49 protein-coding genes and 2 pseudogenes (2 of these 51 cut by a window edge) are annotated in these 115343 nt (G+C 67.0%); 32 read left to right on the top strand and 19 right to left on the bottom strand.

Annotated features, from left to right (window positions below; genetic code table 11):
- The 7 genes and pseudogenes from LZC94_10320 to LZC94_10350 all read left to right on the top strand — a co-directional run.
- On the top strand, positions 1 to 15088 hold the 3' portion of the coding sequence (locus LZC94_10320) for an SDR family NAD(P)-dependent oxidoreductase (protein WXB17647.1). 800 nt of this gene lie to the left of the window's left edge; only the last 15088 of its 15888 coding nucleotides appear in the window; the start codon falls outside the window, past its left edge; the stop codon is at positions 15086 to 15088.
- Between the two features lie 47 nt (positions 15089 to 15135).
- Positions 15136 to 20586: pseudogene (locus tag LZC94_10325) on the top strand (type I polyketide synthase).
- A gap of 132 nt (positions 20587 to 20718) precedes the next feature.
- Positions 20719 to 22209, top strand: a pseudogene (locus LZC94_10330) (polyketide synthase).
- A 393-nt stretch (positions 22210 to 22602) separates the two neighbouring features.
- Positions 22603 to 26469: a type I polyketide synthase gene (locus LZC94_10335; protein WXB20374.1), complete on the top strand. Its 3867-nt coding sequence runs from the start codon at positions 22603 to 22605 to the stop codon at positions 26467 to 26469.
- Positions 26466 to 35414 (top strand): SDR family NAD(P)-dependent oxidoreductase, encoded by an 8949-nt coding sequence (locus LZC94_10340; protein ID WXB17648.1) that lies wholly within the window; start codon positions 26466 to 26468, stop codon positions 35412 to 35414. Before LZC94_10335 ends, LZC94_10340 begins: the two co-directional genes overlap by 4 nt.
- Positions 35411 to 42463 (top strand): amino acid adenylation domain-containing protein, encoded by a 7053-nt coding sequence (locus LZC94_10345; protein WXB17649.1) that lies wholly within the window; start codon positions 35411 to 35413, stop codon positions 42461 to 42463. Before LZC94_10340 ends, LZC94_10345 begins: the two co-directional genes overlap by 4 nt.
- Complete coding sequence (locus LZC94_10350; protein ID WXB17650.1) at positions 42460 to 48405, top strand: amino acid adenylation domain-containing protein; 5946 nt, start codon at positions 42460 to 42462, stop codon at positions 48403 to 48405. Before LZC94_10345 ends, LZC94_10350 begins: the two co-directional genes overlap by 4 nt.
- Positions 48406 to 48421: 16 nt before the next feature.
- On the opposite strand, the gene LZC94_10355 is transcribed toward LZC94_10350, so the two are convergent.
- Entirely contained in the window at positions 48422 to 49834 is a 1413-nt protein-coding gene (locus LZC94_10355; GenBank protein ID WXB17651.1) for a WS/DGAT domain-containing protein, read from the bottom strand.
- Positions 49835 to 50087: 253 nt separating this feature from the next.
- Between LZC94_10355 and LZC94_10360 the strand changes: the two genes are divergently transcribed.
- The 4 genes from LZC94_10360 (at position 50088) to dhaM (ending at position 55003) form a co-directional block, all read left to right on the top strand.
- Positions 50088 to 50864, top strand: a complete 777-nt coding sequence (locus LZC94_10360; protein ID WXB17652.1) for an IclR family transcriptional regulator — start codon at positions 50088 to 50090, stop codon at positions 50862 to 50864.
- A 153-nt stretch (positions 50865 to 51017) separates the two neighbouring features.
- Positions 51018 to 52016 (top strand): dihydroxyacetone kinase subunit DhaK, encoded by a 999-nt coding sequence (gene dhaK, locus LZC94_10365; GenBank protein WXB17653.1) that lies wholly within the window; start codon positions 51018 to 51020, stop codon positions 52014 to 52016.
- Between the two features lie 3 nt (positions 52017 to 52019).
- Complete coding sequence (gene dhaL, locus LZC94_10370; GenBank protein ID WXB17654.1) at positions 52020 to 52646, top strand: dihydroxyacetone kinase subunit L; 627 nt, start codon at positions 52020 to 52022, stop codon at positions 52644 to 52646.
- Positions 52643 to 55003, top strand: coding sequence for a PTS-dependent dihydroxyacetone kinase phosphotransferase subunit DhaM (gene dhaM / locus LZC94_10375; protein ID WXB17655.1), 2361 nt, complete (start codon positions 52643 to 52645; stop codon positions 55001 to 55003). Before dhaL ends, dhaM begins: the two co-directional genes overlap by 4 nt.
- Here dhaM and LZC94_10380 read toward each other — a convergent pair.
- From LZC94_10380 to LZC94_10410, 7 genes are all read right to left on the bottom strand, one after another.
- Entirely contained in the window at positions 54972 to 55712 is a 741-nt protein-coding gene (locus LZC94_10380) for a DUF1266 domain-containing protein (protein WXB17656.1), read from the bottom strand. The two genes, dhaM and LZC94_10380, sit on opposite strands and share 32 nt — an antisense overlap.
- Positions 55713 to 56288: 576 nt before the next feature.
- Positions 56289 to 57401, bottom strand: a complete 1113-nt coding sequence (locus tag LZC94_10385) for a sigma 54-interacting transcriptional regulator (GenBank protein ID WXB17657.1) — start codon at positions 57399 to 57401, stop codon at positions 56289 to 56291.
- Between the two features lie 65 nt (positions 57402 to 57466).
- Positions 57467 to 57703 (bottom strand): hypothetical protein, encoded by a 237-nt coding sequence (locus tag LZC94_10390; protein ID WXB17658.1) that lies wholly within the window; start codon positions 57701 to 57703, stop codon positions 57467 to 57469.
- Between the two features lie 34 nt (positions 57704 to 57737).
- Positions 57738 to 58097: a hypothetical protein gene (locus LZC94_10395; protein ID WXB17659.1), complete on the bottom strand. Its 360-nt coding sequence runs from the start codon at positions 58095 to 58097 to the stop codon at positions 57738 to 57740.
- 639 nt (positions 58098 to 58736) lie between these two features.
- A complete protein-coding gene (locus tag LZC94_10400; protein ID WXB17660.1) occupies positions 58737 to 60434 on the bottom strand; it encodes a tetratricopeptide repeat protein in 1698 nt (565 codons plus the stop codon).
- A gap of 30 nt (positions 60435 to 60464) precedes the next feature.
- Positions 60465 to 61115, bottom strand: a complete 651-nt coding sequence (locus tag LZC94_10405) for a hypothetical protein (GenBank protein ID WXB17661.1) — start codon at positions 61113 to 61115, stop codon at positions 60465 to 60467.
- Positions 61116 to 61359: 244 nt separating this feature from the next.
- The gene (locus LZC94_10410; GenBank protein WXB17662.1) at positions 61360 to 61866 is read right to left on the bottom strand and encodes a transposase; all 507 of its coding nucleotides are present in this window, start codon (positions 61864 to 61866) and stop codon (positions 61360 to 61362) included.
- Between the two features lie 1462 nt (positions 61867 to 63328).
- Here LZC94_10410 and LZC94_10415 point away from each other — a divergent pair.
- The 3 genes from LZC94_10415 (at position 63329) to LZC94_10425 (ending at position 68737) form a co-directional block, all read left to right on the top strand.
- Positions 63329 to 64366 (top strand): sigma 54-interacting transcriptional regulator, encoded by a 1038-nt coding sequence (locus LZC94_10415; protein ID WXB17663.1) that lies wholly within the window; start codon positions 63329 to 63331, stop codon positions 64364 to 64366.
- 15 nt (positions 64367 to 64381) lie between these two features.
- Positions 64382 to 65353, top strand: coding sequence for a serine/threonine protein kinase (locus LZC94_10420; GenBank protein WXB17664.1), 972 nt, complete (start codon positions 64382 to 64384; stop codon positions 65351 to 65353).
- Between the two features lie 2277 nt (positions 65354 to 67630).
- Positions 67631 to 68737 carry a serine/threonine protein kinase gene (locus tag LZC94_10425; GenBank protein ID WXB17665.1) on the top strand — a complete coding sequence of 369 codons (1107 nt, stop codon included), beginning with the start codon at positions 67631 to 67633 and terminating at the stop codon, positions 68735 to 68737.
- 383 nt (positions 68738 to 69120) lie between these two features.
- On the opposite strand, the gene istB is transcribed toward LZC94_10425, so the two are convergent.
- Genes istB through LZC94_10445 form a run of 4 tightly spaced genes read right to left on the bottom strand, consistent with a single transcriptional unit; the run spans position 69121 to position 72452 of the window.
- Positions 69121 to 69939: an IS21-like element helper ATPase IstB gene (gene istB, locus LZC94_10430; GenBank protein WXB17666.1), complete on the bottom strand. Its 819-nt coding sequence runs from the start codon at positions 69937 to 69939 to the stop codon at positions 69121 to 69123.
- Entirely contained in the window at positions 69936 to 70829 is an 894-nt protein-coding gene (locus tag LZC94_10435) for a hypothetical protein (protein ID WXB17667.1), read from the bottom strand. Before LZC94_10435 ends, istB begins: the two co-directional genes overlap by 4 nt.
- Entirely contained in the window at positions 70811 to 71401 is a 591-nt protein-coding gene (locus tag LZC94_10440; protein WXB17668.1) for a helix-turn-helix domain-containing protein, read from the bottom strand. Before LZC94_10440 ends, LZC94_10435 begins: the two co-directional genes overlap by 19 nt.
- Before the next feature lie 43 nt (positions 71402 to 71444).
- Complete coding sequence (locus LZC94_10445; protein WXB17669.1) at positions 71445 to 72452, bottom strand: IS630 family transposase; 1008 nt, start codon at positions 72450 to 72452, stop codon at positions 71445 to 71447.
- A 42-nt stretch (positions 72453 to 72494) separates the two neighbouring features.
- On the opposite strand from LZC94_10445, the gene LZC94_10450 reads away from it, so the two are divergent.
- Entirely contained in the window at positions 72495 to 72707 is a 213-nt protein-coding gene (locus LZC94_10450) for a hypothetical protein (GenBank protein WXB17670.1), read from the top strand.
- A gap of 944 nt (positions 72708 to 73651) precedes the next feature.
- Here LZC94_10450 and LZC94_10455 read toward each other — a convergent pair.
- The 3 genes from LZC94_10455 to LZC94_10465 all read right to left on the bottom strand — a co-directional run bounded on the left by LZC94_10455 (position 73652) and on the right by LZC94_10465 (position 77906).
- Positions 73652 to 75112, bottom strand: a complete 1461-nt coding sequence (locus LZC94_10455; GenBank protein WXB20390.1) for a hypothetical protein — start codon at positions 75110 to 75112, stop codon at positions 73652 to 73654.
- Positions 75113 to 75328: 216 nt separating this feature from the next.
- The gene (locus tag LZC94_10460) at positions 75329 to 76873 is read right to left on the bottom strand and encodes a hypothetical protein (GenBank protein WXB17671.1); all 1545 of its coding nucleotides are present in this window, start codon (positions 76871 to 76873) and stop codon (positions 75329 to 75331) included.
- A gap of 31 nt (positions 76874 to 76904) precedes the next feature.
- Positions 76905 to 77906: a hypothetical protein gene (locus tag LZC94_10465; GenBank protein ID WXB17672.1), complete on the bottom strand. Its 1002-nt coding sequence runs from the start codon at positions 77904 to 77906 to the stop codon at positions 76905 to 76907.
- A 96-nt stretch (positions 77907 to 78002) separates the two neighbouring features.
- Here LZC94_10465 and LZC94_10470 point away from each other — a divergent pair, with 96 nt between their 5' ends.
- The 13 genes from LZC94_10470 to LZC94_10530 all read left to right on the top strand — a co-directional run bounded on the left by LZC94_10470 (position 78003) and on the right by LZC94_10530 (position 98267).
- Positions 78003 to 78143, top strand: coding sequence for a hypothetical protein (locus LZC94_10470; protein WXB17673.1), 141 nt, complete (start codon positions 78003 to 78005; stop codon positions 78141 to 78143).
- Positions 78144 to 79257: 1114 nt separating this feature from the next.
- Positions 79258 to 81090, top strand: coding sequence for a protein kinase (locus LZC94_10475; GenBank protein ID WXB17674.1), 1833 nt, complete (start codon positions 79258 to 79260; stop codon positions 81088 to 81090).
- Between the two features lie 374 nt (positions 81091 to 81464).
- Positions 81465 to 83159, top strand: a complete 1695-nt coding sequence (locus LZC94_10480) for a type VI secretion system baseplate subunit TssF (GenBank protein WXB17675.1) — start codon at positions 81465 to 81467, stop codon at positions 83157 to 83159.
- 6 nt (positions 83160 to 83165) lie between these two features.
- Complete coding sequence (locus LZC94_10485) at positions 83166 to 83681, top strand: type VI secretion system tube protein Hcp (GenBank protein WXB17676.1); 516 nt, start codon at positions 83166 to 83168, stop codon at positions 83679 to 83681.
- Positions 83678 to 84067 carry a hypothetical protein gene (locus LZC94_10490; protein ID WXB17677.1) on the top strand — a complete coding sequence of 130 codons (390 nt, stop codon included), beginning with the start codon at positions 83678 to 83680 and terminating at the stop codon, positions 84065 to 84067. Before LZC94_10485 ends, LZC94_10490 begins: the two co-directional genes overlap by 4 nt.
- The gene (gene tssG / locus LZC94_10495; protein WXB17678.1) at positions 84067 to 86865 is read left to right on the top strand and encodes a type VI secretion system baseplate subunit TssG; all 2799 of its coding nucleotides are present in this window, start codon (positions 84067 to 84069) and stop codon (positions 86863 to 86865) included. Before LZC94_10490 ends, tssG begins: the two co-directional genes overlap by 1 nt.
- Positions 86859 to 88211, top strand: coding sequence for a type VI secretion system baseplate subunit TssK (gene tssK / locus LZC94_10500; GenBank protein WXB17679.1), 1353 nt, complete (start codon positions 86859 to 86861; stop codon positions 88209 to 88211). The genes tssG and tssK overlap by 7 nt, the downstream gene beginning before the upstream one ends.
- Positions 88208 to 89578, top strand: coding sequence for a type VI secretion system contractile sheath large subunit (tssC, locus tag LZC94_10505; protein WXB17680.1), 1371 nt, complete (start codon positions 88208 to 88210; stop codon positions 89576 to 89578). The genes tssK and tssC overlap by 4 nt, the downstream gene beginning before the upstream one ends.
- Positions 89575 to 90909 carry a type VI secretion system baseplate subunit TssK gene (locus LZC94_10510; protein ID WXB17681.1) on the top strand — a complete coding sequence of 445 codons (1335 nt, stop codon included), beginning with the start codon at positions 89575 to 89577 and terminating at the stop codon, positions 90907 to 90909. Before tssC ends, LZC94_10510 begins: the two co-directional genes overlap by 4 nt.
- 15 nt (positions 90910 to 90924) lie before the next feature.
- Complete coding sequence (locus tag LZC94_10515; GenBank protein WXB17682.1) at positions 90925 to 94062, top strand: phage baseplate assembly protein V; 3138 nt, start codon at positions 90925 to 90927, stop codon at positions 94060 to 94062.
- A 318-nt stretch (positions 94063 to 94380) separates the two neighbouring features.
- Positions 94381 to 95457 (top strand): hypothetical protein, encoded by a 1077-nt coding sequence (locus LZC94_10520; GenBank protein ID WXB17683.1) that lies wholly within the window; start codon positions 94381 to 94383, stop codon positions 95455 to 95457.
- Positions 95458 to 95578: 121 nt separating this feature from the next.
- Complete coding sequence (locus LZC94_10525) at positions 95579 to 96583, top strand: tetratricopeptide repeat protein (protein WXB17684.1); 1005 nt, start codon at positions 95579 to 95581, stop codon at positions 96581 to 96583.
- 88 nt (positions 96584 to 96671) lie between these two features.
- On the top strand, positions 96672 to 98267 hold the full coding sequence (locus tag LZC94_10530) for a right-handed parallel beta-helix repeat-containing protein (GenBank protein WXB17685.1): 1596 nt from the start codon (positions 96672 to 96674) through the stop codon (positions 98265 to 98267).
- A gap of 26 nt (positions 98268 to 98293) precedes the next feature.
- Here LZC94_10530 and LZC94_10535 read toward each other — a convergent pair whose 3' ends face one another.
- Both LZC94_10535 and LZC94_10540 read right to left on the bottom strand, forming a co-directional pair.
- Positions 98294 to 99007 (bottom strand): hypothetical protein, encoded by a 714-nt coding sequence (locus tag LZC94_10535; GenBank protein ID WXB17686.1) that lies wholly within the window; start codon positions 99005 to 99007, stop codon positions 98294 to 98296.
- Between the two features lie 1214 nt (positions 99008 to 100221).
- The gene (locus tag LZC94_10540) at positions 100222 to 100956 is read right to left on the bottom strand and encodes a hypothetical protein (GenBank protein ID WXB17687.1); all 735 of its coding nucleotides are present in this window, start codon (positions 100954 to 100956) and stop codon (positions 100222 to 100224) included.
- Between the two features lie 29 nt (positions 100957 to 100985).
- Between LZC94_10540 and LZC94_10545 the strand changes: the two genes are divergently transcribed.
- Entirely contained in the window at positions 100986 to 105371 is a 4386-nt protein-coding gene (locus tag LZC94_10545) for a hypothetical protein (GenBank protein ID WXB17688.1), read from the top strand.
- A gap of 109 nt (positions 105372 to 105480) precedes the next feature.
- Here the strand turns inward: LZC94_10545 and LZC94_10550 are convergent, their stop codons facing one another.
- Both LZC94_10550 and LZC94_10555 read right to left on the bottom strand, forming a co-directional pair.
- The gene (locus LZC94_10550) at positions 105481 to 107082 is read right to left on the bottom strand and encodes a hypothetical protein (protein WXB17689.1); all 1602 of its coding nucleotides are present in this window, start codon (positions 107080 to 107082) and stop codon (positions 105481 to 105483) included.
- A gap of 461 nt (positions 107083 to 107543) precedes the next feature.
- Complete coding sequence (locus LZC94_10555; protein WXB17690.1) at positions 107544 to 108773, bottom strand: glycoside hydrolase family 88 protein; 1230 nt, start codon at positions 108771 to 108773, stop codon at positions 107544 to 107546.
- Positions 108774 to 109434: 661 nt separating this feature from the next.
- Between LZC94_10555 and LZC94_10560 the strand changes: the two genes are divergently transcribed.
- The 3 genes in view from LZC94_10560 to LZC94_10570 are tightly spaced (each overlapping or abutting the next) and all read left to right on the top strand, a layout consistent with a single transcriptional unit that may run on beyond the window.
- Positions 109435 to 110964: a DUF4041 domain-containing protein gene (locus tag LZC94_10560; GenBank protein WXB17691.1), complete on the top strand. Its 1530-nt coding sequence runs from the start codon at positions 109435 to 109437 to the stop codon at positions 110962 to 110964.
- Complete coding sequence (locus tag LZC94_10565) at positions 110961 to 114116, top strand: TerB N-terminal domain-containing protein (GenBank protein WXB17692.1); 3156 nt, start codon at positions 110961 to 110963, stop codon at positions 114114 to 114116. Before LZC94_10560 ends, LZC94_10565 begins: the two co-directional genes overlap by 4 nt.
- On the top strand, positions 114113 to 115343 hold the 5' portion of the coding sequence (locus LZC94_10570; protein WXB17693.1) for an ATP-binding protein. It continues 101 nt past the right edge of the window; only the first 1231 of its 1332 coding nucleotides appear in the window; it begins with the start codon at positions 114113 to 114115; its stop codon lies off the right edge, out of view. The genes LZC94_10565 and LZC94_10570 overlap by 4 nt, the downstream gene beginning before the upstream one ends.

Below are 115343 nucleotides of genomic sequence, written 5' to 3' on the forward strand. Positions count from 1 at the left end.
GGGGTGGTCCGAAGGCGTCGGCATGATCGTGCTGGAGAAGCTGTCGGACGCGCGGCGCCTCGGGCATCCGGTGCTGGCCGTCGTGCGCGGCTCGGCGGTGAATCAAGACGGGCGAAGCCAAGGTCTGACGGCGCCTCACGGCCCGTCGCAGGAGCGGGTCATCGCGCAGGCGCTCGAGAGCGCGCGCTTGCGTGCGCGCGACATCGACGTGGTGGAGGCGCACGGAACCGGCACCACCTTGGGCGATCCCATCGAGGCGCAGGCGCTCTTGGCGACCTACGGCAAGGAGCACACGCCGGAGGCGCCCCTCTGGCTCGGCAGCATCAAGTCGAACCTCGGGCACACCCAGGCGGCGGCGGGGATCGCGGGCGTGATGAAGATGGTCCTGGCGATGCAGCACGGCCTCTTGCCAAGGACGCTCCACGCCGAGCAACCGTCGACGCGGGTGGACTGGTCCAGCGGCGCGGTGCGTCTGCTCTCGCGCGCGATGGCCTGGGACACCTCCGGGCGTCCACGCCGAGCAGGCGTCTCGGCCTTCGGGGTGAGCGGCACCAACGCGCACGTCATCCTGGAACAGGCGCCGGAGACCGTGCTGGCGCCGGAAGAAGGGCCGCGAGCGCGCCCGCCCGCGACCCCCGCCGCGGCGCTCCTCGTCTCCGCGAAGAGCGAAGCGGCCCTTCGCGCCCAGGCCGCGCGCCTTCACGCGCACCTCGCGTCGCACCCGGAGCTGCCGCTCGCGGACGTCGCCCATTCGCTGGCAACTTCGCGCACCGTGTTCGAGCATCGCGCGGCGGTGCTCGCGCGCGAGCCTGCGCAGGCGCTCTCCGCGCTCTCGGCGCTGGCGCGCGGCGAACCGAGCCCGGATGCCGTCTCGGGCGAGGCAAAGGCGGCGGGCAAAGTGGTGTTCGTGTTCCCGGGGCAAGGCTCGCAGTGGGCGGGCATGGCGACGGCGCTGCTCGAGGAGTCGGAGGTCTTTCGAAGGTCGATGGCCGATTGCGAGCGCGCGCTGTCGCCGCACGTCGATTGGTCGCTCGCCGGCGTCTTGCGGGGCGATGCGGGCGCGCCGCCGCTCGAGCGGCTGGACGTGGTGCAACCCGCCTTGTTCGCCATGATGGTGTCGCTGGCCGCGGTGTGGCGCTCCTACGGGGTCGAGCCCGACGCCGTGGTGGGCCATAGCCAAGGCGAGATCGCCGCCGCCCATGTCGCGGGCGCGCTCGGGCTGGACGATGCGGCCAAGTTGGTGGCGTTGCGCAGCCAACGGCTGGCCGGGTTGGCGGGCGCGGGCGCGATGGCCGCCGTGGAGCTGCCGGCCGCCCAGCTCGAGGAGAGGCTCCGCGCGTACGGCGACCGCATCGGCGTCGCGGCCGTCAACAGCTACCACGCGACGGTGATGAGCGGAGAGCCGGACGCGGTCGACGCTCTCCTCCGCGACCTGGCCCGCGATGGCGTGTTCGCGCTGAAGCTGCGCGTCGACGTATCGTCGCACGGCGCGAACGTCGAAGCGCTCCGCGCGCCCCTCCTGCGCGAGCTCGGCGGCATCGCACCGCGGCGGGCCGCGATCCCGATGTACTCGACGGTCACCGGCGAGAGCATCTCCGGCGAAGCGCTCGACGCGCGCTACTGGTACGACAACCTTCGACAGCCCGTGGACTTCGCGGCCGCGAGCGAGAGCTTGCTCGCGAACGGGCATCGCTTCTTCATCGAGGTGAGCCCGCACCCCGTGCTGTCGCTCGCGCTCCAGCAAACCTTGGAGGCGTTCGCCGAACCTACCGCGGCCGTGGGCACGCTCTGGCAGGGCGAGGGCGACACAGCCCGCGTCCTGCAGTCGCTCTCCGACCTGTGGACCCGAGGGCTGCCGCTCGACGGCGCGGCGCTCGCGCCCGCGGGAGCGCGCGTGGATCTGCCGACCTATGCATTTCAACGCCAGCGCTACTGGCTCGAGGCGCCCCCGTCGCACGCGCTGGACGTGGCCCTCGCGGGGCTCGCCCGCACCGATCATCCGCTGCTGGGCGCGGAGCTGGCCTTGGCGGAGCCCTCGGCCGCCGTCTTCACCAGCCGCTTGTCGCTCGCGTCGCAATCGTGGTTGGCCGGCCACGCGGTCTTCGGCGCCGTGCTGCTTCCGGGCGCGGCCTTCGTGGATCTCGCGCTCCATGCGGCGCAGCGTTTGGGCCAAGGTCGGGTCGACGAGCTTACCCTGGAGGCGCCTTTGGCGCTTCCCGCGCACGGCGCCGTTCATCTTCAGCTCGCGGTCGGCCCGGCCGACGAAGCGGGGAGGCGCCCGCTCACCATCCATGGACGACCGGAGGGCTCGCCCGATGCAGCATGGACGCGCCATGCAACGGGATCGCTCGGACCGGTGGCCAGCGCGCCGTCGTTCCAGCTGCGCGCGTGGCCACCTCCTGGCGCCGTGGCGCTCGACGTGGAGGGCCTCTACGAGCGCCTCGAGGCCGTGGAGCTGGTGTACGGCGCCGACTTTCGAGGGCTGCGCGCCGCATGGAAGCGCGAGGACGAGCTCTTTGCCGAAGTCGAGCTGCCCGAGAGCCTGACCCCCGACCACTACTCCATCCACCCGGCCCTGCTCGACGCGGCCCTGCACGTGCTCACGTGCGACGTCGCGGCAGGCGGTGCTGCGATCGCGCTGCCCTTTGCGTGGGAAGGGATATCGCTCTACGCGCCCGGCGCGTCCCGTCTGCGGGTTCGCTTGGTGACGCGCGCCGCGGAGCGCGAGGTGTCGCTCTCCATCGCAGATGCCCTGGGCGAGCCGGTCGCGTCGGTCGAACGGCTGCGCGCGCGCCCGGTGTCTCCCGCGCAGGTGCAGCGCGCGCGGATCGCGCATCGCGGCGCCCTGCACGCGGTCACGTGGATGGCGCTTCCGGCGATCGAATGTCCGCCGGTTCGGTTCGAAGGGTATGCGGAGCTCGCCCCGTTCCGCGATCGCGCCACGCGCGGGGGGCCGCTGCCCGAGGTGGTCGTGCTCCAAGCGTACGGCCGTGGAGATGCAGCGGTGGATACCCTGCGGGACGCGCACGACGCGCACGGCGCGCAGGGCGCCATCGCGCGGGCGCTCGCGTTTCTCCAGACCTGGATCGGCGACGAGCGCTGGGGCGGCTCGCGCCTGGTGGTGGTCACGCATCGTGCGGTGGCCGCGCGATCCGGGGAGGACGTGCTCGATCTGGCGAACGCTCCCGTGTGGGGCCTCGTTCGCGCGGCGCAAGCGGAGCACCCGGCGCGGGGGTTGATGCTCCTCGACGTCGACGATCCGGGCGCGCTCGCCGCGGCGTTGCCTGCCGCGCTCATGTCGGGTGAGTCCGAGCTCGCCGTGCGGTCGAACCTCCTCTGGGCGCCGCGCATGGCCCGTGCGGTCGCTTCGAGCGAAGCGGCGGATCCATCGCATGCGGCGCGCGCGCTCCTCCGTCCCCACCAGACCGTGCTGATCACGGGTGGCACCGGGACATTGGGCGCGCGGGTGGCGTGCCATCTGGCCCAAAAGCACGGCGCCCGGCACCTCGTGCTGGTCTCGCGACGGGGACCTGCGGCGCCGGGGGCCGAGGCGCTGGTGCGCGAGCTGGAGGCGGCCGGTGCGCACGTGACCTTGGCGGCGTGCGACGTCGGCGACCGCGCCGCGCTTGCACGGCTTCTGGCGGGCATTCCGGGAGAGCACCCGCTGGGCGCGATCGTTCACACGGCGGGCGTGCTCGACGATGGCGTTCTGCTCGCGCAGACCCCCGAGCGACTGGCCCGTGTTCTGCGCCCCAAGCTCGAGGGCGCGCTCCACCTTCACGAGCTCACCGAGGCGCTCGATCTCTCGTGCTTCGTGCTCTTTTCGTCGCTCGCAGGGCTCCTGGGCAGCCCGGGCCAAAGCAACTACGCAGCCGCCAATGCCTTTCTCGATGCGCTGGCCCACCGGCGCCGCGCACGGGGGCGGGTGGCCATCTCGCTCGCATGGGGAGCTTGGGCGGAGGTGAGCAGCATGACCGCCCACCTCACCGATTCGGATCGCGCGCGGATGGTGCGCTCGGGCATCGACGCGCTGTCCTCGGACGAGGGCCTCGCCCTCTTCGACGCGGCGCTCACCCGAACCGACGCGCTGCTGGCCCCCGCGCGCTTGAACGCGACGGCCTTGCGTGCGCGCGGCACCGAGGCGCCGTCGCTCTTGCGAAGCCTGGTCCCGCTCGCGGCGCGTCGCGACGGCGCACCCGGCGAAGGACGTTCGGCCTTCCGAGAGCGCCTCGCAGGATTGTCCGAGCGCGAACGGGAAGAGGCCGTACTCCACACCGTGCGTACGGAGGTCGCCTCGGTGCTCGGCATTACCATCCCCGGCGCGATCGAGCCGGGACGTCCGCTCCAAGAGCTGGGACTCGACTCGTTGATGGCGGTGGAGCTGCGCAATCGTTTGGGCGCGATCACCGGCCTGCGCCTGCCCGCGACCTTGCTATTCGACCACCCGACACCTTCGGCGCTGACCCGCCGCTTGCGCGACGAGGTCGGCGATCCGGGGGCGCGGTCCGGCGGGCACCCATCTCCGGCGACGATGGTTTCATCGAGCGAGCCCATTGCGATCGTGTCGATGAGTTGTCGCTTCCCCGGCGGCGTGAGGAGCCCGGAAGAATTGTGGGCGGTGCTGGCGGGGGAGGTGGATGCGATCGGCGAGTTCCCCCGCGATCGAGGTTGGGACGTGGAGGGGCTCTATGATCCCGATCCCGATGCCAAGGGGAAGAGCTACGTGCGCCACGGTGGCTTCGTGCGGGAAGCCGGCGGCTTCGACGCCGCATTTTTCGGGATCAGCCCGCGGGAGGCGCTGGCGACCGATCCGCAGCAACGGCTGCTCTTGGAGACGTCGTGGGAGGCGGTGGAGCGCGCGGGGATCGAGGCGACGGGGCTGGAGGGGAGCCGGACGGGCGTGTTCGTGGGTGTGATCTACAACGACTACGCGGCGCGGTTGAGCGAGATCCCGGAGGGGCTCGAAGGGTACGTGGGGACGGGGAGCGCGCCGAGCGTGGCGTCGGGTCGGATCGCGTACACGTTTGGATTCGAGGGCCCGGCGGTGACGATCGACACGGCGTGCAGCTCGTCGTTGGTGGCGATTCACCTGGCGTGTCGGGCGTTGCGGCAAGGGGAGTGCACGTTGGCGCTGGCGGGTGGAGTGACGGTGATGTCGACGCCGGCGCCCTTCATTGGATTCAGCCGTCTGCGCGGGCTGTCGCCCGACGGACGATGCCGTGCGTTCTCGGAAGACGCCAATGGCGCGGGGTGGAGCGAGGGCGTGGGGATGCTGGTGCTGGAGCGGTTGTCGGAGGCGAAGCGCCTCGGGCACCCGGTGCTGGCGGTGATCCGTGGGAGCGCGGTGAACCAAGACGGACGAAGTCAGGGCCTGACGGCGCCCAATGGGCCCTCGCAACAGCGTGTGATTGCGCAGGCGCTGGACGATGCGGGGTTGAGAGCCGGGGATGTGGAGGCGGTGGAAGGTCACGGGACGGGGACGACGTTGGGGGATCCGATCGAGGCGCAGGCGCTGTTGGCGACGTATGGGCAAGGTCGAAAAGCGGAGGAGCCGCTGTGGCTGGGGAGCATTAAGTCGAACCTAGGCCATACGCAGGCGGCGGCGGGGGTTGCGGGTGTGATGAAGATGGTGCTGTCGATGCAGCACGGGAAGCTGCCGAAGACGTTGCACGCGGAGCGGGCGTCGACGCACGTGGATTGGTCGAGCGGTGGGGTGCGGTTGTTGACGGAGGCGCGGGAGTGGAGCGCGCGGGTCGATAAGCGACGGCGCGCGGGGGTCTCGTCGTTTGGAATCAGCGGGACGAATGCGCACGTGATCCTCGAAGAGGCGCCCGTGGAGGAGGCGGCGGTCGTTACGGAATCCACGGTGGTGTCGGAGAGCGTGCCGCTGGTATTGTCGGGGAAGAGCGAAGGCGCGCTGCGGGAGCAAGCGGAGCGGCTGCGGGCGTATTTGCAGGAGGATAAGACGATATCGTTGTTGGATATCGGGTATTCGCTGGGAACGACCCGCGCGCAATTCGGCCATCGCGCGGTGGTGTTTGCGCGGGATCGAGAGCAGGCGATCGCCGCGCTGGAGCAAATCGCGCGCGGGGAGCCAAGCGCGGACGCGGTGCAGGGCGAGGCGAAGGTTTCGGGGAAGGTGGCGTTCATCTACCCGGGGCAAGGGTCGCAGTGGCAAGCGATGGGCAAGGCGCTGTGGGAAGGGTCGGAGGTGTTTCGCACGGCGATGCAAGCGTGTGAGCGGGCGCTGTCGCCGCACGTGGACTGGTCGCTGCGTGCGGTGGTGTGTGGGGAGCCGGGTGCGTCCGCGTCCGCGTCCGAGACCGAGACCGCGTCTGCGTCCGAGACCGCGTCCGCGTCCGAGGCCGAGGCCGCGTCCGCGGCGATGCTGGAGCGCGTGGAGGTTGTGCAGCCCGCGCTGTGGGCGATGCATGTGTCGCTGACGGCACTATGGCGGTGGCTGGGTGTGGAGGCGCAGGCGGTGGTGGGTCACAGCCAGGGGGAGCTTGCGGCGGCGAGCGTCTCGGGTGCGCTGAGCCTGGAGGAAGCGGCGAAGGTGGTGGCGATTCGAAGCCGTTGGGTGGGACAGCTGTCGAAGCAGGGTGCGATGGCGGCGGTGGAGCTGGGGGTGGAGGAGCTGGAACGAAGACTCGGTCGCCACGGGGAAAAGTTGAGCATTGCAGCGGAGAACAGCTTGCGCACGAGCGTGGTGAGCGGGGAGCCGGAGGCGGTGGAGCAGCTGTTGGAGGAGCTGAACGCAGCGGGTCGCTACGGCAAACGGATCCGGGTGGACTACGCCTCGCACAGTGCACAAGTAGAGGCGCTGCGCGAGCCGCTGCAGAGGGAGCTGGGGAACCTAGCCTGGTCGGCGAAGCCAAGCATCGCGATGAAGTCGACGGTGACGTGCCGTGCGATCGAAGAAGGGGAGCTGGACGGAGGGTACTGGTACGCCAACCTACGGGAGCGGGTCCGGTATCGCGAGGTGATGGAGCAACTCGGTGGGGAGGGATACGGGTGGCTGATCGAGGTGAGCGCGCACCCCGTGCTGATGCAAGCGACGCAGGAAACGGCCGAACGCTGGTCGCACAGTGCAGCGACCACCGGAACGCTGAGAAGAGAGCACGGAGGAGTGGAGACGCTGATGCGCGCAGCCTCGGAGCTGTGGACGCAAGGCCTGGCCATCGCATGGGAAAAGCTACTGAACGGAGGACGCCGCGTGGCGCTGCCGACGTACGCCTTTCAACGCGAACGCTACTGGCTGCGCGACGTGGCCCGGGAGCGCATCGAGGACCCGATCGAAGCGTGGCGCTACCGCATCGCATGGGAACCGTTCGTGGCCCCGCCCCCGTCCCCCGCGGACGCCGCGTCGCCCGCGGACGCCCCGTCCCCCGCGGATGCCGCAGCGCGCGCGGACGCCGCAGCGCGCGCGCGACCTTGGTTGCTCCTCGTCCCGGCCGACATGGCGGAGGCGCCCATGGCACGCGCCATCGACCAAGTCCTTTCGCACGCCGCCGCGCCCATCGTTCGCGTCCTCGTACGCGAAGACGACGCCGACCGCGCCGCGATGGCCGAGCGGCTGCGCGCCGCGCTCTCGAAGGAGCCCGGGATCCGGGGCGTGCTCTCCCTTTGCGCTCTCTCCGAGCGCGCCACCCCGGAGCATCCCGAGATCCCCGAGGGGCTTGCGCTGACCCTCGCCATCGTCCAGGCCCTCGGTGACATGGCACTCGAGGTGCCCGTGTGGCTGGTGACCGAGGGGGCGGTGACCACCGGCCCTTCCGATCCGCTCGAGCACCCGCTGCAGGCGATGATCTGGGGGTTCGGCCGGGTGGTGGCCCTGGAGCACCCCGCGCGCTGGGGAGGGCTGCTCGATCTCCGCGGTGCGCTCGACCCACGCATGCTCGAGCACCTCCCGGCGCTGCTCGAGGGGATCCATGGCGAAGACCAATTGGCGCTTCGCGCGAACGGTGCGTTCGTTCGGCGTCTCGTTCGCGCGCGCCTCGAGGGCGACGCCGCATGCTCCTGGAAGCCGCAAGGCACCGTGCTCGTCACGGGAGGGACCGGCGGGGTGGGAGCGCACCTGGCCCGTTGGCTTGCTCGCGGCGGCGCCGAGCACCTCGTGCTCGCCAGCCGGAGCGGCCCTCGTGGGGCGCGCGCGACCGAGCTCGAACGCGAGCTCACGGCGCTCGGCGTCCGCGTCACGATGGTCGCATGCGACATCGCCGATCGCCGGGCGCTCGATGCGCTGACCGAGCGCTTCGAGGCGGAGGGCACGCCCATCGAATCGGTGATCCACGCCGCGGGTGTGGGCGGCTCGCGACCGCTCGCCGAAACGACCCTCTCGGACCTCGCGGAGGTGCTCTCGGCCAAGGCGTTTGGCGCGCAGCACCTCGATGCCTCGTTCCACGCCTCGCGCGAGGGCGCGCCCAATCGCGCGTTCGTTCTCTTCTCGTCGGGCGCCGGTATCTGGGGGAGCGCCCAGCAAGGCGCCTACGCCGCGGCCAACGCGTATCTCGACGCCCTGGCCGAACAACGCCGCGCCCGAGGGCTCGCGGGCACGTCGGTCGCCTGGGGGCTCTGGGACGGTGAGGGCATGGGCGACGATCCCGCCGCGCGCGACTACCTCCGGCGGCGGGGCATTTCGCCCATGGCGCCCGAGCTCGCCGTTCGCGCGCTCGAGCAAGCGCTGCATCGTGGAGCGACCGCGCTCACGGTGGCGAACGTCGACTGGAGCCGCTTTGCCCCCGCGTTCCGCGCAGCGCGCGCACGACCCTTGCTGAACGATCTCTCCGAGGCACACGGCGAGCGCGATCGCGAAAGCACGTCGCCGGCCGCGCGGTCACCGGTGTCCGAGGCGGCGGTGATCGGGCGCCTTCGCGGCCTCTCCGAGCGCGAACGCACGGCGCACCTCGTAGACGTCGTGCTCGCCGAGGCGGCCGCGGTCCTCGGCCATCGCGACGGCCGCGCGCTCGGTTCCGATCGCGGGTTCTTCGACCTCGGCCTCGACTCCGTCATGGCCGTCGAGCTGCGGAAACGCCTCCAACGCACCACGGGCCTGAAGCTCCCCGCCACCTTGGCCTTCGATTGCCCCACGCCGCGTCACGTGGCCTCGTTTCTCCGGGATCGTCTCGCCCCCGCCGTCGGCACGCATGCCTCGGCATCGGAGGGCCACGCGCGCGCGCGCTCCAGCACCGCGGCCGCGGACGAGCGGGTGGCCATCGTCGGCATTGGCTTGCGCCTCCCCGGTGGGGTCGTCGATCTGGAGGGGCTCTGGCACCTCCTCGAGGCCGAGGTCGACGCCGTCCGCGATATTCCGGCCGACCGCTGGGAGCTCGACGGCTTCTACGATCCGGACCCCGCCGAAAAAGGTAAGAGCTATGTGAAGTCCGCGGCGTTCGTGGACGGCGTCGACCGCTTCGACGCCGGGTTCTTCGGCATCAGCCCGCGGGAGGCCAAACAACTCGATCCGCAGCATCGCTTGCTGCTCGAGGCAACGTGGCAGGCGCTCGAGCTCGCCGGCATCGTTCCCGGCTCGCTGCGCGATTCGCAGACAGGCGTGTTCGTGGGCATTGGGCCGAGCGATTACGATCGCATGGTCGCCGCCGGGCCGCTGCAAAACGATGCCTATGCCATCACCGGCACGCACCCTTCCTTTGCCGCGGGACGGCTCGCCTTCAGCCTTGGCTTGCAGGGCCCCGCGTTGTCGGTGGACACCGCGTGCTCCTCGTCGTTGGTCGCGCTCCACCTGGCCTGCCAATCGCTTCGCAGCGGCGAGTGCGATCTCGCCCTCGCGGCGGGCGCGTCGGTCATGGCCGCGGGCGGGCCCTTCGTGGTTCTGTCGCGAACGAACGCGCTGGCGCCCGACGGTCGCTCCAAGACATTTTCGGCCAACGCCGACGGCTTCGGTCGCGGAGAAGGCGTGGTCGTGGTCGCCCTCGAGCGACTTCGCGACGCCGAGGCACGCGGGCGCACCATCCTGGGCGTGATTACCGGCAGCGCCGTCAACCACGATGGTGCCAGCAGCGGCATCACGGTGCCCAACGGCACATCGCAGCAGAAGGTGCTGCGCGCCGCTTTGGAGAGCGCGCAGCTCACCCCCGCGGACATCGATGCCGTGGAATGCCACGGGACGGGAACGTCGTTGGGCGATCCCATCGAGGTGCAGGCCTTGGCCAGCGTCTATGGTGAAGGCCGCGATCCACATCGTCCTCTCTTGCTCGGCGCCCTGAAGACGAACATCGGCCACCTCGAATCGGCCGCGGGCCTTGCAGGCGTAGCCAAAATGGTCGCGGCGCTCGCGCACGAAGCGCTGCCCGCGACCCTGCACACCTTGCCGCGCAACCCCCACGTGGACTGGGCCGCGTTGCCCGTGGAAGTCGTCGATTCCTTGCGCCCCTGGCCCCGCCACGAAGATGGCTCGCCGCGCCGCGCGGCGGTATCGGCCTTCGGGCTCTCGGGCACGAACGCGCACGTTTTGCTCGAAGAGCATCGCGCGCCGACGCTTCGTCCGACCGCGAGCGACTCGGTGGAGCTCCCGGCGCGGGTGCCTATGCTCGTGTCGGGGAAGAGCGAGAGCGCGCTGCGGGAGCAAGCGGCGCGATTGCTTGCGCAGTTGGAAAAGGGCGAAGCGATAGCGCTGTTGGATATGGCGTATTCGCTGGCGACGACGCGAACGGCGTTCGAATACCGTGCGGCGGTGGTGGCGGGGGATCGCGCGGGGGTGCTTTTGGGGTTGTCGGATATTGCCGGTGGGGTTGGGAGAGAACTGTCCGATGGCGCCGGGTTGCGTTTGGGGATGGCCGGTGGGGAGCCGGAGGATTTGGGGGGATGGGGAACGGGAGAAAACCGCAAGGGCGCAAGGGTCGCCAAAGATTTGGGGGGATGGGGAACGGGAGAAAACCGCAAGGGCGCAAGGGTCGCCAAAGATTTGGGGGGATGGGGAACGGGAGGAAACCGCAAGGGCGCAAGGGTCGCCAAAGATTTGGGGGGATGGGGAACGGGAGGAAACCGCAAGGGCGCAAGGGTCGCCAAAGATTTGGGGGGATGGGGAACGGGAGGAAACCGCCAGGGCGCAAGGGTCGCCAAAGATTTGGGGGGATGGGGAACGGGAGGAAACCGCCAGGGCGCAAGGGTCGCCAAAGGGCGCGTGAGGGGGGATGGGAAGTTGGCATTTCTGTTCACGGGGCAGGGGAGTGTTTATTCGGGAATGGGGCGGGAGTTGTATGCGGCGTTTCCGGTGTATCGGAGGTCGTTGGATCGGATTTGTGTGTGCTTTGAAGATGCGTTGGGGGTGTCGCTGCGGGAGGTGATCTTCGAAGAGGGGAATGCGACGCGGTTGGAGCAAACGCAGTATGCGCAGGCGGCGCTGTTTGCGGTGGAAGTGTCGTTGGTGCGGTTGCTGGAGTCGTGGGGGATACGGGCGGATGTCGTGATGGGGCACTCGGTGGGGGAGCTTGGTGCGGCGCATGTGGCGGGTGTGCTGAGTTTGGAGGATGCGTGCCGGTTGGTGGCGGCGCGGGGGCGCTTGATGCAGGGGGTGAGCGCAAAGGGAGCCATGGCGTCGCTGCAAGCGTCGGAGGCGGAGGTGGTGGAGCGGCTGGGGGGCCGTGCGGGAGTATCGATTGCGGCGGTGAATGGGCCGCGCGCAACGGTGATCTCGGGGGATGAGGCGGCGGTGCAGGAGGTGATGGCGGAATTCGAAGGAGCGGGACGCAAGGCGAAGCGGCTGGAGGTGAGCCACGCGTTTCACTCGTCGCATATGGATGAAGTTTTGGAGGCGTTTGGGCGCGAGGCGGCGAAAATCGATTATCGGGCGCCGCAAACCGCAGTGATCTCGAACGTGACAGGAAAACGCGCAAGCGACGACGAACTGCGCAGCGCGGGCTATTGGATGCGCCACGTGCGGGAAACGGTTCGATTCGGCGAAGGCGTGCAAGCGCTGGAGGCGGAGGGTGTCACACGTTACGTGGAGGTGGGCCCGCGGGGCGTACTTTCGGCCATGGCGGCGGAGAACCTGACGGAGCGGGGTGCGGAGGAGAGCGTGCTCTTGGCGGCGCTTCGTGCGGACCGTTCGGAGGTGGAGACGGTGCTCGAAGTAATGTGCAATCTGCACGTCATCGGTCAATCGGTGGACTGGGGCGCCTTCTTCGAACCGCTCGGAGCGCGCCGGATGGCATTGCCGACGTATGCCTTTCAACACGAACGCTATTGGCTGGATGCGCCCAAGGCAGCTACGGGCGATATGGCCTCTGTGGGCCTCGCGTCGGCGGAGCACCCGTTCCTCGGAGCGGAAGTCGCGCTGGCGGAAGGAGACGGCCTGGTTCTCACGGGGGCATTGTCGCTGGAGAGCCAAAGTTGGCTACGAGAGCACGACGTGTTCGGCACGGTGATCTTACCGGGGACGGCATTTCTGGAGCTGGCATTTGCGGCAGCGGAGCGCGTCGGGCTGGAACGCGTGGAGGAGCTGGTCCTAGAGGCGCCGCTGGGGATACGGGAGAAGGCGCGGGTGCAGATGCAAGTGGTGATCGGGAGCCGAGATGAGCCGGGAGGCCGCCCGCTGAGCATCTATGCGCGCGAGAGCGGAGCGGAGGGGGAGGTGGGGTGGATTCGGCACGCGAGCGGCAGACTGGGCCCGGCCGCACCGCGCGCAACCTGGGAGGACGCCCTATGGCCACCAGCCGGAGCGAGCGCGATCCCCCTCGACGATTTTTACGACCGCCTTGCCAACGCAGGGTTGGTCTACGGCCCGCCGTTTCAAGGCCTGCACGCGGCATGGAAACGAGGCGACGACCTCTTCGTCGAGGTGCAATGGCCCGCGCACGCGGCGGACGACGATGCGCCGTTCATGCTCCACCCGGCGCTTCTCGCAGCGGTCATGCAGGGCGCGCACCTGCGCAGCCCAATGGACGCGATCCAAGCCACCGTGCCCGTCGCGTGGTCGGGCGCGTCGGTGTATGCGACGCGCGCATCGGCGCTTCGTGTTCGCATCGCGCCTCGTCCGGACGGGCGAACGGTGTCGCTGATCATGCGGGATCCGGCGGGCGCTTTGGTGGCCTCCATCGACACCTGCCGTGAGGAGCTCGTCGACGCTGAACGCGTGCGCCGCGAGCCTGCGGCACCTCCCGCCGACGCATTCTACCGCGTCGCTTGGGCGGAGGCGCCGGGATCGCCGGTGCACCCCGGGCGCTGGGCATGGATTGGACCCGACGGCGTCGACGGGCCGGCGAAGCTTCCCACGCCAGCCCCTTCGTGGGAACGCTACCCCACCTGGCAAGCCTTTCGTGAGGCGCTAGAACGGGGAGCGACCCTACCCGACGGCATCGCGATGCGCGGCGCACCCGCCATGGGCGATGCGGCGACCGCCGCGCAGGAGACGGCCCGCGAGCAGCTACGTACCTTGCAGGCGTGGCTGACCGACGAACGCCTCTCCTCCTGCAAGCTGGTGGTCGTCACGCATCGCGCGATCCGCGTTCATCCGGGAGAAGACGTCGTCGACCTCGCGGGCGCGCCACTTTGGGGTCTCGTGCGCTCCACGCAATCCGAGCACCCCGACAGGGCCCTGACGCTCCTCGACGTCGATGATCATGCAAGGTCGCACCGCGCCTGGCTCTCCGCTCTCGCCTCGGAGGAGCCGCAGCTCGCGCTGCGCGCAGGCGTGCTTCACGCGCCCAGGCTCGTGCCCGTGGCCGCGGCACCCTCGCCCCCGCCCGCGACGACCGCGCGCACGGCTCCGAGCGGAGCGCCCTCGATCGGCACGCGAAGGCGCCCGTTCGGTCCCGAGGGCACGGTGCTGGTCACCGGCGCCACGGGCGCGCTCGGCGCGCGGGTGGCGCAGCATCTGGTGGAGCACCACGGTGTGCGCCATCTTCTGCTCGTCTCGCGCCGCGGTTCGGAGGCGCCTTCGGCCGGGCGGCTCGTCGAGGTGCTCACCCGCGCGGGCGCGGAGGTCACCTTGGCGGCCTGCGACGTGAGCGATCGAGGTGCGCTGGAGCAGCTTCTCGCCGCGCCGCGCGAGCACGCCCTGTCGGGCATCGTGCACACCGCCGGGGTCGTGGACGATGGCCTCGTCCTTTCGCTGAACGAAGCGCAGCTCGTGCGCGTCCTCCGGCCCAAGGTCGCGGCGGCTCTTCACCTTCACGAGCTCACGCGGAGCATGGACCTTTCGGCCTTCGTGCTCTTCTCGTCGCTCGCCGGGGTGCTCGGCGGCGCCGGTCAGAGCAACTACGCCGCGGCCAATGCCTTTCTCGACGCGCTCGCCGCCCATCGTCGCGCCCTCGGGTTGCCCGCGCTCTCGCTCGCGTGGGGACCCTGGGCCGAAGGAGGTCTCTTCACGCGCACCTCCGCCACCACGCATGACCGGGTTCGTCGCTCGGGCATCGTGCCGCTCTCGCGCGAACGCGGTCTCGCGCTGTTCGATGCCGCGCTGGAGTCCGAAGACCCCCTGCTCGCGCCGGTGCGGTTCGACGGTGCCGCGCTGCGCGCATGGACCGGCGCGATCCCGCCGATGCTGCGCGGGCTCGTGCGCGGACGGGCAGCAAGGGCGCAACCCTCCCTCGCGGACGCCGCGGCCACCTTGAAGCAACGTCTGGCGCCCATGCTGGAGAACGAACGGGCCCGCGTTCTCTTGGAGCTCGTGTGCGCGGAGGCCGCGGCCGTGCTGCACCACTCCACACCGGCGGGCATCGATCCCGAGCGCCCGCTCCGGGAGATTGGGATGGATTCGCTCGGCGCGCTCGAAGTGCGCAATCGCCTGGCCCGCGCGAGCGGCGTGCGCTTGCCCGCCACCTTGCTCTTCGACCATCCCACGCCGGCCGCGCTCGCGCGAAAGCTCGCCGCCGAATTGGGCGTAGGTGCCGCGCCCACGGTGGCCACGGCCTTCGCGCGCTTGGACGAATGGGAGGCGATGTTCGCGACCCTGGCCGAAAGCGATCGTGCGCGCCTCGCGTCGCGGTTGCAGGTGCTCTCGTCGAAGTGGACGGCCGGGCCCATGGCCACGGCCGCCGCGGCGACGCAGGGACTCGAGGCCGCCACCGATGACCAGCTCTTCGAGCACTTCGATCGCGAGTTCGGGGCGCCGAGCGCAGAGGAATGATGAACGAGATCCAGGAAGAGAAGCTCCGGTCGTACCTGAAACGGGCCATGGGCGAGCTGCACCAAATGCGGGAGCGGCTGCGCGAAGTGGAGACGCGGGCGCCGGAGCCCATCGCCATCGTCGCCATGAGCTGCCGCTACCCGGGTGGTGCGCACACGCCCGAGGCCCTCTGGCAGCTCCTCGCCCAGGCCCGAGATGCCGTGGCACCGTTTCCCGAGAACCGCGGCTGGAACCTCGACGCGCTCTACGATCCCGACGCCGACGCAAAGGGTCGAACCTATGTCCGAAGCGGCGGCTTCGTCGGCGACGCCGACCGCTTCGACGCGGCCTTCTTCGGCATCAGCCCGCGCGAGGCGCTGACGATGGATCCGCAGCAGCGGTTGCTCCTCGAGACGTCGTGGGAGGCCATCGAGCGCGCCGGCATCGATCCGCACGCGCTGGTTCGGAGCCCGACGGCGGTGTTCGTGGGCATCGCCAGCAACGACTACGCCAATTACCTGGTGGGATCCCCCGAGGCCGAGGGCTACGTGGGGCTGGGCAGCTCGCCCAGCATTGCGTCCGGTCGCATCGCGTACGCGCTTGGACTGGAGGGACCGGCGGTCACCGTCGACACGGCGTGCAGCTCGTCGCTGGTCGCTCTGCACCTCGCTTGCCACGCGCTCCGTCAGGGCGAATGCTCGCTCGCCTTGGCCGGCGGCGCGACGGTGCTCGCGACGCCCGGTGCGTTCATCGAATTCAGCCGCCAACGCGGCCTCTCGCCCGACGGCCGCTGCCGAGCCTTCTCCGCCGACGCACAGGGCACGGGTTGGGGTGAGGGCGTGGGGATGCTGCTGCTCGAGCGTCTCTCCGACGCGCGCCGTCTGCGCCACCCGATTCTGGCCATCGTCCGCGGCTCGGCCGTCAACCAAGATGGCAAGAGCCAGGGACTGACGGCCCCCAACGGACCCGCGCAAGAGCAGGTCATTCGGCGATCGCTGGAGCACGCGCGTCTCTCGGCGGGCGACGTGGACGTGGTGGAGGCGCACGGTACGGCCACCACGCTCGGCGATCCCATCGAGGCGCAGGCGCTGCTTGCGACCTATGGAATCGCGCACACGCCCGAGCGGCCCTTGTGGCTGGGGACCATCAAGTCGAACGTCGGCCACACGCAAGCCGCGGCGGGCGTGGCCGGCGTCATCAAGATGGTGCTGGCCATGCAACGGGAGCTCTTGCCCGCCACCTTGCACGCCGAGCACCCGTCGCCCCACGTCGATTGGTCGTCCGGCGCCGTGCGGCTGCTGACCAAGCCCGTGCCTTGGAAATCGGACGCGAGCCGCCCGCGCCGCGCCGGCATTTCATCGTTCGGCGTCAGCGGCACCAACGCGCACGTCATCCTGGAGGAAGCGCCGGCGGAGGAAGCGGCGGCCCTGGCGGGGGAAGCTGCGGAGCTGCGGTGCGTTCCGTTGGTGTTATCCGGGAAGAGCGAGGGCGCGCTGCGGGAGCAAGCGGCGCGATTGCTTGCGCACTTGGAGAACGACGAAGCGATATCGCTGTTGGATATGGGGTATTCGCTGGCGACGACGCGGACGGCGTTCGAATACCGCGCGGCGGTGGTGGCGGGGGATCGCGCGGGGGTGCTTTTGGGGTTGTCGGGGATGGCCGGCGGGGTCGGGCGAGAACCGTCCGATGGTGCGGGGTCGTCGGGGATGGCCGGTGGGGAGCCGGAGCATTTGGGGGGATGGGGAACGGGAGAAAACCGCCAGGGCGCAAGGGTCGCCAAAGATTTGGGGGGATGGGGAACGGGAGAAAACCGCCAGGGCGCAAGGGTCGCCAAAGATTTGGGGGGATGGGGAACGGGAGGAAACCGCAAGGGCGCAAGGGTCGCCAAAGATTTGGGGGGATGGGGAACGGGAGAAAACCGCAAGGGCGCAAGGGTCGCCAAAGGGCGCGTGAGGGGGGATGGGAAGTTGGCATTTCTGTTCACGGGGCAGGGGAGTGTTTATTCGGGAATGGGGCGGGAGTTGTATGCGGCGTTTCCGGTGTATCGGGGGTCGTTGGATCGGATTTGTGTGTGCTTCGAAGATGCGTTGGGGGTGTCGCTGCGGGAGGTGATCTTCGAAGAGGGGAATGCGACGAAATTGGAGCAAACGCAGTATGCGCAGGCGGCGCTGTTTGCGGTGGAAGTGTCGTTGGTGCGGTTGCTGGAGTCGTGGGGGGTACGTGCGGATGTCGTGATGGGGCACTCGGTGGGGGAGCTGGGTGCGGCGCATGTGGCGGGTGTGCTGAGCTTGGAGGATGCGTGCTGGTTGGTGGCGGCGCGTGGGCGCTTGATGCAGGGGGTGAGCGCAAAGGGGGCAATGGCGTCGCTGCAAGCGACGGAGGGGGAGGTGGAGGAGCGGCTGGGGGGCCGTGCGGGGGTGTCGATTGCGGCGGTGAATGGGCCGCGCGCGACGGTGATCTCGGGGGACGAGGCGGCCGTGCAGGAGGTGGTGAAGGAGTTCGAGAAAGCGGGACGCAAGGCGAAGCGGCTGGAGGTGAGCCACGCGTTTCACTCGTCGCATATGGATGAAGTTTTGGAGGCGTTTGGGCGCGAGGCGGCGAAAGTCGACTCTTCGCGGCCTCAGATACCGGTGATTTCCAATGTGACGGGGAAGCGCGCAAGCGACGAGGAGCTGCGCAGTGCCGGCTATTGGGTTCGCCACGTGCGGGAGCCGGTTCGATTCGGCGAAGGGGTGCAAGCGCTGGAGGCGGAGGGTGTCACGCGTTACGTGGAGGTGGGCCCGCGGGGCGTACTTTCGGCCATGGCGGCGGAGAACCTGACGGAGCGGGGTGCGGAGGAGAGCGTGCTCTTGGCGGCGCTTCGCGCGGACCGTTCGGAGGTGGAGACGGTGCTCGAAGTATTGTGCAACCTGCACGTCATCGGTCAATCGGTGGATTGGGGCGCCTTCTTCGAACCGCTCGGAGCGCGCCGGGTGGCATTGCCGACGTATGCCTTTCAACGTGACCGCTATTGGCTCGACGCGCCCAAAGCGCGCACCGCGGACATCGCATCCATGGGGCTCGCACCGGCGGAGCACCCGCTTTTGGGGGCTGCGGTATCGCTAGCGGAGGGGGACGGGTACCTCTTTACGGGATCGCTGTCGCTGCAAAGCCATCCATGGCTGGCCGATCACATGGTTCGCGATGTAGCGCTTTTGCCGGGCACCGCGTTCGTGGAGCTGGCGCTGTTCATCGCGCGCCACGTGGGCCTTCGTTGCATCGAAGAGCTGACCCTCGAAGCTCCTTTGGTGTTGCCGTCTCGCGGGGACGTGCAACTTCAGGTCACCGTCGGCGCGCAGACCGAGTCCGGCGCACGCGATGTGACCTTCTCCGCACGCACGGACGACCTTCCGTGGGCGCGCGTCGCCACGGGTCGCGTGGGCACCGCGGCCGAGCCGGCGGGATTCGAGCACGCATCGTGGCCCCCGACCCATGCCGTCGCGCTCGACGTGCGGGATCTCTACGAGCGTCTGATCGAGGCGGGGTTCTCGTACGGTCCCCATTTTCGAGGGCTGCGCGCCGCGTGGAAACGCGACGGTGACCTGTTCGTCGAAGTGGAGGCCCCCTCCGTTCTCGACCAACGCGCAGCGTTCGCGCTGCACCCTGCGCTCTTCGATGCGGTGTTGCACGCGCTCGGGCTCGAGCCGGACCCCGCGGCGGAGGCCGCACTTCCCTTTTCATGGTCCGGCGTGTCGATCCACGCGACGGGCGCTTCGTTTTTGCGAGCACGGTTGTCCGGGGTGGGCCATGGCAAAGCCATCGGCATTCAGATCGCCGACGCCACCGGCGCGCCGGTCGCGTCGGTGCAGGCGCTGCGCACGCGCCCTGCTCCGTCGCACATCGATCGGCGCTCGGACGCGCTCTACCGTGTCGCATGGGCGGCCGCGCCGCTGGGCGGTCCGGGATCGTCTTCGGGCGCGCCACCGTCCCGCGGCGCATCGTGGGCCATCGTCGGCGCGCAGCGAGAAGGAATGGCCGAGGAGCTCCGAGCCGTCGGCGTGCAGCCGGAGCCCCACGAGGATTGGTCGCGCTTTCTGTCCGCGACGGGCAACGCAGACCGCGTCCCCGACGTCGTTGCCGTGTCGCTCGGCGATCGCTCGCTGCCGGCCGACGCCATGGACCCCACGGAGACGGTGCACCGGATCGCGCGCACGGGCCTCTCCATCCTGCAGTCGTGGCTGGCGGACGAGCGGTTCGCAACGAGCCGATTGGTCTTCGTGACCCACGGTGCTCTGGCGCTCGACCCCGACGAGCCTCTCGATGGTCTCGGCGAGGCGGCCCTCGTAGGGCTGGTGCGCACCGCACGGGCGGAGCACCCGGATCGCGCGGTGATGGTGGCCGATCTCGACGATGCGCGCGCATCCATGAGCGCTTTGCCCGCGGCGATTGCGGGCGGCGAGCAAACCTTTGCGCTCCGGCGAGGCACGATGCGCGTTGCGCGGCTGGCGCGCGTGACCGAGCTGGCGTCGCCGGCGGCCCCCGGTTCATTCGACGGAACGTTCCTCGTCACGGGTGGCACGGGCGGATTGGGGGCCTTGCTGGCGCGGCACCTGGTGAATCGGCATGGTGTCCGTCACCTGCTCTTGCTCTCCCGCCGAGGGGCGGAGGCACCGGGTGCGGACCCGCTCGTCCGCGAGCTGGAGGCCGCGGGCGCACGGGTGCGTGTGGTGGCCTGCGACGTCGCAGACCGGAACGCGCTGGCGGAGGCCCTGGCCACGGTTCCGGCGGAGGCCCCTCTGCGGGGCGTCGTTCACGCGGCGGGGATGCTCGACGACGGCGTCCTGGCCCTTCAAACGCCGGAGCGTCTCGCGCGTGTGCTGCGTCCGAAGGTGGACGCGGCGATGCATCTGCACGAGCTGACCCGAGGCTCGAACCTCGCGATGTTCGTGCTGTTCTCGTCCCTCGCCGGCGTGCTTGGCTCGGCCGGCCAAAGCAATTACGCGGCCGCCAACGCCTTCTTGGACGCGCTGGCGCAGCATCGGCGCGGGCTGGGTCTGCCGGGGCTCTCCCTCGCATGGAGCGCATGGTCGTCGTCGCGCGGCATGACGGCCGACTTGCGGCAGGTCGATCACGCGCGCATGGTCCGCGCCGGCATCCGTCCTCTGAGCACGGAGGAGGGGCTCGAGCTCTTCGATACCGCGCTGAGGTCGCACGACGCATGGCTGGTCCCCGCCCGCTTCGACGCGGGCATTCTGCGCCGCCGAGAGGCCGCGCGCGCGCCCATCCTGGAAGGGCTTTTCCCCGCCCCACTTCCGCGCGCCGCCGGGGAGCCACGATCGTTGCTCGAGCAACGTTTGACGGTGTCGTCGAAGGAGGACGCGGGGCGGGTGCTGTCCGAGGTGGTGCAGCACGAGATCGCGGCCGTGTTGGGCGCAGGGCGTCCGCTCGCGATGGACGCCCTGCGGCCACTGCAAGAGCTTGGGCTGGACTCATTGATGGCGGTGGAGCTGCGCAATCGGCTGGGTGCGGTGACGGGGAGGCGCTTGCCGGCGACCTTGCTGTTCGACCATCCGACCCCGCAGGCGCTGACGCGATACCTGCAGCGGGAGCTGATGGGGGACGTCGGTATCGCGACGAGCGTGTCGCGCGGGGCGCGATCGGACTATGCGGGGAACGAGCCAATTGCGATTGTATCGATGGCGTGCCGCTATCCCGGTGGGGTGAAGGACGCCGAGGGATTGTGGGCGCTGTTGGAGGCTGGTGGCGAGGGGATCACGGAGTTCCCCGCAAATCGTGGCTGGGATGTGGAGGAGCTCTACGATCCGGACGCGGAGGCGATAGGAAAGAGCACGACGCGGAGGGGCGGGTTTCTGCACGAGGCGGCGGAGTTCGACGCGGGGTTCTTTGGAATCAGCCCGCGGGAGGCGTTGACGATCGATCCGCAGCAGCGGCTCTTGTTGGAGACGTCGTGGGAGGCGTTGGAGCGGGGTGAAATGGATCCGCGGACCTTGCAAGGGACGCGGACGGGTGTGTTCGTGGGGGTGATGTACAGCGATTACGGGGCGCGTTTGGTCCCTGCGCCGGCGGGGTACGAAGGTCACGTTGGGGTAGGGAGCGCGCCGAGCATCGCATCGGGGCGCATCGCGTACACGCTGGGGCTGGAGGGGCCCGCGCTGACGATCGACACGGCGTGCAGCTCGTCGTTGGTGGCGATTCACCTGGCGTGTCGGGCGTTGCGGCAAGGGGAGTGCACGTTGGCGCTGGCGGGTGGAGTGACCGTGATGTCGACGCCGGGGGCGTTCATCGAGTTCAGTCGTCAGCGTGGGTTGTCGCCGGATGGGCGATGCCGTTCGTTTGGGGAGGGTGCAAACGGAGTGGGTTGGAGCGAAGGGGCGGGGATGCTGGTGCTGGAGCGGTTGTCGGAGGCGAAACGCCTCGGTCATCCGGTGCTGGCGGTGATTCGCGGGAGCGCGGTGAACCAAGACGGGCGAAGCCAGGGGCTGACGGCGCCGAATGGTCCATCGCAGCAGCGTGTGATTGCGCAGGCGCTGGAGGATGCGGGATTGGGAGCGGGGGATGTGGAGGTGGTGGAGGGTCACGGAACGGGGACGCCGCTTGGGGATCCGATCGAGGCGCAGGCGCTGTTGGCGACGTATGGGCAAGGTCGAAAAGCGGAGGAGCCGCTATGGCTTGGGAGCATCAAGTCGAACTTGGGCCATACGCAGGCGGCGGCGGGGGTTGCTGGGGTGATGAAGATGGTGCTGTCGATGCAGCACGGGAAGCTGCCGAAGACGTTGCACGCGGAGCGGGCGTCGACGCATGTGGATTGGTCGAGCGGTGGGGTGCGGTTGTTGACGGAGGCGCAGGAGTGGAAGGCGCAAGCCGATAAGCCACGGCGCGCGGGCATATCCTCGTTTGGAATCAGTGGGACGAATGCGCACGTTCTCATCGAAGAAGCACCGGCGAAGGAGGCGGTAGCCGTTGCAGAATCCACGGCGCCGGATTGCATACCGCTGGTGTTGTCGGGGAAGAGCGAGGGGGCGCTGCGGGAGCAAGCGGCGCGATTGCTCGCGTCGGTGCAACGGAACGAGACGATTTCGCTGTTGGATATGGGGTATTCGCTGGCGACGACGCGGGCCCCGTTCGAATACCGTGCGGCGGTGGTGGCGGGGAATCGCGCGGGGGCGCTTCTGGGGTTGTCGGGGATCGCCGGTGGGAGCGGGAGAGAATGGCCTGATCGCGCGGGGTTGTCGGGGATGGCCGGTGACGTCGGGAGAGAATGGCCTGATCGGGCGGGGTTGTCGGGGATGGCTGGTGGGGAGCCGGAGCTTTTGCAGAGATGGGGAGCGGGAGAAAACCGCCAGGGCGCAAGGGTCGCCAAAGATTTGGGGGGATGGGGAACGGGAGGAAACCGCCAGGGCGCAAGGGTCGCCAAAGATTTGGGGGGATGGGGAACGGGAGAAAACCGCAAGGGCGCAAGGGTCGCCAAAGGGCGCGTGAGGGTGGATGGGAAGTTGGCATTTCTGTTCACGGGGCAGGGGAGTGCGTATTCGGGAATGGGGCGGGAGTTGTATGCGGCGTTTCCGGTGTATCGGAGGTCGTTGGATGGGATTTGTGCGTGCTTTGACGGGTCGCTGGGGGTGTCGCTGCGGGAGGTGATCTTCGAAGATGGGAATGCGTCGCGGTTGGAGCAGACGCAGTATGCGCAGGCGGCGCTGTTTGCGGTGGAAGTGTCGGTGGTGCGGCTGCTGGAGTCGTGGGGGATACGGGCGGATGTCGTGATGGGGCACTCGGTGGGGGAGCTGGGGGCGGCGCATGTGGCGGGTGTGTTGAGTTTGGAGGATGCGTGCCGGTTGGTGGCGGCGCGGGGGCGCTTGATGCAGGGGGTGAGCGCGAAGGGAGCCATGGCGTCGCTGCAGGCGACGGAGGCGGAGGTGGTGGAGCGGCTGAGGGGCCGTGCGGGGGTGTCGATTGCGGCGGTGAATGGGCCGCGCGCAACGGTGATCTCGGGGGACGAGGCGGCGGTGCAGGAGGTGATGGCGGAATTCGAAGGAGCGGGACGCAAGGCGAAGCGGCTGGAGGTGAGCCACGCGTTTCACTCGTCGCATATGGATGAAGTTTTGGAGGCGTTTGGGCGCGAGGCGGCGAAAATCGATTATCGGGCGCCGCAAACCGCGGTGATCTCGAACGTGACAGGAAAACGCGCAAGCGACGACGAACTGCGCAGCGCGGGCTATTGGATGCGCCACGTGCGGGAGCCGGTCCGATTCGGCGAAGGGGTGCAAGCGCTGGAGGCGGAGGGGGTGACGCGTTATGTGGAGGTGGGCCCGCGGGGCGTACTTTCGGCCCTGGCGGCGGAGAACCTGACGGAGCGGGGGGCGGAGGAGAGCGTGCTCTTGGCGGCGCTTCGTGCGGACCGTTCGGAGGTGGAGACGGTGCTCGAAGTAATGTGCAATCTGCACGTCATCGGTCAATCGGTGGACTGGGGCGCCTTCTTCGAACCGCTTGGAGCGCGCCGGATGGCATTGCCGACGTATGCCTTTCAACACGAACGCTATTGGCTGGATGCGCCCAAAGCAGCTACGGGCGATATGGCCTCTGTGGGCCTCGCGGCGGCGGAGCACCCGTTCCTCGGAGCGGAAGTCGCGCTGGCGGAAGGAGACGGCCTGGTTCTCACGGGAGCATTGTCGCTGGAGAGCCAAAGCTGGCTACGAGAGCACGACGTGTTCGGCACGGTGATCTTACCGGGGACGGCGTTTCTGGAGCTGGCATTTGCGGCAGGGGAGCGCGTCGGGCTGGAACGCGTGGAGGAGCTGGTCCTGGAGGCGCCGCTGGGGATACGGGAGAAGGCGCGGGTGCAGATGCAAGTGATGATCGGGAGCCGAGATGAGCCGGGAAGCCGCCCGCTGAGCATCTATGCGCGCGAGAGCGGAGCGGAGGGAGAGGTGGGGTGGATTCGGCACGCGAGCGGCAGACTGGGCCCGGCCGCACCGCCCACAACGCAGGAGCAGGAAATATGGGAGCACGCCGCATGGCCCCCGGCGGGAGCGAGAGCGATCCCCCTGGACGAGCTCTACGAGCGCCTGTCCAACGCAGGGTTGGTCTACGGCCCGTCCTTTCAAGGCCTGCATGCGGCATGGAAACGAGGCGAAGACCTCTTCGTCGAGGTGCAGCTACCGGAGCGGATGGCGGAAGAAGCGGGGCAGTACCACCTGCACCCTGCGCTTCTGGACAGCGTACTGCACGCACTCGCGCTGAACATCGAAGAAACGCGTGACGACGACGGCCGGAGTCGGGGTACCCCCGGCAAGGGCGTCGTCGCCGCTTGGGAGCCCGCGCTACCATTCTCGTGGACGGGCGCCACGTTGCCGCTCGCGAGCAGCTCCCGCCTGCGGGCGCAGCTCTCACGCAAACCGGACGGCGGCATCGCCATGACCCTCGGAGACGCCTCGGGCCGGCGCGTCGCGCAGGTGCAAGCGCTGCTCACCCGCCCCGTCTCGCGCGACCGCTGGCAGCCCACTTCCGCATCGTCGCATCCATCGCTCTACAGCATCACGTGGAGCCCTCTGGCGCAGCCCGCCGCTCCGGCAACCGGCACGAACCCATGGGCGTGGCTCGAAATGAGCGACGACGGCGCGTGGTCGGAGCTCCAGTCCCGAATCGAGCGGGCAGGGGACGTGCCCGACACGGTCGTGCTTTCTTTCCCGCCGCCGCACCTACCCCTCGAAGGGGCCGACCTCGTACGGGCAACGCACGCTGCGACCGAGCGCGGCCTGTCGTTCCTTCGCGCGTGGCTCGCCGACGAGCGCTTTGCGTCGAGCACATTGCTCCTCGTCACCTACCGGGCCATCGCGGCGGCGCCCGACGAAGGTGTGCTCGATCTGGTTCATGCCCCGCTTTGGGGGCTCGTTCGCACCGCGCAAACGGAGCACCCCTCGCGCACCATGGCGATGGTGGATATCGACGACGAGTCGGCGGCCCGCCGCGTGCTCCCGGGGGCCTTGCTCACCGGGGAGCTGCAGCTCGCATGGCGGAGAGGGACCTTGCGCGTGCCACGCCTGACGCCGCTCTCTGGCGCGTCGACATTGCCGGCCTTGCCGCACGAGGGCACCTTTCTCGTCACCGGTGCGACCGGAGCGCTCGGTGCGCGGTTTGCGCGTCACCTCGTGGAAAAGCACGGCATCCGGCATCTGCTCCTGGTTTCGCGACGAGGAGGATCGTCGCCGGGCGCGGCGGGGCTCGTTCGCGACCTCGAGGCGGCGGGCGCGCGGGTGACCCTCGCCGCCTGCGACACGGCCGATCGCGAAGCGCTCGCGGGGCTGATTGCGGCCATCGCCCCGGAGCACCCGTTGCGGGGCGTGGTTCACGCGGCCGGCGTTCTCGAAGACGGCATCCTCGAGGCGCAAACCCCAGCGCGCTTTGCGCGCGTATTCGCGCCCAAGGTCGACGCTGCGCTGCACTTGCACGAGCTGACCCGCACGAACGAGCTATCCCTCTTCGTCCTGTTCTCCTCGCTCGCGGGCGTGCTCGGAAGCCCCGGGCAAAGCAATTATGCGTCGGCAAATACATTTCTCGATGCCCTCGCGAGCCAGCGAAGGGCCGCGGGGTTGCCGGCCGTGTCGCTCGCGTGGGGACCTTGGGCAGAAGATGGAATGGCCGCGCGATCCGCAGAAGATGCGCGTTCGCGGCGTCGTGGTGTTCCCCCGCTGTCGTCGCACGAAGGCACCGCGCTCTTCGATGCGGCATTGGAAAGAGAGCCTCCGCTGCTGATCCCCGCGCGGTTCGACATCCGCGAGCTGCGAAAAGGCCGCGCAGCGCTCCCGCCGTTGTTGCAACGTATCGTTCCCACCACGCGCCGCCAGCTCGCGAAGGAGCGCGAGAGCGGACCGGCCTTGCTTCGGCAACGTCTCACCGGCCTGCCCGCGACCGAGGTCCAGCCGATCGTGCTGGAGCTGGTGCAAGGTGAAGTGGCGGCGGTGCTGGGTCACGCGAGCCCGGCCACCATCGAAGCCACCCGACCGCTTCACGAGCTCGGGCTCGACTCGTTGATGGCGCTCGATCTCCGCAACCGTCTCGTTGCGGCGAGCGGCCTGCGCTTTCCGGCGACCTTGCTCTTCGATCACCCGACGCCTCTCGCGCTCGCGCGATTGATCCAGCGCGAACTGTCGCCACCTGCACCCGACGAACCGCCGATCCTTTCGCTTCTGGAGCGCCTCGAGGCGCTGGTGTCGAGCATGGAGTCCGACGACCTGGCGCGCCCCGAGATCGCAGCACGACTTCGTGTTCTGAGCTCGCGTTTGTCCGCGTCGAACGATGCACAGGTGGCTCGTCGCGCGGTTGCGCAGAAGCTCCAAACGGCGAGCGACGACGAGCTCTTCGCGTTTTATCGACAAGTGGGCAAAGCCCGGGAATCAGGATCATGACATCCGAGCAGATGCTGCGAGACTACCTCAAGAACGCCCTCCTCGATCTCCATGAGGCGAACCAACGCGTCCGCGAGCTCGAAGGAAAGAGCCAAGAACCGATCGCGATTGTATCGATGGCGTGCCGTTATCCCGGTGGGGTGAAGGATGCGGAGGGATTGTGGGCGCTGTTGGAGGCTGGTGGCGAGGGGATCACGGAGTTCCCCGCGAATCGGGGCTGGGACGTGGAGGGGCTCTACGATCCGGACGCGGAGGCGGTAGGGAAGAGCACGACGCGGAGGGGCGGGTTTCTGCACGAGGCGGCGGAGTTCGACGCGGGGTTCTTTGGAATTAGCCCGCGGGAGGCGTTGACGATCGATCCGCAGCAGCGGCTCTTGTTGGAGACGTCGTGGGAGGCGTTGGAGCGGGGTGAAATGGATCCGCGGACCTTGCAAGGGACGCGGACGGGTGTGTTCGTGGGGGTGATGTACAGCGATTACGGGGCGCGTCTGGTCCCTGCGCCGGCGGGTTACGAAGGTCACGTTGGGGTAGGGAGCGCGCCGAGCATCGCATCGGGGCGCATCGCGTACACGCTGGGTTTGGAGGGGCCCGCGATGACGATCGACACGGCGTGCAGCTCGTCGTTGGTGGCGATTCACCTGGCGTGTCGGGCGTTGCGGCAAGGGGAGTGCACGTTGGCGCTGGCGGGTGGAGTGACCGTGATGTCGACGCCGGGGGCGTTCATCGAGTTCAGTCGTCAGCGTGGATTGTCGCCGGACGGGCGATGCCGTTCGTTTGGGGAGGGTGCAAACGGAGTGGGTTGGAGCGAAGGGGCGGGGATGCTGGTGCTGGAGCGGTTGTCGGAGGCGAAACGCCTCGGTCATCCGGTGCTGGCGGTGATCCGCGGGAGCGCGGTGAACCAAGACGGGCGAAGCCAGGGGCTGACGGCGCCGAATGGTCCCTCGCAGCAGCGTGTGATTGCGCAGGCGCTGGAGGATGCGGGATTGGGAGCCGGGGACGTGGAGGTGGTGGAGGGTCACGGAACGGGGACGCCGCTTGGGGATCCGATCGAGGCGCAGGCGCTGTTGGCGACGTACGGGCAGGGTCGAAAAGCGGAGGAGCCGCTATGGCTTGGGAGCATCAAGTCGAATCTTGGCCATACGCAGGCGGCGGCGGGGGTTGCTGGTGTGATGAAGATGGTGCTGTCGATGCAGCACGAGAAGCTGCCGAAGACGTTGCACGCGGAGCGGGCGTCGACGCACGTGGATTGGTCGAGCGGTGCGGTGCGGTTGTTGACGGAGGCGCAGGAGTGGAAGGTGCGATTCGGCCGGCAACGGCGCGCGGGGATTTCCTCGTTTGGAATCAGCGGAACGAATGCGCACGTTCTCATCGAAGAAGCCCCGGCGAAGGAGGCGGTAGCCGCCGCAGAATCCACGGCGCCGGAGTGCATACCGTTGCTGTTGTCGGGAAAGAGCGAAGGCGCGCTAAGGGAGCAAGCGGAGCGGCTGCGGGCGTATTTGCAGGAGGATAAAACGATATCGTTGTTGGATATCGGGTATTCGCTAGGAACGACCCGCGCGCAATTCGGCCACCGCACGGTGGTGTTTGCGCGGGACCGAGAGCAGGCGGTCGCCGCGCTAGGTCAAATCGCACGCGGAGAGCCAAGCGCGGACGCGGTGCAGGGCGAGGCGAAGGTTTCGGGGAAGGTGGCGTTCATCTACCCGGGGCAAGGGTCGCAGTGGCAAGCGATGGGCAAGGCGCTGTGGGAGGGGTCGGAGGTGTTTCGCACGGCGATGCAAGCGTGTGAGCGGGCGCTGTCGCCGCACGTGGACTGGTCGCTGCGTGCAGTGGTGTGCGGGGAGCCGGGTGCGCCCGCAGCCGAGGCCGCGTCCGCGGCGATGCTGGAGCGCGTGGAGGTTGTGCAGCCCGCGCTGTGGGCGATGCATGTATCGCTGACGGCACTATGGCGGTGGCTGGGTGTGGAGGCGCAGGCGGTGGTGGGTCACAGCCAGGGGGAGCTTGCAGCGGCGAGCGTCTCGGGTGCGCTGAGCCTGGAGGAAGCGGCGAAGGTGGTGGCGATTCGAAGCCGTTGGGTGGGACAGCTGTCGAAGCAGGGTGCGATGGCGGCGGTGGAGCTGGGGGTGGAGGAGCTGGAACGAAGGCTGGGTCGCCACGGAGAACGCCTGAGCATCGCAGCGGAGAACAGCTTGCGCACGAGCGTGGTGAGCGGGGAGCCGGAGGCGGTGGAGCAGCTGTTGGAGGAGCTGAACGCAGCGGGTCGCTACGGCAAACGGATCCGGGTGGACTACGCCTCGCACAGTGCGCAAGTGGAGGCGCTGCGCGAGCCGCTGCAGAGAGAGCTGGGGAACCTAGCCCGGTCGGCGAAGCCAAGCATCGCGATGAAGTCGACGGTGACGTGCCGTGCGATCGAAGAAGGGGAGCTGGACGGAGGGTACTGGTACGCCAACCTTCGGGAGCGGGTTCGGTATCGGGAGGTGATGGAGCAACTTGGTGAGGAGGGATACGGGTGGCTGATCGAGGTGAGCGCGCACCCCGTGCTGATGCAAGCGACGCAGGAGACGGCGGAAGGCTGGGCGCGCGGTGCAGCGACCACCGGAACGCTAAGAAAAGAGCACGGAGGAGTGGAGACGCTGATGCGCGCAGCCTCGGAGCTGTGGACGCAAGGCCTGGCGGTGGCATGGGAAAAGCTACTGAACGGAGGACGCCGCGTGGCGCTGCCGACGTACGCCTTCCAACGCGAACGCCACTGGTTGGAGCCGGCCCAACGCGTCACCGCCGACGTGGCCGGCGCGGGCCTTCACGCCGCCGCACATCCACTCCTCGGTGCGGTGGTGGCCCTGGCCGACCGCGGCGATTGCGTCTTTACCACCCGCCTCGCGCGGAAGACCCACCCATGGCTCGCCGATCACGCCGTGTTCGACACCGTCTTGCTCCCCGGCACCGCCTTCCTCGAACTTGCCCTCTTCGCGGCAAACCACGTGGGAGCGGACGGCATCGAGGAGCTCACCTTGGAAGCGCCCCTCGCGCTCCCGGACGACACCGGCATCCAGCTTCAAATCGCGCTCGGCGCCCCCGATGACGCGGGCCGACGCGCCCTGACCTTCCACGCGCGACCCGAAGGCGCGGCGCACGATGCGCCTTGGGTGCGTCACGCGACCGGGATCGTCGCCCACGTCCACCGGGTGCCCTTCGACCTCCGCGCATGGCCTCCGCCCGGCGCCGTCTCGCTCGATGTGCAGGGCCTCTACGAGCGCCTCGCCGATGCGGGCCTCTCCTACGGCCCGGCCTTTCGAGGCCTTCGCGCGGTGTGGAAGCGCGACGGCGATCTCTTCGCCGAGGTTCGATGGGACGGCGTGGAGATGGCCGACCTTGGCCGCTTCGGCGTGCATCCGGCCCTGCTCGATGCAGCGTTGCACGCGCTTGCGCTCTTCGAGGACGGCCGCGGCGATGTGAGCCTCCCTTTCTCGTTCTCGGGCGTGCACGCCGTCCAGCGCGGCGCCGCGTCGTTGCGGGTGCGCCTCTCGCCCGGCCAGGCGAAGGAGAGCATCGCGCTCTTTCTCGCCGATGGATCGGGGGAGCCCGTCGCATCGGTCGATGCCTTCGCCGTTCGGCCGGCAACCCCCGACAAGCTTCACCCCTCGGCGCAGCCATCGTCCTTGCACGCCGTCGATTGGAGCGATTGGACGGCCGCGGCCCATGCTCCCGCGCGCCCTCGGCCCGCGCATTGGGCGTGCTTCGGCCCCCTGGAGCTCGCGGGCGCGCCATCGCTCGAGCCCAGCTCCGTTCGCCTGGATCGCTACGACGCCCTCCCCGCGCTCCGGGACCACCTGCAGGGCGGGCGAGAGCGACCGGACCTCGTCGTCTTCGCCGCGGGCGCGGTCGGCGGTGACGCGCTGGGGGCGGCGTACGCCTCGACCCACGCCGCTGTCTCCTTTCTCCAAGCGTGGGTTACGGAGGAGCGATTTGCGCCGTGCCCGCTGGTCGTCCTCACACGCCGCGCCGTAGCCACCAAGCACGATGAGGACGTGCTCGATCTCGGCGCATCCCCCGTCTGGGGGCTCGTGCGCTCCGTTCAATCCGAGCACCCGGAGCGGACGATCGTTCTCGTGGACGTCGACGACGATCCGCGTTCGCTCTACGTCCTGCCGAGCGCGGTCGCCTCGGGCGCGCCGCAACTTGCGGTGCGCGAAGGTGTGGTGCGGGTCCCCGCGCTCGGCCGTTCGTCCCCACGCCCGACGACTTCGTCCGAGGAGAAGCTCTCGCGCGATGGCACCGTCGTGGTGACCGGTGGAACGGGCGTCCTCGGAGGTCTCGTCGCGCGGCACCTGGTCGTGAGCCATGGAGCGCGGCACCTCGTGCTCCTCTCGCGGCAGGGCCCCTCGGCGCCGGGCGCCGATACCCTGACGGCCGACCTCGAGGCCGCGGGCGCGCGCGTGACCCTGGCCGCCTGCGACGTGGCCGATGCGCGTTCCCTCGCCCAGGCGCTCGCCGCGATCCCCGATGACCGACCGCTGACCGCGGTCTTCCACGTCGCGGGCGTGCTCGACGATGCGCTCCTCACCGCCGTGACAACCGAGCGTGTCGACCGCGTGCTGCGCTCCAAGATCGACGGCGCCTGGCACTTGCACGCGCTCACCCAGCACCGCCGGCTGGAGGCGTTCGTTCTCTTCTCGTCGTTGGCGGGCGTGCTCGGGAGCCCGGGACAAGGCCCCTACGCCGCGGCCAACACCTTTCTCGATGCCCTCGCGCAACACCGCGCGCATCGAGGCTTGGCCTCGCAATCGCTGGCATGGGGCATGTGGGCGGAGCCGAGCAACATGACCGGCCACCTCGGGGACGCCGACCGCGCGCGGATGATGCGATCGGGCATGGGGATGCTCTCGACCGAAGAGGCGCTGCGGCTCCTCGACGCGGCGCTCGAACGCACCGAGCCGTGCCTGGTGCCCGCGCGATTCGAGAGGGCGGCGCTCCGCAAGCAGCTCTCGGCCGGGGTCGCGCTGCCGCCGATGCTTCGCGGTCTGCTGCCGGCCGACGCGCACCCGCGCGGCATCTCCCGCGCCCGTGCGCTCGCCGAGCGCCTCCGCGGCCTCTCGGAGGCGGAGCGCGAACGCGCGCTCGTGGACGTGGTACGCACCGAGGCGGCTTCCGTCTTGGGGATGTCCACCCCGAGCCGCATCGACCCCAATCGAACGCTCCAGGAGCTGGGGCTGGACTCGCTCATGGCCTTGGAGCTGCGCAATCGCCTCTCGGCCATCACCGGCGCGAAGCTCCCTGCCACCTTGCTCTTCGACCATCCAACGCCATCGGCCGTCGCGCGAAGGCTGGGGTCGGACTCGTCGAGGACCGCGTCCGGCGCGTCGTCGCCGTCCTCGTCGCGTTCATCGCCTTCGCCATCGAACACCCCCGCGGGCGGCTATGCAGACGAACCGATCGCCATCGTGGCCATGGCTTGCCGCTTTCCCGGCGATCTGCACACGCCCGAGGATTTGTGGCGGCTGGTGGCGAGCGGCGCCCCGATCGCTGCCACGTCCTTTCCTCGAGCGCGCGGCCCGCGCACGGGTGACGGAGGCTCCGAGATCAAAGCGGGGTTTCTCACCGAGGCGCACCTCTTCGACCCGGCGTTCTTCGGCATCAGCCCGCGCGAGGCGGTGGCCATCGATCCCCAGCAGCGCCTCCTCTTGGAGATCGCGTGGGAGGCGCTCGAACGCGCAGGGCTCGACCCCGTATCGCTCCAAGGGAGCACCACGGGCGTGTTCGTCGGGGCGTCGTACTCCCACTACGAGCGCCTTGCGGCCGGGGCCGGGGCTGATCCCATGTACGCATCGCTGGGCAGCGCCGCCAGCGTCGCCTCGGGCCGCATCGCCTACACCCTCGGGTTTCATGGCCCGACCTTGACCGTCGATACGGCGTGCTCCTCGGCGCTGGTCGCGTTGCATCTCGCTTGCCAGTCCTTGCACCGGCACGACTGCGCCCTCGCGCTCGCGGGTGGTGTCAGCGTGTTTGCGATGCCCGAGGCCCTCGCCGGGTTGAACCGTCTCGAGGGACTCGCCTCGCCCGACGGCGTGTGCCGCTCGTTCTCGGCGAACGCCAACGGTTCGGGGTGGGCCGAAGGTGCGGGCATGCTGCTGCTCGAGCGGCTCTCGGATGCCCAGCGTCACGGGCACCCCGTCCTCGCGTTGGTTCGTGGCTCGGCGATCCGCCACGACGGCAGGACGCAAGGGTTGATGGCGCCGAATGGCCCCGCGCAGCAGCGGGTCATCGAGGGCGCGCTCGCGTGCGCCGGCCTCGCGGCGAGCGATGTCGATGCCGTCGAGGCCCAGGGAAGCGGAACGAGCATCGGTGATGCCGTCGAGGTGCAGGCGCTGCTCGACACCTACGGCGAAGGTCGCGCGAAGGACCGGCCTCTGTGGCTCGGTAGCATCAAATCCAACCTCGGACACACCCAAGCGGCGGGCGGGATCGCAGGCGTCATCAAGATGGTGCAGTCGATGCAGCATGGGCTGCTGCCCGAGACCCTGCACGCCGATCCTCCATCGACCGCCGTCGATTGGAGCGGCGGCACCGTCCGGCTCCTCACCGAGGCTCGCCCTTGGCCGGCGCTCGATCGACCGCGCCGTGCTGCGGTTTCGGCGTTCGGCATCGGCGGCGCCAATGCGCACGTCGTCCTCGAGCAGCCACCGGAGCCGGCGGGCGAAGAGGAGCGCACGGACGTGAGCGGACCGTTGCCGGTGCTCCTGTCCGCGCGCAGCGAGGCGGCGCTTCGGGCGCAAGCCGCGCGGCTGGGGGCGCACGTGGCGGCGCATCCCGAGCTCCGTCTGGCGAATCTGGCGCACTCCCTCGCGACCACGCGCGCGCACTTCGAGCACCGCGCGGCCATCGTCGCCGGCGATCGCGCCGAGCTCGCCCGTGCGCTCGATGCGCTCGCGCACGGGCGCGCCGTCGCCCACGTCGCGGTGGGGGTCATCACGTTCGATCGAGCTGCGCCTCTCGACCCAGGCGCCCCCCGCGATCTGCCGGCGCTGTGCGCGGCGTGGGTCACGGGTCGCGCCGTCGATTGGCAGGCGACCATCCCGAAGACCGCGCCCGTCGCGCTGCCGACGTACCCGTTCGAACGCCGCCGCCATTGGCTCGAGCCGCTGGAGGCGCCGCGCGCACAGTCCAACGAGCCCCCGGGCCCCGAGCTCGATTTTTGGGACGCGGTGGAGCGCGCCGATCTTCGGTGGCTCACCGAGGCATTGGACGGGGGTGGCGAGCGCGCCGCGTTGAGCACGGCGCTGGGCAGCATCGTGCCCGCCCTCGCGGCGTGGCGCCAGCAGCGAAAGGATCGGCGGATGCTCGAGGACCGCCGCCTTCGGCGCACGTGGAAGCGCATCGCACCTCCCGCATCTTCGCGGCACCAACGGGCCACGCTTCCCGGCGGTTGGCTTCTCGTCGCGCCCGCGGAGGTCGCGGACGAAGACGATGCGCGCACGGTGCGGGCTCTGAGCGAGGCATTCGCGGCCGCCGGCGCGCGCCTCGTGCGCATCTCGGATGGCGCCATCGACCCAGCGGCCGTGACCGCGCGGCTGCAACCCGCGCTCGAAGGCGCACCGGCCCCCGCCGCTGTGGTGTCGCTCTTGGCCCTCGATGACGACGCCAGCCCAGACGGTGCCTCCCCGACCCGAGGCGTCGCGCGCACGCTCGCATTGATTCAGTCGCTCGCCAGCACGAGCCCGCGTGCGCCCCTCTGGATCGTCACCCGCGGCGCCCTCGCCGTGGGGGTGGACGATCGCGCGGTGCGAGCGTCGCAGGCCATGTTCTGGGATCTCGGCGCCGCCCTCGCGCGCGAGCGCCCGGGAAAATGGGGAGGTCTCGTCGATGTGTCCGGCGCGCGGCCGACGTGGGTACCCGAGGAGGGGGCGCGCGAGAATGATGCGTCGAAGAATAATGCTTTGCAGAATAATTTTCGGGATCATCATGTTGCGGCGAATGGCGCGCTGGAGAACGGTGCCCGGCTCGAAGGTGGCCAGCTCGAAGGCGCCCGGCTCGAAGGTGGCCAGCTCGAAGGCGCCCGCCTCGAAGACGCCCTGCTCGCCGCCCTGAGCGCCGGCGAAGACCGACTCGCCTGGCGCAACGGCGCGATGTTCGCACCGCGATGGACCGCTCCGCCGAGCGCCGCACCCGATGCACCCCCGTTCGCGGCCCGCGGCACGGTGCTCATCACGGAGGCGAAAGGCCCGCTGGCCGCGCACCTCGCCCGTTGGTTCGCGCGCAAGGGCGCCTCGCACATCGTTCTCGCCCATGCGCGGGGCGACGCCGCGGGCGCGCGCGCCATCGAAGCCGAGCTCGGGGCCCTGGGCGTTCGGATCACCGTCGCCTCGTGCGAAGCCTCGGACCGCCGGTCCCTCGCGGAGCTCGCCGCGCGCCTCGACCTCGAAGGTGCCGCCGTGCGGGCGGTGGTTCACGGCGCGGGCTCGCTCGAAGACGATGCGGCGCGCGGCCCGAGCACGCCCTCCCGCCCCGCGCTCGCCGCCGTCCTCCAAAAGCTCGAAGGGAAGCGACCGGAGCTCGACGCGCTGCTTCGCACGGCGGGGATGAACCGGCCGCCCTCTCGCGCAAACGGGGCTTTGGCGCAGCTCGCCGAGACCGTGGGACGCCGCGTGCTCGAGGCGCGCGCCCTCGATGAAACGTTTGGCGGCGGCTCGCTCGACGCGTTCGTGCTGCTCTCGCGCGCAGACGGATCCGCCCGGGAATGCTTCGATGCGCTGGCGACGAAGCGACGCCTCGCGCAGGCCCCCGCCACCTCGCTCGCCCTCGGCACCCTGACACCGGATCTGGCCGTCGTGGCCCTCGAACGCGCGCTCGACGACGGCGAGACCACCCTCGTCGTCATGGGCCCAGACGGGGCGCGGCCGGCGGGCTCGCAGGGAGATGATTCACATGAAGAAAGGTCGACTCACCCGTGACTCAGCATGATTTGCAACACCCCAGCGCCGGCGCGCCGCTGCCTTCGGTCGAAGGGTTCCTTCGCCAGCTCCTCTCGGTCTGCGATCCGGAGGACCGCCGCCCGATCCTCCAGGCTTACCTCGCCGACGAGCTGGCGCGCGTGCTTCGGATCCAGGATGGACCCATCGATCCGCAGAGGCCCGTGGGCCAGCTCGGGGTCGACTCGCTGACGGCGCTGGAGCTCTCGCATCGCGTGGGGGCCGAGCTCGGTGTCACCGTGGCCATGTCCACCTTCGCCCGCAACCCCAACCTCATCGAGCTGGCCGACGAGCTCCTGGCGCGAGGTGCGCAGGCGCCCATCGCGCCGGACGGCCAAACCGACGCGGCCGAGGGCCCGTCGATCGTTCCGTCGCCCGGCGAACGGCACCTCCCGTTCCCGCTCACCGACATCCAGGCGGCCTACTGGCTCGGACGGAGCGGCCAGTTTGCGCTCGGCGATGTCTCCACGCATGTGTACGTGGAGGTCGACATCGTCGGCCTCGACCTCGATCGCCTCGCCGGGGCCCTCCGCCAAACCATCGCGCGCCACGACATGCTCCGCGCCGTGGTCCTCTCCGACAGCGCGCAGCAGATCTTGCCCGAGGTGCCCGCCTATGCGATCGACACCTCGGACCTGCGCGCGCTGCCCGCCGCCGAGGTGGATGCCTACCTCGAGAGCGTGAGGGAGCGCCTCGCGCACCGCGTGCTCCCGGCCGATCGCTGGCCCCTCTTCGACGTGCGCGCCAGCGTCCTTTCGGGTGGAAAGACCCGCCTGCACATCGATCTCGATATGTTGATCCTCGACGCCTCCAGCTGGCAGCTGGCGCTCCACGAGGTCCTCGTGCGCTACGACGACCCCGGGGCCGCGTTCGAGCCGCTCGAGATCTCCTTTCGCGACTTCGTCTTGGCGCAGAAGAGCGCCGATGGAGCGGGGCCAGCCCTTCGCGCGCGCGAATACTGGCGCGGCCGTCTCGGCACCTTGCCGCCTGCGCCCGAGCTGCCGCTGGCCAAAAACCCGGGCGACGTTTCGCGCCCTCGCTTCGAGCGCCGCACGCGTCTCCTCGATGCCGCGACGTGGCAGGCGTTGAAGCAGCGCGCGGCCGACGCGGGGCTGACCCCTTCGGGCGTGCTCCTCGCGGCCTTTGCCGAGGTGTTGGCGGCGTTCGCCAAGAGCCCGCGCTTCACGCTCAACCTCACGCACTTCCATCGGCCCCCCGTTCATCCCGGCATCGAGCGGCTGCTCGGTGACTTCACGTCCACCGTCTTGCTCGAGGTCCAAGGCGACATCGCCGGATCCTTCGAGGAGCGCGCGCGGCGCATTCAAGAACGGCTCTGGAGCGATCTGGAGCACCGGAGCATGAGCGGCGTGCAGGTGCTGCGGGAGCTGTCGCAGCAGCGCGGAGGGACGCCGGTGATGATGCCCGTGGTCTTCACGAGCCTGCTCGGCATCGTCGGACCCGGCGCCCGTCCACCCGCCGGCACCACGGTCGAGGGCGTGTACGGGATCAGTCAGACGCCGCAGCTCTGGCTCGATCATCAAGTGTGGGAGCACGACGGCGCGCTCGTGTTCCAATGGGACGCGGTGGCGGAGATCTTTCCGGCGGGCCTCCTCCACGAGATGTTCGAGACCCAAGCGGCGGTCCTCGACGAGCTCGCGCGCAGCGCGTCGTCCTGGCAGATGCCGCCGCGGCGATGGCTCCCCGTGCACGCGCACCTCGCGCGGCTCGCGGCGGTCAACGCGACCGAGCGGCCCGTCGCGCCCGACACCCTCGACGGGCTGTTCGCGAAGCAGGTACCGGCGCGCGGGCAGGCCCCGGCCGTGATCGCGTTCGATCGCACGCTCGACTACGACGAGCTCGATCGCCGATCGATCTCGCTCGCCCAGAGCCTTCGACGACGAGGGGCGCACCCCCAGGCGCTGGTCGCCGTCGTCATGGAAAAAGGATGGGAGCAAGTCGTCGCCGTCCTCGGGGTGCTCCGCGCAGGCGCGGCCTATCTCCCGGTGGACCCGTCCCTTCCGCGCGAGCGCATCCATCTCTTGCTGCGCGAAGGGGAGGTTCGGGTCGTCTTGACCCAATCGTGGCTCGACGATCGGATCGCGTGGCCCGAGGGGATCGATCGGGTGCACGTCGACGTGGACCCCGGCCCCGGCGAAGAGCCTCCCGTGCCGCTCCCGAAGGCGCAGCCGGAGGATCTCGCCTATGTCATCTACACGTCCGGATCGACGGGGCGTCCCAAGGGCGTGATGATCGACCATCGCGGCGCGGTCAACACCGTCTTGGACGTCCAGCGCCGCTTTGCCGTCGGCCCCGGCGACCGCATCTTCGCGCTCTCGTCTCTGAGCTTCGATCTCTCCGTCTACGACATTTTCGGCGCCCTCGCGGCCGGCGCGACGGTGGTGCTCCCCAGGGCATCCGAGGCGCGCGATCCGGAGCGCTGGCTCGACTGGATCGCCGAGCAGCGCATCACCATCTGGAGCTCGGTGCCGGCGCTCATGGAGATGCTGGTCGACGCCGCGCGCGGCCACGCGAACACCCGCATCGACACGCTCCGCCTGGTGATGCTCAGCGGGGATTGGATCCCGGTCACCTTGCCCGATCGCATCCGCGCGCTGGCCGGCGGGGCGCGCATCGCCAGCCTGGGAGGGGCCACGGAGGCGTCGATTTGGTCCATCGTCTACGACGTGGGGGCCGTCGATCCCGGGTGGACGAGCATCCCGTACGGCACGCCGATGGATAATCAACGCTGGTACGTCCTCGACCCCGAGCTGGAGCCTCGCCCGGCGTGGGCCACCGGCGAGCTTTGCATCGGCGGCATCGGCCTCGCCTTGGGCTATTGGCGCGACGAAGCGCGCACGCGCGAGCGGTTCATCGTGCACCCTCGCACGGGCGAGCGCCTCTATCGAACGGGGGATCTCGGACGCCAGCGGCCGGACGGCGTGTTCGAGATCCTCGGGCGCGAAGATTTTCAAGTGAAGATCCACGGCCACCGGATCGAGCTGGGGGAGATCGAAGCGGCCATCGCGCACCACCCCGGCGTTCGCGCCGCCCTCGTCGCCGCGCCCCGAGCGCCGGGGCAGGCGAAGGAGCGCCGGCAGCTCGTCGCCTACGTGGTCCCCGACGCGGGGCGCGGGCCGTTGGACCGCGATGCCCTCCGCCACTTTCTGATGGAGGCGCTGCCCGCGTACATGGTGCCGGACGACTATGTCTTCCTGGAGTCGCTCCCCCTCAGCGACAACGGCAAGATCGATCGCGCCCGCCTCCCGAGCGCCGCGCGCGCGGCCGACGGCGGTCCGGCTTCGTTCGTGGCCCCGAAGACTGCCGCGGAGGAAGCCATCGCCCGCGCCTTCGCCGGCGCCATCCACGGTGAAGGGGCAGACGTGCCCCGGGTGGGACGCGACGACGATTTCTTCGCGCTGGGCGGCGACTCACTGCGGGCCGCGCGTCTGGTCTCGCATCTGCGCCAGACGCTCGGTCTCGACGCGGCCGTGCGAACGATCTTCGAGTCGCCGACGGTGGCCGGCTTGGCGGCGCGCCTTCGGCCGTTCGCGTCCGCGGGCGCCGTGCAGCCCATCCCGCGCGCGGACCTCGGCGGAGAGCTGCCCCTGTCGTTCGCGCAGTCGCGGCTGTGGTTCCTCGCGCAGCTCGATCCGTGGACGCTCGTCGGCAACGGCGCGCAGGTGGTGCGCGTGCGCGGTGCGGTGAACCTCGAGGCGCTGGAGCGGAGCCTGACCGAGATCGTACGCCGCCACGCGGTCTTGCGTACGACCTTTGGGATGTCCTCCGCGGGAACACCGGTGCAGCGCATCGCCCCCGAGCCCGCGCTCGATTTCTCCGTGATGGACTTTCGGCGCACGGACGCGCGGGGAGGAGCGGGGGGCGCGGTCGAAGCGGGAGGCGCGGTCGACGCGGGGGGCGCGGTCGAAGCGTCCGAGACGAACGAAGCGGCATCGGCTTGGATCGCACGCGAAGCGCGCCGGCACTACGATCTCGAACGGGGGCCGCTGGTGCGCGCCGCCGTCGCGCGCGTGGGCCACGAGGAGTCGTTGCTGCTGGTGGCGATGCATCACATCGTGACGGACGGCTGGTCCTACGGCGTGCTCGCGCGGGAGCTGCGCGTGCTGTACGCGGCGTTCGTGGCCGGCGAAGCCTCGCCGCTCCCCGAGCTCGCGGTTCAATACGCCGACTTCGCCCAGTGGCAGCGCGGATGGCTCGACGGCGAACGCTGGGAACGGCTCGCCTCGTATTGGAAGGACAAGCTCGCGGGGGCGCCGGCCGCGCTCGATCCCTCCTTCGGCGCCGCGCCCTCGGAGGGCGGCGGGGGGAGGCGGCGCGCGCTGATCGCCCTACCGGGGCCGCTCTCCGAGGAGCTCCGAGCCTTCGCGCGCACGGAGGGGGTCACCCTCTTCATGGTCCTGCTCGCGGCGCTGAAGGCATTGCTCTCGCGCTACACGCGCCAGGACGACATCGTGGTCGGCACCCTCGTGGCCGGCCGAGATCGCGCGGAGATCGAGCCCCTGATCGGCTTCTTCGTCAATCAGCTCGTGCTGCGCACGGACCTCTCCGGCGAGCCCACCGTGCGCGAGCTTCTATCCCGCATCAAAGCGACGACCTTGGACGCCTATGCGCACCAGGATCTGCCCTTCGAAGCGCTGGTGCAGACGCTGGCCCCGCGCCACGACTTGCGCCGCGCGCCCCTCTTCCAGACGCGGCTCGTGCTCCAGGACGCCGCGCCGCCATCGTTGGGGGTGCCGGGCATCTCCATGACCCCCGAGGACATCGACGTGGATGCCTCGGAGGTCGGTCTCTCGATGGAGCTCTTCGACGCCGAACGCGCCGTCGTGGGGAGGTTGGTCTACGACGGCGCCTGGTTCGACGAGGGCGCCGCGTCCCGCTTCCTCACGCACTTTCGCCTGCTGCTCGAGGGCATGGTGGCGGAGCCCTCGCGCACGATCGCGTCGCTGCCGCTCTTGCCATCGGGCGAGGCCGAGCAGCTCATGGCGTGGAGCCGGCCAGCGACGACCCTCGAGCGGCGCGCGTGCGTGCACCAGCTCTTCGAGGCGCAGGTCGAGCGCACCCCGAACGCGCCCGCCGTCGTCTACGAGGGCCGCGCGCTCACGTACGACGCGTTCAATCGCGAAGCCAATCGCCTGGCCCATTATCTCCTCGAGCACGGGGTGAGACCGGGCGACACAGTCGGGCTGTGCGTCGAGCGCCTGCCGTCGATCCTGGTGGCGCTGGTGGCCATCCTGAAGGCAGGCGCCGCCTACGTACCGCTCGACCCGGACGATCCGCGATCGCGGTTGGCGTTCACCCTCGAGGATGCTCGGCCCAAGGTCATCCTGGGGCACGACCGAGCGCTGATGAAGCTGCCCGCGACGGAGGTCACCCTGGTGGCCCTCGATCGCGAGCGCGATCGCGCGAGCATCCTCGCCCAGAGCGCCATCAATCCGCGCGCGGCGGTCACGCCCGAGAGCCTCGCGTACATCCTGTACACGTCGGGTTCGACCGGAAAGCCCAAGGGCGCGCTCTTGCACCACCGCGGTCTGTCGAATTTGGCCCTGGCGACGATCGAGGCCTTCGGGATCGCGCCGGAGAGCCGGGTGCTCCAATTCAGCCGGCTCACCTTCGACGTGTCGCTCGGGGATGTATTCGGCGCGTTGCTGGCGGGAGCCACCTTGTGCCTCGCACCTTCGCAGGCGCTGCTGCCCGGCCCCGAGTTCCTCGGCGTGCTGCGCGAGCTGGCCATCACCACCTTGGCGCTTCCGCCCTCCGCGCTGGCGGTCATGAACCCCGAGCCGCTGCCGGCTCTGCGCACCATCGCCGTCGCCGGCGAAGCTTGCCCGCCGCACGTGGTCGACGCCTGGCAGCCGGGGCGCACGATGATCAACGGCTACGGTCCGACCGAGGCCACCGTCTATGCGACCTTCGCGCGCTGCCTGGCGGGGGCGTCGCGCACGCCCATCGGGCGGCCGCTCCCCAACACCGAGGCCTTCGTCCTCGACGCGCACGGCCAGCTCGCGCCCATCGGGGTCGTGGGCGAGCTGCACCTGGGTGGCGCCGGCATCGCCTACGGGTACCACGATCGGCCCGCGCTCACGGCCGAGCGATTCATCGCGCATCCGTGGCCCAGAGGGCCGGGCGCGCGCCTCTACAAAACCGGAGATCTCGCGCGGTGGCTGCCCGATGGACAGCTCGAGTTCGTCGGGCGCGCGGACGATCAGATCAAGTGGCGCGGTTTCCGAATCGAGCTCGGTGAGATCGAGGCCGCCGCCATGACCCATCCGCGCGTGCGTGCGGCGGTGGCGGTCGCCCACGGCGAGGGCAGCGAACGGCGGATCGCGGTTTACGCCGTCGTCGCCGATGAAGCCGCCGTCGCCGATGAAACCGCCAGCGCCGGTGAAACCGCCGTCGCCGATGAAACCGCCGTCACCGGTGAAACCGCCGTCGCCGATGAAACCGCCGTCACCGATGAAGCCGCCGTCGCCGATGAAACCGCCGTCGCCGGCGCGCGCGGGGTCGCGACCGCGTCTTTCGCATCCGATTTGCGCGCGTTCCTTCGCGAGAGGCTCCCGGCGTACATGGTGCCGTCGGCGATCGTCCTTCTCGAAGGGTTTCCCCGTCTGCCCAGCGGAAAAGTCGACCGGCAGGCCCTTTCCATCCCATGGGCCGCGCGCGCGCTGGAACGCGTGCCCGTCGCGCCCCGAACCCCGACCGAACGAACCCTGGCGGCGATCTGGAGCGAGCTCCTGTCGCTGCGTGAAAGTGACGTGAGCGTGCACGACGACTTCTTCGAAATGGGCGGACATTCCCTTCTGGCCACCCGCGCGGCATGGCGGCTGCGCGGCGCATGCGGCGTCGAGCTCCCGGTGCGCGTGTTCTTCGAGGCGCGCACCCTTCTGGCCATCGCCGCCAGCGTGGACATGCTGCAAATGGCGCGCGCCGCCAGCGCGCAGGCATTCTCCGCGGACTCGGCCGGCTCCGCCGACTCGGCCGATGCGACCGGGGAACGTGAGGAGGGATCGCTATGAGCCTCTTCGAGCTCTTGGCGGAGCTTCGCCATGCCGACATTCGCCTCTGGGTCGACGGCGGCGATCTTCGATTCAATGCACCCGCCGGCGCACTGACCGCCGATTTGCGCACCCGCATCCGCGCGCACAAACCGGAGATCGTCCGCTTCCTCGAGGGCCACGCGGCACCGGCCGAGGCGCCGCTCGTCGCCGTGCCGCGAACGGCGGACCTGCTCCTGTCCTTTGCGCAAGAGCGCCTCTGGTTCCTCGATCGCCTCGAGCCCGGCTCTCCGGCCTACGGCATCTCCGCGACCATCCGCCTCACGGGCACCCTCGATCCCTCGATCCTCGCGCGCAGCCTGACCGAGATCGTGCGCCGCCACGAGGTGCTCCGAACCACCTTTCCTTCACCCGAGGGACGTCCTCGTCAACGGATCGCCGGCGCGGCCCATGTTCACTTGGCCGAGGTCGATCTCGAGCACGTCCCCGAGGGCGCACGGCACGCGGAAGCGCGAGCCTGGATTCGAGCCGAGAACCTCCGGCCTTTCGACTTGGAGGACGGTCCGCTCCTTCGTGCATCGCTCCTCGGCCTCGGGCCGAAGGAGCATTGGCTGTTCGTGGCCGTCCATCACATCGTCTTCGATGGCTGGTCGTTCGGCGTGTTCTTCGGAGAGCTCGGCGCGCTCTACCAGGCCTTCTCGACGGGGAAGCCCTCACCGCTCCCGGAGCCGCCGCTGCAGTATGCCGATTTCGCGGCCTGGCAGAGAAAGCGGCTCACCGATCCGGTGCTCGAGCACCAACTGAGCTACTGGAAGCATCACCTCGGCGCCGCAGCGGGCGAGGACGAGGCCTCCAGGCTGCTGCCCACCGATCGTCCGCGCGGGAGGGTGCGCACCCACCGCGGTGCGACCGTGGCGGCCATCTGTCCCCCGGAGATTGCCCGGCGCATCGAGCTCCTGGCGCGCGAGGAGAACGCCACGCCGTTCGCGGCCCTCTTGGCCACGTTTCATCTCTTCCTCCACCTGGTCACCGGGCGCCTCGATCCACGGGTCGGATCGCCCGTCGCCAACCGCGCGCACCCTGCGACCGAGAACATGGTGGGCTTCTTCGTCAACACCTTGGTCTTCCAGGCCGATCTGTCGGGCGAGCCGTCCTTTCGCGAGGTGGTCCGGCGCACGCGCCGCGCGGTGCTCGATGGCCACGCGAATCAGGATCTGCCCTTCGAGAAGCTGGTGCAGGCGCTGGAGCCGGTCCGGAGCTCCCGCCACACCCCGCTCTTTCAAGTGATGTTCGCCTTGTACGACGATCCCCCGCGGTCCATCGCGCTGCCCGGTTTGGACATGTCGGCCATCGACACCGAGCACGAGGCCGCGAAGTTCGACGTGATCCTCAGCCTCGCCCCCGGCCCCGAGGGCATGGCGGCCGCGTGGCAATACAACGTGGATCTCTTCGAGCGCGCCACCATCGAAAAATGGCAGCGCACGTACATCGCGCTCTTGGAGCGCGCGGCCAACCTCCCCGATCTTCCATTGACCGCGCTGCTCGCCCCGTTCGGAGCGCGCAGGGACGAGCTCCACGCGCAGACCAACTTGACCCCGTGGCAGCTCACGACATGGCTCGTCCAGGAGCTCCACCCCCCGGGCGCCTCCTACGACGTGGCGGCGCTGGTCACCTTCGACGGGCCCGTCGCGCTCGACCATTTTCGTGCAGCGTTTGCCGATCTGGTGCGCCGCGCGGATTCGTTTCGCACGGTCATCGAAGCGGTCGATGGCGTCCCGCGGTTCCGCGTCCTGCGCGAGCTCGCCTTCACCCTCGAGGGCGTCGACTTCTCCGCCGCCCCCGATCCCGATGCATCGTTTCGTGCATGGCTCGAGGAGCGCCGCGCGCTGCCGCTGGTGCTCGGCCGCTGCACGTTCGATGCGGCGCTGGTCGCGCTCGGGGACGCGAAGACCGTCTTCTATCTGCGCCAGCATCATATGCTCACGGACGGAGCATCGCTCGTGCAGATCGCGCGCGCCCTGGCGGAGGGGTACGGTGCTTCCCGGCGGGGGCGCCTGCCGCTCGAACGCCTGCCGTCGTACGCCGCGCATCTGGAGAAGGAGCGCGCGCGTCTGCTCGAGGGCGGCGGCGCCCATTTTGCGAGCACCCCCTCGAAGAAGCGCGCGCCGCTCGAGCTTTACGGCAGGGCGGCGAAGGGTCCGCTGGGCCCCGTGCGCCGCGCCAGCTTCGTGCTCGACCGCACGCGCGCCGAGCGATTGCGCGCCCGCGCCGCCGAGCTGCCGATCGCGGCGAAGACGCCCGATGGCGCCCTCCTCGACGTGTTCGCCACCCTGGTGCTCGCGTACCTGGCGCGCATCACCGGCGAGGAGGAGCTCGCGTTGGGCGTCGTCTTTCACGGGCGGCGCACGGAGAGCGTTCGACGAACCCTCGGCATGATGATCGACGTGCTTCCGATTCGGGTGCCGCTCGGCCGCGAGCCGACCTTCGCCTCCGTGCTGGAGCGCGTCGCCGAGGCCATCGCATCCGGCCTGGCGGAGCGCGAGCCCGGCGCCCCCGAGCGAGCCCCGCGCCGGCCTTACGACGTACTCTTGAATTTTCGCATCGCGGAGCTGGGCGTGCTCGAGGGCCTCGAGGGGGTACCGGCGCGCCTGGAGCTGCTCGCCATGCAGCATCAATGCGAGAGCTTGGCCGTCGAGATTTGGTGCCACGACCGAGGGTCGACCTACACCATCGACTTCGACGGCCGCAGCGATGTGTTCAGCCAAGAGCAGCTCGCGTGGGCGACCAAGCACTTCGCCGAGGTGGTGGACGCCTTCCTCGAGGATCGCACCAAGCCCCTTTCCCGCGTCGACCTCCTCGGCCCGGAGGAGCGCCGGTTCGTCCTCATGAACGACACCGAGCGCCCGCTCCCGGAGGCCACGGTCCCCGCGCGGTTCGCCGAGCAGGCCAAGCGCACACCCGAGCGCTGCGCGGTTCGATTCGGGGAGCGCCGGCTCACCTATGCCGAGCTCGACGCGCGCTCCAATCAGCTCGCGCGGCGCTTGCGCGCGCTGGGCGTTCGGGCCGATGGCATCGTCGGCGTCTACATGCGCCGATCGCCCGAGGTGATCGTGGCGCTGCTCGGCATCCTCAAGGCCGGCGGGGCATACCTGCCGCTCGACGCCGATTATCCGCCGGCGCGCCTGCAGTTCGTCCTCGCCGATGCCGAGGTGAAGGTGGTCCTCACCCAGGAGGCCATCGCCCATCGCCTGGTGGAGTTTTCGGGGACCGTCCTGCCCCTCGATTCTCCAACGTGCACCGTGTTTCACGAGGAGCCGGAGTCCGCCATCTGCGAGGCCGCCCCGTCCGATCTCGCCTATGCTATTTACACCTCGGGCTCGACCGGCACCCCCAAAGGCGTGCTCATCCCGCACCGCGCGTTCCTCAACCACAACCTGGCGACCATCGCGTGGTGCGCGATCGTGCCGAGCGATCGCGTCTTGCAGTTCCAGTCCCTGACCTTCGACGCCGCCGCCGAGGAGATATTTCCCACCTTGCTCTGCGGGGCCACCTTGGTCCTCTCCGAGCACGCCCGGCTGGCCCCGAGCTCCGAGTTCAATGCCCTGCTCGAACGCGAAGGGGTGACCTTCACCATTTTGCCCACCGCCTATTGGCACGAATGGGTGCACGAGCTCTCGCGGACCGGCACCCGGCCATCGGCGTCGCTGCGCATGGTCTTCGTCGGCGGAGAGAACGCGTCGGCCGAGCACCTCTCCACGTGGCAGGCGCTCGGCGGACCACGCTGGAGCAACGGTTACGGCCCCACCGAGGGCACCATCACCACCATCGTCTACGATGGCGCCGATTGGCCTGCCCGCGCCGATGGGGCGTCGAGCGTCCCCATCGGGCGACCGTTTCCCAACACCACCGCCTATGTCCTCGATCCGGAGCGACGTCCGGTGCCGGTCGGAACGAGCGGCGAGCTCTATATCGGCGGAGCCGGCCTCGCCCGCGGCTACCTCCATCGGCCGGAGCTCACGGCCGAGCGCTTCGTCCTCGATCCGTTTCGCGGCCCCGGCGCGCGCATGTACCGCACGGGCGACCGCGCGCGCATCCTCGCCGACGGCCAGATCGAGTGCCTCGGCCGCGTGGATCATCAAGTGAAGGTGCGCGGCTTTCGGGTCGAGCTCGGGGAGATCGAGGTGGCCCTGCGCGATCACCCCAAGGTCCGCGATGCCGCCGTCGTCATCTGGGAGGGGCGCCCGGGGGACAAAAGGCTGGTCGCCTATGTCGTCCCCCACGCCGAAGACGATGCGCCCGCCCCCCGTGATCTGCGCGCGTTCCTGGAGGCCAAGGTGCCGGGCTACATGGTCCCAGCCTCGTACGCCGTGCTCGCCTCGTTGCCGCTGACCGCCATCGGAAAGGTGGACCGCAAAGCGCTCGAGGCCATCCGCCCGAGCCGTACGGAGACGCGCCGCGAGCTGGTCGCGCCGCGCACCGCCATGGAGATCCGGCTGCGGGCCATCTGGGAGGAGGTCCTGCAAGTGAGCCCCCTCGGCGTGGAGGACGATTTCTTCGAGGTGGGCGGCCACTCCCTGCTCGTGGCCAGGCTGGTCGCGCTCATCCGCGAGCAGCTCGGCGTCGCGCTCCCCTTGACGGTGATCTTCGAGGAGCCCACCATCGCGCAGCTGGCCGCGCATTTGAGCCGCGGAACCTTCGCCGGCGGCCGCTCGTCCTTGATCCCCATCCGCGCCCGCGGCGTTCGCGCGCCGCTCTTTTGCGTCGCGCCCGGCTCGGGGTTGGTCCTGGGCTACATCGACCTGGGGCGCTCCCTCGATCCCGAGCAGCCGCTGTACGCGTTCGAGCCGCCGGGCTTGCACGACGGTTCGGTGCCGCTCGGGAGCATCGGAGAGATGGCCGACACGTACCTCGCCGCCCTGCGCTCCGTGCAACCCCACGGGCCCTACCGGCTCGGAGGCTGGTCGATGGGCGGGGTGGTGGCGCTCGAAATGGCGCGGCGCCTCGAGGCGCAGGGCGAGCCCACCGCGCTGGTGGTCCTCTTCGACACGGCCGCGCCTCCTGCCGAGACCTCGCGCGGCGCGGCCTCCGACCGAGGTGCCCTCGCGCACCTGGCGCCGCACGCAGGGACGAGCGCGCGCGAGGCGCTCGATGCGCTGAAACGAGAGGGCGCCGTACCGCTCGACGTTACGGAGGAGCAGTTCGAGCGCTCTCTCCACGTGTTCGGCGCCAGCCTACGGGCCCTGGATGCGTACACGCCCTTCGTCTACGGCGGCGACGTGGTCCTCTTTCGGGCGCGCGACGAGGCGGAGACGGCGGACGCTTCATCGCAGTGGCGCACGTGGCTGACCGGCCGCTTCGAGGTCGTCGAGGTTCCGGGCACCCACGTGAACCTCTTCAACCCAAGCCACGGTCCCGCGTTGGCCGAAGCGCTCCGCGACCGCCTGGCGAGGGCCGACCTCGCCTCTCCCGGCGCCGAGGTGGGGCCGAGCTCCTTCGTCCCGCAGCAGCAGGGCGTGCGCGCGCGCCGCGCCTTCGCGGCCGGCGACGTGCTCTTTGCCGTCACCGGCCCCGTTCGCCCCCAGCGCACCAAATACTCCTTCCAGCTCGGCCCCGACGCGCACATCGATCCCCTGGACGAACAGGGTCGCGCGGGGCTCGGCCGCTACCTGAATCACGCGTGCGAGCCCAACGCCTACGCGCGCGCCGCGCAGGCCGCGGGCGGCGAACGGTTCCTCGAGATCGTGGCCCGCCGTCCGGTGGCCGCGGGTGCGGAGATCACCATCGACTATGCCACCTTCGAGCTCGAGACCGTGAGCGCCGCCGAAGCCTGCGCCTGCGCGAGCGCCTCCTGCCGCGGGCGCATCACGGGCTTTCGCGATCTGCCGGACCACGTGCGCGCGGCCTACACGCGCGAGGGAATTCTCTCGCCCCACCTCCACGACGGCGGCCGCGACCCCGCGTAGACGAGCGCGGGGAGCGCTACCCGGCGGCGGTCGACACGTCGCCGGGGGCCTCGTCCGTGCGATGGGCGAGGCTCACCAGCTCCGCCAGCGAATCCTCCATATCCTCGAGCAAACGGCGCGGCCGATCGTAAATCTCCGGCGCGGTCAAGATGCCAATGCTCATACGATCGACATAGCTGTACGCACAAATGTGCAGGGCAGGGGGATGCGCCAGCGCGGCCAGCGAATACCACTCCACCACCTCGACGGGCCCGAGCCAACGGGTCCGCGAAGGGCCCCGCACGCTCGCCGTTCCCACGTGATAAAGGGTATTCTTGGTTTTGTAGGCCATGCGCCGCCCAATCACGTGCGGGAGGCGGGGCAAGTATTCGCTCCAGCGGCCGGCCATATCGGTCCCCAGGTGGCGCACCAGCGCGATGGCCTCCTGGGTGCTCGCCGCCGTCGCGCGCAATCGCTCGACCGGATCGCCCATGTGCACGGCCAGATGGGCAAAGGTCGCGGTGACCTCGTTGCCCCAGAGGCGCGCGCTCGCCCGATCGATGGCGACGCCGAAGGTGGTGATCAGCGGGCCCTTGGCCTCTTCGCCTCGCCGGAGCTGCTCTCGGCGCAGCGCGCCCGCGAGCACCGCTTGCACGGCCGCCGTCATCGTCACGCCGAAGGCGTTCTTCACCCGTTCGAAATCGGCGAGCGCCAGGTTGCCCGTGGCGCACCGGCGCGCCGCGCCCACCGGCTTGGTCGTGAACGACGGCCCGGCCCCGAACCCCACCGGCGGAAGGTGTTTGGCCTCTGCCCGGTAGACCTGATTCTTCCGATTGCTCTCGGAGACATCCTTGAAAAACCGAGGGAGCTCCCCCAGCCACGGCCCCACGTCGCGCGCGGCGCGGGCAAAGAGCTCGGCGCGCGACGGGGCCGCCCCGATGGAACCCTCGGCGCTCGGCGCAACCACGGCCCCCGGTTCTTCGCGTGTCATGGCCGCGAACGCGTTGATGGCGCCGACCCCGTCGGAGATGGCGTGATGAAGGCGCACGACCAGCCCCTGCCGGCCGTGGGCGAGGCCGTGCACGAGCGTGAGATCCCAGAGCGGCCGCGATCGATCGAGCGGCTGGCTCGCGAGCTCCGATAAGACGGCGTCGAGCTCCGCTTGGCCCCCGGGCGCCGCCACCGTACGTTCCGTCAGGTGCGCGGCCAACGTGAAGCGCGGATCCGACACCCAAAATGGCCTGCCCCCGAACAGCGGCGCAGCCACGACGATCTGTCGCGCCCGTGGATATGCATCCAAATGTCCTTCGATGGCACGATGAACGTCCTCGAGGGCGAGGGGCCGCCCGAGCCGCGCGGGATCGACGACCAGTACCTTGAGCGTGTGCATCTGCACGTCTCCCCGCTCCATATGGAGAAATGCTGCATCGAAGCCGCGGAGTCGTTCCATCCGACCCCTCCTTTCACCTAATTCACACAATCGTCCGGATACCCCCCGGACGAACCATAGAGCGGTGGCGGCACGTGGACAACCGCTCGAACGCGCGCGGCGCGCGGGCTTCGACCCGCCATCGCTGGGCCATGAAATGGCTTCGACGTGCCATCATTGGCGCACATGGATCGTTGTGCGCGAAGAGGATCGTTGCTACGGGCGAGAATTTGCTATCCTCGAACCGCGTTCCGCATCACCGAAAGGCGGTATCATGTTGGTCCAATCCGTGCGTCGTGCAGCGAAGATCCTTCAGGAGCTTGCGTCCGCGGGGCCGCGGATGGGGGTGACCGAGCTGGCCGAGCGGATCGGCGTGGCCAAGCCCACCATGCACGCGCTCCTGCGCACCTTGGAGGCGGACGGTTTGGTGGAGCAGGATCCCGAGACGGGAAAATACCTCCTCGGCCCCGGGCTCCTGCGGCTGGGCAACGCCTACCTCGAGACCCAGGAGCTCCGGGGACGCTCGCTGACGTGGGCCGATGCATTGGCCGCGCGGACGCGCGAAGCCGTGTGGGTGGCGATCCTCACGGGCGATCGCGTCCTGGTCGTGCACCATGCCTTTCGCCCCGAGGGCGCCGTGCAAATCCTGGAGGTCGGCGCCAGCATCCCCTGGAGCACCTGCGCGCTGGGCAAAGCCATCGTGTCCTTTGCGCCGGCCGCGGAGGCCGAGCGCCTGCTCAAGGGCGAGCTGCCCGTGCTCACCGGGGCGAGCATCACGGATCGGCGGAAGCTCCGCGCGCAGCTGGAGCAGATCCGGCGGGTGGGCTGCGCCTTCGAGAACCAGGAGTCGGCGCTCGGCGACGCCGGCATCGCAGCGCCCGTCTTCGATCGAGCGGGCCGGGTGGTGGGGGCCATGGGCATCGTCGGACCCGTCGAGCGTCTCCTGGCCGAGCCTGCCCGCGAGGAGCACGCCATCGCCGTCCGCGAAGTGGCGCGCAACCTCTCGCGCGATCTCGGCGCGCCGCGAAATCCGTCCCAACGCAGCGCGTAAAGCGCGCGGCCGGCCATCCCGCCCTTGACTCCGGCGGCGCCCATCGTACCGTTCACGAACGTCGTTCGGTAATAACGAACACCGTTCTTCAAGACCCATACGGCGACCCGAAGTGCTCTGATATATTTTCGTCCCAAACGAGGGAGAGGTGTCATGAAGAAATTCATCAACGATGCCGAGACCGTGATTTCCGACGCCCTTCGAGGGCTCGCCGCCGCGCACCCCGAGCTGCGCGTCGACTTGGAGCAGAAGATCATCGTGCGGGCCGAGGGGCCGCGCCCGGGGAAGGTCGGGCTGGTGTCGGGCGGAGGCTCCGGGCACGAGCCGCTGCACGGCGGGTTCGTCGGGCTCGGCATGCTCGACGCGGCCGTTCCCGGTGAAGTCTTCACCTCACCGGTGCCCGATCAGATCGTCGCCGCCACCGCGGCCGCGAATGGCGGCGCCGGGGTGGTCTACATCGTCAAGAACTACACGGGCGACGTCATGAACTTCCAAATGGCCGCCGAGCTGGCCGCCGACTCGGACATTCGAGTCGAGACCGTGCTGGTCAACGACGATGTCGCCGTCAAAGACTCCACCTGGACGGCAGGCCGCCGCGGCACCGGCGCGACCGTCTTCGTGGAGAAGATCACCGGCGCCCTGGCCGAGCGGGGCGCGAGCCTCGCCGAGGTCGCCGAAATCGGCCGCAGGGTCAATGCCGCGTCCCGTTCGTTCGCCGTCGCGCTCACGGCGTGTACGACGCCGGCCGCGGGAAAGCCGGGCTTCGCTCTTCCGGACGACGAAATCGAGGTCGGCGTCGGCATCCACGGCGAGCCGGGCCGCCGTCGCGAAAAGCTGCAGACCGCAAAGAACATCGTGGCCACCGCGCTGGACGCCATCTTGTCCGATTTGCCCTTGGCCTCGGGCGATTCGACCATCGTCATGGTCAATGGGCTCGGCGGCACGCCGCTCATCGAGCTGTACATTCTATTTGGCGAAATCACCGCTACCTTTCGCGATCGGGGCATCGTCATCGCGCGCTCGTTGGTGGGCAATTACATCACCAGCCTCGACATGGCCGGCGCGTCGATCACCGTATGCAAAGCCGACCCGCAGATGCTCGAATCATGGGACGCGCCGGTGCGAACGCCCGGGCTCCGTTGGGGAGTGTGAACGATGAACAGCGCAATGGCCCGATCCTGGATAACGACATTGGCCTCGGCCCTCGAGGAACAAACGGACTATTTGACCCAGCTCGACTCGGCCATCGGGGACGCCGATCACGGCGCCAACATGCGCCGGGGCTTCGCCGCCGCGGTCGCGGCCGTGGAGGGCTCCTCCGCGGAGACACCCGGCGACGTGTTGATCAAGGCGGGCACCACGCTCATCTCCAAGGTCGGCGGCGCCTCGGGGCCCCTGTACGGGAGCGCGTTTCGCGCGATGGGCAAGGAGCTGCGCGATCCGATCGCCACCGGCGAGCAGCTGCGCGCGGCCCTCGCCGAGGGCTTGGCGGCCGTTCAGCGTCTAGGAACGGCGGCGCCGGGCGATAAAACCATGGTGGACGCGTACGCCCCCGCGCTCGCCGCCTTCGAGCAGGAGCTTCGCAACGGAGCAACCCCGGCCACCGCCGCCGCCCGCGCGGCCGACGCCGCCGAGGAGGGCATGCGCGCGACCACGTCGCTTCAAGCCCGAAAAGGCCGCGCCTCGTACCTGGGCGCGCGCAGCGTCGGGCACCAAGATCCGGGCGCCACGTCCACCGCGATGATGTTTCGTGCGCTCGCCCGCGTGATGGCCGCGCCGTGAGCCCGAGCATGGTCGGCATCGTGGTCGTTTCGCACAGCGCGCGCCTCGCCGAAGGCGTATGCGAGGTGGCCGCGCAGATGGCCCCCGACGTCCCCCTTCGCCCTGCGGGCGGAACGGACGAGGGCCACGTCGGGACGAGCTTCGACAAGATCCTCGCCGCGGCGACGGAAGCCGACACCGGCGCAGGCGCCGTGATCCTGTACGATCTCGGCAGCGCCAAAATGAGCGCCGATCTGGTGGCCGAAACGAACGACCGCCTCCGCGTCGTCGACGCGCCGCTCGTCGAAGGCGCGCTCGCGGCTGCCGTCACCGCGCAAAGCGGCGCGAGCCTCGATGCGGTCGTGGAGCAAGCGCGGTCTTCGGGGGGCGCGCGGGGCGTGTCGGGCGCCGAGGGCGGCGTGTCGGGCGCCGAGGGCGGCGTGCCGGGCGCCGAGGGCGGCGTGTCGGGCGCCGAGGGCGGCGTGTCGGGCGCCGAGGGCGGGCACCGTCCCGCGGAGGCGAGCCTCTCCCGCGTTCTCACCTTGCGAAACCCGCATGGCCTGCACGCCCGCCCGGCGGCACGCCTGGCGCGGATCGCGGCCGAGCACGGGGTCATCCTTCGCGCCGGTCCCGCGGAGGGACCGCTCGTCGACGCCCGTTCGATCCTCGCGCTGGTGGCGCTGGGCCTTCGCGGCGGCCGGTCCGTGCGCATCGAGGTCCAAGGGGAAAAGGCGGCCGAAGCGCTCTCCATCGTCCAGGCGGCCATCGAAGATGGCTTCGGCGAGCGCGCCGAAGACGCCGCGCCCTCCGGCGTGGCGGCCGTCCCCGGAATCGCCATCGGCCCACTTCGCCGGCTCCGCGCCGCAGCCCCCGTCCTTCGCGATGCACCCGGCGACGATCCCGAGGCGGAGCGCGCAACCCTCGAAGCCGCGCTCGCCCGCGTCGATCGCGCGCTCGCCGCCGAGCGCTCCGACGTGGCCGAAGCCCATCGCGCGCTCCTCGACGATCCCGAGCTCGCCGCCGCCGCGCGCACCGCCATCGCCAACGGCTTGGCGGCCGCCCCAGCCTGGTGGCGTGCGGTGCAGCGCGCCCGCGAGCAGCTGGCGTCGTCGTCCGACGAGCTGATCGCCCAGCGCGCCATCGACGTAACCGACGTCGGCCTGCGCGTCCTTTCGCAGCTCGCCCCCGAGGCCACGCGGGTCGACGTCTCGCATCTGACGTCGGCCATCGTGCTCGCCGACGACGTGACGCCGTCGATGGTCACCGAGCTCGCCGACGCCGGGATCGCGGGCATCGTGCTGGCGCAGGGGGGAGTGACGGCCCACTCCGTCGTGGTCGCACGCGGCCGCGCCATCCCCATGTTGGTCCGCGCGGGCGAGCACACCGGCGTCGCCGACGGCACCTTGGCCATCTTGGACGGCGATCGTGGCGCGCTCATCCCCGCGCCCGAAGCCCACGTCTTGGAGGACGCCCGCGCGCGGCAGGTGGCCACGGCGGCCGCGCGCGCCACCGCGCTCGAACGGGCCCATATGCCGGTGACCACGGCGGACGGTCGCACCCTTACCATCGCGGCCAACGTCGCCTCCCCGGCCGAGGCCGAGCTGGCGCGCAAACAAGGCGCCGACGCCATCGGCCTCTTGCGCACCGAGTTGTTCTACGTAAACGAACCGGACCTACCCACCGAGGACGAACAAGCCGCTCGAATCGCGCGCATCCTCGCGCCCTTCACCGACCGCGAAGTCACCATTCGCACCTTGGACGCCGGCGGCGACAAAGACATTCCGGCGCTCGGCCTCGACCCCATCACCCACGGCTTTTTGGGATTGCGCGGCCTACGCTATTCCCTCGCGCACCCCCGCGAGCTGCACGTCCAACTCCGCGCCATCCTGCGCGCCGCCGCCTCATGGAAAGGCATCCTTTCCATCATGGCCCCCATGGTCACCACCGCCAGCGAAGTCCTCGCATTCCGCGCCGCCATCGCCGCCGCCGCCCGCAGCCTCGAAGGCACTCCCCATCGCCTCCCCGATCACACCGGCATCATGGTCGAGGTGCCCGCCGCCGCCATCGCCTTCGACTCCATGGCACCCCACGTCGACTTCGTCAGCATCGGCACCAACGATCTCGTGCAATACATCATGGCCGCGGAGCGAACCAACGCACACGTCGCCGATCTGTATCAGCCGGACCACCCAGCCATCTGGCGCGCACTGGAGCTCCTCACGCGCGCCGCCTCGGGCAAAAAAATCGCCGTCTGCGGAGAAATGGCTGCAAACGCCGATATGGCGCGCCGCCTCGTGGACCTCGGCGTGGAGGAGCTCTCGATGGCGTCCGCCTCCATTCCGGCCATCAAGTCTGCATTGCGGCAGCCTGGCCGGTGAGGGCGCCCTCCCGCGCCATCACCCGCGTAAGCCACGGCACACGCCTCCAGGGGCTCGTAGGATCGGTCATCAGCGTTTCGAATGCGCGCTTGGAAATCTCCGGCTCGCCCGCCGCCGAGACCTCCTTGGACCATTGGGTGAGCCCGCGCAGATAGCCGGTGGCGAAGGCGCCCCAATCGGCGTAGGTCGACTGCATGGCCGACGCGGCGCGCGCGACCCAGGTGGCCATCGCCTGGCGGTCGAGCCAACCCAGTTGATGCCCCGCCCACGCGAGCCAGACGATGCGGCCGTAATCCCAAGCCAGAAAGGTCGCCACGGGCTCGCCCGTCGCCTGTCCGTAGTGATGGCGATAGCCTACGTCGTTCAGCTGTTGCAGCGCGCGGCTCAAGGTCGCCGCGCTGGTAATTTGCCAATCCTTTTGCAGGACGATCTCCAGCCCCTGGCGCTGGAACCACGATGCCTGAAATCGATCGACGGGCCGGCCCATATTCATGTTGAAGCGAGCGATCACGGCCAAGGTCCACCCCTCGAACGAGGGGCCGAGCGTCTCCGGTGTCGTCGCATAGACGATGCGGCGCGCCTGATTCTTCATTTGCCGGACCGTGAGCCGATTGAGCACCAGAAGGCCCAACACGCAGACCGCGATGAGCCCAACGATGGCGCGCCAATCGCTCATGAACTCGCTGAATTGCCAATCATCCTTCGCCACGATGCGCCTGCCTTTTTCACCGACGGTGCGGTGTAATGAGTTATCAATGCATTTCTCGCGCCAACGTCTTTTTCCGTTGAAGAGTCGTTGGCGCACGCCCGCAACGGAACCCCGAGTTCCCCTGCGGAACGACAACTTCCGGATGGATCACGCGCGCCGCGCGCCGGCGCCCTCCGCGCACCTTAGCTAGATGCGATACAGGAAGCTCCGCTCCTCGTGCATGTATGCCGAATTACGCTGGTCGAACGTTGCGCGCCGCGATTGCGGATATTCGGCGGAGTGCCAAGCCTGGACGTCGGCGCTGAAACCAAGCGCGGGCTCGTCCGCGGAACGTCGGGCCGATGGCCTCCGGACGACGCGTTGCAGTACCCGAATCAAGTCATCCCAGTAAACGCGAACGCGTGCGCGCAAATGTCCGGGTAGGCTCGCTGCGAGAGACCATGGGCTCATGTGTGTTCTTTGGAATCGAAGCGCTCGTCCTGGTGCGTTCGAAGACATCGCGATCATCTCGACGCCATTTCGATAATGGGATGCAATGTACTGGCGCCGTGGTAGCGCGCTCTTTCTCCAAAAGCGCTAATGTGAACGCGCACGATGGCCGGTTTGAACCGCATTCCCTCGTCTCTGGGCGACCTCCGGTGCCAACGACAGAAGCGTAGCAACGGACATTTCACCAGGCGGAGCGAGGGCCAGGATCTGACCCACGACCGACTGCAGCTGGCGCACGTTCATCGGCCACTTGTATCGCCGCAGGACGTCGCGCGCGGGTGGCGAAAGAGACACGAGCTCTGCGCGGGGGTGTTGCTTCCAAAATCGGTCGATGAGCGCGTCGAGATCGGCATGGCGCTCGCGCAAGGCAAAGAGGGGGACGACGAAGCTCGCGAGCCGAAGGTAAAGGTCCGCAGGAAAGAGCTTGCGTACCACGTCCGCGGCCAGATCACGGCACGTCGTCGCGACCACCCGGACGTCGGATAGGGCCAGGGGATGGGGCCCTTCGAGGCGTCGCTCGGCGCAGAGGGCTCGGATGTACCGTGCATTTTCGGCAGTCACGGCGCTGATCTCGTCGAGGCACAAGGTGCCTCCGCGCGCGGTCGAAACGGCCTCCAGCAAATCGCCGTCGGTGGCAGGGGCGACGATGAAGGGCCCCTTGCGGCGCGAGAGCGAATGCAACCGTCGCGCAAGCATCTTTTTGCCCGAGCCGCTCGGGCCCCATACGAGGACGGGGGTGGGCTGTTCGGCGATTCGCTCGATGAAATGGAGTGCAACCCGGGTTGTTGGAGTCTCGGCGACCATGTTCTCCGTCGTGATATCACCATAGCTGCATGTCGCGAGGATCAACGCGCGAAGCTCGCGAACATCGAATCGCGGGCCGAGATGCCGCTCGAGGTTGAAGATCGGAGCTCTGCACGCGCGAACGAGGCGCGCGCGCCGCCGTGCGCTCATTCGTTCGTCGACAACCACGAGATGCACGTGTCGGGGGGCGCGCAATCGCGCGTCGGCACGCACCACGCAAAATCGTGGCTCGACGCGCAGGGCCGTCTCGACCAAATCACCGAGTGGACCGGCGAGGTGCACGACGATGACGTAGCGGGCCTCCACCTGCTTGACGTCGTTCGACGGCGTGGCACGTAGGTCGGGTTGCGCCGGCGCCTTCATCTGCGGATAGAGTTCACGCAACGATGGGATCATCTCGAGGGCGCTGTGTCGCGTCAGGAGATTTATGCATTTTGTTCGGATATCGTTGGATCGGTCGTTCATGCGTTGCGCCGTGTTGGTCGAGAGCGGCTTGGCTGCGATTGCAGGAGCACCCACTCTTCCAAAGCAACCATCACACGCGTCCATTCGTCCCATGCAAGGGGGGCGTCGTTGCGCGTCCCGCCTTCGATCATCGCCGAGACCACGCGCTCCCGCTGCTCGAGCGTGAGCTGTGAATGCCATCGATGTGCCTCGTTCGCGGGCAGCGTTGATTGCTTGCTGTTTTGGAGTTGCATATTCTGTTGCGATGTGGGTTGCGATTTCAGCGGATCAGCGCGCAACGAGCACTTCGTCGATTTTCGCGAGCAGGAATGCACGCCACGGAAAGCGCGCCGGTATACGTGGGGCACTGGCGAATTTGCGGAGTGCAGCAGCTGCCCGTTGCGACAGGGGATGCTTGGCCGTCCCGAGCGCGATCATGCACGCGACACGTACGAGGCGATGTTCCGTGTCGCGTTCCGCTAGGGTTTCGAGAACCTCGTTTGCCAAGGGCGAGATCGTCGCCAGCGCCAAAACGAGCGCCGCTCGTTCGTGCGGGTGAAGGTCGGGCCCGGCGCGCCAACGACGTCGCATGGCATACCCCCAAATGGCACGGTGATCGAGAAAGAACTGAGCCGCAAACGTCGCCAAGATCCGGATGTTTCGGCTTTCGGCGTGCACGAGCTGAGAAAGGGCGGGAGCCTGCTCGGCGGCCGCGTCGTAGCACTCCTGCCACAGCCGCGCTTGAACGGCTCGTGCGGGATCGGTCCGCGCCCAATCGGTGCACGTCGTTCGGACGTTCTCGCACGTCCAAGGTCCACGCAGCCTCCGTTCGGGATCGCCGACGGCAAGGAGCAGGAAGAGCTGCAAGGCCGCCTCGCGGTCCTTCGCGTGCTGCGCTCGAGCGTGGGATGCGAGGTACGGAACGATCACCGGCGATGTCGCACGTCGGGGATACATCCAATGGGACAGTCGTACCCACTCGTCCTTGCGCCCTTCACGGGGCGTTGCGGGTTGCGCCGACGAACGTACCGCGTTGTTGCCGATGCTGCGGGACGTACGCGAAGGCGGGACGAACTTCGAAAAAGGGAACGTGCGCTGTGCACTCATGACGTACCCAACAGCGGTGACGATTTTGGACATCTCATTGGGCACGAGGGAGGACCAGAACGATGCACGGTTCAACGGAGGCGTGTCATGGGCGAGACCGTGCCGCCGTTGCGGCCCTCCCTCGTGCCCACGAGATGGGTGATCGGCATGTTCTCCAGAGCGCGTCGCGCGCTTGATGGGTTACCTCATGGGGACGGTGGGTGTGTCCTCTCGAGACGCAGTCGAGAGCAGCGTTTGAAAGTCCGCGCGGCTCCGTAAGGACTCGAAGTCGACATCGTCCGACATGGCGTTGACGAAATCGCGGTTGAGCGTGGCCGCCATGCGAAGGTCGTCGACGGCTTTGTCGGGGTTCCCCATGCGCGCATAGGCGCTAGCACGGATGTAATGACCATAGGGTGTGAGCTCGGTGGCCTCTCGGGAAAGCTCGCGTGTGCGCGCGTCCGCGGCGTCGAGCTGGAGGCCGCGGGTGCAGGCGTCGACGCCTTCCACAAATTCGTTTTTCTGGACGAGAAGGTGCCCATGCTCGAAGTGGAGGTGTGCGCTGCGATCGAAGACGGCCAGCGCCCGCTCGACTTCGGCGAGACCTTCCGCGGTGCGACCGAGAACCTTCAGGTTCCAGACCACGTTGCATGCCACGTTCCGCTTGTGCGGCAGAAGGGCTGCAGCTCGCTGAAAATTCGACAGTGCTTGCTCGTATTGCTCGGCCGACGCGTGATCCACACCTTCTCGGAACGCGTGCAGTCCCTCGGCAAGGCTCTCCGGTGAAAGTGCAATCGACGCGCCGAAGGCGTCGCGGTCGGACGGGAGGCCCCATTCTTCGAGCAGGCGGGTGATCGCCGCCGTTTGCCAAACGGACTCGTTGTAGAGGAGTGCTGCTTTGCACGCACGGATACGACGGGCATCGGCGGGGCTCTCGGCGCACTCGCCGAGCGCGGCGTGAAGAATGCCCCGAACGACACCGATCAAAGCGGCATCTTCCGTGTGCTCGAAAATATCGAGAAGAAAGGGTAGGGCGGAGCGGGTCTGTTGGTTCGGCAGTCTGGTGAGGGTGCGGCCAATGTCACCACAAAGCCCCTCCGTACCAAAGGGTAAACGTCGGTACTCGATGCCGAGCCAGCCGTGGCACAAGGCGAGGCCCTCGATCAATGCATCCACGATGGTATGTTTCTGTGCCTCCGCGCCGGCATGCGCCAGGACCATGGAGCTGACGACGCGAACCAAAGGTGCAGGATCGTTCTTGGCGATGAAGACGAGAAACTCCGCTGAATCCAAATTGAGATGCGTCAACATGCCGAGCGCAAACGTCTGCGCCGCACGGACGCGGGCAATGTTCTCGTGCTCGAAACAGTCCTGCAGATGCGGGACGATGTCGCGTCGCTCGGTCCGATAGCACCCGAGGAGCAGCGACGCCGCAACTCGGACATCCTCGGCACCATTGAAGGCAAGCTCCTGCACGCGCGGCACGAACACGCGGGTCGCGTTGTAGCAGGTTCGCCAAATGTGAACGGCTTGTGCCTCTTTGGGCGTCTGCGGGTCGCGTTCCTTCCCAGCGAAGATCGTGCGCTGCCCATCGGCCAACGAGAGGCCGTCGCGAAAGTTGCACGCTCCGCCAACGAAATGCATGACCATCTTGAGAATCCGAGCTCGAGCGGGCGTGCCGGGGGCCAGGGCAAGGTCGAACAAGAAGGGAATGGCACGAGGCGTTGCGGGAAAGCGCTCGCCCTCGTGGTACAACATGACCTCCAATTGCTCGAGAGCGGCCTCCCGCACCTTCGTTTCTTCGGCTGCTGCGCTCCGCAACAATCGGGGTACGTCGGTTGCCGCGCCGAAGCTCGTTTCCAGATTCGCCCAATCGATCGTATCGATGCCTTCGAACATCGTTGCTCCTCTGATTCCGCCTGCGCCGGGTCAATGGTCGGGACGGGTTTCATTTCGGTGCAGCGGCGTCGTCGGAGGCGTCGCTGTCGCGTGGGGGACGTAGCAGTTCTTCAGAAGATTCCGTCGGGGGTGGCCATTCGAGATGCAGTCGAAGCAGGAGTGGAGCATCGTCGGCGGAGCGCGCCTGCGCATCTTCCGCAGCGCTGCATGATATTGCGAGGCATTTCGGAAATCCGCGACGGACTCGGGATCCGTTGCCTCGAGGAGCCGACGCAGGCGGCGACGTCCTAGCCATTGCGTCCACGGGATCAGCTCGAATCGGGAAAGCATCCCGGCGATCTCAACCCACGCAGCGACACCAAATTCGTCGTTGTCCAGACCTTCTTTGCAGACATCGCGCTTAATCGAGACGAGTAGCCGATGAATGATGTCGACGAATCCGTCGTCCCATGTGCGGCCGTTGTCCCGCATCTTGCACGATACGAGCCGGTGGAGGAGATCGTCCGAGAGCTGCTTAAGTCGATGGGCGAGGTGCAGCTTCCCAATGTTTCGCGCCTTGGTCGCTGCGTTGGGCAGCCAGACTTGCAGAAGGCGAAAGGCCTCGCGGGAACCGCGAAGGTCCTCGGATGCAGCATGAACAATGGTCATTTGCGAATGCGTTGTGGAGTCGGTGTTGGGCATTGAATGTCCGGTATTGGTTCGGCGACCTCCATTGCGGACACCGCACGCCGTGCGATAAGTGGCTGATGCAACGTGCGTGCCCCAGGAGCCGCGATTTCGCGCTCATGTGAGCTGTTTCGGGTATTACGTTGCAGTCGGTCGCGGTCGCACCGCTCGATACGTCGTGACGTCGCGGCTTGCTGAATGATTGTGAACAAACTGAAAGTTGGTGTCGGATGAGCTGTGCTTAAATTGCACATCACGGTCACGAAGTTTGCAAAATTATGCGCATCGCGTGCATCGACCACGAACGTGAGAACGTTACTGCCAGCGCGCCCGCCGACCACGGAACCCACGCGATCCAGGTGCTCGCGGCGATCTGGAGGATGCCTTCCGTCGTTTCGAGGCCATGCATCCATCGAGAGTCATGATGAACGCCAAACAGAAGGCTCAAGCCAGCGCCCGCGACGAACCCCGGCCAAAATCCGAGTGCCAGCGCGCCAAGGGCGACCGCGTCGGCATCCAGCACCAGACACCCGCTCTCGGCTCCTCGTGTCGAGGACAGGAAAATGCCGCCTAGGGCAAGGGCGACGATGCCCGGCACCCCAAGAAACGTAGAGAGATCACGCCACGGTAGGCCCGTTTTTGCGCGATAGAGCACCGCCTCGATGAAGAGCCGGTCACCCAACTCCGAGGCGGGCCCCGTCTTCTGTTTCGGTAGGACTCGTTGCAGCCGACGCCACTGGGCATCGGTGAGCGCGTGTCGGTGCATCCGGATTTTTGATCATGCTTGCCGCGGTGAGACAACAGCTTCCTGCATCCGCCTCGCTAAGTGATCGAGATGATCCAGCTTTTTTCTCGCTGAACTAGGGACACCCCCTAGGAGCGTGCCTGGGAGTCTGCATACGAGACCGGAAGGTCTTCAAGTCGGGCGCTCTTGCGAAGTATAGATCTTTGTAGAAGGCTGCGTCTTGCAGCATGGCTCGTTTCCTCGATCGGCCGGCGCCGCGCAGTCATCGAAAGCGTCGGATCCGGCTGAGTGTGACGTCGTACGTGTCCGTGCACGGGCGATTGAGATATCCGACGCGCGCTATTCCGATCCCGAACACCATTTCGCTTTTCCAATGGATGTCGAGAACATTCGCTTCGACCGGAATGCCAGGCTCGTTGCCGTCCAACACCCGTTGGCCTGCTCGCGATGTTGGATTGTGCACCCTTCGTAGTTAGGAACAAAGAGTTTGTCGTCAACGACCTTGACTTCCTCACTGGGTCGGCGGGTGAAATGACAAGTTCTTTCGCGATAACGGTACTCGAGGTGGTAAACGGCGCCGTCCGGTGGCGTGCACGCCATGGGCTCGCCTTCCGCGCAACCGAGAAGGACGGGCCCAAAGCCGAGGGTGACTCTCACCGTGTGACGAATCAACCTTTGGAGGACGACTCGTCCGCGCGATTCCCTCGCCGTTGTGCGATGCCGTTGAATGGAATTGGATGAATTGTTCGTAACAACGTTGACGAGCGCATCTTGTGTGAATGACCTCCGCTTCCTTGGGCGCGGTGTGGGTTGAATCGTGCAAGTGGCTGCGACATGGCGGTCGCCGACGGGCGCACGTGCAGGGGGAGGGTGCAACCGACGTACCGATATTTAGCGGAAAGAAAGATTGCCGTTGCGACCGATTATTCGGCTCGTTGTTCGATTGACATGATGGGGCCGAGGATCGCGGCCGGTAAGGGCAACAAGTATTCAGGATGAGCTGTGCCGAAAATGCACACTCTGGTAAGAAAGTTCACAAATGACCGAAGACGAGAGCTCTTGGTCTGAGGACAGTACGAGCAAACCTGCTGGTGGCACGGCCGCAGACGAGCGTCGTGTTCGGGTTCAGCGCTGGGTTCTGGAAGTCGAGGAAACGGGGGAGAAGATCACCATCGACGGCAACGTTCCCCGCTGGATTGGACGATGGGAAATGAGCGACTTGGCCTTGCCGGACGACGACAAGGTGAGCGCCGTACACTTTGGGCTAACGGTCAGCGAGCACGGTCTGGTGGTTTGGGACCGTTCCAAGAACGGCACACGGATCATCGGTGGAGAGGTGTTGGTCGAGCGACAACCGGTCCTATTGCGAAGGGGAGGGGAGATTCGAATCGGCGATACGAGTCTGAAGGTTTCCCCGAGCGCGGGAGATGAAAAGCAGGCGTTGTCGCGCACATTCGGACCTCTCACGTCCGTAGAAGTGGAGATGCAACGCATTTTTGCGCGAGCCGTGCAGCTGGTCGACGGTGCCGAGCCACTTCACATCACGGGGGAGCCGGGAACCGGTAAACGATATTTTGCCGAGGCGCTGCATCGGCAAAGTGCACGCGCCGAGAAGCCCTTCCTGGTCGTCGATTGTAAGGCGATCGCGTACGATCAGCTCGAGGACGAGCTCTTTGGCCGCGAGGCCGGCGCGTACCCGGAAGCGCCGAAGAAAGACTCGGTTTTCGTGGCCGCCGATGGCGGTACGGTTTACCTCAATGAGGTCGAGCGGCTTCCGCTCGAGGCACAAGCTCGGCTGCTCCTCGTCGTCGAGCGGGGCGAGGTACGAGCTCGGAACCAGTCACGACCCCGAGCCGTCGACGTTCGCATCATCACCAGCAACAGCGTGGACTTGGCCGGTCGGGTCAACGACGGAATGTTCCACGCCGATTTGTATGCCAGATTGTGCAAGACGCGCTTGCACTTTCCAGCCTTGCGCGAGCGTCGTCGCGACATCGAGCTTCTGACCCGCGCAATCCTGGTCGACATCGGCTACGCGAAGGCTTTCGATGCCTTGGATCGGGACACAGTCGGCTGGATGAAGCGACAGGAGTGGCGAGAGGGGAATATCGCCCAGCTTCGCCATGTCCTCGCGCATGCCGCTGGTCGGTGGATGGCCGAGGGAGGTCGTCTCGATGTCGAAACATCGTTCTTCGTACATCGCGAAACGGATCCGCTTCGCTCGGAGGCGAGCCGCCGGGAGATTGCTCTTCGTGTTCTGACGCGGGACGGGAGCGAGTGGTCATGGGAGTCCGCCAAACGGGTGGCGGCGAGTCTCCTTTACGAGGCGCTCGAGCGCAAAACGGGTGGCGTCGTTCTCCGGATGGCGAAGCTCGCGGGCACATCTCGGCATCACGTTTATAAGCACCATACGGGTGAGCGCGGACGAAATGACGATGGGAAGCGCGAGACGAAGTCCACGAAGCTTCGAGCAAGCCCTCGTGGGGGCACCGATGGGGACGTGGGCAGTACCGGCCGTTGACGAGGATGGACGAGGATGAGCCTGATCGAGATAGGAACCATCGTTGGAGATCGTTACGAGATTACGCGGTTGCTCGGTGCCGGCGGCATGGGGGTCGTCTACGAGGCGATCGTCAAACACGAGCCGCAGCGGCGACGGGTTGCCATCAAGTTCCTGAACCCGCAGCTCGCGGTGAGCCGAGAATGGCGCAAGCGCTTCGAGCGCGAGGTGCGAATGGGCAGCTCGCTCAAATCCGATCACATCGCACGCATTCGCGCATGCGGCACCGAGCCCGTTCCCGATGACCCAGACCGGCAATGGCCATGGATCGCCTTCGACTACCTGGAAGGGGAATCGCTCGGGCAGCGGTTGGAGCGAGGCGGAAGCGCCTCGTTCGAGGACGTCGCCTGGATGATCGAGCATCTCCTGCGCGGGCTGGACGTCGCCCATCGGGCGGGGCTCGTGCATCGCGACATCAAGCCCGCGAATCTCTTCCTCGAGGGGGGTGCTCAACTGCGCATTCTCGACTTCGGGATCGCCAAGGAGCTCGGCGGCGCGATGACCGCCCTCACGAACGTCGATAAAATCTATGGGACGCGACAGTACATCAGCCCCGAGCAGTTCGCCAACTCCTCGGACGTGGATGGTCGCGCCGATTTGTATAGTGCCGGCCTCGTGGCATATGAGCTCCTCACGGGGGCGTTGCCGGACGAGCGCCGCGACCCGAAGGCGATCACGGAGGCGAGGACGCTCGCGCACTTGCCGCCTCTGGGGCGCACGACCGGGCTCGCGTGGCCCAGCGAGGTGGATGCGTGGATCCAGCGCATGGCCAACCCCCGGCGCGACGAACGATTTCGAACGGCGAACGATGCCCTCGCGGCATGGCTGACCATTTGCGCAATGATGAAGGGACGGGAGCCGCTTCGAGTCCAACTTGGTGCGGCTCGTGGGGGCGCGCGACCGGCCGACACCGTTACGGCGGTTCGTTCGAGCCTTCCGCGTCGCTGAGGGAGCGCTGAGCTCCTATGCATCGAGTTGCAACGGTTCCGAGCAACGTTGCGGCGCCGCAACGTGCAACGCTCCCGTAGGGCATATGCGCGTGCTTTGTAGGGTCGGATGCGCGGCTCAAAAGTTGCGTCAGTCCGTTCGAGCTCGGGAACCGTATGAGTTGAATTCACTGGGGATCTGTGCGACCCGTGATTCGCCGTCCGAGACGGCGACCTCGTTGAAGCAATTACGGCCACGTCGGTGTCGATCCGCGCGAAGCGCATGTGATTCGCCGTCCGAGACGGCGACCTGGAAACAAATCGCAGGAGCAAGTGAGGGTCAAAACGGCGTCAGCACGGCTGGAAAGGGGGAATTCGGGTGGTGACCATGCCGTACCGTTTCGGCCCTCGCTTGCACCGACGAGGACATGGGCTTGCAGGAGCTGTCGGCTGCCAGAAAATCAATGTATATCGGGTTCGGGGATGCGGACGAGAGACACGCTGTATGTGTTGCTTCCGGCGCATGGGTGAGGATCGAACGGTCCCGACATGTTGAGGAGTGACAAACACGCAAGTTCCTTCAGACCCTCACCCGTGCGCAGGAAACAGTCGAAAAATTGCCGGTACGGTTCAATGACGAAACAAATGCATAGGCTCGCGTTGCAAGTCTGCAATCTGTCATCGTCGCCGTTCGAGACGGAAGAAGAAGGCGGATCCAGCAAGAAATGTCACGGTGGCACCGGCCGTTGCCAGAGCTCGCGCAGTGGCTAGTTTGGAGTAGTGTGCATGCTCGAGCTCGTGCGAGCGCCTGCACTCAGGCGTGCCAATTCTGCATGATCCTCCGGGGACGTAGATACCGTCTGCTTCGTGGCGAGCGTTGTCGGCGCCAATCTGGAAAGGGATGGCGGCGGCAAAACATGCGATTCCGACGATCGCAACGCAAATGCAACGAAGCTTCAAGGACCGCGACCGCGCTCCATCTGCGAGTGTGATGTCTGGAATAGTCGTCTGTGAGTATTCATCCCCATTCATTTGTGTTTACCCTTCGGCGGTCCATCGACCTGATGGCTCCTATGATGTCGACCCCGTGCACCGGCGGGAACAACCCTCAAGACGTTTGCGCGAGGACCGAAGTGGCAGAGCGAATCCGAACCAGCGGGATGGTCGGCACCGGCTCACTCTGCCACTTCGATCATCTCTTGAGTCAAGCGAAATCTCTCCGCCTCGAGTCAAACCTTCCCGCCGGGTGCGGTGCACGCGGGCACATTCCCGCACCTACAGCCAGTATGCGTCCTTCGGCGAATCCAACGATACAAAAGCCGTGCAGGCGGACTTGATCCACAACGTATATCAATGATGTGCCGCTCGGTGCTCGTGAGGGGTACGCGCTTCAGCTTATCGTAGGGAAAATCAAAACCAAATATCTCATCGCCAGGGATTGGAGGCGGAGGAAGCTTCTGGTGCTGGGATGTCAAGAGAAGCGGTTGAATATGCACATAAATGTCCTGCGCGCATTGGTCGGCACCACAAAGGATCAGGGAGCAGCCGCTCCGACGAAGTCGGCGCGTCACTATCTCGTCGATGGCATCCTTCGCGCCCAGCAAGAGCCGCTCGAGTAGCTCTTGTTCGGCGGCGGGTATGATGGATTCGCCCATGCTGCCAACTCCACTGCTCCGCTCCGCGGATGGCTTCGCCGCTGCAGATTTCGACTACAGCCATTCTGTGAATCGTCGTGATCTACAGCTCCCTGTCGTGCATCGCCCTCATTGCAACCTACGTACCGAGCATCGCTCTCGGAGCGATCGTCGAGTGGTGTATTGATTCGAGCAGATCGTTGTTTAATCGACATGGCATTAGGTGTTTGAAGATTTTCGAGAGCAGCAAAGAAAGTGAACAAATTTGTCGGATGAGCTGTGCTGGCGACGCACATTCTGCCAGCGAAATCGACAAATATCGAAATGATGTTTTGCCGTCCCGCCGACGACCTCGTTGACGCCCCTCCTGTGTGCGCCTTCAGGAGTGTCAAAGAAACGCCCTTGGGAGCCAGCAGAGGACAGATCAACGGGTCGCGCGTTGAGGTTCGGCTCGATCGCCGAGATGAGCCATTCGAGCGAGGATGGCGAAACGGATCGTTCGCATGAGCGCCGCGATGAAGAGCCGGGCGGCCGGTCTCGGTCGTGGTGACATGGTGCTCGTCGTCGAGTCGATGTCTGCGCGCCATCGGTTCGGGGATGTCCTTGGAACCCGTTAATTTGTGCCGCTTCGTGCGTCGGCGATGCGTGCGTGGTCGTGTACCCTGATGGTGATGACGACGAACGACAGCGCGTCGGGCACGTCCGATCGCTTCCGGCTCGTGGGGACGACGATCGCCGAGAAGTTTCGCGTGGAGCGCCTCGTGGCCGAGGGAGGATTCGGCGTGGTCTACGCCGCGACGCAGTTGTCTCTCGACATGCCCGTCGCGCTCAAGGTGCTCAAGACTCCACCCGAGATCAACGACGCCGTCCGGGCAACCTGGATCGAGATGTTCGCGCGTGAGGCCAAGACGATCGCACGGCTGCGGCACCCTCACATCGCGCATGTATTGGACTTCGGCGTCGCCGTGATGCCCACGGCCGAGCGCGCCCCGTGGATGGCGCTGGAATGGCTTGCAGGAGAGACGCTCGCCGACGCGCTGCAGGCGCGTCGGGGGAAGATGCGCGGGATCGCGCTGAGCGAAGCCCTGGAGTTACTGCGGCCGGTGTTCGAAGCCGTGGCGTTCGCGCACGAGCGCGGGATCGCGCACCGGGACCTCAAGCCGGCAAACATTATGCTGCTCCCAAGCAAACGCGGTCCGCTTGCCCGCTTGATGGATTTCGGCATCGCGAAGGCCATGGCGGAAGGCGAGGTGGCTGCGTCGGGTGCGACGCGCACCCAGGGGTATTCGGCATTCTCGCCCGAGTATGCCGCGCCCGAGCAGATTTCACGAGCGCGCACGGGACCGTGGACCGATGTCCACGCGCTGGGCGTTGATTCTCACCGAGGTGCTGACCGATCAACGCGCCTACGCGAACACTGCGGATCGCACGATGCTTTTACGCCGAGGTGCTCGCGCCGGTGCGGGCCAACACCGGCGCGGCGCGGCATCAACGCAGGCCCCTGGGAAGCGGTGCTGACCCGCGCCCTGGCGCTTCGTCCTGCCGATCGCTATCCCGACGCGGGCGCGTTTCTCGTCGCGCTCGACGCGGCGGTTCTCACGCTGCGCGGGTCGGCCATGGGATTCACGCCTGCGGCGCCGTTCGCGCAACGTGTCTCGGGCCCCGGGCCTTCTGCGCAGCCGACGGCGCATGGTGACCCAAGTTTGCGCGCCGGACCGGTGCCTACGACCACAACGAGCGCGGTGGCGGTGGCCTCGGGACGGTCGAGTTGAACTTGAATCGTCCCCTCGAAGCATGGAGGCACTTCAAACAATTCTTGAAGGATCCGGGGACGAGCCACGGTTTCGTCGAACAAGTCACACCGCTTTACGAGCAAGCCATGGCTTGCACGGGTCACCTCGCGGTGCAAGCGCCCGCAGGGACCAAAATTTCGATTGATGATACCGACACGGGAGAGCAAACGCCGCTGAAGGACCCGATCGACGTTGGCGCTACGTTAACACCGCGATCAGTTGAAGCGAGCCTCTGATAAAGAATGGCGGAACCACGCGGCGATCTTGGTGATCGGTGTTGAAGCGCGAAGTGTCAACGGCCACCGAAAACTGACCCATCTCGGCCATCAAAAACTGACCCACCCCGCCGCGATGGGGGGCACTCACCGCGTGAGCGCCGGCACCTCCTGGGTCGCTTTGGGTTTGCTCTCGTCAGATCTTGAATCTGTCTTTTTGGTGGCCGCGGCCGGGACACGGTCTCCCGGACCGCGAGTGACGAGGACCTCCGCATGCTGGGCCAGACGGTCCAGGAGTGCGGCCGTCAGCTTGTCGTCGACGAAGACCCGGTTCCATTCACTAAAAGCCAGATTCGATGTGATCACCGTTGCGCACCGTTCGTGCCGGGTGGACAAGACGTCGAAGAGCAGCTCTCCGCCGGCTTTTTCAAACGGTACAAAGCCAAGTTCGTCCACCACCAAGAGTGAAACCCTTCGCAGTCGCTCTTGCAGGCGAGAAAGAGCGCGTGCATCCCGGGCCTCGGTCAGTGCCCGGACCAAGTCGGAGGCGCGGTAAAAGAGCACGTGGTGGCCGCGCTTGATGGCCTCGATGGCGAGCGCGATGGCCAAGTGCGTTTTTCCGGTGCCCACGGGGCCCAAGATCACGATGTTGCGCGCCGTCGGAATCCAGGCACCACGAGCCAAGTCTTCGACGCGGGCGCGTTCGAGACCGTGTGGCCTCCGCCAATCGAATTGCGACATCGTTTTGTGCACGGGCAGACGAGCCGCTCGCATGCGGCGCCCAATCGCGTGCTCGGCGCGGACTGCGAGCTCGGCGTCGAGCAACGCCCGCAAGTACTGCAACGGTGACCAGCCTTCGGCCAGCGATTGACGTCCCAGCGTTTCGCACTCTCGTGCGACGGTCGGCAGCTTGAGTACGCGCGTATGGGCGCGTACGGCGGCCAAGAGCACGTTGTCGGTGCTCATGCCGATGCCCTCTCGAGAAGCACGTCGTAGCGCGATAGGTCGGGCGTCTCGACCGCGTATTCCGATAATGCCAGCGGGACAGCGGCGAGGGTTTCGGTGCGCCTTGTGCGTTGCAGAAAGGGCACCAGCGTACCGCACGCAAGGGCGGTGATGATGGCTCGCTTGACCCGACCGACTCCCTCGCGGTCAGCGCGCTCCAACCACGGAGCCAGTCTTCGTGCAGCTTCGATCAGGTCGGGCGAATACCGATTGCAAAGCGTCTCCCAGAGCTCGGGCCATGGTGAGCCGAATTGTGCCACCAACTCGTGAGCGACCTGGCGCAGAGCTTGTGGCTTGCGCGATAGTGGCAGTAACAAATGCCGATAGTCGATACTTCGGCCACCGAAGGCCACGCGAGGATGGCAGATGGTCTCGTCGCCTTTGGCGAAGGTGACGGTGTCGATGCCTAGGAATAGGTCGACCATCTGACCGCACCACCGACTGGGCACCGAGTAGTGAGCGCCCGCGACGAGGTAGCTGGCGTGGTGGCGAAGCTGCACGGTGCGCACCTGGCGGCCGTCAAAAGGCGCTGGGAGAGGCCGCAGCGCGCTGCGCTCGCGGGCCCAGGCCTCGACGTACATCGGATTGCGCGAATGCTGAGCATCGAGGCGTGCTTGCAAAGCCGTGGTCATGGCGGCAAGTGATTCACCGCGCGGAATGGGCACCAAATGCTGGCGACGTACGTGTCCTCCGCGGCGCTCGACTCCTCCCTTGTCGTGGCCTTCGCCGGGGCGGCAAAAACGTGGCTCGAAGGCGTAGTGGGCGCAAAGCGCGGCAAATCGGGGCCGAAGCAGCCGTGGCGCCCCAACGAGGATCTTGGCCACGGCAGCGCTCAAGTTGTCATAGGCCACGGCGGCCACCACCCCGCGAAGTAGGTAAACGCCGCAACGTGAGCCGCTAAGAACCAAGTGGCGTCTTGTTGCGCGCAGAGCATGGCGAAGTCGCGCCCTGAGTGCATCAAGCGCATCACGAACATCCACGCCTTCTGGCGAATCCCCGAGGGCTCGACCCACACCTCGAAAAAATCCACCTGTGCGAGCTCGCCCGGCGTGTACACCAGGGGAACAGTCACCTCACGCTCACCGCTCCGGAATTCGGCCACCAATCGCCGCACGGTGCGCTCGCTCGCCGTGTGCCCGTTTTCACGCAATAGCTCCCACAGCCGCTTGGCCGTCAGCCGCTGTTTGCCCGCCGTAAAGGATCGGCGCGCTCGCCAGATAGCCGCGGCCGCCGTGGCCACCTCGTCGCGCACCGGGCTTGGTCGGACCTGTTTTTCTGGCCTTGGAACCGGAATCTTGTTGGCCCTCACGTATCGCCGAATCGTGTTTCGCGACAATCCGAGCTCCCGCGCCACTTCTCGAATCGGAACCCCTTCGCTCGCCACCTTGTGTCGAATCACTGCCACCACGTCCATCGGCACCATCCCCGGACGACGACTCCATCGCCCGCTCGCCTGTCCACCCCTTTCAGGGGTGGGTCAATTTTCCCTGGCCGAAACTGCTCCCCCCCGCGCTTCGCTCCGCCGGGTGGGTCAATTTCTGGTGGCCGTCGTGGGTCAATTTAACGTGGCCGCGTACACGAAGTCGACGGACGGTCCGAAGGAGTTCATCCTGAGCGTCGAGGGCGAGCGTTCGAAGACGTCGTTTCATGTCTGCCCAGAGGCGCTCAATTGGGTTTAGCTCCGGGCTGTAGGTCGGGAGGTAGACCGGAAAGCCGCCTGCATCGAGGATGGCTTCGCGAACGAGCAGCATCTTGTGGATGCTGAGGTTGTCCATGATGACGATGTCGCCTGGATACAGCCACGAACTGAGCCGGTGTTTGATGAAGCGAAGGAAGGTCGTCCCGTTCACCGCAGCTTTGCTCGTCATGATCTTCGGCTTCTCGCCGAGTCGGATCGCACCGATGAGGGAGAGCGTCTTCCACGAACGAAAGGGCCTGCTTCCGGTGACGCGGTGACCTCGCAACGAGCGTGCATACTCGCGACGCATGCCGGTTTTTACGAAAGATTCGTCGATAAAAACGAGGCTATTTAGGTCCGCGTTCTTCAAGAGCGCGCAGAACGCTTCTCGGAGTTCGCGGTGCTCGAGTGTGTTGCGTTCGGCGGCAAGAAACGACTTTTTTTTCGAGAGAACCCCAGGCGAGTGAGCGCCCGCTGCACAGCGGAGCGACTCGTTTGCGTGCGTGAGCGCTTTACGAGCTCCGACGCGAGTTCGGCGACCGTCGCGTCGGGCATCTCGGCCACGATGGCGGCAAGCATCCGCGCCATTTCGCCGTGAATCGGAGAGGTGTTGCCACCTCCGCGAGGCCTCGGCTCGAGCGAGCTCGTTTCGCGGTGCAGCCGCAGGATTCGGTTCACCGTCGCCCGACCGATCCCGAGCAGCCTCGCGGTTTCGTCGTAGGAACGCCCTTCGGCACGAGCACGAAGAACAGCCTCGCGCAGTTTCAACGGGGTGATCATATCCAGCAGAGATCATGCCTGTGGGATCGCGTCAACTGGTCTTAGTGTTAGCGCGGGGTTGCACAAAGTTCAGGGCAGCTACGACGGCAAAACCGCGAACGCGGGCGCGCAAGCCGAGCCGGGTAAAGTCACGGTCGTTCGTCTCGCGTTCGAGTCGCACGATGCGCCGGCTCCCGTCGCCGCGATCCCGCCGGAAAAGGCTTGGCTCTCGGGTATGACGGGACCGGAGACAGGCAAGCAGGGCATCTCCCGCGCGATTGCGCGCCTATGACCGCCCACTGAACCATGCGCCTGGCTTCGTAGCGCCTTCTCTCTGCGTCAACGTGCGGGAGGGCGAGTCGCGGCGCCCGCGGCGTTCTACCCTGAGACCGTCGATGAGGAAGAGGCGATTTCGGCGATCTCTTGGCCTGCGCGCACGGGCTTAATCGTCCCGTTCCACCTGCACGCGCAGATCGATTCCTCGGTCAGTACCGGAACTCCATGGATCGCCATGAGCGAGCTGGCATTCGACCAGGGCGAAGATGTTGCGGGGACGCAGGGCTGTGGTGTGCCGTTCGCCGCTACAACCTGGGGGTTCTTGGGCGAGTCACATTCTCCGAAAGAGAAGATGTTTGTCTGCGACACGAAATCTAGCGACGTTGCGACCGGTGCGTCGGACACGAAGCTGAGCTTCATGGGAGGGACAACAAGGGACGACTGCGCGGAGCCATGAGAGCACTGCAGCTTGGCGCCGTGTACCAGGATTTTCATCGAGTCACCGTGTGCGAAGTGCGGTCGGCCATCGTCCTCACGCGACGATGCAGAATCGATGCCTACGATTTAGATGCTCCCGAGCCACCGGCTTCGCGCGACGGACTACCTTGCTTGATCTGGCGTCGGCCGTGCGCTCGTAGGCGCGTCAAAGGAACGCCTGTCTCGGGCGTTTCAGGCCGTTCGACTCTTGCAGGCCGCCGCTCCGATCTGCGACGACGTTCACGGCCCCCTTCTACACCCGGCTCGGCCCGGGCGAGGATGATTTCCTTTAGATCATCGGTCTCTCCTTTGCTTCATGGCGTACAAATCGGGTGCTCGCCCCCGCGTTGTCGTGGTGCAACGCGAGCCGGAAGGTCGCGGGTGCTCCGCGCCCGATGAGGGGAGTCGGCGGTGAGGCGGTGCGACGAGAGGGTCGTTCATGAAGGGCTCGTGGAGTCCAAGTTCCGTGCCCGCGCGTGCCTGTTACGGAGCTGGAGCCAGAGGGACCACGGCCTTCGTGATGCCGTGCGGACCTGGGCGACCAGGCTGGCCTTCGTCGCTTTCAAGCACGACCCTCTCACCCTTATCGCCGGCGCCACCGCCATTGCTTGACGAGGACGGGAGCGACCATCCCTTGTCGGTGAGCGACTCCTTGTCGGTGACGTCCGCGCCGTCGATGCTAGGCGCGTCGCCCACGTAGGCGAGGTTGAACGAGGAGCCTCCTGCGCCGCCGTTGCCTCCAGCGCCGCTGCCTCCGTGGCCGCCTTGTGCCCCAGGGCAGCCGCCGAAGCCGCCGCTGTTCCCCTCTGTTCCCCCTTGCTGCGCCTTTTGGCCTTTGCCGCCCGGGCCTCCCTGACCGCCCTTGTCGGCGTGGAGGGTGGTGCTCTCGAGGGTGACCTTCATCCGATGGACGAGCAGCGCGATGCTGGACCCACCGGCTTGCCCGCCCACACCGCCTTTACCGCCGCAGCCTCCCGCGCCGCCCCCTCCGCCGTACGCGGTGCTTGCGGCCTTGCCGGCGCCGCCCCCGCCGCCTTGTCCAGTGACGCCGTTGCCTCCGGTCGCACCACTCGCGGATACGTAACCGTTTGGGCCTACTTGTCCGAGCGCGGTCCCCTCCGAGGCTTGCACCCCTCCTACGCCATAGGCGCCGGGGAACGCGATTCCGGAGCAACCTGTCATCGCCGTATTTCCACCTGCACCCGTGTTGCCGGAGCCCGCCGGCTTTTCGGGAATCTTCGGCAAGCCGCTTCCACCATCGGAGTTGCGATTGCCGCCGGGCCCGCCCACGCTACGGTCACTCGGCGCGGTCAGACCGGAGCACGGATTGGGCTGCTCACCGCCGGGCGCTCCCCCGTCGGCGCTGTTGCCATCGAGAGCCTTCGGCGGCACCCAGTCCGGGATGGTTACCGGCGTCGAATTCGCGTCGGCCCCTGTGCCTGCAGTGAGCTTGACGCGCCGAAACGTGACGCCACCGGACTGGGAGACCCAACCCGCGATGCTCGACTCGCCGGGCGAGGTGGCGTTCTTGGCGGTGAACTCGAGATCGGCGACCACGATGGCGCCGGCGACGTTGCGCACCTCGAGCGCAGGCCCGGATTCGCCGGGAGCAATCTTCGCCCTGGCCCCTGTGTACGTCCACGCCCCGGTGCACGCAAAGCCACCGTAGACGCTGATGGGACGATCGATCTTCACCCGCTCGGCGTACGAGCCGTCGCACACGTACACGCGCGACTTGCCCGCGCTGGCCGCCTTGGAGAGCGCCGTTTGAATCGACTGCACGGGATGTTCCTTCGTTCCGTCGGCCGAGTCCAAGCCCGTCGACGCGACGAAAACGGCGATCCCATTGTCGAGACACGCCGAGTCCTTCGCCGGATCGCACGTCACGCCGCCATCGAGAGGCGGATCGGCCTTGGTCGAGGAATCGCCGCAGTGGAGGAGCATAAGGAAGAGGAGAGGGGATGCTCCCCACCCGCCGCGCTTCGCGCGTCGGACTCCCCTCAAATCGGGTGCTCGCCCCCGCGTTGTCGTGGTGCAACGCGAGCCGGAAGGTCGCGGGTGCTCCGCGCCCGATGAGGGGAGTCGGCGGTGAGGCGGTGCGACGAGAGGGTCGTTCATGAAGGGCTCGTGGAGTCCAAGTTCCGTGCCCGCGCGTGCCTGTTACGGAGCTGGAGCCAGAGGGACCACGGCCTTCGTGATGCCGTGCGGACCTGGGCGACCAGGCTGGCCTTCGTCGCTTTCAAGCACGACCCTCTCACCCTTATCGCCGGCGCCACCGCCATTGCTTGACGAGGACGGGAGCGACCATCCCTTGTCGGTGAGCGACTCCTTGTCGGTGACGTCTGCGCCGTCGATGCTAGGCGCGTCGCCCACGTAGGCGAGGTTGAACGAGGAGCCTCCTGCGCCGCCGTTGCCTCCAGCGCCGCTGCCTCCGTGACCGCCTTGTGCCCCAGGGCAGCCGCCGAAGCCGCCGCTGTTCCCCTCTGTTCCCCCTTGCTGCGCCTTTTGGCCTTTGCCGCCCGGGCCTCCCTGACCGCCCTTGTCGGCGTGGAGGGTGGTGCTCTCGAGGGTGACCTTCATCCGATGGACGAGCAGCGCGATGCTGGACCCACCGGCTTGCCCGCCCACACCGCCTTTACCGCCGCAGCCTCCCGCGCCGCCCCCTCCGCCGTACGCGGTGCCGCCATTCTTGCCGGCGCCGCCCCCGCCGCCCTGTCCAGTGACGCCGTTGCCTCCGGTCGCACCACTCGCGGGAACGAAGCCGTTTGGACCTACTTGTCCGGGCGCGGATCCTTCCGCGGCTTGCTGGCCTCCAGCGCCATAGGCGCCAGGTCGTGGCGCGCCATCGCAGAAGCTCTTTGTCGTGTCACCGCCTGCACCCGTGTAGCCCGCCGGCTTTTCGGGAATCTTCGGCAAGCCGCTTCCACCATCGGAGTTGCGATTGCCGCCGGGCCCGCCCACGCTACGGTCACTCGGCGCGGTCAGACCGGAGCACGGATTGGGCTGCTCACCGCCGGGCGCTCCCCCGTCGGCGCTGTTGCCATCGAGAGCCTTCGGCGGCACCCAGTCCGGGATGGTTACCGGCGTCGAATTCGCGTCGGCCCCTGTGCCTGCAGTGAGCTTGACGCGCCGAAACGTGACGCCACCGGACTGGGAGACCCAACCCGCGATGCTCGACTCACCGGGGGCAGCGGCGTTCTTGGCGGTGAACTCGAGATCGGCGACCACGATGGCGCCGGCGACGTTGCGCACCTCGAGCGCAGGCCCGGATTCGCCGGGAGCAATCTTCGCCCTGGCCCCTGTGTACGTCCACGCCCCGGTGCACGCAAAGCCACCGTAGACGCTGATGGGACGATCGATCTTCACCCGCTCGGCGTACGAGCCGTCGCACACGTACACGCGCGACTTGCCCGCGCTGGCCGCCTTGGAGAGCGCCGTTTGAATCGACTGCACGGGATGTTCCTTCGTTCCGTCGGCCGAGTCCAAGCCCGTCGACGCGACGAAAACGGCGATCCCATTGTCGAGACACGCCGAGTCCTTCGCCGGATCGCACGTCACGCTCGTATCCTTCCCCGCGTCCCGCGGCGGATAGCACCCATCGCCCCCGAAGGTGCAGCTATCCGCATTGTCGCACCCTGCCGCCAATCCCGCACCGGCAGCGATACCCGTAACCGTGACCAAGGATGCGACCAACCAAGTTTTCATGCGATCTCCAAGCGAAACAAGTGCACTCCCATCAGAACCTACCCTCGACTCCAAGACCCCTTGCGGTGGGCGAGACGATCGGAATGAGCCGAGCGCCCGTTTCCTTTTTCGCCTTCGGCCAAGCGAAGAACAGCACACCGGCTGTAATCAGCGACGCCGCCCCGACCGCACCGGAAACCCTCGAAAGGGTCAGCTTGGACGTGTGGTCGTCCTCGAGCTCGCGGAGTCTCGCGCATCCGGATGCATCGCCACCGTCGCATCGCCCGCCCTGAGCATGGAATGCGTCCGCGTCGCTGGATGCGCTATTGGCTTGCGTCTGAAAAACACCCAGCCCGATCAAACCCGCCGCGCCGATCACCGCGGTGCCGATGGTCAACCCCACGCACGCGCCGGACTTCGGACACGCGAGACCCGAGCCGGTGTCCCTGTCGGCCGGCCTAGGAGCCGGTTCGGGATCCGGAGTCGGAAAAGCGACGGGCGGCAGCGGAGCAAGGGCCGTCGTTGTCGTCTCGAATTTCAGGCGGGCGTTCGCGAGCTTCCCAGCATCGGTCTGCACGGTGACCTTGGCAATCTTCCCATCACGCCGCCCCTCGACCGAGCGAGTCCCCGGTTCGACATCGAGCGGATTGTCGAGCGGCGTTTTCTTCCCGGTGTCGCGGCCATCCAACCAGATCGCCGTTCCCTCGGGTGCGTCGACGTCGATCCGCCCGACCTTTTTCTCGAGCGCCTCGATGTGAGCCAGCGTGGTTTGTCGTTTCTCGGGGCTCGCGAGAGGAGACCGCAGGTAATGTCGGAAGTGCGCGAGCGCATCGACATCGTGGCCTGAAAGCCTCTCGGCATTCGCCAAATTCCACTCGTACTTGGGATGCGGATCACGCTGATGCGCCTCGAGCAGCAACTGGCGCGCGCGCTCGTTCTCGCCATTCTTGAGCGCTCGAAACGCCTCCTCGTTGAGGGCATCGGCAGCCTTGCTCTGAGCATGTGCAGGACTTGTCAGCATGGCGCTGCAGCCGAGGGCCAACGCCAGGAGCACACTACGAAGGATGGGTACGCGGGATCGGGACATGGTGGGACGCAAGGAAATCCTCGAGCTCAATGTTCAAACTCGAACGGCAAAGAGGGCTGCGGGGTGGATGCAGATGGCGTAGGCGGTCGCTTGCTCGACGGTGTGGACGCGCTCTTCATGCTCGTGGGTGCCGACGGCAATCCGGGATTGCGCGCGGCGGACGCCGTTCCGCGAGGATTCGTCGACGGCACATCGGGCGGATGACCCTTCGGAATTGGAACCATCGGCGGCTCTTTCGACGCAGTCGGGACCTCCTCGCGCTCCACGGTTGGTGGTTGCACGGCCTTCGCGGCGGGCTCGCGCGGCACTGTCGATGATGCGACCGGCGCACTCGGCCGAGCCGGCGCCGCGCTTGTCGCCACGGGCACACTCGGAGCGGCAGAAATCGCGGATCCACTGTTGCGACCGAGCACCAACCACAACACGACCCCGAGGAGCCCGACCACCGCGATTCCCATGACCGTATTGGTGACGAGCAATTTCTTGCGCGAGCGTTCGAGCGCAACGACCCGCATCGAGGGATCCGTGCGGCGAGGGATCACGCTGGTCGTCGGAGTCGCGGCGCCAGTCGCCTCGCTCACCCGCGGCGCAGGTGGCGGTAACGACTCCACCAACGCAGGCGACGGAAGACCCGGAGATTCGGAAGCAACGCTGCGCACATCGTCGCGTGCGGGTGCCGGACCCACCCCGTCCGCCGACGGAAACGAACTAAATTTCCGTTCCTTCTTCCGCGCATAGTCATCGGCTAGCTCTTCGAGCCAAGCCCGCCGATCCTCGGGCACCCTTGGCAGCGCCGTCTGATCAGGCAGCGCGACCTCCCCCAACCCCGGCTCCGTATCCCCCCCACAAACCGCCGCGCCCCACCATTGGCCCGCAAAGGCGCATCCGGCACCGTCGTCCTACCCATCGAGTCAACACCAGGACGTTGTCCTGTCGGCATCGAACTCGGTTCTGAATCCTTGTCGTGTTTCATGGGGCGCTACAGGGGGCGCGCGAATCGTTGCTCAACGGAGGAAGAAACGCCAGACCATCGAGCTTCGCGCATGTCGAGACATCGGGGGAGAGGGCACGGAGATCTCTTGCAAAGAATGGTGCAAGCTCACCGGGAGGATGGTGTTCGCCCGACAGCAATAATGGCTCAACAAGAGTCCCCGGTGCAGCGTTTCGCGATTTTCTTATAGGGTAACGCGCGTGCGTTCCGATGGAACGCGGTTCGCTCCTCGAGCTCGCAATGCCATCCACTGGAGAATACGAGTTCATACCCGGCGCTACGATCACACGTCGGTATCGGGTCACCAAGGCCCTCGGACGAGGTGGGATGGGCGAGGTCTACGCGGTGAGGGACCTCCATCTCGATAAGGATTTCGCCCTCAAAACCATCACGCTCAAAGATGAGCGAGGCTTGCCGCGCCCGTGGCAAGTCTTGGCGCCGCGCTTCGAGTTGGAGGCGAGGCTCGGGGCCCGACTGCGCGATCCGAAGAGCCTGCACGATGGGCGGGATCGCATTCTCACCGTGTTGAACTACGACTTCATGGCGGATGGCCGGCCGTTCGCGGTGATGGATCTGCTCGAGGGTTGGTCGCTCGGGGAGTACCTCAAAATTCACGAACGCCTGCCGTTCGTGACGGCGTGCCGCATCGGGCGGGACGTGTGCCTGGCGATAGCTTTTTTGCACGAGCAGGGTGTGCTCCACCGCGACGTGAAGGCCCTGAATGTCTTTCTGGAACCGGGCGCGGAGATGCGGGCACGCCTCATGGATCTGGGCGTGGCCACGTTTTACCCAGCCCCCGATGGGCAGAAGTTGACGTCGCAAGGGGGGCTCGTCGGCACGCACGGCTACATCCCGCGCGAGACGTACTTCGGCGAGCCCGATGAGCCGTCGAGGGACTTGTTCGCCCTCGGCGTTCTGATCTTCGAGATGGTGACGGGGCAACGTCCCTGGGCCAAGCACGGGCCGAATGCTCTGCGGGAGATCATCCTCAAGGACAACCCTCCGGACGCTCCGCGGCTCACGGAGTTCATCCCGAACTACGGCGACGCCGAGCACTATTTCGCGCGCCAGGTGGAACGTCTGCTCTCGCACGATCCGCGCAAACGCACGGACGCGGCCACCATGGCGGTGGCGTGCGAGCGCGCCGAGCGTGCGGTGGCAAGTCGTCAGGCGCCCATTGTGATCGAGGCGACGGTCGAGGACGAATCCCTGGCGCTGACCAGCACGATGCAGAAACGCGCCGCCGCGGTCGCGGCCAAAGCGAACCAGGATCGGCTTCCCTCGATCATCGTGCCGGGCTCCGATCCCGTGATCGAAGCGAGGCACCAGCTCGCGAGCATGTCGACCGCACGTGAGTCGGTCGAGGGGCCGCCCGCCTCGGTTCCGCGCGAGGTTCGGAACGCCATGGGGCTGGTCAGCGCGGTGGCGCCCACGGAGCCATCGCCGGTGGCGGCCGCCTCCTTGCCGACGGCTGTGGACGCGAACAGATCGCGACCCGTGGCCGGCGGGCAAACCCCGATGCCCATGTCGCGCACCGTGGATCCAACGCCGGACCTTGCGCGTGAGCACCGAGTTCGGGAGGCGCCGGTGTGCGACGAGGAGATGGCCCGCAGGCTCCTGGGGCAGGGCCTCGAGGGGCCCGCGCACGAGGAAGGCGCCGTTCCAGAACCGCAACGGGGTCGGTCGTGGGGATGGAGGATCGCAGGCGGTGTTGCAGCCGCCGTCACGAGCTTCGTCGTCGTTGGCTTGGTGACGGGCACGCTCGGGCACTTGTTTGCAACGCGCTCCGCATCGCCGCCGATGGTCGCGGCGCCCGCACCCGCCGCACCCGTTCCCGTACGCGCGGAGGCTTCCGCCGCCGCGCCATCCCCGACCTTGGAAGCAGCCGAATGGCCTGCGGCCGTCGCAGACGCTGCCGTCGGTCAGCCGGCGCTTGCCGTCGCGTCGGCGGCAGCCGTCGCCTCCGCGCCCACCGTCGCACCGGCGCTTGCGACGACCGAGAAGGAGCCGAGCCCCAAAAAGGCCGCCGAACCGCCGAAGATCGTCGAGATCCCGAAAACCTCGGTTGCCACGCGCCCCAGTGCAAGCTCCAAGGCCGCTCGCGCGAAAAAGGTCCCCACGCGCGTCGAAGACCTCGAGAGCGGTCTCGATGGTCCCTGACGGATCGTAGACGGTCGGCAGTCCGTTCCGAGGGCGCGTTCGACGCGTGCGCCCTGCGCGTTCTCGGGATCGATTTGTCGTGCAGACATCCAGCGCGCGATGCGGGCACTGTTCAAAAACTGCACAGCGAGGATGGATGAGTTGTTCGATTCGGGAACACGATTGTTTGGAAAATGCGCAACCGCGAGGGCAATGATTGGATGTTCCTTTGACCGCATTTCTGGAACACCACGGCCTCCGCGGTTCCCAGTGTGGGTACACCGCTTGCTTTGCATTCCGCGTGTCGCAGCGCGTATTCTCCCGCGCCCCGTGCCAGGTACTCCGAACACGAATCGCTTTTTGCACAGGCGATTCGAAGAGATCACACGTCGCACATGTTTCGATATCTCGTTGAAAGCGCGCTAAACGAAGTATGGGACGGATTCCAAGAGCTCGCGGAGCAGTATCCTCGGCTCGCTCCACTCCTCGCGCGGGACGTGAACGACGATGTGACCGAATTGGCCCAGTCGACGGCGTTCGTCCTCGCCTCCATCGACGAGCGTTTGCACGACGACGGGCAAACCCTTCTTCGACCCTTGGTCGCACGGGCGCTGCCCGAATGCCTTCGCCCGCGCCCATCTTCGACCATCTTGGAGCTGCCACCCTCCGCCACGCACTCGGACAACGCGCAGGGCGCGACATTCGAGGCGGGTGGCGCTCCCATCCCGCTCCCCTTCGTGGTGGTATGGCCCGTCCACCCGGGGCCGTACGCGATCCAAAACGTTCGGGTGGATCGTCCGAATGCGCTGCTGCAGACGCTTCACGTCGTGCTGGTGGGCCGCGACGGTGTGAGCCTTGGCAATGTATTACCGGAGCGCATTCGGTTCTTCGTGCACGTCGGATCCGGAGGCGCCGCCCGCGCCATCGAGCTTCTGCATGCGCTCCGCACGGCGCGCGATCCGATCGCGTTTGCCACGTTCGATTCGGCAGGGCGGCCCGTGGCGCGCGGGAACCTGCCGCCCGACGCCTTCGCGTGGGTGCGGGTGGACACGGACGAGCCGTCGCTGGTATCGGCGCCGGTCGATCGGTTCCGAGCGAGCTCGCTCCTGCGCGATCTGTTCGAGTTTCCCGAGAGCTACGGCTTTTGCGAGATCCTCGTTGGCCCGTGCCGCTCCGAAAAGGTCGCTCGCCTCGAGCTGATCCTTCCACTGGGCCGGGTCGTGGAGCACGCGTCATCCATGAACCCTCGGTCCCTGCGCCTCTTCTGCGCGCCGGCCACGAATCAATACGAGATTCCCATCGAGCCCCTTCGTGCCGAGGCCGGCCCCGAGTGGCCGCTCGTGGCCGAGGAGCGCGCACATGCCGAGATCCTGCATGTTCAATCGATCCACGCGGAGGGGAGGGACGGGCCGGTTCCCATCGTCTCGTTGGAAGCGCCTGACCGTCCGCATCCCATCGAACCCGGTTTGCTCTACTACCGGCTCGAGCAGGCCATTGCGCGCGACGAATCGCGGACCATCGTGCGACTCTCGCTCGCCAACCGCGACCGCTTTCGCGCACCGGCCCCAGGGACACTCGAGGGAACGGTCCTCGCCAGCGACGGCACGCGGACTCAAAACCTCGGTGTCGGTGACGTTGGTGGTCGAAACATCACGCGCGTGTCGCCCTCCCGTCGTGCGATGTTGGGGCTCGCGATGCGCATGAATGCATTTGCGCGCATGTCGCCCCGACGATTCGCCGAGCCGGCCCATCTCAACGCTTTTCTCCGATTGCACGCGGCCCAAGGGCTTTACGACGGCATGCTTCGAATGCCCTCGTGCGTCCACATGACCCACCGCACCGAACGCCGCTCGCTTTCAGGCGCGAACTGGCAAACGGGTGACGACTTCACGCTTCGAATCGAATCGGCGTCCTGCAGCGACGCGGAAGCATGGCTTCAGTGCAAGCTTCTCGCCCGCGCGATCGCGGAGCGCAATGAAAAGCTGCGCTATTCGCGGCTTACGGTCCTTCGGGAGAAGGATCGCGGCCTCGAGGCGTTCGCGCGCTACGACCCGCGCGATGGCGAGCGCCATTCCTTTCCTTTGGGTTGAACGATCATGCCTTCGAACAACCAGTCCATTATTTACATCTCCATCAACGGCTCGAAGCAAGGGCAGTTCAAGAGCGATGACACGCGCGCGGGGGAGGGGAGATCGACCGCCATTGCCTTCGGGGGCAAGGTGACCGTCCCGATCGAGACGCGTGGCAAAAGCGAAAAGGGCGCGGGCACGGTGCAGAACGAGCCGATGTGGATCGTCTGCGAGTGGAACGCGGTCGTCGCGCAGTGTTTGCAGGCCGCGTGGAGCAACAGCGAACCGCTCGAGGACGTCACGCTCGACTTCAAACGCAAAGATTCGGGCGGAAAGGAAACGTCGTACGCCACCATGGCGCTGAAGAAAGCCACCGTCACGATGGTCGAGTTCGGGGTTGCCGATACGGCTCGAATGCTGCCCGGCGATCACGAATACAGCGATCTGGCCCGAATCAGCTTTTCGTACGAGGAGGTCGAGCTCGAGGTGAAGGGCGTCGAAGGCGATACGAAAGCCGCCTACAAACGAAAGGCCGACGCGTGATCGCCCAATTTCTGGAGAATGTGTCGCACACCCATTCGTCGCAGGGCTCGATGCAGGAGCTCCGTGCCGCGCTCATGGCGGAGGTCGCGACCCTCTTTGGCGTGCTTCGCGGCTCGATGCCGGGCGACCCGGAGTACGGGCTCGGTGATGTCACACGCATCTACGAGTCACGGCAGGGCGCCGGAGCATGGTGCGCCGAGACACAGGCGGCGCTTCGTCGCTACGTTCCGAAAATTCATCACCCGCGGGTATCGCCGGTGCCGAGCGATCGACTCGATTTGACGTTTCGCGTCCGAATCGAGGGGTGGGTCGTGGTGAACGGGCGACCCATGCCGGTGGCGTTCGAGGCGGCGGTCGCTCCACGACGAGCGTGGGAGGTGATCTGATGGCGCGCTTTCCGCAGGCACGTATCGAAGGGCTCGTGGCCGCCGCGCGCGCGTTCGCAACGCTGCATCCGGGGCTCGTGGGACGCCTCGGTCGCATGGCCATGGACGCTTCCCTCGAGCGCATCCGCCGAGGTGTTTTCGCCATCGGCGCTGCCATCCTGGAGCGGATCCCCGATTTCGAAATGGAGAGTCACGGCGCGCTGGCGGACGTTGTCGCCCCCTCCTTGGCGCGGCCGTTTCCCGCAGCCACCATCGTGCAGCTGGAGCCCGAGGACGGCCGGAGCCGGCGCATCGCCGCGGGCGCAGAGATCCTGTCGGCCAAAGACCCATGGTGCCGTTTCCAAACGGTGAGCGATGTGGATGTGGGGCCGTACCGCATCGAGAACGCGCGCGCCCTCGCCGGATCGCTCCAGTTCGAGGTGCGCGTCTTCGACGGGACGCTCGACACGGCGTTGGGTGAGGAGCTGCGCATTTACGTGGACGGCCCGCACGAAGCCGCGCTTTTACTGCTCGCGCACGTCCTTCGCCATACGGAGCGGGTGGAGCTCCGTTTCCCCGATGGGCGCGTCCGCGATTTGGACGCGGCCGTTCGGCCGTATGGCCTGCGGCTGGACGAGATGCTCGCGCCGGAGCCGGACGGCCCTCCCACCGCGACGTCCCTGCTGCAAGAGTATTTCAGCTTTCCCGAGAAATTTCGGTTCTTCGTTCTTCGCCTGGGCAGTGCACATCGCGGCGCGGGCGTGCGCCAGGCTACGGTGGTCCTTCGCTTCGAACGGGCCTTACCCGCCGCTGCGTCGCTTGCGCAAGACGGCTTGCGTGCGCACTGCGTGCCGGCGGTCAACCTGTTTCGCACGACCGCCGAGCCGCGCATGTTTGGTCCCGGCGTGTCGACCTTCCCCGTGCACGTCGCGGGGCTACCCCGAGCGCGCGGTGTTGTCTATGCCGTCATATCGGCGACGGCCAAGCCCCGCGATCGGGCGGGCCCGACCATCCCATTGCCTGCCGTGCGGCGCTTCGCAGCCGAACGGTTCTCGAGCGACTTTCCGTACGCCTACTCCACGCGTTGGGTGCCCTCCCGCACGCGCTCGGAGCCCGATTTGTTCGTCACCTTAACGAGCCCGCGAGGCGCCGAGCCCCTCCTCGAGCCCCATGTGATCGCGCTGCGCGTGTTGGCCACGAGCCGCGGGTGCGAGCTGGCGCCGGGGGAGCTTGCGTCGGCGGGGGCCGGCATGCCGGGGTCGATGCGCGTGCGCAACATCCTGCCGACATCGAACTACGTTCCACCGGCTGCGGGCGCCGACCTCGCCCTTCGGGCGTTCATGCGTGGGGCAATCCCCGACGAGGACCCGCTCGTTGCGCTTCAGAACGTGCTCTTTTCGCTCCTACCGCCATTCGAGGTCGATCCGGCACGCTTTCACGCCAACGTCGCCCGGATTCGGAGCCTCGAAGCGCTCACGATCCAGCCGACCACCGAGCCGAGTGGCTCACGCCGCGGCTATCGGGCATCCCTCGAGCTCGACGAGACCGACTTTCGTGGACCGGGCGACGTCGCGCTCTTCGCGCGCATTCTTCATCGACTCCTCGATGCGCACGTCGCCACCAACGGCTTCGTTCAATGCATCGCAACCTTGAAGAAGACCGGCGATGCCATCCGATGGCCGCCTAGCGTCTCGGAGTCAACGCCCCACGAGCATCCTTGCGCGGCGCGCCCGCGTGCCTCGCATCCGGAGCGAGCTCCGCTCGGTCTCGCCGTTCGACAGGCACGGGTCGATCTGTTCGAGCGCCTCGTCGAAACCGCCGGCCAATACGACTTCTTCGCGGCCGCTCGCCTCCTGGAGCACATGTTCGCGGCCGACGTCGGCCGCCCCCATCGCGGGCGCCGCCCCATTCGATTCGGCCAAGTACCGAGTCTTGTGTACCCTTCCGGTGACGTCGCGGCCCTCACCGTGTCCAGGGGCGAACGCCCGCACGTGCGGTTGGATCTTCGTTTCTTGGGCCTCGTGGGCACGTCCGCCCCTCTCGCGGCCCAATGGACCGAGGAAATCGTCCAGCACGACGACGAGGGCGTCGTGCGCGCATTTTACGATGTGCTGCACCACCCGCTGGCCGCGCGACTGTACGCCGCGTGGAAGGCGCGCGCCATCGAGGGTGGGTTCGATCTGGACGGCAACGACGCGCTCAGCCGAATCCTCCGCCCGCTGGCGGGCGTCGACGCCTTCACGGCGATTGCCGAGGACCCCTTGCCGCCGATGGTCGCGTTGGGCCTCGCCGATTTTCAGCGCGGCCAGCCGCACGCGATGGACGTTCGCAGCGCCGAGCAGCTTCTCCAGCGCCTTGTCCCGTGGCCCATCTCCTTGCAGCCCAACATCCACCGGACCGTCGCCATCGACCCGTTTGAGACGGCGCAGTTGGGCGTGCAGGTCTCGACCCTCGGAGAAGACATGATCTACGGCGACGAGCGCGACGATACCGAGGGTCTCGTCCGCCTTCACGTGGGGCCCGTTGGTCGCACCGCGTACGAGAGCTTGATGCCCGGCGGGAGTGCCTACGCTTACGTGGAGTTGCTGACGAGGCGCATCTTCGACGCCAAGGTTGCCGTGGAGCTCGAGGTCCACCTCGACGCGAACGACGTACCTGCGTGGGAGCTCGGCGCCCGCGAGCTTGGCGTGGAGACCTATTACACTACGGAGCTCGGCGGATCCCTTCACGTGCGCGTGCCGCTCTTGGCCAACGCCGAGGAGGCCACGCGCGAGTTCGTTCCAGCCGTCGAGAAGGATGAACGATGCGCGCGATGCTGAGAAAACCGGCGTGGCCCTACAAACTTCGACTTGCACCTCACCATTTCCAATGGGCCGACGAGTACCACGAGCAGGGCGCGGCCCGAGCTCTCTCCTATGTTGCGGATGACGCCTGGGGCATCAACGAAATCGAGTGGGATCCGGTAGCCGAGGAGAGCGGCCGGCTCGAGATTCGCCGCCTTCATGCCACGATGCCCGATGGTACCGAGGTCACCGTCGGGCCGGATGATCGACCTCTGCGGCTCCCAATGCCCGATCTCGGTTCGAGAGAATCGGTGCGGCTCTACATCGGTGTTCCGGCGGTGCAGAACTCCCGCGCCAATGTCAATGCACCGGGCGATCCGCATCCCGATCGTCGCTATGTCACGGAGACCCATACCGTGGCCGACGTGGCCAACGGCACGAGACCCATCGAGGCAACCTGGTTGCGCCCCAATGCCTGGCTTCTCTCGGAGATCAGCCGGCTCAATGGGTTCGACGTGGTGCCCTGCGGTCGACTCGTCCGCGACGAAGACGGAAAGCTCGTTCTGGATCGCCACTACGTTCCGCCCGTCTGGCGGATTCGCGCATCGACCTACATCACCGAGCAGCTCGAGCAACTCCTCGAGCTCTTACGAGCGCGGAAGGCCTGGGCGGATCACTGGCAGGCCCTCGATGCGCTCAAAGACACCCGCCGCCAATTGCGAGGCCTTCTCGGTACCTATGTGCAAAAGGTTCTCGATTTGCTCGACCGCCCGCTGACCCCACCGCACAAGGCGTACCTCGATCTCGTCGAAATCCTCCACACCCTCGCGCCCTTCACCCCCGCAGGGGATGCGCCGCTCCCTTCCGGTTCGGAGCGCGACGACGATCCGGTCCACCTCCCGCGGTTTCACCATCAAGAGCTGGGCCGCACGTTCTCGGCTCTTTTTGATGCTCTGACGAAAACGTTGGCCGCCATCGGCGCAAAAGAGCACCTCGAGATCCGGCTCGAAGGCGTGCGCGACTACCCGTGGGCGCGCCAAGCCGACCTGCGCTCGCCGCCGGGCGTGCTGGAAAAGGAATTTTTCCTCGCGGTCACGGGCCAAGACCTCGACCGACTTCGCACGGAGCTTCCCCGGTTGGCGAAGATCGCCCCGCTGCGGGACCTGCTCGAGTTGAAATACGCCAACGTCGCCGGTGTCCCGGTTCAATGGAGGCCGCGACCCGACAAGCTCCCGGAGGTGCACGGTACCCTCTACTTCCAGCTCGATAAGCGCTCCGAGATCTGGACGGCCATCTGCCGCGCCGGGCGCCTGGGATTGCAATGCTCGATCCCCGGCATCACGAGCATCGCGCTCTACGCGCTGGATCCGGGAGAACGATGACCGCGGCGGATACGGTAACGGCGAGCTCCCCCGACGACATGGCCGTCGAATCGCTCATCGCGCAGCTGGCGGGATCGCCCGATCTCACCGATTGGCTCATCGCCAAGTTGGATGAACGCATCGGGCGCCAGGTCGACGTCATTCTTCATCACCCGAAGTTTCAGGCGCTCGAATCCGCGTGGCGCGGATTGAAGTTCGTCGTCGACCGGGTCGATTTCACGGAGAACATTCGGATCAAGGTCTGGAACTACTCGAAGGAGGAGCTTCGGTCCGACTTGGCCGAGAACCCAGATCCCACGAAGTCGTGGCTGTATCGCATCGTGTACTCGGAAGAGTACGGACAGCATGGCGGCGAGCCGTACACGGCCATTTTTGCTCCGTTCGCGATGACCTCATCGCCTGAGGACCTGGACCTTTTGCGGGGCATGGCCTCCGTCGCCGCCATGGCACACGCGCCAATCTTCCTTGACCTCGACCCGCTCCTTTTCGGCGTGGCCTCCTACGAGGAGCTCACGGCCATGACCGACCTTCACGCCGTCTTCGACACTCCCCAAATGTCGGCGTGGAATCGGTTTCGCGAGACGGAGGACAGTCGCTACGTCGGCCTCTTGCTGCCCCGCATGCTGCTCCGTTTGCCCCACCGCGACGTGGATCAATCGGACGGGTCGGCCGAGAGCTTCGTGTACAACGAGCGCATCGACGGGATCCGCGATCATTTGTGGGGAAGCGCGACCTATGCGTTTGGCGTGCGCTTGGCCGACAGCCACGCGCGCCACCGAACCGCCATGGGGGTGCTCGGCACGTTCGACGACGAGCCGCCCGTGCGCGATTGGCACGCGGCCATGAATTCGGACGCCTGCAAGCCGCCGGTGGACGTCGTCCTCTCGCGCAAGAAGGAGCTGGCCCTTGCGGAGCTTGGATTCATCGCGCTCACGTGCGATCCCGTGGAGGGCTCCCTTCGGTTCGCGACGGCCAGCAGCCTTCAAAAGCCGAAGGTATTGTGCTCGGACCATGGGCCGCAAGCGACGCTCAACTACTACCTCGGCACGCAGATCCCGTACCTGCTTTTCATTTCGCTCTTTGCGCATTTCGTCAAAATCATTCAGCGCGAGCACCTGGGAGGCCATCACACGGCGGGAGAGCTCGCGAGCGATCTCACGACGTGGATCCGCCAGTTCGTCAATCGCGCCGAAAACCCGCCCGCTGCCATGCGCCTTCGGTTTCCACTTCGCAGCGCGAAAGTCGACGTGCGCGAGATCGACGGCCAGCCGGGCTGGTACCACATGAACCTCATCGTGCGGCCGCACATGCGCTACAAGGGCGCGGAGTTCGAGCTGTCGGTGCCGGGGAGGCTGGACCGCCGATGATTCCCCGAAAGCCCTTTTGGCCACGCGTTCTGCGCGGCCAACCCATCCACTTTTACGCCGCGGACACCTACGGCGAGAGCTTGCGCGCGCGCGCCCTGCGGCGCGTTCTTCCCGATGCCTACGGGATCGTCGATATGGCTTACGATCGCGACGCCCTCGTCCGGGGAGAGCTCGTGTTCCGCAAGCTTCACGTGGTCTTCGCCAGCGGCCTCGAAGCTACAATCGACGAGGAGACCCCACCGCTGGAGGCCGACGTTCAAACGAGGCTGTACGGGTTGACGTCCTCGATCGGCGTCTACCTCGCCGTGCCCAAGCTGGTCCTGGATGGTCTCAACCTCACCCCCGACGACACGAGCGCGCGCTCCACCCGGTATGTGGGAAACGTCGACGCCGAGCTCCCGTGGATGCGACCGAAGCTCGAGATCGTCTTCGACGACTACCCGCGCGACCGTTGCGACCGCTCCGAGGTCATCGCGCTCGGCCGGGTGCAGCGTGCGGGAAGCGCCATCGAGTTCGCAGGGGCCGTGTGGCCAACCGTACTTCATGCGCGCGCGTGCGACGCGTTGATCGGAACCGTGAAGGCCGTGGTCGACGCCCTCGCGCGGCGCAGAAGCGAGCTGCTCGAGCTGCGCAGCATGGCGCCGTTCCACCTCACCGCGGCCACCCTCCCGCAGCAGGCCCTCGACTTGCTCGTCATCGTCAGCCGAGAGCTCGCCGTTCTTCGCGCGCTGCTCGGACGCGCTTCGACGACGCCATATACCTTTTACGAGCGCCTTCAATCGCTGTACCTCGCCCTGGTCTCCTTCGAGCCGGAGGTCGAGCAACCACCCCTCTACAAACACGACGAGCTCGGCACCATTTTCCCGTGGTGCGCCACGAGGATCGTTCGACTGCTCGACGCCGTGGCCCGCGACGACGTGACGGCCTTGCCGTTCGCATGCCTCGATCAACGAGGACTCTTTGCGTTGCAGTTTCGCCGGGAGGATCTACTCCACAAGCGCCCCGTGCTCGTGGCGACCTGCGACAACGACGACTACCTCGAGCACCTCCCGCGCCTCATCAAATTGGCCGCGCCGTTTGCGATCGAGGAATGCATGGAGCGCTCCTTTACGGGAGTTCGGATCGATCGGGTGCTCGACCCGCCCCGCGAGCTCCCGCAAGGGCGTGGGATTGCGGCGTACAAGATCCTCGAGCGCGAGCGGGATCCCGACCGCCGCCCCTATTGGCAGGACATCGTGACGTGCCGGGAGGCGCGCGTGTTCCTCCCGCACGGCGCGCCGCCGACCTTGAAGCTCTTCCTCTACGGCATCGACCGTGATGCCTGGATTTGACGCGGGGGACGCATCATGGACATGCCGTTGAATCCTCTCGATGTGCTCGAAGATCTCGCCGGGTTGACAGGGGGAGACGGCAACGACGACCCCTTCGAGCTCGCCATCGGTCCTTACGCAAACGGCCAGCTGCGGGTCTTATCCTTCGAAGGCCGCGAAGCCATCAACGATCTCTACGCGTTTTCTGTCACGTTCACCAGCCAGCTCCCCTTGGCAGGCTTGTACGCGCTCGAGGGCGAATCGGCATGCCTGACCATCAAGTCGACGGGCAACGACGAGCCCCGTGTCATCCAGGGCATCGTGACTACGCTCGAGGCCCTCGGCGCGGCGCCAGGGGAACGGGGCGGTCCACGCCGCCGCTATGAAGTTACGGTTGCACCGAAACTGTGGCTGCTCACGCAGCGACGCACCATCCGCTACTTCCAGCAAAAGACCCCGAAGGAGATCGTCGAGAAGGTCTTGGCGGAGATCAAGATCTCGGCCAAGGAATGCAAGTGGCACATCCGCGACGACGATTATCCAAAGTTGCCGTTCGTGTACCAGCGCGACGAGACCGACTACGAATTCTTTCGACGGGTTCTATCGGATGCCGGAATCGTTTTCTGCTTCGACCATGCTTCCGGTTTGCTGGATACCGTACTCCCGGGCGCCGGTGCCGTTGCGGGCGCGCTTGGATCCGTAGCTGGGATGATCGGCGGTCCCGTGGCGAACGCCGTCGCGGAAGTCGGAGCCGCCACCAAGATGCTCACCGTGCTGACGTTCTGCGATGAGCCGCGCGACTTGCCCGCCGTCCAAAACATGGCGGTCGCCAATGAGCTCCTCGGCTCCGCGCTCAAGACGGGGATCACGAGCTTGGCAACGGAGCTGGGCGGCAATGCCTTCGGTGAAGCCGCGGGCGATTTGATCGAGAACGAGGGTGACGAAATCTCCTACGACGACGAGGGTGGGGCGGGCACCGACCAGGAACGCATCTTCGCCTTCGGCCTGAAAAAGTCGATTCGCCCGAAGAAGATGCGCGCGATCGAGCGCGACGCGGGAGCTCGCAGCAACTGGGCGGGTGTGGCCAAGAAGGACTCCATCAAGCACACGCTCGATGTGAAAGTGGGCCTGGCCATCGGTCCCAAGGGCCCTTCGCTCAAAGGTGGCGCGAGCTTCGACCTCGACATCGATTCGACGAGCATTCCGCCCGCGATGCTGATGCAGCAGATGTTTCAGATCGATCCGAATTTGCGCGCTTATGCGAACAAGCAGCGACGACTGGACATCGAGCTTGCGCGGGCCCGGGTCGACAGCATCGAGGGACGAGGGCAAAGCGATTGCCGCCGCTTCGGTGCGGGCTACCGTTTCAAGCTTACCGGACACCCCAACGACGCGCTCGATCGCGAATACATCGTCGTGGACATCGTCAGCAAAGGCGTGATCGATCCGGCATCGGTTGAGCAGCGCGTCTACCAGAACGAGTTTCGCTGCATCCCTTCGGCCACCCTCCCGCTGGCGGCTCGAGCGGCGCGCCCCAAGCTCGGCGACGAGCTCGCGCGGGTCGTGGCGGCCACGGGCAAGCGCCAGACATCGCGCCTCGACACCAATCGATCCGGGTACGTGCACGTCCGATTCGATTGGGACGTGGCCGATGACGAGGGAAGGTTCAAGGGGGAGCTCGCCTACGGCGAAGAGCACGACCAAGCCGTTTGGGTGCCGGTCGACCAGCACTGGGCGGGGGATGGCTATGGGACTCAATTTCTCCCCCGCGAAGGCATGCGGGTGCGTGTGGGCTTCATCGAAGGGCACGGCGAGCGTCCCTTCGTGAAGGGCTGCTTCTACAACGAGGAAAACCGGCTGCCGTTTCGCGATTTCCTGTCGCACCAAAAAGTCGGGATCGTCTCCAGGACGATTCCGGACGATGGCGGCCGCAACGAGATTTCGATCGATGCGCGCCGGGGAGGGGAGCTGGTGCACATCCGTAGCAACCGCGATTTCGACATGCGGATCCGTCGCGATTCATACATGCTGGTCGAGGGCGACGCGACCCAGCACGTCAAAGGCCATTCGAACGTGCAGGTGGACCACGATCTGGGAATCAGCGTGGGCGGCGCCGAGCGGCATGTGGTGGCGACGTACCGGATCGACAGCGTGGGGGACACCCAGACCACGTCTATCGGTGGCTCGGCGCAGCTCGACGTGGGCGGCGAGCTCGTGGAAACGGTCGCGGATGGGCATCGGCGAACGGTCGGAGGCTCGAGCCAAATCGTGGTCGATGGGTACCGCTCGACCGTGATTGGCGTCGACGACGTCCTGACGGTCGCGGGGCAGCACGTGGTGACCGTCGGCACCGAGGAGAACCCCGGGGAGAGCGCCATGCACGTGATCGACGGCACGTACGTTCGCAGCGCGAAGAAGATGATCCTCGAAGCCGACGAGATCGTGCTTCGCACGCAGGGGACCGAGATCCACCTCACAAAGGACATGATCTCGCTGCTCGCCGCGAAGGCGGTCCACGCCAAGGGCGCCGAAGCGATGCTCCGACTGGAAGACAAGAAGGCGGTGATGTTCGCCCAGGAGGTCGATCTCAACGGCAGCGGGACTCGCGTGCACCTTGCGGACAAGATGGAGGTGACGGATCCCGAAAGCCTCGACGAGAAGCGCAAAAAGAAGATACCGCCCGAGATGGTCCGGGTCGTTCTGGACGATGCTCTCTTCGGCCAAGCGGTGGGGACCCCGGTCCGCCTCACGTTCGACGACGGCTCGACGAAGGATGTCACGACGGACGGACAAGGCGCGGTCGTCTTCGAGTCCACCCACAAATCCGTACGTGCCACGGTGGAGACACCCCATGGGCCGCGCGAGTCGTTCGCGTACTTGCGCGTTCCCCCGGAGAGCTCGCCCATGGGGCAGTGGCAGCGCCTCGTCAACCTTGGCTACGTGTCGACGCGCCCTCCGCCCGCCAGTCCTCCGAGCGCGGACGCCCTCGCGATGGCCATTCAGGAGTTCGAAGCGGATCACCAGCTCCCCGTCACCGGCAAAGCGGGGCCGGACACCGTCGAACGCCTTCGCGCCGCCCACGACGACGACGAGCGCCCGTGGCACGCCCGCGATTGGGCACCCCGCCCAAAGCCCGGCCGCGGCGCGCGCAACACCAAGGGCTCGGCCACGTAGGTGTCAAGAATGACGATGACCATTCCCACGTCGCGCGCCGTTCATCGCTCCCTCCGCTTCGCCTGGCTCGAGTACGAAGACGTTCGCGACGGCATTGCGTTCGATCGCGCTTTCTCGTCGGCGGAGCTCGGATGGCGGAACGTTTTTCTCGACGTTCCACCCAGCAAGACGAATCCGAAGATCCGCGTCTCGCCGAGCATCTCGGATCTCGATATTCGCTGGGTCTCCCATCCTGCGGCACCGGAGGAGGAGGGCCTCATCGCACGCCCCACGTCGAAGAGCGCCTCGTTCCTCGGAAAGTGGATCCTGAACCCCGGGGTGGAGCTGGGTGAGCTGACCTTCGACAACACGCAACATCAAGCCGACCTCGTGGCGGTGAGCGGGCATGGTGGTGCCGGAGAAGTCTTCGGTAAAGCTTCCGGGGAAGATGCTCGCATCGAGCTTCAGAAGGTGTTGGCCACCCACGTCGGCGCACCCTGCACGGGTAGGCTCAAGTACCTCTTGGTCCCGTCGTGTTCCAACTGCTCCTACGCGTGGTCGGAGGAGTGGCTTCCCGTCCTGCAGAAAAAGCAGCCCGTGCACGGCATCTTCGGATTCTCGGGAAAATATTCGGGCGATGCGGTGGGCGCCACCTTGATGCGAAATTTCGCTGCGACCCTCAGGGCAAACCCGGCGATGCCGCTTCTCGACGCATGGGCGAGGGTCAATATGGCACACCGGCAGGATTGGGGGGCCGTCCAGCTCTTGGGCGCCCGAGCCGACTCCTTGCAGCAATGGGTCACGGGCGGGTTGCAAACCCCTTCGGACAAAACCGTCATCCACTACGATCGAACCGCCTTTCCGTCGGGCAGGCCGACCCGAGCACGGGACGATGACCCGAAATACGACGCCCGTTTCGTGATGAACGACGGAACGGTCATCAATCGTTTCAACAACCGCGCCGACAACGCCGCCGTGGGGCTCTTTCCGGGGAAGCAAGGAACGCTCGTGGTTCGGGCCTATGACACTCCCTTTCCGGACACGAGCACAGTTCGCATTCTGTTCTACTACTGGAGGCCACAGAAAATCGAAGTCGATCTCGACAACTTTCTTATTTTCGACGAGGTCTTGTTTCAGCCAGGCAACCGGCCGCGGATCGAAAAACTCAAGGATGCGAACCCCGAGAAAGAACACGCGACCGGGAAGTATGATGGGATCCAGGTGTCGGGCTTTGCCGGAACGGAAATTCGCCTGCCATTTGTCGTCTCGCAGAAAGCGCACAGCATCTTCAAGGAAGATTCCAACGGAATGCACACGCATGGCTTCTTCTCATTGGGCCTCTATCCACCCGGATCGGTGATGTTTGTGAGTGGCCCGAGCATTTACAGTCCAGCCAACGGATCGTTTCTTCGATAGGCGTCGTTCAGGCGTGAAAGTCATGGAGTTAGCTTTGGGACACCATCGCAGGACAAGAGGTCGCACCACCGCCGTTCGAGCGCGGTTGATCGTCACCGGAATCCTCGTTCTGGCACCGTCCGTGTCATTTGCACAATCGGCCCCGTCCAAAACCGAGCTTCAAACCGCCAAAACGCTGTTCACGGAGGCGCAGGCCGACGAAACCGCGCAGAGGTGGGAAGCCGCGCTGGAGAAGCTCGAACGCGCTGCCGCGATCAAGAAGACGGCGGGGATCCTCAGCCATATCGCACGATGCAAAGACCATCTCGGCCGACTTCGCGACGCGGCCGGCGACTACGAACGGGCGCGAGAAATGGCGCGTGCGGAGGGGAACGGGGCGGTTCTGGCCGTCGTCGAATCCACGCTGAAAGCACTCCGATCCCGCATCCCCGCGATTCACGTGGTGGTACAGAAGCGACCGGGGCTCGAGGTGCAGGTGCGGACGGAGTCACCCGATGGCACGGAGATACCGGTGCAATCCGAGCGGCTGACCCGGCTGATGGACGGATATCAAGTCGAGGTTGACCCTGGCGACTACGTGGTGGCCGCCACCGCTCCCGGTTTCAAACCGTATCGAGAAGTACGCCACATGGCCGAAGGTCACATTCTGGTGCACCAGGTCGTGCTCGTGCCGGAGCCTCCTCCGGCACCTCGCGTGACCATTCCGACCGCAGCGCCCCTCGAACGCGAAGGTTTTTGGACGGGGCGGAACTCGGTCACCATCGCGATGCTCGGAGCGGGGCTGCTCGCCACGGCGGGGGGAATCGGCTTTGCGCTGGCGAGTCAAGGCGACGCGCGCGAGGCGGGCCGCCTGCGCGGTCAGGTGCTGTGGTCACGCTCCGCTTGTGCGCAACCGACGGAGTCGTCGACGAGCGAAACTTGCACGCAGCTTTCCGATACGCTCGACGCGCAGCAAACCCATGCGCGCGTGTCGGTGGGCTTTTATGCCGCCGGCGGCGCGCTGATCCTGGGAGGAGCAGCCGTTTGGCTCCTCTGGCCGAAGGCGAAGCCGAGGACGCGCGGGGGCTACGTGGTGCCACGCATCGACATCGGCAGTCGCACGGTCGGTCTGCAAGGTGCGTTTTGACGGTGCTGTGGCGTCGCGCCGGTTTGCGGACGAGGGCCGCGCGGGTGCGAGCGACGGAGAAAATCAACGAGGTTCGTCAAAGGCGCGGATGGGCGACGACGTCGTTTCCGCGATGGGGTCGATGCAACGTACAGAGGCGTCACATTTCGGTTGGTGGAAGATGGGGCCTACGCTGGCGCTCGTGCTCGCGTCGGGGTGTCCGAACTTTGATGTCAACCGGGATGCTTTCGACCCGGCGCAGGGGGATGGGGGGCCCGATCCCATTGGGCTGCCGAGTGCTCTCCCGAGACTTACGGCTGTCACCGTCGATGGGAGCGCGGCTGGCAAGGTCCGCCAGGGGTATGGGAAGGTCGTTGTCCGTTTGAAAGGTACGTTGCTCGATAGCATCACCGCCGTCACGGTCGGCAAGCTACCGGGAACGATTCTCGATCGTACGCCCACCGATGCCAGCTTTGCCGTGGATGTTCCACATGGCGCTCCCCTTGGCTTGCAGGTGGTCCAGCTGACCACCGCATCGGGCTCACGATCCTACCCGCAGGGGGTGACGATCACGCCGATCACGGCGGGCCTCACGGGAACCGACACCCCCGTGGATGGGGGCGTGCCCGCGGGAACCGACGAGAGTCCGGTCCGCAGTATGGCGAAGGCGGTGTCCATGGCCGCCGGCGGCGATACCGTTTTCCTTCGCGCCGGCACGTACGACCGAGCAAACGGCGACAACTTCGTCACGCCGGCCAGCGGCGGCACCATCCTCGTGGACCCGAATATACCGGCGGGTATTACGCTCAAGGGCGAGGGGCCTTCGACCAAGTTGGTCGGCCCCGGAAAAATTGGGTGCAGCACCGGCGCCGATGCTCGAATTGGACTTGTGCTCGCTGAAAACACGCGGCTCGAGTCGCTCTCCATCGAACAGTTCTGTGTTGGCGTTGTTATCCGAGTCGGCAACGCGGCGCTCCACGGCGTCACCGTGCACAACCATGGAAGCATTGGCGCCGTGATCGTGAACGGGACGTCTGCGACACTCGATTCCATTGACCTGCACTCGAATGTATCCAGTGGGGTAGAAACGGGCGGCCCGGCGGCATTCGTCAATGGACGTATATGGGGAAATGGTGGCCACGGTATTCGCTCGTCCGGAAGCGGCTCGATTTCCATGACCGGCACGGAGCTCGATCACAATGGCGCGTCGGGGTTGACGGCGAAGGATGGTTTGTCACCCACCCCGACGGTCGTTACGGTGAGAGGAGCCAGGATTCACGATAATCGTTTGGGTGGAATTTCGATTGACGAGATGCGAGGCTCTGCAAAGCTCATCGTCGAGAACACGCAATTCGACAACAACAAGCACAGTTTGGAAGCCACGGGAGGATGGGAGATCCAGATTCGGCGCTCGACATTCCGTACGTCGGAGGCTCACCTCTGGCTTTACGGTGCGTCCCTGCTCGACTTCGGGACGAGCGCGAATCGGGGCGAGAATATCTTCCACATCGCGGGCGAGGGGTTCTATGACATGCGCGCTGCATCCTCGGCATCGGTCCCAATCAGTGTATACGGGAACGAGTGGTACGGGCCACCGAGACCACCGGACGGTTGCTCGGCGACGTCTCCTTCGAGTGCACCCCGCAGTTGGTACATCAGTAATCCCGGAACGTGCCCTGCGACGGGCAATGTACTGGTCAACTGACGGCAGCGCGGGTTTCGTGACGGAGGCTACTTGGCGTACGTGTCGATCCAGGCGTCCGTGCTCTCGATGGCCTCGAGGGCACTCGGGCATCGACTCTCCCGCGTGCTGCAGGCGCGGCACGCGCTGACCTCGAGAAGTGTGGTTTCGAAGGGGCCCTGATCGGCTGGGGCCAGCCGATCCATCTCGGTCGCGAGCGCGGTGTGCTCCTGTTCCGCGAGCGCGTTGGGCAGGCAGTTCATAATCAGGGCTTCGCCGACCAATTTCCGGAGCTTCGCGGCCCAGATCTTCGCCTTCTTTTGGTCGACTCGTTTGGTGGGGACCGCTCCCAGGGACTTCGGCGCGGGAGCAGGAATCGTCGCGATGGCCTTGTCGACGTACCCGCGCCACTGCGCGGGGCTTGGCCCCCCGTCGTCGTGGCCGTACACCTCGATGACGAGGTCGCGGCGATTGCCGAAGACGAAAAATCCGTCGCTCTGCCAGGGGGGAAGGGTGCGGGCAGGGATTTCGTCCAAACAGCGGTAGGCCGAGACTTCCCATTGCGGCTTCTGCGCCGAGTGCCACGACGACACGGCCGTGGGGTGCGTGCAATCGAAGAAGAAGCGCTTCACGTAGATAGGGCGCGCCTCCGACGTGTTCTCCGTACCGCCCCACGGGGGGCGGGGCAGAGAGAAGGGTGCTGCGGTTCGGATTGGGGGCGATGCGTCGGGCTGGACTGCGGGGGAGGCCGCGGTCGTGTTCATGGGAGAGGCGTCGCTCGTCTTCGGCGTGGTCGTCGTCGCCGGCGGCGATGTGGATGGCGTTGCGTGTTCGCGTTCGCGGCAATGCGTGAGCATGACGGCAAGAAGCGCGAAGTGCCGGAAGTGCATGCGTGCAGTATCGGTCGCTCGGCCGGCGGAGTCGAGGGAGTCGCTGACGTCGTCGACTTAACCCCAGGGATCTCCTGAGTTGACTCCATATCCAGCATGAGCGAACCAATTTCGGCAATGACGCGCAGTTATTCGATACCTGGCGCGCGGTGCCGTACAGCGAAGGGCTTCGTGAGATCGCGGTGCATGCTTTCTGACGTATTGCTTCTGCAAGGCCCATGCTGGCTCGATTGGGTTGAAAGCCGGCGAGTGCGGAGGCTGATAGATGACGCGGACGCCACGAGCGGCGCAAACCGGCGCGACGCGCCTGTCGTGATGTGCCGGGAGGTTATCCATGACGAGAACGTCGCCCCGACGAAGCTTCGGAAGGAGTCGTTTCGTCAACCAGTCGACGAAACGATTGCCGTTCGCGGTCTGCCACAGGGTATTCAGCACAATCCAGCCGCTGCGCCGGATAGCGCCAAGTAGCGTCAGGTTTTTTTCACGATTCATTGGAATCCGGTCGATAAATCCTCACCAAACGTGACTCCGACTCATCGTCACGCTCAGCCAGGACTCATCAAGAAAAACGAGACGGTCAGGATGGATCCGACGAACTTCTTTCTTGAAGACCCCCCGTCTTGCTAGGACGTCGGGGCGAAGACTCTCCAGCGGCCGCCGGGTGCTTTTTTTTTACAACATAGCCGTATCGATGGAGTGCTCGTTTCATGCTCGACACGTGAACACGAGCACTCACGGTTCGGCCCCGATTGAATTCGGCGGTCATTTCTCCTGCTGTGGGGTCCCCCAGACGCCCCAGGATAGCCGCGACCTCGAGAGCACCAATCTCGGAAGATGTGCCACCCCCCTTCGGAGACGGAGAGACGTTTCCCTTCTTTCGTTTTAACCACACCCACTGTTTTACACTTGCCTCACCTACGGCAAAGCGAACCCCTATTTCCGCGAAACTGCCCTCGCCGGCTTAGTAAGCCCGAACGGCGCGCTCTCGCAGCTCGATGTTGTATGCCTACGCCATCCGGCCAAGAGATCAAACTTTGTTTTCGACCGCAACGTACAAGATCAACTCAGGCGAACACTGGGGTTAAGTGTTAGCCGGCGGCCTCCGCGAACATCGATGCATCCATCGTTCGTTCGAGGCTCGGTTCGGCCGGCGAGGACCTCCCGCCGCGCACCGGCTCGATGCCGCGGCGGAACACGCCACGCACCTGGTGCACACCGTACAAGGGGGTCGTGTCCTTTGCGTTCTCCACGGTGAATACGTCTGCCGCGTCGAAATGACATGAGACGTCCTGGGCGAGGAGCACATCGCCCGCATGAGGGATGGTCGTTTTCGCCCGAATCTCGCCCCCCGCGTCCCGGGACTTGGCAATCACGACATTGAGGATATCGACGCAATAGACCTCCGAAACGAGAAGCCATGCATCGTTCCAGAGCCCCGCGCGCCGGATCGCGAGCACCGCGGTCTTGACCTGGAGGATGTCCGAAAGCTCCACCCGACGCGCCCCAACGGCGCCAAAGGCCCAGGCGTATGCCGAGTCGGCGGTGACGGTTACACCGAGCGCGCCATCGACGAGGCTGGCCTGCGCGTTTGCGTTTGCGCGGGCCTCGAAGGTCATGCCGCGGTGTTTCTTGAATGAGTTTTTGGATTCGTGCGCCTTGGCGACGAAGTCGATACCCAACTCGGACAGAGAGCCTTCTTTGCGAAACACCCCGCGCACCAATCTGCCGAACGAGCCCACCTCGATGCGATCGGCGGGCATCCACATGGGATAGAAACCAAGCTCACCTCGAAGCTCTTCGAGGTATCTTCTCGGCGCGTCCATGGCGCGAGTCTATCAGACGCGGAGGTGGCATGGCGGGTCGCACCGATGTGATTCGGATCGAGACGGGGACGTCCTTCGGAACGGGGTTTCTCATCGACGACGATCGCGTGCTCACGGCATTGCATGTCGTGGGCCGAATCGAGGGCGGGCGGCTGACTCTTCATGGCCAAGATGTGTTGCTGACTGCAGCCGTGCGCGATGGAGAGTCGCTTCGCTTTCCTTCATGCGTATCCAATGTGGAACATATCGAATTCAATGAGCGGCTCGATTGGGCGTGCATCAAAGTCAACGGCGACTTGGTAGGTGCAGGTCGGCTGTCGTTGGGTGCGCTCACCGAATTGGATGACCGTGGCGAGTGGTGCACCTACGGCTTTCCTGCGAGCAGCCCCCAAGACGGTAAAGCCACCGCGGGAACGGTCGCCTCCCTCGATGCCCTGTTGAGCTTTGGCGGCGAGCGGATAAGCACGATTCAATTGTTCTCCCGGGAGGCCGCGGCGGGGCAGGGGGGCTCGGTCCACGGCTACTCGGGCGCCCCCGTCATCGTCGACGATCGCGTGGTTGGAATCCTTTGCGCGGCCCAGATCGACGCGCAGTCCGGGCGCTCGGAGGAAGGGACCCTGTACGCGATTCCATTGACGGAGCTTCGAATTGCGTTGCCGGTGATCGATTGCCCCTATCCCGGCTTGCGCCCGTTCGATGCGGCCGATGCGTCGCAAAGGCGATTCTTCGGTCGCGGCGCCGAGATCGGCCTGGTCCTCCAACGCATCCAGCGCGGCGAGCGGCAGATCCTCGTGGTCGGCCCCTCCGGCTCGGGGAAATCGTCGTTCGTGAACGCCGGCCTCGTGCCGCGTTTGCAGGAGCCGCCTGCGGGCTTCACCGTGCGCAGCCTGCGGCCGGGGCCGCGCCCGGGCGATCGTCTGCTCCTCGCGATGGGTGGTGCCGCCACGCGCACCGGAGTGCAGTCGCTCCTGGCCACGTCGGGCAAAGACCGTGTTCTCGTGGTGATCGATCAGCTCGAGGAGCTCTTTGCGTTGTGCGAGGATCGCGCGGAGCGGCAGCGATTCGTCGATATGTACGGCGAGCTCCAAAGGGATGAGCGTTGCGTGCTCGTCATGACCCTTCGCGCCGATTTCTATGGCGAGCTACTCGATAGCGCGCTTTGGCCGCTCCTCGATGGCCGGTCGTTTCATCTCGATTTGCCCCCGTTGCGCGACGGGCGCCTGGCCGAGGCCATCGAAGCACCGGCGCGGGCGGCGGGGGTCTCGATCGAGCGAAGCCTGCGCGAAAGGTTGGTCGCCGACGCCGCCTCCGAGCCCGGCGCCTTGCCGCTCCTTCAAGTGACGTTGCAAACCCTTTGGCGCGCGCGGACGCGAAGCACGCTCCGCCTCGACGATTACCTCGCCATGGGCGACGGCACCAAAAGCGGTTTGGCGGTGGCGCTCGAACACACCGCCGACGCCGTGCTGCACGGGCTCACTGACGAGCAGCGATCCATCGCGCGCCGCATTTTTCTTCGGCTGGTGACCTTTGGCGAGGGACGCTCGCCCACCCGCCGGCAGCAGCCGCTCGACGCGCTGAAGAGCACCGCGGACGACGAAGCCCGCTTTGCCGCGACCCTGGAAAAGCTGACCGATGGAAAATTGCTCACGCGCGACACCAAGCGCGAAGGGGATATCCTCATCGAGGTGGTCGATATGGCGCACGAGGCGCTCATCACCACATGGCCCGCGTTCGGCGGATGGATCACCTCGCGGCGCATCGACGAGCAGCGGCGAAGAACGCTCGAGGCGGACGTGGAAGAATGGGTCCGACACCATCGCCGCGCGGTGGGGCTGCTCGACGCCATCCAGCTCGCCGAGGCCGAGGCATGGATAACGAGTGATGCCGCGCGCGACGTTGGATATGGTCCGGATCTGACGGCCTATCTCGCGATCAGCCGCCGTGCGCTCCACGAACAAGATGGTCAACGGCGGCGTCGAAGGTATATCGCGTTTGCGGCCCTCGCCGTATTTGCCATGGTGGTCTCGGTCCTGGCGTTGTTCAGCCGGAACCGCGAGCAGGAGGCGAGCCGGCAGAAGAGGATCGCCGAGGAGCAGCGAACCGAGGCGCGGCGATTTCTGGGCATGACGTACATGGAGCAGGGACGGCAGCTCGTGCTCGAAGGCCGACCGCAGCAAGCGGTGCCGTTCCTCGTGGCGGCCCGCGATCAGGGAATCGAGAGCAGCTCCTTGAAAATGCTCTTTGCCAGCGCGGGGCTCGTGTCGAGCGTTTCGCTCGCCGGGCACTCGGAGGCGGTCTTCGATATCGCGATGAGCCCGGACGGCGCCCGCCTGGTGACCGCGAGCGCGGACAAGACCGCTCGTCTATGGGACGCGAAGACCGGTCAGCCGCTCGGCCCGCCGCTCAAACACAAAGACGCCGTCCTTGCCGTGTCGTTCAGCCCCGACGGGGGCCGCGTGGTGACCGCGAGCGGCGACGGCACGGCCCGTGTGTGGGACTCCATGACGGGCAAACCGCTCACGGCGCCGCTCGAGCACCGAGGCTCCGTGCGCGCCGCATCGTTTAGCCCCGATGGCGCGCGCGTGGTGACCGCGAGCGAGGATTTCACGGCGCGCATTTGGGACGCGAGCACGGGCAAGCCGCTCACGGCGCCGCTCGAGCATCGGGATCCGGTGAGCCATGCATCCTTCAGCCCGGACGGCACACGCGTGGTGACGGCCAGCGACAACGATAGCGTGCGCATTTGGGACGCGACCCGCGTCTGGGACGCGGCGACCGGCAAGCAGCTCCGCGTGTTCGAGCATCAGGAAGGCAGGGCGTACGCCGCATCGTTTAGCCCCGATGGCACGAGCGTGGTCACCGCGAGCAGCGACCGAACGGCGCGCATCTGGGACGCGAAGACGGGCGAGCCGCTCTCGCCGCCGCTCGAGCATCAGGCCGCCGTGATCGGCGCGGCGTTCAGTCCGGATGGTGCGAGCGTGGTGACGGCGAGCGGGGACAAGACCGCCCGCGTATGGGACGCGAAGACGGGCAAACCGCTCACGGCGCCGCTCGAGCACCACGACGTCGTGTACGCCGCGTCGTTCAGCGCGGACGGCGCCCGCGTGGTGACGGCGAGCGGGGACAAGACCGCGCGCGTATGGGATGCAAAGACGGGCCAGCCCCTCACGCCTTCGCTCGAACATCGAGGCGTGGTGCACGCGGCTTCGTTCAGCGCGGACGGTGCGCGCGTGGTGACGGCGAGCGGGGACAAGATCGCTCGGATATGGGACCTACGACCGGATAAGCCCATTGCATTTCAAAGGAAGGTAAACGCCGCATCGTTCAGCGCGGACGGTGCGCGCGTGGTGACGGCGAGCAACGACAATACGGCGCGCGTGTGGGACGCAAAGACGGGCGCGGCGCTCACCCCGCCGCTGAAGCACCGAGGAAATGTCAACGCCGCATCGTTCAGCGCGGACGGTACGCGCATCGTGACGGCGAGCCGGGACAAGACGGCGCGCATCTGGGACGCGAAGACGGGCGAGCCGGTCACCCCGCCGCTCGAGCACCGCGGCGAGGTGAATGCTGCGTCGTTCAGCGCGGACGGTACGCGCATCGTGACGGCGAGCCGGGACAAGACGGCGCGCATCTGGGACGCGAAGACGGGCGAGCCGGTCACCCCGCCGCTCGAGCACCGCGGCGAGGTGAACACCGCGGCGTTCCGCGCGGACGGAACGCGCGTGGTGACGGCGAGCGCGGACCAGAGCGCGCGCATCTGGGACGCACGAACGGGTGAGCAGGTCACCCCGCAGCTCGAACATCGCGGCGGGGTGAGCGCCGCATCGTTCAGCGCCGATGGCGCGCGCGTGGTGACCGCGAGCGGGGACAAGACGGCGCGCATCTGGGACGCGAAGACGGGAAGAGCGCTCACGCCGCCGCTCGATCATCAAAGTTGGGTCACGACGGCGTCGTTCAGCGCGGACGGTGAAAGGGTGGTGACCGGGAGCAGCGACCACACCGCGCGCGTCTGGGACGCGAACACGGGCGCGGCGCTCACGCCGCCGCTCGAGCATCAAGACGACGTGAACGCTGCATCGTTCAGCCCAGACGGCGCGCGTGTGGTGACGGCGAGCGGCACCCGAACCCGCGCCGCGCGCGGCGACAACGTCGCGCGCGTCTGGGACACCATGACGGGCAAGCCCCTCACCCCGCCGCTCGAGCATCGAGGCCGCATCAACGCCGCCTCGTTCAGTCCGGACGGCGCGTTCGTGCTGACCGCGAGCGATGACGAAGCGCGCGTGTGGCCGCTCCCCGTGGACCCGGGATCGCTCGACCAATGGCGCGAGCGTGCCACTTGCAACCCGTACCAACTGGTGAACGGCGTGCTTTCGATCCGGTCCTCGTCCATGGCGGATCGCGCGTGCGCCAAATGATGCAATCACGTGCTGCACCATCCACGCCCCAACGTCGTGGTGACGCGATAGCGTCGCGAACGTCGCGGTCTGAAACATCGGCTCCACGCCCCGCGGCCGTCTCGGCTGCTCAGTTGTTCCAACGATATTGGAAGTCGGGCCCACGGTACGCCGTGGCGCAGCTCGGATCGCAGTTGTTGCGGTCTCCCGAGGGCGGCGAGCCGCCCAGCGGCCATCCATCGTAGCCGGTGACCGCCCATTGCCGCGCCGGATCGATGTTCGCGGCCGGGGGCTGGAATCGCAGGACGTTCCACCAGTATTTGTAGTTGTCGATCCAACCCACCATCGCCTCTTTGGTGAATCGATCCCGCTCCCTCGTCTCGCCCGTCACTTGGTAATGATCATAACAAAGTCTCATCATGACCCCGTAAATGACGTAGTTCGGTGTGCCGGTGTAATAGCAGCTCGACCCGACCTGGACGGTCTCGCCGCATGGCGGCTTCGCGCCCATGGTGGCGCACGCGGGCCGGTAGCCGAGGATCCAGCCATTGGCCCGGTTGTAGAGGAGGTCGATATCCCAGGCGCTGTAGCCGGCAGGGAATGTCACCAGGGCGCTGCAGCGCGATCCGCGGGTCGCGGCGTCCCAGTTTCCAAAATCGCGTCGCGCCGAGGCCACGGCTTTTCGGACTTGGCTCGTCACATCGGGACCGCACGTAAAGGTGGTGCTCCCTCCGGCACCCGCGTCCGAGCTGCCGCCGGGGCCCGAGCCACCGCCCGGACCCGAGCCACCGCCGGTGCCGGTCCCCGTGCCCGAGTCCGCGCCGCCCCCCTGCTTGCTCGGGGCCGTACCGCATTGCCCCTGGCAGGCCTTCTCCTTGTTGTCGATGCTCGTGCCCATTTTTTGCGCGGCCTTTGCGCATGCCTCGGCCTCGGAGGAGATGGCGGGGCCCGTCAATGGGGCGCATTCGCCTCCGGCGTTGCCGGCGTCGCCCTGTCCGCAGAGGAGCTGGACGGCGCCGTCCTTGAGCAACTTCGAGCACTGGACGAGGCCGTCGATGGCATCGGCGGTGAGCGGCAACAGGTTCTGCTCGCAGCCGGTGGTCAGGCCGGTGCACGTCCCCGTGGTCAGCGATCCATCGATGGGATCGACCAGCGATCCATCGATGGGGCCCACCAACGATCCATCGGCGCGGCCCACGAGATCGCTCGTGTGAAGGGGTTGCGCGGCGCTCGCGGGTCGGGTCGTTCCGGCGGGGTGGGGTGGGTGCGCTTTTGCATCCCTGCCGAGCGAATCGGCAATTTGCCGCGCCTTCGGATCGCGGTCGAAGGTATTGTCGAGCATTCGCAAATACAGATAGCTCGCGCCGCGCGTGGGATCGGGCCCCGAGCCCACGCGGGAGAGCATGCTGGCATGGGCGCCCAGGCCCGCGACCGACATGGCCACAGTGCTCTCGCTCTCGTTCGTATCGAGGTTCTCTTGCCGGACCTCGACAATCGGCTCGTTCGAGCCATTGTAACCTCGAATCACGGTCGCGCCGCCGTTCGGGTCGAGGCCGACACCCCAAACGTAAACACCAATCGACGCGCGCGTCTCTTCCCCCGCCTCGATGACGACCGGCTCGCGCACGCTCGATCCTTCCGACGGTTTGCTGCTGCTGCAGGAGACAGCGACGCACGCCACGGCGAACGGCAATGTCAATGCGCCCAGTACCCGGATCCAGCGGTTCCGCATGGCTCTCTCCTCGTTGTCCTTTTGCAGCGGACGTTTCCAGTTCCCGCCCCGCAGAGCAACGCCCGCGCCGCAACGATGCATCGCGAAATGCGCGTATCCATGGGACCGACGTGAAAATCGTCAGCGCCACGCGACGCGAATACGGAACTCGTCGTTCCGCACGCGGAAGCGCGCCTTCCATGCGAATCGAGCTCACGCGGCTGCACGAGCCGGCGATTGACGCGTTCGATGTTCGAACGGGTACAAGGGTCCGCGAGCCGCCGGCTGCCATCCCATGACCGTTGGGGGATTTGACATGACGTTTGGCGGCTGCGAAGCGATCCCCATCGAACGCACCCCGGTCGGCCTATGGCGGCGCCATCCTCATCGCTGCCCAAGCAACGATCGATCGATGAGGCGCCGCCAAGCCCGTTCGAAGACGCCGCGCTCGCCGCGTTTCGTCGCGTTTGCGGCGCTCGTCGCTAAAGGCCGATGGCGTGCGCGAGCTCCGCCGGCTTGAGGATGCGCAGAATTCCCTCGAGCAGATAGTAATCGCCATATGGCACGGAGACCTCGATGCCATCTTCGGCCGGGCGGTTGCGGGTGCACCGTGCGACGATGGCCTCGGCCCGAGTCGATTGGGTGGTCAAACAGGTTTGCGCGATGGCCGTGAGGATGCGAATGGCCGCCGCGCGGTATGCGGGGCGTTGCGACACGTTCGATACGTCGAGCAGGCCGCATGCCATGACCACGCCGGCCGAAGCGTCCTTGATGTCGTTGGGGGCTTGCGGGGCCAGGTAGTCCCACACGGGGACGTTGTCCGGGGTCAACGCGGCGAGGGCGAAATCGGCGAGCTTGATGGCCGTGACGAGGAATTGCGGATCGCCGGTGCGGCGGTACATGGTGGTGAATCCGTAGATGCCCCACGCTTGACCCCGCGACCAGCACGACGTCGGGCTGTAGCCTTGTACGGTGTTCGGCCCGATGGGTGCCCCCGTCGTGGGGTTGAAATCGTAGACGTGCGGGGTCGAGCCATCGGGGCGGAGGAATACGCGTTGGGCGGTCTTTGCGTGCTCGGTGGCGATGTCCAGATAAATGGGGTCGTTCGTTTGCTCGGTGGCAAACGCCAGGAGATCGAGGTTCATCATCGTGTCGATGATGACGCGGCCCGCGTTGTTCGCATCGGTGAGGGAGCCCCAAGCGCGGATGAATCGCCCCTTGGCGTTGTACCTTTGAATCAGCGAGGCGGCCGCTTGAAGGGCGCCCGCGCGCCATTTGTCCTCACCCGTGAGCCGCCAGGCGGTGACCCACGAAGGGTAAAAGAGGAACCCCAGATCGTGGGTCCCCGTGTCCGTGCGCCTTGGTGCGAGCTTGTCGGCCCACGTCTGGGCGAGGGTTTTGAACTGCGCATCCCCGCTGTAGAGCCATGCGAGCCACAACGTTCCGGGCCAGAAGCCGCCGATCCAGTCCCCGTTTTGCGTATAAGCCCACTTTTCGAACTTGGTGATCAATGGGAACCCCGAAACGTTCGGGGCGACGGCGCGCAACTTGGAAATCGCGTAGTCGGCGGCCGCTCGCAACGTTCGTAGGTCGCTGCTTCCGAGCGCGCTCGCCGTCGCCGTCGCCGTCTTCGTGGTGGTGGTTACGAGTGTCCCTGCCGCGACGGCGGCGCCGGCTGCGCTGGTGAATAGAGCACGTCTGCTCAGACTCATGGGTCCCCTCCATGCTCGGAGAATGGCATTTGCGAATCGCGCGGGTAGCGCGGGTACCCGGCGAATTTCTACACAACCCCGCGAGGGTTGTATACGCGTCGCGCGCGGATCGGCGCAGGGTCGGTGGGAGAATGTCTACCGGTGTCATTCGGCGAAACCGAGCGGAAACACGTCCAGCGCGCGGTCGACGCCCTTCCGTCGCGCGCCGCCTCGCGATCGCCCGCCTTCACGCACCTTGCTTGGTTCCGTATGGCGTACTCGGTCCCCAAAGGTGCGCGGCTCCGGGCGTGCCGTAGGTTACGGACAACGGGCCTCGACACCCCTGCGAGCGATGACGGGATGACGCGATGCCGCAATGGGAAGATGGTGAATCGGTGATGGCAAATCGACAATAAGCAAAACAAGCGTCGCGACGTCGCGACAAGAAAAGCCGCGAGATGTTCGCGCGCTCATCGTTCCGCCTCGCCGAATGCCGATTCGCATGTGTTGGATGAACAACCGAGACCCGTCGTAACGCCTTGAAAAAGGCGTTGTGCCGCGCGTTGGCGAAAGCGGTGAAGCGTGGTTTATTCCGGCTTGCCCTTCGGGTCGCGTTCTTCGATCTTCGTACATCGTCGTTTTTCGTATTTCGTTCGTGCAGACGCAAATGGAAACGGTGCCTATGACCATCGTATGGGTAAGTTTGTTCGTACTCGCGTTGCTGGTGATCGCGGTGCTCGCGTGGGTGCTCCACCGAACGAATCGAGAGCTTCGTACCGCGGAGGCGCGGGCGGCGCACGAGGCTTGGCAAAAGAATGGGCTCGCCCATCGGGTGCAGGAGCTGAGCAAGTATCAAGCGATCATCGACGTCGACGTGTATGTGGCGCAGGCCCGCACCACGGTCGCGGGCATGACGAAGGAGGCCGAGGCGTCCGCCTTGGCCATGACGCAGCAGGCTCACCTCGAGTCGAACCGCATCATTTCGGAGGCGAATGGGAAGGCGCACGAGATTGCGGGGGAGGCGATGGCGGCCGTACAGAAGGCCAAGGGGCTGGAGCAGACGGTGCGCGCCATGCAGAACGTCATCGACGGATACGGCGAGCGTTATGTCTTGCCCAGCAGCGGCTTACTCGACGAGCTCGCGGGGCAATATGGCTTTGCCGAGGCGGGAAAGAAGCTGAAGGAGGCCAGGGAGCGAACGAAAGCCATGGTCAAGCGCGGGCAAGCCGCCGAGTGCGACTATGTGGAGACCAACCGGCGCGCGACCGCCGTGGCCTTCGTGCTGGACGCCTTCAATGGGAAGGTCGACAGCGTTCTTGCGGATGTCGGGGATGGGGATTTCGGCACGCTTCGGCAGAAGATCCTCGATGCGTATACCTTGGTGAACCATCATGGCACGGCGTTTCGGAATGCGCGGATCGCGGGTGGCTACCTGGAGGCGCGTCTGGAGGAGCTGAAATGGGCCGTCGCGGTGGTGGAGCTCAAGGCGCGCGAGCGGGAGGAGCAGCGGGCGATCCGGGAAAAGATGCGCGAAGAGGAGAAAGCCCAGCGCGACTACGAGCGTGCCTTGAAGGACGCGCAGAAGGAGGAAGACGTTCTACGGAAGGCGATGGAGAAGGCGCGCCTGGAGGTGGCAAAGGCGGGGGTCGAACAGAAAGCCCTCTACGAGCAGCGGCTGCGCGAGCTGTCGGAGAAGCTCCGCACCGCGGAGGAGAAGAACCAGCGCGCGCTATCCATGGCGCAGCAGACCAAGTCGGGTCACGTGTACATCATCTCGAACGAGGGATCGTTCGGCCAGCATGTCTTCAAGATTGGTATGACGCGCCGGCTCGAGCCGATGGATCGCGTTCGTGAGCTCGGCGACGCGAGCGTGCCCTTCGAGTTCGATGTGCACGCGATGATTCGAAGTGACGATGCGCCCGCGCTCGAAAACGCGCTCCACCGGGTGTTCGTGCAATATCAAGTCAACAAGGTGAACGCGCGAAAAGAGTTTTTCCGGGTCGCGCTGGCCGACGTTCGCCGCGAGATCGAGCGGCTTGGGATTCACTGCACGTGGACCATGACCGCCGCGTGCCGAGAGTTTCGGGAGACGCAGGCCCTCGAGCGCTCGCTGGCATCGGATCCGGGGCGAGCCCACGCGTGGATCTCGCAAAACATCCGTGAGCATGCCCGGTCGATGGCCGAGGCGCCATTGGTGGAGGCCGAGGCATGAATTCCCCGCACGACGGCTGGAAGCTCTCCGCACCGAGCGCGCTGGCGAGCGCCTCGGCCTGCATTCGTGTGCGGTCGCTCGGCGCGGGGTTTCATTACGAGCGCTTCGACGAGGGGCTTCGGCAATGGTGTCCCATTTCCAGTGAGTGGGTCGGCCGCGAGATCGCGCGTCACCTTCGCCGCAAGGACCTGTTCAAGACGTATGCGGTCGTTGCGCTCGTCTTCGTTTTGCTGGCTTTGCGCGTTCATGGGGTTTTCGGTGCCATGGCGTTCTTTGCCGCATTGGGCTGCGGCGTGCCCGTGTACCGCTGGTCGAAGCGGCGGCGCACGGTGTCGTTTGCGTACGATTCGAACGATGTCGAGGTGGCGCGACGGGCGGGGCTTTGCAGCGCCGCCGGGCGGTGGCTGGCATCCACCCATGCGCTCTGGCACGTCTACCATGCGGTGACGACCTTGGATCTCCGGCGAAATGCGGGGGCTGGAACGCTCGTTCGCCGGGTGCAAACGTCGTGTCGCGCGCAATCGCCGCGGGAGTTCGCGCTCCAGGCGGAGGCTTGGTCGGTGTGGACGGGCGGCCGGCATATCCTCTTTTTGCCCGACGCGTTGGTGGTTTGGGAAGGCGCCTGGGTCGGGTTCTTCCCCTATGAAGAGCTCGCGGTTCGAGCCGCCGATACGCGGTTCGTCGAACATGGATACGGTGTTCCCCGGGACGCGCGACAAGTCGATACCACATGGAGGTTCGTTCGCAACGATGGCGGGCCCGATTTGCGTTTCAAGGGCAATGCCCGGCTGCCCGTCATGGAATACGGTGAGCTCGAGATCGGATTTCCGCGGCATGGGCATCGTTTGATCCTCCAGACATCCAATCGACATGCCGCCCACGGCGCCGCTGCCGCCCTGGCCGAGCTCTCGCGTTGGTGGGTATCCCGCCACGCGGTGCCCGCGCCCGTGCCGGCTCACCACGCGGTGCCGGCGCCCGTGCCGGCGTACCACGCGAGACCGGCTCATCATGTGGCACCGGCGCCCGCTCCGCGCCCGCCGCCCCCCGTGGAACGGACGCCACCCCCTCCGCGGCCGCGGATTCTGCCGCAACGATTCATCGGACCGAACGAACCCATCGCCGTCGCCGGTCGCGCGATCGCGCACCCGCTCACCTACGTCTGCCGCGAGCGGCACCAAGGGATCGACGCGAGCGCGATCGTGACCGACGCGCCCGTTGGAGACGCGGATCGCGCGCTCGGCCTCCCGTACTGGCCACGCTACAGCGAAATCGATCCCGATCAGCGGGCGCGGTACCTGGATTGGATGGCGGCAGGCCGCAGCGATCCGGCCATCGCGATTGGATATCCGTTCATCTTCTTTTACGGCCTCGAGCGGCGCATTCTGCTCGACGACGCCGACCACGAGCTGGTGCGGCGAGAGGTCTCGCGCCTGCTCTCCATTCATGGCGCGCACCCGTCCTTTCGATCGTACGCATCGGAGCTCCTGGCGTTCGAGGCGCTGCGGCAGATCGAGCGCGCTCCCACCGCGCCGGAGGGCGACGTCGAACGATGGCTCGCCCCCATGGCCGCGAACACGCCCACGGCCCTCGTGGGCCTCGCCGCATGGTACCAGCGACGCGGCCTTCCCCTCCCGGCGCGCCACGCGGCCCTGGTGGTGCAGGGCATGGAGGAGGCCAAACGCAGCACGCTCGTGACCCACGCCGCGGCGGAGCTCTCGGAGCTCTTTGCGCTTCGCTACCGCGACGCGTTTGGCGACGGTCTCGTGCTCGAGGCCGCGAAGCGGCCGCTGACGATCGACTATCGCCCCGCGAGCAGCACGCTCCTGCGCGAGGCGCAAACTCCGGACGCGCTCCGCCTCGCGCTCCCCAATGTGCTCGGCCGGCCCGCGCAGTTCAAGCCGGCCGTCGCCATTTGGAATCAGTGCATCGACGATCTGCGGAGAACGAACCGGCGAAAGGAGAGTGGCAAACGCGCGCTGACGGCGGAGGCTTGGGCCGCCTTGCCACCCGAGCTGCGCGCCCGATGCGATCACCCCGATCAGGACGCGTGGGACATGGTCGTCTCGGCCGCGCCGCGGCTGTCGACGTACCATGTCCTCGAGGCGGGCGCGCTCGCCAAGCTCCTCGGCGCCTCCGAGGCCGAGAAGGTGACCGCGGTTCAAATGCGCAAGATCGGCGAGCGCGCCGCCGAGGTGGGGTATGCCCTCGAGCCGGACGGGCGGGCTCGCACCAAGGCCATGCGGTGGAACGAGGAGGTCGTGGTGTGGCGCTCCTCGGATGTCGGCCGGCCAGATCCTCGAAAGCACGAGGCGATGTTGGCCATGATGTCGCTCGCCGTGACCATCGCCATGGCCGACGGCGTCGTGACGGAGGACGAGCACTCGGCCCTGCATCGGGTCTTGAGCGATATGTTCGAGCTCGATCCTCCCATGCGCGTGCGGCTCGATGCCATGAAGCACCTGCTCCTCCGCCAACCGGCGCGCGCCATCGCCGTTGCGAAGAAGCTGCGTTCGAAGCTCGCGGCGAACGAGCTCTCCAAGGTGGCCCGCGTCTTGGTGCTCATCGCGGCCGCCGACGGGACGATCGCCAAAACGGAGCACGAAGCCTTGCGCGCGTTGTATCGGGCCATGGGCCTTTTGCCGGAGGAGCTCGAGGCGGCGCTGGCGCAGACGGGGGCCAAGATGGAGCGCGACCTGCCCGCGCCCGCCGCCAACGAGGTGCGACTCGATCCGAAGGCGATTCAAGCCATCCTGGCCGACACCCACGACGTCAGCGCCATGCTGGCCCACGTCTTCGACGGCGACGAGGACGAGTCGCCGGCGCCGGTGAGCGAGGCGCGCGATTCCAAATCACCCGAGCACGCGCCGACGCCCGAGCACGCGCCCACGCCCACGCCAGAGCGAGCCTCGGCGCCCATCGCGGCTTTGGCCGCCGGGCTCGACGTCCGTTACCACACGACCTTGGAGGCGCTCTTGACGAAAACACATTGGCCCCGCGACGAAGTTCGGAACCTCGCCGCGCGGCACCATTTCATGCCTGGCGCCGTTTTGGAGAGCATCAACGCATGGTCCGATGAGACCTTGGGCGACTTCCTCATCGAGGACCGAGGTGATTGGCACGTCAACATCGAGCTTACGAAGGTTGCGCCATGAGCATGCAAACGCGAGCACCCGTTCGCATCAAAGACCGAGACCGACAAGCCATCCTCCGAGCCTTGCGCGCCGGGGTCGTGCCGCGCGTGGGGCTCCAGCACATTCAAGTCGGTCGCAAGGCGGAGGTCGCGGCCATTTTGGACGACTTGAAGCACGCCGAAGAGGGAGGCGCCGGTGTGCGATTCGTGATCGGGCGATTTGGCGCGGGCAAGAGCTTCTTTCTCAATCTGGCCAGCGTGGTGGCGATTGAAAAGGGCTTCCTCGTGGCCCGCGCGGATATCACCACCGATCGGCGCCTTCACGGCACGGGAGGGCAGGCGCGGGCGCTCTTCGCGGAGTTGATGCGCAACCTCGCCTCCAAGACGCGGCCCGATGGTGGGGCGCTCGGCGATGTGATCGAGCGATGGCTCTCGATGGTCGTGCAGGAGGTCGGAGAAGAAGGCGACGCCATGGATCGGGCCATCGTCGAGCGTTTGCGCCCGCTCGAGGAGCTCGTGAGCGGGTTCGAGCTGCACCAGCTCCTGTATCGCTATTACACGGCGCAGCGGACGGGCGACGAAGAGACGCAGCGGGCCATCATCCGCTGGCTTCGGGCGGAGTACGACACCAAGACGGAGGCCAAGCGCGACCTCGGCGTTCGGACCATCATCGAGGACCGCGACTTTTATGATTACCTGAAGCTGTTCGCCAAGTTTGCGCGCATCGCAGGCTACAAAGGGCTGCTCGTATGCATCGACGAGCTGGTCGTGCTCTCGCATCGCCTGGCGAGCAAACAGGCGAGGGCATCGAACTACGAGGCCATCCTGCGCATCCTGAACGACTGTTTGCAGGGCCATGTCGAGGGGCTCGCGATCCTGTTCGGCGGCACCGACGAGGCCTTCGCCGATAAGCGCCGGGGGCTCTGCAGCTACGAAGCGCTGGCGACGCGCTTGCAGCACAATGAGTTTGCGGCGGACGGGGTCGATCTCTCGGGCCCCGTCCTTCGCCTGAAGACCCTTACGCCGGAGGATCTCTACGTCCTCCTCGCGCGGATCCGCGACGTCTTTGCGCGCGGCGAGCCATCGAGCTATTTGCTCCCCGACGAGGGGCTGCAGCTCTTTCTCGAGCACTCGCAGCGAAGACTGGGCGAGGACTATTTTCGCTCGCCGCGCGACGCGGTGGTCCGCTTCGTCGGCCTGCTCCACGTGCTCGAGGACGATCCGCAGCACGATTGGCGGGCGGCGCTCG

This window comes from Sorangiineae bacterium MSr11954, assembly GCA_037157815.1.
GTDB classification, from domain to species: Bacteria; Myxococcota_A; Polyangia; order Polyangiales; family Polyangiaceae; genus Pendulispora; species Pendulispora albinea.

Bases quoted from the DNA above. Each gene is read 5' to 3' on its own strand.
- LZC94_10385 (WXB17657.1), bottom strand. From the start codon at position 57,401: ATGATCCCATCGTTGCGTGAACTCTATCCGCAGATGAAGGCGCCGGCG.
- LZC94_10515 (WXB17682.1), top strand. From the start codon at position 90,925: ATGGACATGCCGTTGAATCCTCTCGATGTGCTCGAAGATCTCGCCGGG.
- LZC94_10420 (WXB17664.1), top strand. From the start codon at position 64,382: ATGAGCCTGATCGAGATAGGAACCATCGTTGGAGATCGTTACGAGATT.
- LZC94_10530 (WXB17685.1), top strand. From the start codon at position 96,672: ATGGGCGACGACGTCGTTTCCGCGATGGGGTCGATGCAACGTACAGAG.
- LZC94_10400 (WXB17660.1), bottom strand. From the start codon at position 60,434: ATGTTCGAAGGCATCGATACGATCGATTGGGCGAATCTGGAAACGAGC.
- LZC94_10415 (WXB17663.1), top strand. From the start codon at position 63,329: ATGCAACGCATTTTTGCGCGAGCCGTGCAGCTGGTCGACGGTGCCGAG.
- LZC94_10360 (WXB17652.1), top strand. From the start codon at position 50,088: ATGTTGGTCCAATCCGTGCGTCGTGCAGCGAAGATCCTTCAGGAGCTT.
- LZC94_10355 (WXB17651.1), bottom strand. From the start codon at position 49,834: ATGGAACGACTCCGCGGCTTCGATGCAGCATTTCTCCATATGGAGCGG.
- LZC94_10440 (WXB17668.1), bottom strand. From the start codon at position 71,401: ATGGTGCCGATGGACGTGGTGGCAGTGATTCGACACAAGGTGGCGAGC.
- tssC (WXB17680.1), top strand. From the start codon at position 88,208: ATGACCGCGGCGGATACGGTAACGGCGAGCTCCCCCGACGACATGGCC.
- LZC94_10350 (WXB17650.1), top strand. From the start codon at position 42,460: ATGAGCCTCTTCGAGCTCTTGGCGGAGCTTCGCCATGCCGACATTCGC.
- LZC94_10390 (WXB17658.1), bottom strand. From the start codon at position 57,703: ATGCAACTCCAAAACAGCAAGCAATCAACGCTGCCCGCGAACGAGGCA.
- istB (WXB17666.1), bottom strand. From the start codon at position 69,939: ATGAGCACCGACAACGTGCTCTTGGCCGCCGTACGCGCCCATACGCGC.
- LZC94_10545 (WXB17688.1), top strand. From the start codon at position 100,986: ATGGCGGGTCGCACCGATGTGATTCGGATCGAGACGGGGACGTCCTTC.
- LZC94_10460 (WXB17671.1), bottom strand. From the start codon at position 76,873: ATGAAAACTTGGTTGGTCGCATCCTTGGTCACGGTTACGGGTATCGCT.
- LZC94_10535 (WXB17686.1), bottom strand. From the start codon at position 99,007: ATGAACACGACCGCGGCCTCCCCCGCAGTCCAGCCCGACGCATCGCCC.
- LZC94_10410 (WXB17662.1), bottom strand. From the start codon at position 61,866: ATGCACCGACACGCGCTCACCGATGCCCAGTGGCGTCGGCTGCAACGA.
- LZC94_10555 (WXB17690.1), bottom strand. From the start codon at position 108,773: ATGAGTCTGAGCAGACGTGCTCTATTCACCAGCGCAGCCGGCGCCGCC.
- tssK (WXB17679.1), top strand. From the start codon at position 86,859: ATGCTGAGAAAACCGGCGTGGCCCTACAAACTTCGACTTGCACCTCAC.
- LZC94_10425 (WXB17665.1), top strand. From the start codon at position 67,631: ATGGTGATGACGACGAACGACAGCGCGTCGGGCACGTCCGATCGCTTC.
- LZC94_10550 (WXB17689.1), bottom strand. From the start codon at position 107,082: ATGCGGAACCGCTGGATCCGGGTACTGGGCGCATTGACATTGCCGTTC.
- LZC94_10335 (WXB20374.1), top strand. From the start codon at position 22,603: ATGGGGCGGGAGTTGTATGCGGCGTTTCCGGTGTATCGGAGGTCGTTG.
- LZC94_10455 (WXB20390.1), bottom strand. From the start codon at position 75,112: ATGCTCCTCCACTGCGGCGATTCCTCGACCAAGGCCGATCCGCCTCTC.
- LZC94_10565 (WXB17692.1), top strand. From the start codon at position 110,961: ATGAATTCCCCGCACGACGGCTGGAAGCTCTCCGCACCGAGCGCGCTG.
- LZC94_10340 (WXB17648.1), top strand. From the start codon at position 26,466: ATGACATCCGAGCAGATGCTGCGAGACTACCTCAAGAACGCCCTCCTC.
- LZC94_10405 (WXB17661.1), bottom strand. From the start codon at position 61,115: ATGCCCAACACCGACTCCACAACGCATTCGCAAATGACCATTGTTCAT.
- dhaK (WXB17653.1), top strand. From the start codon at position 51,018: ATGAAGAAATTCATCAACGATGCCGAGACCGTGATTTCCGACGCCCTT.
- LZC94_10560 (WXB17691.1), top strand. From the start codon at position 109,435: ATGACCATCGTATGGGTAAGTTTGTTCGTACTCGCGTTGCTGGTGATC.
- LZC94_10480 (WXB17675.1), top strand. From the start codon at position 81,465: ATGTTTCGATATCTCGTTGAAAGCGCGCTAAACGAAGTATGGGACGGA.
- LZC94_10485 (WXB17676.1), top strand. From the start codon at position 83,166: ATGCCTTCGAACAACCAGTCCATTATTTACATCTCCATCAACGGCTCG.
- dhaL (WXB17654.1), top strand. From the start codon at position 52,020: ATGAACAGCGCAATGGCCCGATCCTGGATAACGACATTGGCCTCGGCC.
- LZC94_10445 (WXB17669.1), bottom strand. From the start codon at position 72,452: ATGATCTCTGCTGGATATGATCACCCCGTTGAAACTGCGCGAGGCTGT.
- LZC94_10510 (WXB17681.1), top strand. From the start codon at position 89,575: ATGATTCCCCGAAAGCCCTTTTGGCCACGCGTTCTGCGCGGCCAACCC.
- LZC94_10540 (WXB17687.1), bottom strand. From the start codon at position 100,956: ATGGACGCGCCGAGAAGATACCTCGAAGAGCTTCGAGGTGAGCTTGGT.
- tssG (WXB17678.1), top strand. From the start codon at position 84,067: ATGGCGCGCTTTCCGCAGGCACGTATCGAAGGGCTCGTGGCCGCCGCG.
- LZC94_10475 (WXB17674.1), top strand. From the start codon at position 79,258: ATGGGCGAGGTCTACGCGGTGAGGGACCTCCATCTCGATAAGGATTTC.